Below are 114013 nucleotides of genomic sequence, written 5' to 3' on the forward strand. Positions count from 1 at the left end.
CTGCAGGGCTTCGCGCTCACGGATGTATTCGCCGCGCAGGTAGATATAGCAGGTATGTGCGCTCATCGCGAAAGAGGCGATCAGGCAGCCTTCGATCAGCGTATGCGGATCGTGGCGCATGATCTCGCGGTCTTTGCAGGTGCCCGGCTCGGATTCGTCGGCGTTGACCACAAGATAGGCCGGGCGGCCATCGCTTTCCTTCGGCATGAAGGACCACTTGAGCCCCGTGGGGAAGCCCGCCCCACCCCGGCCCCGCAGGCCAGAGGCTTTCATCTGGTCGACGATCCAATCGCGGCCCTTTTGAATGATCCCGGCGGTGCCATCCCAATGGCCGCGCGCCTGCGCGCCTTTCAGGGTGCGGTCATGCATGCCGTAGATGTTGGTAAAAATGCGGTCTTTGTCCTGAAGCATGATGCCTACCTTTGGTTCTCACGGCTGGCCCGGCGGGCCTGCCACATTTGATATATCACGACCATCGCCCAGAAAAGCGCGGCCAGTGCAGCAAAGTCGAAGAGCAGCGCATAACGCCCCGGCAGGCCAAGCGCCGGGCCGGCCCATTGCATGGCCAGCCACAAGCACATGGTCACGGCAATGACCAGCCCTGCGGTGCGGCCCTTGCGGGCAAGCGCTCTGTCTTCGGCTTCGCTCATGTCTCTCTCTTACCCCGATCAGCCCTCGGCCTTGCCGTCACTGGCAAGTGCCTTGGCCTGACCGATCCAATCGTCGCGCCGGATACGGCCCTTGAAACGCAGACGAGAATCGACCCAGTCGATCTCCTCCCCCTCAAGTGCCGCGATCTGATCGAAATGGAAGATGCCCAATTCATTCAGCGTCTGTTCCAGCTTCGGCCCGATGCCGCCAATGCGCTTGAGGTCATCCGCCCCGCCCGCACGGGGTGCATCCAGCAGCGCGGGTTTGCCATCGGTCGATGCGCCGCCTGTCGCCCCCTTGGGCGCGGTCTCGACGGTCTCTTCCGGGGTGGTCACCACCGCGGGCGCTTCTTCGGCTTCGACAACCTGTTCCGGGGTGGCTTCGACGGCGGCTGTGTCAGCCACGGGCGGCGTCGGCGTTGTTTCCTCGGAGGTTTCGGCTGGCTCTTCCTCTCCCGCCACCTCGGCCTCGGCAACCTCATCCGGCGCAGCTTCAACGGCAGCCGTATCGGCCACGGGCGCGGTCGGCGGTGTCTCCTCCACAGGCTCAACCGGCGCGCTGGCCTTTCGCGCGGCCCCGATGCCCGCGTCACCGGCTGGGACGGTGCCCACCGCTGGCGAGACGCTGTCCGATGCTGTCGGCGACGCCGCAACCGATGCTGCCGCCGCGCTGCGGGTGTTGTCTTGCGGTGCGGCGGCTGGCACGTCTTTGCACAGCAGGGTCATCGCCAGATAGCCCACAATCACCGCCACCAGCACACCGGCCAGAATAGACGTCAACAGACCCCAGATGCCGAACGCCAGCAACAGGAATGCCACGAGCAAACCGACACCGGCACCCAGCCACCAGCAGCGCTTGGTGCAGGCTTCTCGTTCCGAAATATCCGTCATGACTGTCCTTCTCTCCCTTGATGCGGGCGATGCGGCTTATGGCTCTGCGGGGTGGTGTGGGTGCCGTCCTTGGCCCGTTGTTAATCTCCGTCTTATTCTTCTGCGAGGCGCGCGGCCTGCTCTACCCAATTGTCGCGGCTGACGCGGCCTTTGAACCCTTCGAGGTTCTGGTCGACCCAAGCGACCTCCTCAGGGCCCCATTGGGCGATCTGATCAAAGTGGTAGAAACCCATGCCGTTAAGCATCTGCTCCAGCTTCGGACCGACGCCTTTGATCTTTTTCAGATCATCCGCCTCGCCCTCACGCGGGCCGTCCAACTGCGCGGGCTTTTGGCCGGGCGTCGCGGGGGTGTCGGTCTCGGCCTCGGCGGCATCGACGGTTTCACCCGCGGGGTCGCGCTTGGAACGCGGCTTGCTTTTCGAGGCGGCCTCGGCCTCCTGCTCGGTGATGCCGGTCTTGTCGGCGCTTTCGCCCTCGGCGGGACGCGGCTCTTCGGCTTCGACCTCTTCCACGGTTTCAGGCTGCGGCGCGTCGGGCTTGCGCTGCCAAGGTGTCAGCAGCGGCACCTCGGTGCCGTCGATGCGCTTGACCGTATCGCCGATATCGACCGCGGCCTGAGCGCTGGCGTTATACTGCGTGCGCCCGCTTTCGTGATCCGTGAGGCTGGTCAACCCGCCTAGAGGCTCAGAGGCATAGCGCCCGTTCTGAGGCCCGGGCACGGGCACGCGCCCGTCGCTCAACTCATCAAGGATTTCGTTCAGCCGCGCGGTGGTCAGGTCTTCGTAATAGTCCTTGCCAATCTGCGCCATGGGGGCGTTGGAACAGGCACCGAGGCATTCGACCTCTTCCCAAGAAAAACGCCCATCCGCCGACAACTCATGCGGCTTGGCGGCGATACGCTCCTTGCAGACGGCGACCAGATCCTCGGCCCCGCAAATCATGCAGGAGGTGGTACCGCAAACTTGGATATGTGCCACGGAACCAACGGGTTGCAGCTGAAACATGAAGTAGAAGGTCGCCACTTCAAGGCCCCGGATATAGGCCATGCCCAGCATCTCCGAGACATGTTCGATCGCCGGGCGGGTCAACCAGCCCTCTTGCTCCTGCGCGCGCCACAAAAGCGGGATGATCGCGCTGGCCTGACGGCCTTCGGGGTATTTGGTGATCTGCGCTTCGGCCCATTCTTGGTTGGCGGGCGTGAAGGCAAAACTGTCGGGCTGGTCAGGGTGTAGACGGCGGAGCATTAGTTCGAACCTATGGTCAGGCGGAGGCCAATGATGCCCCCGGCGTAAATTTCTTCAAAACGGGGTGACGCCAGCGGCATCACCGGTCGATCTCTCCAAAGACGACGTCCATGGTGCCGATGATCGCGGCCACATCGGCAAGCTGGTGACCGCTGGCCACATGGTCCATCGCCTGCAAGTGCAAGAAGCCCGGCGCGCGGATTTTGGAGCGATAGGGTTTGTTGGAGCCATCGGCCACAAGGTAGACGCCAAACTCGCCCTTGGGCGCTTCGACGGCGCAGTAAACCTCCCCCTTGGGAACGTGGAACCCTTCGGTGTAAAGCTTGAAGTGGTGGATCAGGCTTTCCATGTCAGTCTTCATCGCAGTGCGCGATGGCGGGGTGATCTTGCCCCGCGCCAGCACATCGCCCTGCCCGTCGGGGGCGCGCAGCTTCTCGATCGCTTGCTGGATGATGTAGGTCGACTGGCGCATCTCTTCCATCCGGCAGAGGTAGCGGTCAAAGCAGTCGCCGTTCTTGCCCACGGGGATCTGGAAGTCGAATTCATCGTAGCATTCATAGGGCTGCGCGCGGCGCAGGTCCCAAGCAAAGCCCGACCCGCGCACCATCACACCGCTGAAGCCGTAGTTGAGGATGTCCTCCTCGGTCACGATGCCGATGTCGACGTTGCGCTGTTTGAAGATGCGGTTCTCGGTCAGCAGCTCGTCGATGTCGACCATGAACTTCTTGAGGAACTGTTCACACCAGGCTTCAATATCGTCCAGCAGCGCGGGCGGCAGGTCTTGGTGGACGCCGCCGGGGCGGAAGTACGCCGCGTGCAGACGCGCGCCACAGGCCCGCTCGTAAAAGATCATCAGGCTCTCACGCTCTTCAAAGCCCCAGAGCGGCGGCGTCAGCGCGCCCACGTCCAGCGCCTGCGTGGTGATGTTGAGAAGGTGGTTCAGAATGCGCCCGATTTCCGAGAACAGCACCCGGATCAGCGAGGCACGGCGCGGCACCACCGTGTCGGTCAGCTTTTCGATGGCCAGACACCAAGCGTGCTCTTGGTTCATCGGGGCCACGTAATCCAGCCGGTCGAAATACGGCAGGTTTTGCAGGTAGGTGCGGCTTTCCATCAGCTTTTCGGTGCCACGGTGCAGCAGGCCGATATGGGGGTCGCAACGCTCTACCACCTCACCGTCAAGCTCAAGCACCAGACGCAAAACCCCGTGTGCGGCAGGGTGTTGCGGGCCGAAATTGATGTTGAAGTTGCGAATCTTCTGCTCGCCGGACTCAAAGTCGGTCGACCCGTCGTCAAAGGCTTTTGTGCGAATGTCGCCGTCCATTACCGTTTCTCCAGTTCTTGCAGCTTCATGCCCATCCACCACAGCAGGGCGATCGTGCCCAGCGGGATCAGACAGGCCACCGCCCAGTATTTGTTGATGCCGAAGAACGGCAGCAGTTTGACCATCGGAATGGCGGTCAGCGCCGAGAGGATCAGCCACCAAAGCCCGCCCATTACTTCGCGTCCTTGCTCACATGACCGTCGGGTGCCGACTTGTCGTCGCCGGGCAGGATGTAATCGGCCCCTTCCCATGGCGACATGAAGTCGAACTGGCGGTATTCCTGAACGAGGCTCACGGGCTCATAGACCACGCGTTTGGCGCCTTCGTCATAGCGCACCTCGGTATAACCAGTGGTCGGAAAATCCTTGCGCAGCGGGTGCCCGCGGAAACCATAGTCCGTGAGGATACGGCGCAGGTCCGGGTGGCCGGAAAAGAGGATGCCGAACATGTCAAAGACTTCACGTTCGAACCAATCGGCACTGGGGTGCACGCCGGTGATCGAGGGCACCATGTCCTTCTCCCGCGCGGCGGCGCGCAGGCGAATGCGCTGGTTCTGGTACATCGACAGGAAGTGGTAAACCACGTCGAACCGCTTGGCACGGCCCGGATAATCCACCGCCGTGATGTCCACCAGCGTCGAGAAGCGGCAGGTCGGATCACCTTTGAGGAACTCGACAAGCCCGGCGACATTGGCCAGCGCCACATCCATGTTCAACTCACCCTTGGTGACATCCCATCCGAGCACGCAATCGGGGCGTTTGGCTTCGATATAGGCCCCAAGTTCCTGCAGTTGTTCGCTCATCGCAAATCTTCCTTCCACGCGCCGATCAACGCCATCTCACTGTCCCGCGCCTTTGGCGCTTTGTCCTTCTGCCTGCCCCGCTTGCGGCGCAGGCGGTTGCCTTAGCGCACGATCGTCCCGGTGCGGCGAATTTTACGCTGCAACTGGAGGATACCATAAAGCAGTGCTTCCGCCGTCGGCGGGCAGCCGGGCACATAGACATCGACCGGCACGATGCGGTCACAGCCGCGCACGACCGAATAGCTGTAGTGATAGTAACCGCCGCCGTTCGCGCAGGACCCCATCGAGATCACATAGCGCGGCTCTGGCATCTGGTCATAGACCTTGCGCAGCGCCGGGGCCATCTTGTTGGTCAGCGTGCCCGCGACGATCATCAGGTCCGACTGGCGCGGAGAGGCGCGCGGCGCGGTGCCGAAACGCTCAAGGTCATAGCGCGGCATGGAGCTGTGCATCATCTCAACCGCGCAGCAGGCCAAACCGAAGGTCATCCAGTGCAAGCTGCCCGTGCGCGCCCAGTTGATGATGTCTTCGGTCGACGTCAGCAGGAAGCCCTTGTCCTGCAACTCGGCATTCAGGCTCTGGGTGGCGAATTCAGGGTCCGGCCCCGCGCCATATTGGCCGTAGGCCGCAGGGGCGGAGGCACCGGATTTCACCCGTGGGCTTTGGTGGCCATCGCCCATCACCGGGGTGACGAGTGCGTCATCTTTTACTGCCATTCCAGCGCTCCCTTCCTCCATTCATAGGCGAAGCCCGCCGTCAGCACGCCCAAGAACACCATCATTGACCAGAAGCCCACCATGCTCACCTCTTTGAAGGCCACGGCCCATGGGAAGAGGAAGGCGATTTCGAGGTCGAAAATGATGAAGAGGATCGAGACCAGATAGAAACGCACATCAAACTTCATCCGCGCATCGTCGAATGCGTTGAACCCGCATTCATAGGCCGAGACCTTCTCCGGGTCAGGATTGCGCACGGCCACGACCACGGCGGCGAGGATCAGCACAAGGCCAAGGCCAATCGCCACGGCCAGAAAAACGAGGATGGGCAGGTATTCCCGCAGCATGTCGTCCAAGGGGATGCTCCTTTCGCGGTGCGCGGCATGAGGCAAAGGCCAAAAGCCCGCGCAGACAAACTTGGAACGGGTTTAACTCTGCCCGTGGGTAGGGTCAACGGGCCAAGCCCGGTTAATGCCGCCCACGGGTCCGCAATAGAGCCATTTCGCCAAAGCCTTGAGCTAGACCACCCAAGCGGCTTTGCGCTTATCAAAGAAGGCACCGATTCCCTCGGCGGCCTCATCGGTTTCCCAACGCGCCGCGAGGGCATCAATGGACATTTCCACCGCCTCGGGCGTGGCGATTCCACCCAAGTCCTGCGCCAGCTTCTTGGCCGCTGCCACCGCCCCCGGCGCGCAGGAGAGGTAAGGCACGACTTCGGCCTCGACGGCCGCGTCCAACTCCTCGGCCGGTACGGCGCGGGCCAGCAGCCCCAGATCGACCGCCTCCGCCGCATCGAACAGACGCGCCGACATGAAGACCCGCCGCGCGCGCCCCTCGCCCATCCGCGCCAGCACATAGGGCCCGATTGTGGCCGGGATGATGCCCAGACGGGTCTCAGTGAAGCCCATCTTCAGCGTATCGACCCCCACGGCCACATCACAGACCGAGGCCATGCCGACGCCGCCGCCAAAGGCATTGCCCTGCAGCTTGCCGATCACCGGCTTCGGCAGCGCGTTGAGCGCGCCCAGCATCGTCGCCAGCTTACCCGCCTCCGCCGAGCGTGTCTCGGCATCCATATCGCGCTGGTCGCGCATCCAGCCCAGATCGCCGCCGGCGCAGAAGGATTTGCCCGCCCCGGTCAGCACCACGACACGCACCGCGTCATCCTCGGCCAGCTTGCCCGCCGCCGCGGTCAGATCGGCCAGCATCTGCGCCGACATGGCGTTGTGTTTCTCCGGCCGGTTGAGGGTGAGCGTCGCCACCCCGCGCGCGTCGGTCTCGATCGTCAAAGTCTCGTACATGTCAGCCTCGCATCGCCCGTGCCATTTCGGCGGCTTCCAACACCACCGCTTGATCGACGCCGGTGTCATAGCCAAGCGCCATCAGATGTTCATTCACCGCCTCGGTGGCGACATTGCCCGCCGCCCCCGGCGCATAGGGGCAACCGCCCAAGCCACCGACCGCCGCGTCGAAGACCCGCAGGCCCATCGACAATGAGGCGTCGATATTGGCCATCGCCCGCCCGTGGGTGTCATGGTAATGCCCCGCGAGCCGGCCCGCCGGCACCACGTCGCGCACCGAAAGCAGCATCCGCGCAATACTGTCGGGCGTGCCCGCGCCAATGGTGTCGCCGAGAGAGATCTCGTAGCAGCCCATCGCAAAGAGCTTGTCGGCCACGCGCGCCACGTCGCCGGGATCGACCCTGCCGTCATAGGGGCATTCCACCACGCAGGAGACATAGCCGCGCACCGGAATGTCCACATGCCGCGCCTCTTCGAGGATCGGGGCAAACCGCTCGAAAGCTTCGTCAATGCTGGCGTTGATGTTCTTCCGGCTGAACCCTTCCGAGGCGGAGGCGAAGATCGCCACCTCGTCGGCGCGGGCCGCTACCGCATCCTCGTAACCGCGCATGTTCGGTGTCAGGGCCGCGTAGCGCACGCCCTCGGCACGGGAGATCTGCCCCAGCACCTCGCCCGAACCGGCCATCTGCGGCACCCATTTGGGGCTGACGAAACTGGCGCATTCGATGCGGGCAAAGCCAGCTTCGCTCAGCTTGTTCACCAAGGCGACCTTCTCGGCCACGGGGATCTCGCGTTTCTCGTTCTGCAGACCGTCCCGCGGGCCGACCTCGAAAATCTCACATGGTCCAAGGCTCATTGGCCGCACTCCTTCCCTGTGTGGGCCATGGTCATTCAATCGGCCATGGCGCATAGAAATCCTTCTCGTAGAGCTTCGCTCCCTCGGGCAGCGCCTGCGCGAAGCTGTCGCGTTCCGTGATCCGTTCATACCACGCCGCGACCGAAGGGTGGTCATCCAATTTCACGAAATGCCGCGCCATGTAGACCGCCTGCCCGACCGAGATGTCGGCGGCAGAAAAGCCGGAGGTCAGCAGGTAGTCGCGGTTCTCCAGCGGCGTCGAGAGCCGTGCCTCCAGCGCGTCGTAGCATTTGCCGATCCGCGCCGCCTCGAGCTTCATCACGATGGGGCTGCGCATGTGATCCTCGCGCAGGGCGATGTGCTGCTGGGTCAGTGCCGCTGTGTGCTGGCTGATGGTCTCGGCGAAATGCACCCAGACCAGCCAAGCCATGCGGTCCGGACTGCCGACCGAGCGGCCCATGCGGTCGGGGCTGTAGCGCTCGCAGAGGTACTGGGTGATCGCCCCGGTCTCGAACATGCGCTCGCCGTCGATCTCCAGCGCAGGCACACGGCCCGCGGGCGACAGCACGAGGTATTCCGGATCGCGCAGGCTGCGGTCGAAGGCATGCATTTTGACCTGAAACTCCACGTCGTCCAACTCGTGCAGCAGCCAGAGCGTGCGCATCGAGCGGGTCTGCGGACAGTGGTGCAGCGTGATCATGCGCCCTCCTCGGCTTCCAGACGCACCAGCGCCGCCCCGGCCTCGACCTGATCGCCCGCTTGCGCCAGCACCTCGGCCACCACGCCGTCGCGCGCGGCCAGCAGCGAATGTTCCATCTTCATCGCCTCCAACACCGCCAGACGGTCGCCCTTGGCGACGCTTTGACCGACCTCGGCGTCGATGGCGCGGACGAGGCCGGGCATCGGCGCCTCGACGATATTGCCGTCGCCATGGGCGGCGGCAGCGCGCGCCAGCGGATCGATCACGTCAAAGGCGATGCCATAGGAATCAAACACCGTGACCACATCGCCCGCGACCGAGACCGCAGGCGCGACATGGCCGTCGAGTTTCCAGCGCCCCGCGATGCGCTCGGCCCGAACCTCATGGTCGCCCACGGTCCAAAGCTGCACGTCCTCCGACAGCACCCGCACCTTCAGCAGATGCTCCTCGCCGTCGCGGCCCAGCATCACCTGATGCCGCAACGGCCGCCAAAGGTTGAAGCCCGCCTCGGCCTGTGGCTGGTCGAGCCCAAGTGCTGCCATCCCGGCCAGCGCGACATGCCGCCCCGGCACCTCGGGCTGGGCCGTCAGCGCCTCGATGTCGCGCGCGATCAGGCCCGTATCCACGTCGCCCTTGGCAAAGCCCTCATGTTCGGCCAGCGCACCGAGGAAGGCGAGGTTGGTGACCGTACCGCCAACTTCACACCCCTTCAGTGCCGCGCGCAAGCGCGACAGCGCCACGTCCCGCGTGGGCCCGTGCACGATGACCTTGGCGATCATCGGGTCGTAAAAGGGGCTGATCGTGTCGCCCGCCCGCACGCCGCTGTCGGCGCGGGTCTGGGGAGTGAAGGACAGATGCGTCAGCGTCCCGGTGGCGGGCAGGAAACCCTTCGGCACGTCCTCGGCATAGAGCCGCGCCTCGAAGGCATGGCCGTTGATCGTGAGCTCATCTTGGCGCTTCGGCAGGGCTTCGCCCGCGGCGACGCGCAACTGCCATTCCACCAGATCGACCCCGGTCACCAGTTCGGTCACCGGATGCTCCACCTGAAGCCGCGTGTTCATCTCCATGAAGAAGAACCCGTCGGTCGACAGCCCGCCCGAGCCGTCGACGATGAATTCCACCGTCCCCGCCCCGGCATAGCCGATGGCCTCGGCCGCGCGCACCGCCGCTTGGCCCATGGCCTCGCGCATCTCTTCCGTCATGCCCGGCGCGGGCGCCTCCTCGATCACCTTCTGGTGGCGCCGCTGCAGCGAGCAGTCGCGCTCGAAGAGATGCACCGCATGTGTGCCGTCGCCAAAGACCTGCACCTCGATGTGACGCGGCTTGGTGACGAATTTCTCGACCAGCACGTCCGGGTTGCCGAAGGCAGTCTTCGCCTCCGAGCGCGCGCTCTCCAGCGCCGCCTGAAACCCCTTGGCCTCCTCGACCAGCCGCATGCCCTTGCCGCCGCCGCCCGCGACGGCCTTGATCAACACCGGGTAGCCGATCTTCTCGGCCTCGCGCGCCAGCAGCGCATCGTCCTGATCCGCGCCGTGATACCCCGGCACGACGGGCACGCCCGCCTCGACCATCAGCGCCTTGGCGGCGTCCTTCAGACCCATGGCCCGGATCGCCTTGGCCGAAGGCCCGATGAAGGTCAGCCCCGCGGCCTCCACCGCCTCCACGAAATCGGGGTTTTCGCTCAAGAACCCATAGCCCGGGTGGATCGCCTGTGCGCCGGTATCGAGCGCCGCTTGGATGATCACCTCGCCCTTGAGGTAACTCTCAGCCGGGGCCGAGCCGCCAATATGCACCGCAGCATCCGCCATGGCGACGTGTTTCGCGCCCGCATCCGCGTCCGAGTACACCGCCACGCAGCGCACCCCCATGGCTTGCGCCGTTTCCATTACCCGGCAAGCAATCTCACCCCGGTTCGCAATCAGGATCGTGTCAAACATGCCCTACCCTTTTCATCTCTTTCTGGCTCCAAATATGGCGCGCGTTCCGGGGGGGGGGGCCCCCCCGGAACGCGCGTCGATCACATCCGGAACAATCCAAATTTCGTCGGCTCGATCGGCGCGTTCAGGCTGGCCGAGAGGCTCAGGTAGAGCACGTCGCGGCTCTTGCGCGGATCAATGATCCCGTCGTCCCACAGCCGTGCCGAGGCATAGAGCGGGTGGCTCTGTTCCTCGAACATGTCGATCGTGGGCTGCTTGAAGGCGGTCTCTTCCTCCTCGGTCCATGTCTCGCCCGCGCGTTCCATGGCGTCGCGCTTGACGGTGGCCAGAACCCCCGCCGCCTGCGCGCCGCCCATGACGGAAATGCGGCTGTTGGGCCATGACCAGAGGAACCGCGGCCTATAGGCGCGGCCCGACATGCCGTAGTTGCCCGCCCCGAAGGAGCCGCCCACCAGCATGGTGATCTTGGGCACATTGGTGGTGGCCACCGCCGTCACCATCTTGGCGCCGTGGCGGGCGATGCCCTCGTTCTCGTATTTGCGGCCGACCATGAAGCCGGTGATGTTCTGCAAGAACACCAGCGGGATGTTGCGCTGGCTGCAAAGCTCCACGAAATGCGCGCCCTTCTGGGCGGCTTCGGAAAACAGCACCCCGTTGTTGGCGATGATGCCGATGGGGCAGCCTTTGACATGGGCGAAACCGCAGACCAGCGTCTCGCCGAAGCGCGCCTTGAACTCATCAAAGCGGCTGCCATCCACCAGCCGCATGATGACCTCGCGGATGTCATAGGGCGTGCGCAGGTCGGCGGGCACAACGCCCAGCATCTCGGCGGGGTCGCAAGCCGGTTCCTCCGGGCTGGCCCAGTCCACCGTCTTGGGCTTGCTCTTGTTAAGCTGCCCAACCGCACGGCGCGCCAGTGCCAGCGCATGGGCGTCGTCCTCGGCCAGATAATCCGCCACGCCCGACAGGCGCGTGTGCACGTCGCCGCCGCCGAGGTCTTCGGCCGAGACCACCTCGCCCGTCGCCGCCTTCACCAAGGGCGGGCCGGCGAGGAAGATCGTGCCCTGCTCTTTCACGATGATGGTAACGTCAGACATCGCAGGCACATAGGCGCCGCCTGCGGTACAAGACCCCATCACCACGGCGATCTGCGCGATGCCCTTGGCGCTCATCCGGGCCTGATTGTAGAAGATCGCGCCGAAATGGTCACGGTCGGGGAAGACTTCGTCTTGGTTCGGCAGGTTCGCGCCGCCACTGTCGACCAGATAGATGCAGGGCAGATGGTTGGCCTCCGCGATCTCCTGCGCGCGGAGGTGTTTTTTCACCGTCATCGGGTAATAGGTGCCGCCCTTCACGGTGGCGTCGTTGCAGACCACCATGACCTCATGGCCCTGCACCCGCCCGATGCCCGCGATCACGCCCGCACAGGGGGCCGCGCCGCCATAAAGCCCATGCGCCGCGGTGGCGCCGATCTCCAGAAACGGGCTGCCGGGGTCGAGAAGGTTCGCCACGCGTTCGCGGGGCAGCATCTTGCCGCGGCTTTCGTGCCGGGCGCGGGATTTCTCGCCACCGCCCAAAGCGGCCGTCTCGGCGGCCTCGCGGACCTCGCTCAGGGCTTTCAGATGCGCCATCTCGTTGGCCTTGTAGGCATCCGAGGATGGCAGGGCTTGGGATGTCAGTTTCATGTTACGTCCTCATTCTCTCGCGCCGCCAGACGCTTCAATTCCTTGCGGATCACCTTGCCGGTGACGGTCATGGGCAGGTCCTGCATGAAGGCGATCTCGCGCGGGTAGGAATAGCTGGCGAGCCTGTCCTTCACCCAGTCCTGCAGTTCCTTTGCTTCGACCTCCGCACCCGGTTTCAGCACCACATAGGCCTTCACGATCTCGGTGCGCAGCGCGTCGGGCTTGCCGACCACGCCGCAGGTCGCCACGGCGTCATGGGTGAGCAGGCAATCCTCGATCTCGGCCGGACCGATGCGGTAGCCCGCGGAGGTGATCACGTCGTCCTCGCGCCCCACGAAGCGCAGATACTCCCCCTCCCAGATGCCGCGATCGCCGGTCAACAGCCAGTCGCGGTGGAACTTGGCCGCAGTTTCCTCGGGCCGGTTCCAGTAGCGCAGCATCATCGAGGGCGCGCCGCGGCGCACCGCCACGTCTCCCTCGGCATCGGTAGGCTGGCCGTCATCATCCAGCACGGCGATCTCGAACCCCGGCACCGGTTTGCCAATGCAGCCGGGCTGGGCGGGGAAATCGACGCCGCAGCTGGAAGCCACCATGTTACATTCGGTCTGGCCGTAGAACTCGTTGATCTCAAGCCCAAACGCCTCCCGGCCCCATGCCAGCATCTCGGCCCCCAGAGGCTCGCCGCCGCTGGCGACCGAGCGCAGGCCCGGCAGTGCGACATCCGCCGCCTTCAGCATCCGCAGGGCGGTCGGCGGGAAGAACACGTTGCGCACCTCGCCTTTCGCGATCACCTCGGCGCAGCCCTCGACGGTGAACTTGGGCATCCGCGTGGCCACGACCGGCACGCCGAGCGCCAGCGCGGGCATCGCTACGTCGAAAAGCCCGCCGATCCACGCCCAATCCGCCGGGGTCCAGAGGCAGTCGCCCTTCTGCCCCAGATGGTCATGGCTGACCGATACGCCGGGCAGATGGCCCGAGAGCACCCGGTGCCCGTGCAACGCGCCTTTCGGCGTGCCGGTGGTGCCGGAGGTGTAGATCAGCACGGCGGGATCGTCGGGGCCGACCTCGGCGAAATCCACCGCGTCGCCCGCCACGCCCGCCTCCGCCGCGATCCACGGGGTGGCCAGATCGCCGAGCAGTTCCGCGCCTTCCGCATCGGTCAGCACGATTTCGCAGCCCGCGTCACCCACCCGGCTGGCCAGCGCGTCACGTTTGAACAGCTTGAACAGCGGCACCGAAATCGCGCCGATCTTCCAGATCGCGAGATGCGCCGCCGCACACCACGGCGACTGGCTGAGCAGCACACCCACCCGGTCGCCGCGCGCGACTTGGCTTTTCAGCGCGCGGGCCAAACCGTCGGCCATTGCATGCAGCTCCCCCGTGGTCACATCGCGCCGCGCGGGACCGGTGAGGTCGATGATCGCCAGTGCATCGTCGGGCTGGGCGAGGCATTGCGCCGCCATGTTGCCCTGCCAGATGGGCCAGTCGCCTTCGTTCTTCATATCAGCTTCGGTACTCCGGATTTTCGAAATCGAACCGCGCGCCCGCGTCCCAGGCGTTGCGGTCGTTGCCCTCACACGGGTAGCCGCCCGCGTGTTTCAGCATCCGTGCCAGATGCAGGGCGTTCCATGTCATGATGGTGGTGTTGCGCTGCGTGAACTCGTTGTCGAAACCCGCGCGCTTGCCGTCCACATCATCGCCGTAAGACGGCCCCGGCCCGGCCTCGCCGATCCAGCCGCAATCGGCCTGCGGCGGGATCGTGTAGCCCAGATGGTTCATCGCGAAACCGGTGGTCATGGCGACATGTTTGATGCCGTCCTCGTTGCCCGTCACCACGGTGCCGCCGACCTTGCCGTAGAAGACCGACTGGCCCTTGTCATTGAGCTCCCCGCTCATGGCATAGAGCCGCTCGATCAGCACGCGGCAGACACTGCTCTCCTCGCCCAGCCACAAAGGCGTACCGATGATCAGAATATCGGCAGCCAGCACCTTGTCCCAGATCGCGGGCCAGTCGTCGCGGTCCCAGCCGTGTTCGGTCATGTCCGGATAGACGCCCGGCGGCACTTGGTGATCCAGCAGGTAGAGATGCTCCACCCCCACGCCTTGTGCCTCCATGATGCCCGCGCTGGCGTTCATCAGAAGCTGGGTGTGGCTGTCGCCCGGGGTCTTCTTGAGCGAGCAGTTGACGTAGAGCGCCTTGAGATCGGAATAGTCAGTCACGGCCAAGTTCCTTCTTCAGTTGCTCCAGTTCCCGGTCAAGGAAATAGGAGGTGATGGAGCGGATGATGACCAGCATCAGCAGGAAGAGCAGGTCCGCAAAACGCAGGCTGATCGCGGTGTGTATCACATCCGAGACGATGAAGAGTTCCAGCCCGGCAAGGATGTAGCGCCCCAGTTCGATCCGCTCGCGGTTGGTGCGGCGGACCCGCTCGGGGCCTTTCTTGGAAACCTCGGCAATCGTCACCCCGGTCAGGAAACGTGCCGCACCGATCAGCAGCAGAATGATGGCCGCGATGTCGATGACCGCGGCGAGGATCTCGAACCCCTCGATCAGCCAAGGTAGAAAGTGGTGCAGGACACCGCCTTCTGTCTCCAGTTCTATCAGGTTTTCCATCCCGATCCCTCCGTCCTGTTTGGCCGACACAGCGAGACGCGGTTAATAGGCCGCCCCCAAACGCAGCGCCTGTTCCCCCGTCATCTGCATCAGGCAGGCCAAGGTTGCAGGTCCGCCGCCTGTGCCACCGCCCCATTGGCTGCGTTCATAATCGCAGGCGGCATCGCGGAAGGTAATCCAAGCGCGCTGCATGTCACGCAGCGCCTCGGCCTGCGAAGGCAGTTGCGGCTGGTAGAGGGCATTCTCCTCATCGGCGGATTTCGCCTGCACCATGCGGGCGCGGTAATTCTCGTTCAGCAGGCCGTCCCAAAAGGTCAACTCAGCATCAAGACACCCGCCCATGCCGACGGTCGAATAGCCGCCCGGCCCTTCCATACAGAGGTTGGCCGACAGGCCAATGCAGGCGCGCTGGTCGGTGAACTCTTCGGCCCCGGCCAGACAGTCCGCGGTGGCGGCATCGGAATAGGTGATGTCCTGCGCGGATACCGGCCCCGCCAGAAACGCGCAGGCCAGCAGGAGGGCGCGCATCACATCGCCCCCATCATCTCGCGGCCCACCAGCATGCGGCGGATTTCCGAAGTGCCCGCGCCGATCTCCATCAGCTTGGCGTCGCGGAAGATCCGGCCCACCGGGTTGTCGGACAGATAGCCCGCGCCGCCCATCGCCTGCACCGCCTGATGCGCCTGTACCATCGCTTGTTCCGAGGCATAGAGGCAGCAGGCCGCCGCGTCCTGACGGGTCACATCACCCCGGTCACAAGCCTGCGCCACGCTGTAAACATAGGCCCGCGCCGAGTTCATCGCGGTGTACATATCCGCCATCTTGCCCTGCATCAGTTGGAAATCCCCGATGCGCTGGCCGAACTGCTTGCGCTCGGCCATGTAGGGCATGATCTCATCGAGACAGGCGGCCATGATGCCAAGGCCGATGCCCGCCAGCACGACGCGCTCGTAATCGAGGCCCGACATCAGCACGCGCACGCCCTTGCCCTCTTCGCCGAGAATGTTCTCGAAGGGCACTTCGCAATCCTCGAAAATCAGTTCCGCAGTGTTCGAGCCGCGCATGCCGAGCTTGTCGAAATGCTTGGAGGTCGAGAATCCCTTCATCGACTTCTCGATCAAAAAGGCGGTGATGCCCTTGGAGCCGGCATCCGGGTCGGTCTTGGCATAGACCACCAGCGTCTCGGCGTCGGGGCCGTTGGTGATCCAATACTTGTTGCCGTTCAGACGGAAGTGGTCGTTCCGCTTCTCGGCATGCAGCTTCATGCTGACCACGTCACTCCCCGCGCCCACTTCGGACATGGCCAGCGCACCGACATGCTCGCCCGAACAGAGCTTGGGCAGGAACTGCGCCTTCTGCTCCGGGGTGCCGTTAAGCTTGATCTGGTTCACGCAGAGGTTGGAATGCGCCCCGTAGGAGAGTGAGACCGAAGCCGAGGCCCGGGCAATCTCTTCCACCGCGACGGTATGGGCGACATAGCCCAGCCCCGAGCCGCCGAACTCTTCCTCAACGGTCATGCCCAGAAGGCCCAACTCACCCATTTCCTGCCAAAGCTCGGCGGGGAATTCGTTCTTGCTGTCGATCTCGGCGGCCATCGGCTTGACGCGCTCCTGCGCCCAGCGGTGCACCATCTCCCGCATGGCCGCGACGTCTTCTCCCAGATCAAACTGCATACTTGCGTTGAACACGGCTTCTCCCCCCGATTTATTGAACGCTTGTTCATTACCTACCGCCCCACCCGCTTTGCGTCAAGCGGCGCGATGTGGAACCGCCCCGCGTCGCGGCGGGTTGGCCCTGCGACCAAGCGAACACTACAACAAAGCGAGATGCAAATGAGCGATGATCTGAAAAAAGAGTTCTGGGACCGTCTGGACGACACCCGCGCCGGGATGCTGATGACCAAGACCGCCCGCGCGATCCCAATGACCCATTACATCGACGAAGACGACCGCGCCGCCGTGCTGTGGTTCATCACCGCCAAGGGCACCGATCTGGCGCAATCCGCCGAGGGACGCGCCGCCGCTGAATACCTGATCGCCAGCAAGGACGAATCCCTCTGGGCGCGGATCGATGGCCATGTTTCCGCTGTGACCAACCCGACCGAGTTGGACAAGATTTGGAACGCCATCGCGGGCGCCTGGTTCGAAGACGGCAAGCAGGACCCGGATGTGCAGCTGATCCGCTTTGACCTCACCGAAGCCGAGGTTTGGGCGACCGATGGTGGGATCAAGTTCTTCTATGAGATCGGCAAGGCGCAGATGACCGGCCAAAAGCCCGACATGGGCAAACATGGCACCATCCGCTTCTAAGCCTAGTCCCCTTGAAAAACGGCGCTGACCTCGGCCCGGATAATCCGCGCGATCAGGGCGCAATCCTCCAGCGAAAAGGTCAGCGGCACACGCATGTCGATCAACCCCGCCAGCACCGCATCGCTGGCGGGCATTTTTTCGGCCCGCGCATAGCGCCACGTGTCGTAGCGGCTGGTGAAACCCATAGGCTCGGCCCTGCCGAACCATTTCAACTCCACCCCGCGCGCAGCGCAGCGCGCCAACATCGCCTCGACATCCTCCGGCGACCAACCCTTCAGCAGGAATTGGATTGACGACCCGACGATGCTCTCCGCCTCGGGCCGGTCGATGACCGTGAGCCCCGGCGTGTCGCGCAGCCCCGTCTCGATCACCCGATAACGCTCATTCCAGCGGGCCACCTGTTCCGCCAGCCGTCGCAACTGCGGGCGCAGGACCGCGGCGCGCAGGTTGTCCATCCGGCCCGAGATATTGGGCGTCTCATAGCGGATCGTCTCAAAAGCCTCCGGCCCCGGCGCGGCGGCATGGCGGTCATAGAGCATGTAAGACCCCGACAGCATGATCGCCCGCGCCGCAACCTCGGCATCATCGGTGATCAGCAACCCGCCCTCGCCCGCGTTCACATGTTTATAGGTCTGGCAGGAATAACACCCCAGTTTCCCCTGCGTGCCCGATGGCTTGCCGTTCCACGCCGCTCCCATCGTATGGGCGCAATCTTCGATCACCGTGATGCCGCGCGCATCGCAAAGCGCCATTAGAGCGTCCATGTCCACCAGATGGCCGCGCATATGGCTAAGCAGCAGCACATCGGCCTGACCCGCCTTGGCGGCGAGGTCATCAAGGTCAATCACCAGCTGCTCCGTCACGCCGACGAAGACCGGGACCGCCCCCAGCGACGCAATCGCCCCCGGCACCGGGGCGAGTGTGAAGGCATTGGTCAGCACCCGGTCGCCCGGTTTCACCCCCACTGCGCGCAGCGCCGTGGCCATGGCATAGCCGCCCGAGGCCACGGCTAGGCAGTATTTTGCCCCCGTCATCGCGGCGAATTCCTGCTCAAGCAGGGCAACCTCGGCCACCTCCCCCGGGGCTGTGTTGTAGCGGTGCAACCGTCCGTGGCGCATGACCGCCACCGCTGCCTCAATCGCGTCTTCGGGGATCGGCTCTTGCTGTGTGAAACTGCCGGTGAACCGCTCGGCCATCAGGCGGCTTTGCCGATCAGACGTTCGATGACCTCCGGCAGGTCGGCGAAATCGTCCAACAGCGCTTCGGGCTCCAGCGCGGCCATGTCTTCGCCCGAGGGGCCGAAGGTCACCAGCACGCAAGGAACCCCTGCGGCTTTGGCGGTTTTGCGGTCGGTGTCGCTGTCGCCGATCAACACGCATTGCGCCGGATCGCCCCCGGCACGGCGGGCGGTTTCGAACAGGTGTTCCGGGTCGGGTTTGCGCACGGCCAGCGTATCGGCCCCCAGCATCGCGCCGAATGCGTCGCGCACGCCAAGACGTGTCAGCAGCAACTCCGCCAAAGCCTCGGGTTTGTTCGTGCAGATCGCCACGCGGTAGCCCGCGGCCTTGAGCGCGGCCACAGCCTCCATCGCGCCGGGGTACATGATGGTATGGGTGTCGATGTCCCGCCCATAGGCTTCGAGCAGCATCGGGTAATAGCGGTCGATCGTCGCCGCGTCATCGGCACGGCCCAGCTTTTGCATCCCCAAGGTCAGCATCGCCCGCCCGCCGCGCAGCGCGGTGCCCGCATCCTCGGCATGGACCAGCACATCGCCCTCGCCCATGTCGCGGAAACAGGCATTGGCGGCGGCGATCAAATCGCCCGAGGTATCGGCCAAGGTGCCGTCGAGATCGAAAACCACTGTCTTCACTGGATACTCCTTGGGCGGAACCCCGCCTTGCAAAATGGCATCGTGTTGCAGTCCGCAACCTAGTTTGATGGGCCGCAACCTTGCGCCTTTGTGCGAAGCGCGTAAAGAGAATGCAAGCTGAAGGACAAAGAGATTTACATGGAAACTGCATTGATCATCCTCGCCGCGGGCAAGGGGACACGGATGAACTCGGACCTGCCAAAGGTGCTGCACCGCGTGGCCTCTGCCCCCATGCTGGAACACGCCATGGCCGCGGGCGCCATGCTCGCACCCCGCCATACGGTCGTGGTGGCCGGGCACGGGGCCGCTCAGGTCCGCGCCGCCGCCACCCTCTTTGACGAAGACGCGCAGGTCGTCGAACAGACCGAGCAATTGGGCACGGCCCATGCGGTGGCGCAGGCCCGCCCGGCGCTGGACGGGTTCGAGGGCATGGCACTGGTGCTCTACGGTGACACGCCCTTCGTCCAGCCCGAGACGCTTGAGAAGATGCAAGAGGCGCTGGCGACACATGACGTGGTGGTTCTGGGGTTTGAGGCTGCCGATCCTGCCCGATATGGCCGTTTGGTGATGCAGGGCGACGCCTTGGAGCGGATCGTCGAATTCAAAGACGCCTCCGCCGAAGAGCGCGCGATTACCCTGTGCAACTCGGGCGTGGTGGCCTGCAAATCCGAACTGCTGTTCGACTTGATCGACAAGGTCGGCAACGACAACGCTTCGGAAGAATACTACCTCACCGATATCATCGGCATCGCCCGCGCCGAGGGCCGCAGCGCCACGGTTGTTACCTGCGACGAGGCCGAGACCATGGGCGTGAACTCCCGCGCCGATCTGGCGAGGGCCGAGGCCGCGTTCCAATCCCGCGCCCGCGATCTGTTGATGGAAGACGGCGTGACCTTGGTGGCCCCCGAAACCGTCTTCCTGTCGCGCGACACTTTCATCGGGCGCGATACAGTGGTGGAGCCGAATGTCGTCTTCGGCCCGAATGTCACCGTGGAATCTGGCAGCACCATCCGCGCCTTCTCGCATCTCGAAGGCTGCCATGTCTCACGCGGCGGGGTCGTCGGCCCCTATGCCCGGTTGCGCCCCGGCGCGGAACTGGCCGAAGACGTGCGCATCGGCAATTTCGTCGAGGTAAAGAACGCGCAGATCGCCGAAGGGGCCAAGGTCAACCACCTGAGCTATATCGGCGACGCCACCGTGGGCGCGCGCAGCAACATCGGCGCGGGCACGATCACCTGCAATTATGACGGGGTGATGAAACATCACACCACCATCGGCGCGGGCGCATTCATCGGGTCGAACACCATGCTCGTGGCACCGGTGACCATCGGCGAGGGTGCGATGACCGGCTCCGGCTCGGTCATCACCTCGGATGTAGAACCCGAGGCGCTGGCCCTGTCGCGCGCCCCGCAGGTTGAGAAACCCGGGATGGCGCGCAAAATGTTCGAAATTTTAAAGGCCAAGAAGGCAAAATTGCAAAGAGGCAGCTAATTATGTGTGGAATTATTGGGGTGCTTGGCACCCATGAAGTCGCGCCGATCTTGGTCGAAGCGCTGAAACGGCTGGAATATCGCGGCTATGACAGCGCGGGCATCGCGACCCTGAACGAAGGCAAGCTTGAGCGGCGTCGCGCCTTGGGCAAGCTGGTAAACCTCTCGGACGCGCTGGTGCATGAGCCGCTGGCGGGGAAGTCGGGCATCGGCCACACCCGCTGGGCCACCCATGGCGCGCCGAGCGTCACCAACGCCCACCCGCATCAGGCGGGACCAGTGGCCGTGGTGCATAACGGGATCATCGAAAACTTTCGTGAGTTGCGGGCCGAACTGGCCGAACATGGCGCGCAATTCGTGACCGAGACCGATACCGAGACCGTTGCCCTCCTGACCCAGCATCACATGGCGCAGGGCGCAGGCCCGGTAGAGGCCGCCAAACAGACGCTTGCCCGGCTCGAAGGCGCTTTTGCGCTGGCCTTTCTCTTTGACGGTCACGACGACCTGATGATCGCGGCGCGCAAAGGCTCGCCCTTGGCCATCGGCTATGGCGAGGGTGAGATGTATGTGGGCAGTGATGCCATCGCGCTTGCCCCGCTGACCCACCAGATCGCCTACCTTGAAGAAGGGGATTGTGCTGTCATCACCCGGACCTCGGTCGAGGTCACCGACCGCAATGGGGCGCTCGCCAACCGGGCGATCAAATCCGTGCAGATCGACAATACCCGCATCGACAAGGCGGGCCACAAACACTTCATGGCAAAAGAAATTGCCGAGCAACCCGGCGTGATCGGCGCGGCCATCGGCCATTACCTCACCCCCGAGGGAGAGATCAACATCAGCGCACAAGATATTGATTTTGCGCAGTTTGACCGCATCCTCATGGTCGCCTGCGGCACCGCGTCCTATGCCTGTTTCACCGCGAAATACTGGTTCGAGCAGATCGCCCGCCTGCCGGTCGAGATCGATGTCGCCTCGGAATTCCGCTACCGTGAACCGCCGATCCCGGCGCGCACATTAGCGGTTTTCGTCAGCCAATCGGGTGAGACCGCCGACACGCTCGCCGCTCTGCGCTATTGCGAGGGCAAGGCCGCGCGTATCCTGTCGGTCGTCAACGTGCCCGAAAGCTCCATCGCCCGCGAAAGCGATCTGGCGCTGCCGATCCACGCCGGAGTCGAAGTCGGCGTGGCCTCGACCAAAGCCTTCACCTGTCAGCTCGTTGTCCTCTTCGCGTTGGTGCTCAAAGCCGCGCGGGACCGCGATGTGATCAGCACAGAGAGCTTCGCCGATCACATCTCCGCACTTCGTGGACTGCCCGCGCTCATCAGCACGGCGCTTGAACAAAACGACGCGATGCAAGAAGCCGCGCTCAAACTCGCCCATGCCCGCGATGTGTTGTTCCTTGGCCGGGGCCAGATGTACCCGCTCGCCCTTGAGGGCGCACTGAAACTTAAGGAAATCAGCTACATCCACGCCGAAGCTTATGCGTCGGGTGAACTGAAACACGGCCCCATCGCACTGGTGGATGAGCATGTGCCGGTAGTCGTCATGGCACCACGCGACGCGCTCTTCGACAAGACCGTCAGCAACATGCAAGAAGTCATGGCGCGCAAGGGCAAGGTGATCCTGATCTCCGACGCCAAAGGTCAGGCCGAGGCCAATGACGGCGTCTGGTTCAGCATCGAGATGCCCCCGGTGCCGGATGCTTTGGCCCCGATCCTCTATGCGGTTCCGGCGCAGTTGCTGGCCTATCACACCGCCGTGGCGAAAGGCACGGATGTGGACCAGCCACGCAATCTCGCGAAATCGGTGACGGTGGAATGACCCCCGAAACCGCCCTTGAGGAACTTCAAGCGCGGGCCAACCCGGCCCGCGCGGAAGAGATGCGCGCATATCACAAAGCCAACCGAGGCTATCTTGGCCTAACTAACCCGCAAATTGCGGAGCTTGCCCAATCGTGGCGAGCGGCGCTGGACGTCAAGGGCCGTGTCGCGCTTGCCGATGCCCTTTGGCAGTCGGACATTTTCGAAGCACGCGTCGCCGCGGCAAAACTGCTCACCCAAGCGCGGCTGCGCCCGGAAGATCAAGCCGCATGGGCGCTGATCGCAAGCTGGACCCCCGATTTCGACAGTTGGGCAATTGCCGATCATGCCAGCATGGCGGCGCAGAAACGTCTGGTGGCCGATCCGACGCGCTTGGACGAAGTGGAGAACTGGGTCGCTTCGGATCACCTTTGGACCCGACGCGCGGCACTTGTCTCCACCCTGCCTTGGACCAAGCAGAACAATCCTAAGCCTGAGGAGCTGGCCGCGCGCGACCGTATCCTCGGCTGGGCCGCGACGATGGTACCGGATCACCGGTGGTTCATTCAGAAGGCAATCGGCTGGTGGCTGCGCGACCTTTCGAAACACGACCCCGAGCGGACCCGTGGCTTTATCGCCGCCCATGGGGAGGCGATGAAACCGTTCGCGGTGAAAGAAGCCCTGCGCCTGCTGAAAAAGGCAGAAGGCGCAGGCTGATCCCTAGCTTTCGGTCGAGACCTCGACCGTTGTGAGGTCGGTCAGCGACGCGCCGATCAAACGCAAGGCAGGCAGCGACATGCGGCTGCCTGCGGTTGCGGGCCCCTCCAGCGGGATCAGCGTCACCGCGGCGGATTTGCCCGTCGCGGGGTTGGTCACCCGCCCCGGCTGTTCCGCGTCGACCAGAGGTGTTTTCAACCACAGCCCCGGCTCCGTCGCGCTGCCCAAGCTGACCACGGTCGACCCCAAGGCGGCACCGGTACTGGCGGGCGCGCGGGTGGCCGCCTCGCGCTCTGCCGCCGTGGTGGTATCCAGCGCCTCGGCGCTGCTGCCCGCGGTGGCGATGGGAGAGGCGGCGGGCGGCGATGCAGGGGCCGGTCCGCTCGGCGTTGCAGCCTCAGCCGTGGCATCGACCGATGCGGATGCGGGTGCAGGCTCAGACTGGCTGGCATCCATCCCGAGGCGTTCCGTCAGGTTGCTGCAACCGGCGGTGGCGGCGGCGATGAAAAGCGGTAAGATTATACGTGTCATCCACGCAGCCTATCCGCGCCCTGCCCCCTTATCAATCGCCCAAATGGCGCTTGCCCCGGGTTGGGCGGGGCATTACCTATGAAGCATGACAGCACCCCTCATTGACCCTTTCATGCGCGCGATCACCTATCTGCGCGTCTCCGTCACCGACCGCTGCGATTTTCGCTGCGTCTACTGCATGTCGGAGAACATGACCTTCCTGCCGAAGAAGGAATTGCTGACGCTGGAGGAGCTCGACCGCCTGTGCAGCAATTTCATCGACCTCGGCGTCGAGAAGCTGCGCATCACCGGGGGTGAGCCGCTGGTCCGGCGCGGCATCATGACCTTCTTCGACGGCATGAAACGGCATCTCGACAGCGGCAAGCTGAAAGAGCTGACGCTGACCACCAACGGCAGCCAGTTGGAGCGCTTCGCCGATGACCTCTACGCCTCCGGGGTGCGCCGCGTGAATGTCTCCCTCGACACGCTGGACGAGCAGAAATTCGCGGATATCACCCGCTGGGGGCGCCTGCCGCAGGTGCTGCGCGGGATCGACGCAGCGCAGCGGGCGGGGCTTAAGATCAAGATCAACGCTGTGGCGCTCAAGGGCTTCAACGAGCCGGAACTGCTGCATATCACCGAATGGTGCGCCGAGCGGGACATAGATCTCACATGGATCGAGGTCATGCCGATGGGCGATTTGGGCAACGAGGATCGTTTCGGCCAATACTGGTCGCTGCGTGACGTGCGCGCGCGTTACGCCGAACATTACACCGTCACCGATCTGGCTGAGCGTACAGGGGGCCCTGCGCGCTATGTGCGGCTGGAGGAGACCGGGCAGAAGATCGGCTTCATCACGCCTCTGAGCCACAACTTCTGCGAAAGCTGTAACCGCGTGCGGGTCACCTGCACCGGCGAGATTTTCATGTGTCTGGGCCAAGAAGACGTGGCCGACCTGCGCAAACCCCTGCGCGATCACCCGGACACGGACCTGCCGTTGCAGGAGGCCATTCGTGCGGCCATCGACCGCAAGCCCAAAGGCCACGATTTCGACTATTCGCGGCAGCGTGTTGACGGGCAGATGCCCCGCCACATGAGCCACACGGGCGGCTGAGCCTTTGGCGGTGCCGTTTCTCTACCGGGCATGGGTCGCGGCAAGCCGTGTGATCTTGCCCGTGGCCGGGCGGCGCTCCATGGCCAAACTGCGCCGCGCCGAGGTCACACCGGAACGCGCGCGCGAAAAGTTGGGCCATGCCAGCCAACCCCGCCCCGAGGGGCAGTTGATCTGGTTTCACGCAGCCTCGGTTGGGGAGAGCCTGTCGGTTCTGGCGCTGATCGACCGGATGGGGCGCGCCCTGCCGCAGGCGCATTTCCTCATCACTTCCGGCACCGCCACCTCGGCCCGTTTGGTGGGCGGCCGCCTGCCCCCGCGAACGCGGCATCAGTTCGCCCCGCTCGACGCCCCCGGCCCGCTGAAACGTTTCCTTGACCATTGGCGCCCCGATGCGGCGCTCTTCGTGGAAAGCGAGCTTTGGCCGCAGATGCTGCGACGGACCCATACGCGGGGCACGGCGATGGCGCTGATCAACGCCCGCCTCTCGCAACGCTCAATCGAAAGCTGGCAGAAACGGCCCGCGCTGGCTGGGTTCCTCTTTGGCGTGTTTGACCTGATCCTGACGCAGAATGACGCGATGGCCCGGGCCATGGCCACGATCAACGCCCCGGCTGACCGGGTCACGCCGGGGATCAACCTCAAGTCCATGGCAGGCCCCCTGCCGCAGGACGAGGAGACCATCGCCGAGGCGCGAAAGGCCTTGGAGGGCCGCCCTGTCTGGATCGCTTCCTCAACCCACCCGGGCGAGGAGAAAGCGGTGTTGGAAGCGCATCGCCAACTGCTGGAGCGCATCCCCGAGCTGTGCCTGATCCTTGCCCCCCGCCACCCCGAGCGGGGGGAGGAGGTGGCCGGTCTCATCGCCAGCTACGGTCTGACGCATGGGCGTCGAACACGGGGCGACATGCCGCGCGAACAGGTCTATCTGGCCGACACTCTGGGCGAGTTGGGCACATGGTACGCGCTATCCGACATCGTCTTTCTGGGCGGGTCGCTGCACCCGATCGGGGGGCATAACCCCTATGAGGTCGCGCAGGCCGGGGCGATGGTGCTCTCGGGCACCCATGTCGCCAATTTTGCCGAGACCTATGCCGAGATGGAAGCCGAGGGCGCCGCGCGGCTGGTGGCGGGCACGCAGGATTTGGCGGACCGTGTGGGGGCTCTGCTGCGCAACGATATTGCCCGTGCAAGTGGTGTAGCCGCGGCCAAGGCCTATGCCGCCGGGCAGACCGACAAGCTCGACAGTATTGCCGAGCGCCTGATCACGGCCCTGCGCCTGCGAGGGGACAGCGATGCCTGAGCTTTTCGTCACCAACTACAACCGTAATTTCACCGGGGTCTCGGCCACGGCGGCGAATGTGATCCGGCAACAGCTCGACCGGCATGACTTGGCGCTGGTGGGCCAGCCCCTGCCCGGCTGTCCGGTGCCACTGACCCGCGTCGCGGCGGGGCGGATCACCCGCAAACATCCCCCCCAAGACCGCCCCTTCGCCATCTGGCATGTGCGCCGCAACACGGAAATGCGCAGCGCGCTTTGGCTGCGCGATGTGCGTGGGGCAAATATCCGGATCGTCTTTACCTCTGCCGCGCAGCGCCTGCATTCGGCCTATCCCCGCTGGCTGATCCGGCAGATGGACGCGGTGATTGCCACGACCGAGCGCGCGGCGGAGTTTGTGCCCCATGTCCGCGCCGTGGTGCCGCATGGGGTAGACACCGATGTCTTCTCCCCCGCGACGAACCGGGCGAACGCTTGGGAGCAATTGGGCTTTGGCGGCACCTATGGCATCGCCACCGTGGGGCGCATCCGGCCTGAGAAAGGCACCGACCTTTTCGTCGAGGCCATGCTGCGCCTGCTGCCCCAATGCCCCGGCGCGGTGGCGTTGGTGATTGGCCGTGCGGGCGGCAAACATGAGGCGTTTTTGACCAAGCTCAAGGCGCAGGTCGAGGCCGCGGGCCTTGCCAATCGGCTGCTTTTCATCGGCGAGTACCCCGCCGCCGATCTACCGAAACTGATGCGCGCCCTGTCGCTGGTGGTGCAACTGCCGCGCTACGAGGGCTATGGCATGGTCCCGCTCGAAGCGCTGGCCTCGGGCGTGCCTTTCGTCGGCAGCGATGCGGGCTATTACGGCGCTTTCTCGAACGGAGGTCGCGTGGGCAAGGTCGTGCCACTGGGTGCAGCAGAGGCTGCGGCCCAAGCCGCGCTGTCCCTGCTAGGGCGCGAGGATCAAGCCGCCCTCTCGGAGGCCGCGCGCCACTGGGCCGAACAGCGTTTCAGCGCCCGGGCCGAGGCCGATGGGATCGAAGCCGTCTACAACGCGCTTTGGGAGCGCGGCTAGCCCCCAAAGCAAAACGCGCCCCCCGAGGGAGACGCGCTCGCACGTCTTTCGCCGCTATCAGGCCGCCGGCATGCGCTGCTCGACGATGCCTGCCCACCAGCTACAACCCGCGGGGATCGCTTCGTCGTTGAAGTTATACTCCGGATGGTGCACCGCCGCCGTGTCGCCGTTGCCGACGAGGATATAGGCGCCGGGGCGCTCTTCGAGCATGAAGGCGAAGTCCTCGCCTCCCATGACCAGCGGCGCTTCGTCACATTGGCCCGAGATCGAGCGCGCCACATCGGCGGCGAACTCGGTCTGCTCCTCGTGGTTCACCATGACCGGGTAGCCGCGATGGTAGGTCACATCGGCGCTACCGCCAAAGGTGCCTGCGATGCCGTTGCAGATCTCGTTGATCCGTTTTTCGGCCAGTTCCCGCATCTCGGCGGACATGGTGCGCACGGTGCCTTTGATCTGCACCTTCTGCGGGATCACGTTGAAGGCTTTCGAGGAGGTCTCGAAAGAGGTGACCGAGACCACGATCTGCTCCACCGGGTCGGCATTGCGCGCGGTGATGGTCTGCAGCGCCAGCACGGCCTGCGCCGACATCACGGTGGTGTCGACGGTCTCATGCGGCTTGGCGGCATGGCCGCCGCGGCCTTCGAAGGTGATGTCGAACTGATCGGTGGCTGCAAAGAACGAGCCCGCGCGGATGCCGAAGGAGCCGGTGGGCATGCCCGGCCAGTTGTGCATGCCGTAGACTTCCTGAATGCCCCAACGCTCCATCATGCCGTCTTCGCACATCTCGCGACCGCCGCCGCCGCCCTCCTCGGCGGGCTGGAAGATCACCACGACAGTGCCGTCGAAGTTGCGGGTCTCGGCGAGGTATTGTGCAGCACCCAAGAGCATGGCGGTGTGGCCGTCATGACCGCAGGCATGCATCGCGCCGTCGGTCTTGGAGGCATAGTCCAGCCCGGTCTGTTCGTGAATCGGCAGCGCGTCCATATCGGCGCGCAGGCCAAGCACCTTGCCCGAGGCGGTGGAGTTGCCCTTAATCACACCGACGACACCGGTGCGGCCAATGCCCTCGACCACCTCATCGCAGCCGAAGCTGCGCAGTTTCTCCGCCACGGTGGCCGAGGTGCGGTGGGTCTCGAACAGGATCTCGGGGTTTTCATGCAGGTCGCGGCGCCATGCGGTAATGTCGTCATGCAGCTCGGCAAATCGGTTCTTAACGGGCATTTAGGAAGTATCCTCCGGAGTTGGGTTGGGCGCTGTTTTCATGCAGTCGCATTTATCTGCCACATGCTTACGCCCTTGCCAGCCGGTCCTCAACCACCTGCGCGAACCATGAGCAGCCCGCCGGGATCGCGGCATCGTCAAAGTCATATTCCGGGTGATGGACCGTCGCCCCTTCCCCGTTGCCGATCATAATATAGGCACCCGGTCGCGCATTGAGCATATAGGAAAAATCCTCTCCGGCCATGATCGGCGGCGTGTCCCGATCGGTGCCGGGAGTGACCTTGTCGGCGGCCTCAGCGGCAAAGCGGGTTTGATCGGCATGGTTGCGGGTGACCGGGTAGCCGCGCTGGTAGTCGATCTCGGCCCGGCATTGATGTGCCTCCGCCGTGAGGCGTGTGAGGTCGTGCAGACGACGCTCGGCCAAATCCTGAACCTCCGGATCCAGCGTGCGCACCGTGCCGCGCAACAGCACCTTATGCGGCAAGACGTTGTGGCTGTCGGTGTCGCTGCGCAGGGTGCAGACCGAGACGACGACCTGTTTCAGCGGATCGGTGTTACGGCTGGCGATGGATTGCAGCGCGATCATCACATGGGCGGCGGCGAGGTTCGTGTCCACCGCCTCATGCGGGGCCGCGGCATGGCCGCCTTGGCCCGTCAGCGTGATGGCAAACTCGTCCGCCGCGGCCAGCAGCGCGCCCTCGCGGATGGCGAACTGCCCGGTCGGGTGGCCGGGCATGTTGTGCATGCCGTAGACCTCGTCGATGCCCCAGCGGTCCATCAGCCCTTCCTGCACCATGACGTTGCCGCCACCGCCGCCCTCCTCGGCGGGCTGGAAGATCAGCACCACGCGCCCGTCGAAATTGCGCGTCTCTACGAGGTATTGCGCTGCCCCAAGCAGCATCGCCGTATGACCGTCGTGGCCGCAGGCATGCATCTTGCCGGGGTGTTTCGAGGCATGCGGCAATCCCGTCGCTTCGGTGATCGGCAGCGCGTCCATGTCCGCCCGCAGGCCGATGGTGCGGCCCGAGCTGTTGCTCTGCCCCTCGATCACCGCGACCACGCCGGTCTGGGCGATGCCGGTGGTGATGTCGGTGATGCCGAAGCTGCGCAGCTTCTCCTCGACGAAGCGCGAAGTCTCGGGCAGGTCGAACATCAGCTCCGGATGCTGGTGCAGATGGCGGCGCCAGGCGGTGATCTCGGCGTGGGTCTCGGCAAAGCGGTTCTTGATCGGCATGGAATGTCCTTTTCGAAATATGCTCAGAGCGTCGGGCCAAGGCGGATGGCACTGCCATCGCTGAAACGGTCGGCGCGGAATCTGCGCAGATCATGGCCCGGCGCGTCGCCCATGACCAGAGCCGCCAGCACCCGCCCCATGGCCGGCCCGATGCCGAAGCCGTGGCCCGACATGCCGGTGCCGATGACAAGGCCGGGGATCTGCGCGCAGGTGTCCACTACCGGCACGATATCCGGCATCGTGTCGATCATCCCGGCCCATGAGGCGCGGGCGATGATGGGCGGCAGATCGGGATAAAGCGCGGCAAAACGTTTGCGCGCCCGGCGCAGCGCGCGGTGGTCCGGCATGGGGTCGAGGATGCGCATCGCCTCAAAGGGGCTGTGCGCGTCAGCCGCCCAGTTGCGAGGCGTGCGCCAGGCATCGGGAAAGCCGCGCGGGGCTGCGCCGCGCAGACGCTGACCGAAGGGGCTTTGGCGCAGTTGCGGCAGGTAGTGCCGCAGCGCGCGGAAGGCATCCGGTCCGACATAGAGATCGGGACCCCCGCCGGGCGCCAGCGTATAGCCGCCATCGGCGCGGCGGCGGAAGGCAAGACCCGCCTCGGCGGCGGCCCCGGCGTGAACCTCGGGCAGCTTATTGGTGGCCAGCACGCTCTCGCGCACCGAAAGCTGCGGCAGGCTGACACCATGGGCACGCAGGAACAGCGCCGACCACGCCCCGCCCGCCAGCACGACCGAGGAACAGCGGATTGCTCCCGCCTCGCTCACCACGCCCCCTACGCGACCGGCGGCAAGGTCGAGGCGGCGCACTGCGCAATTCTCGATGATCTTCACGCCTTCGCGCGCTGCCAACGCCGCCAAGGCGGGCACGGCGACCCAAGGCTCTGCGCGCATGTCCGAGGGGGTGGTGAGCGCCCCGGCATAGGTCCCGGCCAGCCCCGGGAAAGCCTTGGTAACTTCGCCCGCGTCCATCAACCGGCTGTCGACGCTGTGGGTCTTGGCATGGGGCAGCCAGTCGGCATAGCCCTGCATCTTGGCCTCGGTCTGCGCCAGATAGGTGACGCCGGTCTGCTGCAAGCCGATGTCACGGTCGAGTTCAGGCGCCAGTTCACGCCAAAGCCGCGCGGCCTCGACCATGATCGGCAACTCGTCCGGGTCGCGCCCCTGTTGGCGTATCCAGCCCCAATTGCGGCTGGATTGCTCCGCGGCGATACGGCCCTTTTCCAAGAGCGTGACCTGTTTGCCTGCGCGGGCTAGAAACAAGGCGGTGCAGACGCCGATCACCCCGCCGCCGAGGACAACGACCTCGCTCTCGCGCGGCGGGGTGCGCGGGTAGCTGGCGGGGGTGGCAAGGGTGATAGGAAAAGCGGACATGCGGACCCCGGTGGCTGACGCCGCGCGGCTGCACCGGGCGGCCGTGAAAAGGACAGGCCCCGCGCGGGGCCAGCCACAGGTCTGTCAGGGAAAGCTCAGCCCTGCAAGCGGGTCAGCAGACGGCGCATGAAGTCGTGGCCGGCCTCGAATTGCGCCACCTCGATGAACTCATTAGGCTGATGCGCCTGCGCGATGTCGCCGGGGCCGCAGATGACGGCGGAATAGCCCGCCTCCTGGAACTGCCCGGCCTCGGTGCCGTAGCTGACTTTGTGGCTGGCGTTGTCACCGGTGATCTGGCGCACGATCTGCTCGGCCTCGCCGTCCTTCTCGGGCTGCAGCGCGGGCACGTCGAAGCGCGTCGAGGTCTCGATATAGGTCTCGGGCACCACGTCCTGCATCTGCTTTTCGACCTCGCGCACCTTCTTGAGGTAGGCGGTGCCCCATTTGTCCTTGTCCTCGCCGGGGACCACGCGGAAATCCATCGCGAACTTGCAGTCCTTGGCGGTGATGTTGTGGGCCGTGCCGCCCTCGATCACGCCGACATGGGCGGTGGTGAAGGGCGGGTCGAACATCGCCGCCGTCTCGGTCGGTTTGGCGGCCATGTTGTCGCTGTTCACGTCATTGGCCCATTCGATAAGCTTCGCGCCCGCCATGATCGCGTTGACCCCGGTGTGCAGCAGCGAGGAATGCACCTCGAAACCCACGAGATGGGTGTTGAAGCCGATGCCGCCCTTGTGCCCGGTCACCGCCTGCATGGTCGAAGGCTCGCCCACGATGACCGCCGAGCCCTTGGGCACCACGCCCTGCATCGCTTGGATCATCGGCGGAGCGCCGGTGCAGCCGATCTCCTCGTCGAAGCTGAGTGCGATCTGCAGCGGGCGATTGACTTCTGCATAATGCGCCTCGACCAGCGCCCAAATCGCCAACGCGTCGAAGCCCTTCATGTCGCAGGCGCCGCGGCCGTAGTAGCGGCCGTCCTTCTCGGTCACGGTGAAAGGGTCGGTGTCCCATGCCTGCCCGTCGACCGGCACCACATCCGTGTGCCCGGAAAGGACCACGGCCCCCTCCTCCCACGGGCCGGCATGGGCAAAAAGCGCATGTTTCGGCTGGTCGGGATCGATGTAGCGGTGGCTCTCGACCCCGTGCGAGGCGAGGTAGTCAGCCACCCAGTCGATCAGCGGGATATTCGTGTCGCGCGACACGGTGGGAAAGCTGATGAGTTTGGTCATCAACTCGAGCGGGGTCAGGCGTTCGGTCATGGGTCTTCTTTCAATAGCCGCTGTCGGTGGTCAGCACATGGTGCCCCGGCTCCACCTCGCGGTAGACCGAAGGCTCGGGCCGGTAACTGACCGGGTGGATCGGCGAGGGGATGGGTTTGAAGTTCAGGTCTTTCTCGGACTTGCGGCGGCGCGGATCGGCGATCGGCACGGCCTTCATCAGCGCCTGCGTATAGGGGTGCTGCGGGTTCTCGAAGACCCGCTGGCGCGAGCCCATCTCGACGATGCGGCCCAGATACATGACGCCGACATAGTGGCTCACGCGTTCGACCACGGCCATGTCGTGGCTGATGAACAAGAACGAAAGTTCCATTTCGGCCTGAAGCTCCATCATCAGGTTCAGCACCTGCGCCTGCACGGAAACGTCCAGCGCCGAGACCGCCTCGTCCGCGATGATGAGCTTGGGGTTCAGCGCAAGCGCGCGGGCGATGGCGACGCGCTGGCGCTGGCCGCCCGAAAGCTCATGCGGGAAGCGGCGCATGAAGCTGCGCGGCAGTTCCACGCGGTCAAACAGCATCTCGATCCGCTTGTTGATCTCCCCGCCCTTGAGCGTGCCGAAGTTGTGGATAGGCTCGGCCACCTGATCGGCCAGCTGCATCTGCGGGTTGAGCGAGGCGAAGGGGTCTTGGAAGATCATCTGCATGTCGAGCCGTGCGGTGCGCAGCGCCGATTGGTCCAGCGACATGATGTCGACGCCGTCGAGGTTCACCTCCCCCGACATCGGCTCCACCAACCGTAGGATCGAGCGTCCGGCGGTGGATTTGCCGCAGCCCGATTCGCCTACGAGGCTCAGGGTCTGGCCCTTGTTGAGCGAGAACGACAGGTCTTCGACCGCATGAACATTGGCGACGGTGCGGCGCAGGAAACCGCCCTGCACCGGGAAGCGCGTGGTCAGGTTCTTGACCGAGAGAAGCGTCTCTTCGCGGCCCTTGATCGGCACGATCTCCTTGTCGGGCGTACCCAAGAGTTTCATCGGCTCAGGGTATGGCTTGCCCGTCATCTCGCCAAGCTTCGGCACCGCGGCGAGAAGCGCCTTGGTATAGGGGTGCTGCGGGTTCTCGAAGATCTCCTCGACGGTGCCTTCCTCGACCTTCTTGCCGCGGAACATCACGACCACGCGGTCGGCCATCTGCGCCACCACGGCCATGTCATGGGTGATGAACATCACCGCCGTGCCGGTCTCGCGCTTCAGCCGGTCCATCAGGGCGAGGATCTCGGCCTGAATGGTCACGTCGAGCGCGGTGGTGGGCTCATCGGCGATCAAGAGACGCGGCTCACAGGCCAGCGCCATAGCGATCACCACACGCTGGCGCATGCCGCCCGAAAGTTCGTGGGGGTATTGCTTGAGCCGGCGCTCCGGCTCGGGGATGCGGACCTGTTTCATCAGCTCCAGCGCGCGGGCCTCGGCCTCTTTGCGGGTCATGTTCAGATGCAGGCGCAGACCTTCGGTCATCTGCTTGCCGATGGTGAACACGGGGTTCAGCGCGGTCATCGGCTCTTGGAAGATCATGCCGATCTCATTGCCGCGAATCTTGCGCATCAGATTGCCGCCGCTGGCCGCAAGATCAACCTGCCCTTCTTCACCGCGCTCAAAAAGCAGGCGACCGCCTGCAATTTCACCGCCGCCATACTCAACCAGTCGCATCAGCGACAGGGAAGACACCGATTTGCCCGATCCTGATTCTCCGACCACGCAAACCGTCTCACCGGGATTGATGTCGAAACTGACATCCTCAACACCGACCACGGGGCCATCTTTGGTTTGAAATTCGACGCGCAGGCCCTGAATTTGGGCGATTGGCGCCCCATTGGTGTGATCCAGCATCTGTTTCCCTGTTGTTTTTATTGGCGCAGATTTTGCCCGACGCTACGGCGAATGTCACGAGACTGTCAAACCTGACGCGCAGAGTTCGAGCTTTGTCATAATTGCGCCACGTCCGCCCTTGCAATTTCCGGCAAACCTGTTTCGATATAGCCCATGCGGTTTGGAAAGAGCGCTTCGATCACAGGTTGAATATTGCTTGTTTTGTTATGTTTAGCTGGCGAAGCTCATGTTCTTTCCGGGGCGACAACAACAAGGCGGGGAACATCCCGTCGACAATAAGCGGCACGCCCACGTGTCCAACATGGAGTAAGATATGAAATTGAAGACCCTATTGATGGGGGCTGTCGCATCGACGGCGCTTGCCCCTATGGCCTTTGCAGAAGCCCATGAGGGCGAGCGGGGCCGCGACGGCGAAGTCAAGATCATCTATTGGCAGGCGCCTTCGATCCTGAACCCCTATCTGTCGAGCGGCACGAAGGACGTCGAAGCCTCCTCGCTGGTTCTCGAACCGCTGGGCCGCTACGACCAGAACGGCGCGCTGGTGCCCTATCTAGCAACCGAGATTCCGACGCTGGAAAACGGCGGCGTGAGCGAAGACCTCAAGACCATCACATGGAAGCTGAAAGACGGGCTGATGTGGTCCGACGGCACCCCCGTCACCGCCAATGACGTCAAGTTCACCGCTGATTACTGCATGAACCCCGAAGGCGGCTGTGCGCAGCTGGCCAAATTCGAAGGTGTCTCCTCGGTCGACGTGGTCGATGACCAGACAGTCAAAGTTACCTTCTCCGAGCCGATGCCGAACCCCTACGGCCCCTTCATGGGCGGCCAATCCCCGATCATTCAGGCGGCACAGTTTGCCGATTGTACCGGCGCCAAAGCGCCCGAGTGCACCGAGGCCAACTTCAACCCCATCGGCACCGGCCCCTTCACCGTCACCGAGTTCCGTCCGAACGACGTGATCACCATGGCCGCGAACGAGAACTACCGCGATCCGAGCAAGCCTGCCTTCGCCACGCTGACTTTCAAAGGCGGCGGTGACGCGACAGCGGCGGGCCGTGCCGTGATGGAAACGGGTGAGTTCGACTACGCCTGGAACCTGCAACTGGCCCCCGATGTCATCGCCAAGATGGCCGAAGGCGGCAAGGGCAAGCCCATGTCGGCTTTCGGCACGCTGGTTGAGCGTCTTGAACTGAACATGACCGATGCCTCCCCCGATCTGCCGGAGGGTGAGCGCGCCACGGCCAAACACCCGCACCCGATCCTGAGCGATGAGAAAGTGCGCCGCGCGCTCTCCATGGCGATCGACCGCGAACTGCTGGTCGAGGTCGGCTACGGCCAAGCGGGCCGCGCCACCTGCAACATGGTGCCTGCGCCTGAGCTTTACGCCTCTGACAACACCGACTGTCTGACCCAAGACATCGAAGGCGCCAAGGCGCTGTTGGACGAAGCGGGCTGGGTTGACAGCGATGGCGACGGTGTGCGCGAGAAGGATGGCGAGAAACTGTCCCTGCTCTACCAGACCTCGACCAACGCCGTGCGTCAGGACTTCCAAGCGCTGATCAAGGATTGGTGGAGCCAGATCGGTGTTGAAACCGAGCTGCGCAACATTGACTCTTCGGTCTTCTTCGGTGGCGACCCCGGTTCGACCGACACGTTCCAGCGTTTCTATGCAGACGTTGAAATGTACGCCAACAACTTTGACGGCACCGACCCGCAGAGCTACCTTGCCCAGCGGACCTGCGCCAAGTTCCCCAGCCCCGAGACACAGTGGCAGGGCGAAAACATCAACCGCTTCTGCAACGAAGAGTATGATGCGATGGTGGCCGAACTGGGCCGCACCGGCGAGATGGAAAAGCGTGGCGAACTGGCCAAAAAGCTGAACGACATGCTGACCAAAGACAGCTACTCGATCCTGCCGCTGGTGGACCGTGGCCGCGTCTCGGCTGCTTCCAACACCCTTGGTGGCGTTGTGCTGAACACATGGGACTCCGAGCTGTGGAATGCCGCCGATTGGTACCGCATGGAAGAGTGATCTAGGACGGAGGCGCGGCAGGCCCGCGCCTCCCTTCACCGACCTTCGGGGGTGTGCGTCATCCACGCGCCCCCGTCTCGCCCCCACCCCCTCACAGACTGACCTACAAAGGCGACGCCCATGTTGACCTTCACCATCCGACGACTTCTTTTGTCGATCCCGACGCTTTTGTTTATCAGCCTGGTGATTTTCCTGCTGCTGCAACTCGCCCCCGGCGACCCGATGGCCCAAGTGCCGCTGACGGTCCCGCCCGAGGTGAAAGAGAAGATGCGCGAGGCGCTTGGCCTCGGCCAGCCGATCTATATCCAATATTGGAAATGGCTCGTGCAGGTCTTCTGGATCGAGCCGCAGGTTTTCATCGACTACCTGACCAACCACTCCGCTCTGTTCAACTGGCTGCCTGATACGGCGCTTTCCGAAGGCAAGCTGCGCGTGATCTCTTGGCAGACCCGCTCGCCCGTGATGGACATCGTGATCCAGCGCATGCCGCAGACCCTTTGGGTCGTGGGGTTGGCCTATATCGTGGGCATCGTCATCGCCATCCCGATCGGCATCTACTCGGCCTACCGGCACTATTCGGTCTTCGATCAGGCCGGGACGTTCATCACCATGATCGGCTTTTCGATCCCGCCCTTCTTTACCGGTCCGCTGCTCATCGTGATCTTCTCGGTCTCTCTGGGCTGGCTGCCGTCAATCTATGACACGACCCATGTCGTGAACGATTGGGAGAGCTTCAAGGTGCAGTTCTTCCAGATGATCATGCCGGTGATGGTGCTAGCGCTGCAAACTACGGCGCAGATCAGCCGCTACATGCGCGGTGCCATGCTCGACAACCTCAACCAAGACTACGTGCGCACCGCCCGCGCCAAGGGTCTGAAGGAAAGCGTCGTGGTCATGGTGCATGTGCTGCGCAACTCGATGATCCCGGTGGTCACCGTCATCGCGCTCGGCATGCCCGCGATCTTTGGCGGCGCCATCATCACCGAGAACGTCTTCAAGGTGAACGGCATCGGCCAACTGCTGCTGACCGCGCTACGCGCCAACGACCTGCCGATGGTGATGACCCTAACCTTCATCTTCGCGGTGCTGATCGTGCTGTTCAACCTGATCGCAGATATCCTCTACGGCCTGCTTGACCCAAGGATCCGTTATGACTGAGCAACCCATTCCCGCAAGCCCGGTCGAAGCCGACCTCGAGTTCATGAAGGCCCTGCAAGACAAGGGCCCGCAAAAGCCGCCGCGCAGCCAATGGCGCGATGTTTGGGACCAGTTCCGCAAGCACAAAGGCGCGCTTTTCGGCGGTGGCTTCCTGATCTTCATCACGCTGGCCGTGATCTTTGGCCCCTATCTGTGGGACATCGACGCCAAGAAGCTGGACATCCGCAACAAGAACTGGCGGCCGATCTATACGCTGCTCTGGAACGGCGATGCGAAGGCGGGCTGGGCCCATCCCTTCGGTACCGACCAGCTGGGCCGCGACATCCTTGCGCAGATGCTTTTTGGCGGACGGGTGTCGATGGCCGTGGGCTGGATGGCGATGGCGCTGGCGCTGATCATCGGCACCGCCGTCGGCGTGCTCTCGGGCTTTTTCAAACGTATGGACTTCTGGCTGATGCGGTTCACCGACCTGATCCTCAGCCTGCCGATCCTGCCTCTGGTCCTGCTCGCCGTGACGCTCTTTGGCCAACCGCTGCGGGCACAGTTCGGGCCAGAGGGTGGCATGTTCATCCTCATCGTCTCGGTCATCAGCCTGACCTCATGGATGCAGACCGCGCGGATCGTGCGCGGCGACATTCTGGCGCTGAAAGAGCGTGAGTTCATCCTCGCCGCGCGCTCCATCGGCACCACGCCGGGCAAGATCATCCGCCGCCACCTGCTGCCCAACGTGATCTCGCCCATCATGGTCTCGGCCACCTTGGGCCTCGCCACGGCGATCATCACCGAAAGCGCGCTTAGCTTCCTCGGCGTCGGCTTCCCGTCTGACTTCCCCACATGGGGCAAGCAGCTGGCCGATGCCGTGGACCGCATGCAGGAGTTCCCCGAGCGGGTGATGCTGCCCGGCATCGCCATCTCGCTGACGGTGCTTGCGGTGAACTACCTCGGCGACGGTCTGCGCGACGCGCTCGACCCGCGCATTCGCGGACGCTGAGCAAAATAAGAACCGACCGGCCCCTGCCCCCTGTGGCGGGGGCCGATTGTTTTGCGCCCCTTGACGCAGGGTGAACAGCGTCGCCCCTTTTCCCATCAATGCGGAATTTAATTCACCCCTCCGGGGGTCGGCCCTGTGCGCTTTCACTTGATTGTGACCCGCGCCCGCTCCAAATGGGAAATAATTCCGTTTTCGAGGGTTTTCGCGATGTTTGAGTCTTTCGGCTTTGAAGAGACGACAGCAAAAGAGGCGTCCGTTCTGCTGGCGGCCCTCATCGGGCTGGCGTTCGGCGTGCTGGCGCAGCGCACGCGGTTTTGCTTTCGCCGCAGCCTCGTGGGCGAAGACCGACGCCAAGCGCTTGGCATCTGGCTGACCGCACTGGCGCTGGCCGTGATCGGCACGCAGGCCGCCGTGGCCGCCGGATGGATCAATTTTGACGCGCATCGCTTCATGGCCAGCGACGTGCCGCTTTTGGCTATTGCCGTGGGCGGGCTGCTCTTTGGCGCGGGCATGGTGCTGACACGCGGCTGCATCTCGCGCCTCACAGTGCTGACAGGCGGCGGCAACCTGCGGGCGGCGCTGGTGGTGCTCGTCTTTGCCGTGGTGGCCCATGCAACGCTGAAGGGCGTGTTGGCACCGCTGCGCGTGGCGCTCGGCTCCGTCACCGTAAATATGGGAGAGAACGTGAGCCTCGCCGCCCTGCCCGGCGGTGCGCTGCTCTGGGCCGGTGTGATCGCCGTGGCGGCGCTGGCCTATGCGCTGCGCTCGGGCAACCGTCCGGGGCAATTGGCGATGGCGGCGCTGATCGGTCTCTTGGTCCCCGCCGCATGGGTGGGCACCGGGTTCATCCTGCTTGATGAATTCGACCCGATCGCGATGGAAAGCCTCAGCTTCACCTCCCCCTCCGCCGATACGCTGTTTTGGACCATCGCCAGCAGCTCGATCCCCGCAGGCTTTGGCACTGGGCTATTGGGCGGCGTTTTTGTCGGTGCGCTGATCGCCAGCCTCTTCGCGCGGGAGTTCCGGTGGCAGAGCTTTGACGCCCCCCGCCAGACCGGGCGCTACCTGACCGGGGCCGCCATGATGGGCGTGGGCGGCGTGTTGGCCGGGGGCTGCACCTTGGGCGCGGGGCTTTCCGGCGTGCCGACGCTTTCGGTCGCGGCCATCGAGGCCATCGGGATGATCGCTTTGGGCGGTTTGGCCATGCAGGCGCTGCTCAACCGATCTTCCGCCGCAGACGGCGGAGCGTCCACCACACGCCAAGCACAACCGGCAGAGTGACGGCGGCGGTCAGCAGCCCCTTGCTGACCCCCAATGGCCCAGCGAGCGGGTAGAGCAGATAGCCCGCAAGCGACACCGCGTAATAGCTGATTGCCACGACCGACAGCCCCTCTACGGTGTGTTGCAAGCGCAGTTGCAGGTCGGCGCGGCGGTCCATACTGGCAAGGATCGCTTGGTTCTGGGCCGAGCGTTCGACATCCACCCGCGTCCGCAGAAGATCCGCGGCCCGCAGTGCCCGCGCGGCGAGGGTCTGCAAGCGCGTCTCGGTCGATTTCACCGTGCGCATCGCGGGCGCATAGCGGCGCATCATGAACTCGCCAAAGCCCTGCCGCCCCAGAAAACGCGCCTCACGCAGGGCCGAGATACGTTCATAGACGATGGCCTCATAGGCCCCCGTGGCGGCGAAACGATAGGCGGTTTCCGCGGTCAGGGCCTCCAGTGCGACCGACACGTCCAAGAGCGCGTGCAGCGTTTCCTCAGCCGCCGTGCCCGCCCCGCTGCGCATCGCTCCCATGAGCATCGATAGCTGCCCGTCCAGATCGTTCAGCGCCCCGGCCATATCGCGCGCCTGCATGAACCCCAGCATCGACATCGCCTTATAGGTCTCGATCTCGCAGAGCCGCTGCACGATCCGCCCAATCCGCCGCTGGCCGGTCGTCGCATCGGTGAAGAGCGCGAGGCGCAGATGGCCTGCGGGATCAATCCGAAAGTCACTGGCCACCACCGCCGCCCCGTCCAGCACCTCCGCCACGGCGAGGCTTTCGGGCACGAACCAGTCCTGCAAATGCGCCGCGATCTCATCGTCGGCTTCCGGCTTCGGCAGCACCGCAAGCAGGGCCGAGGTGATCCGCTCCCCCTGCACTTCGGCCAGCCAATCCTCTGGGAAGGCGTCGAAATCAGTGGCGGCGAAAGGTAGGCTCCGGCCTGAGAGGGCGATGACCGTATAGGTGACGAACTCGGTATGCTGCTCCCATTTCAGGGTGAAGCGGCCCATCTCTCCGTAATAATGCGTGGCCGCCGCATCGGCGCGCGGGGCGCCGTAATGGGCCAGCAGCGCGTTCAACTCGGCCTGCGGCACGGCATCGGGCGCGGGTTTCACCGCGAGAAAGGCAACCCGAGAGGGCGCGGCAAGCTGCGGAAACGGGCGCGCGTGCATTTCGCCGGTAAGGGCAAGCCGCTGCGGGTGGTCTTTGATCGGGGCCATGACGGGGTCCGCTGTTGGGTGTATTCCACCAAGAATAGCGTCATTGCCGCCGATGAACAGTGAAAAATCACGCTTTTTCAAAAGGTTAATGCATACCGAGGTATACAGAAAGGCCATAACGGAAAACGCCCCACCGTTTCCGGCGGGGCGCTCATGGGGTGGGCTGGGAATTTTTCAAAAATTCCCAGCCGTTTTCTTTAAAAGAAAACGTTAGTCGATCAGCGGCAGCAGCTTGTCGAGGCTGGCCTTCGCGTCACCGTAGAACATGCGCGTATTCTCCTTAAAGAACAGCGGGTTCTCAATGCCCGAATAGCCCGTGCCCTGCCCGCGCTTGGAGACGATCACCGTCTTGGCCTTCCAGCATTCCAGCACCGGCATGCCGGCGATGGGGCTGTTGGGATCGTCCTGTGCGGCGGGGTTCACGATGTCGTTGGAGCCGATGACGATGGCGACGTCGGTCTCGGGGAAGTCGTCGTTAATCTCCTCCATCTCCATCACGATGTCATAGGGCACCTTGGCCTCGGCCAGAAGCACGTTCATATGCCCAGGCAGACGGCCCGCCACCGGGTGGATAGCGAAACGCACGTTTTTGCCCTTGGCGCGCAGCTTCTTGACCAGATCGCTGACAGCACCCTGCGCCTGCGCCACCGCCATGCCGTAGCCGGGGATGATGATGACGCTGTCGGCCTCGTTAAGCGCCTGTGCCACACCGTCGGCCTCAATCGCCACCTGCTCACCCTCGACCTCCATCGCGGGGCCCGAGGTACCGCCGAAGCCGCCGAGGATCACGGAGATGAACGAGCGGTTCATCGCCTTGCACATGATGTAGCTGAGGATCGCACCCGAGGAGCCGACCAGTGCGCCGACCACGATCAGAAGATCGTTGCCGAGCGAGAAGCCAATCGCCGCTGCGGCCCAGCCGGAGTAGCTGTTCAGCATGGAGACAACCACCGGCATATCCGCGCCGCCGATGCCCATGATCAGGTGATAGCCAATAAAGAGCGCCGCCAGCGTCATGATGAACAGCGGCAGGAAGCCCCCGGTGTTGAAGTACCAGACCAGGCAGAGCAGCGAGATCACCGCCGCGCCCGCGTTGAGCAGGTGACCACCCGGCAGCTTGGTGGCCGCAGAGCTGACGCGGCCCGCGAGCTTGCCATAGGCGATGACAGAGCCGGTGAAGGTCACCGCACCGATGAAGACGCCGAGAAACAGCTCAACCCGCAGGATCGCGATCTCGACGCTGTCCTTCTTGGCCAGAAGTGCTGCGAAACCCTCGGTCGCCTTGCGCGCCACCTCGTCCATCGCCAGCACGTTGCCCAGTTCGATATGGGCGTTGTAGCCAACGAAAACCGCCGCGAGGCCCACAAGGCTGTGCATCGCCGCGACCAGTTCGGGCATCTGCGTCATCTGCACGCGGGTGGCCAATTGGTAGCCGATCGCGCCACCGGCGGCGATCAGAATCAGCGAGAGGAGCCAGAACCCCGCCCCCGGCCCGATCAGCGTGGCGACAACCGCCAGCGCCATGCCTGCAATGCCGTACCATACCGCGCGTTTCGCGCTTTCCTGCCCCGACAGACCGCCGAGCGACAGGATGAAGAGAACCGCTGCGACCACATAGGCCGCTGTCGTAAATCCGTATTCCATGATGCTCGCTCCTTCAGGATTTCTGGAACATGGCGAGCATGCGCCGTGTTACGAGGAAGCCGCCGAAAATGTTGATCCCACACATAAAGACCGACAGGGCAGCAAGAAGGATCACCAGCCACGAGCCAGAGCCGATCTGCATCAGCGCGCCCAGAATGATGATCGAGGAGATCGCATTGGTCACCGCCATCAGCGGGGTGTGCAGGCTGTGCGCCACGCCCCAGATGACTTGGAAACCAACAAAGACCGCCAGAACGAAGACGATGAAGTGCTGCATGAAGCTGGCAGGGGCGACGAGGCCGACACCGAGCAGCAGCGCGGCGCCTACGGCCAAGAGCGTGACTTGGTTCTTGGTCTGCGCTTTGAAAGCAGCCAATTCGTCAGCACGCTTCTCTTCGGGGGTCTTTTCCTTGACCTTTTCCTTTTTCGGCGCAGCCGCGATGGCTGCGACCTTGGGCGGTGGCGGCGGGAAGGTCACTTCTTTTTCGTGGGTGATGGTCGCGCCCCGGATCACGTCATCTTCCATGTCGTGGTTGATGACACCGTCCTTCTCGGGCGTCAGATCCGTCATCAGGTGGCGGATGTTGGTGGCATAAAGCGTCGAAGCCTGCGTCGCCATGCGAGAGGGGAAATCGGTGTAACCGATGATCGTGACACCGTTGTCGGTGACGATCTTCTCGTCCATTTTGGTGAGCTTGCAGTTGCCGCCCTTCTCTGCCGCGAGATCGACGATCACGGAGCCGGGCTTCATCGCCTGCACCATATCCTCGGTCCAAAGCTCCGGCGCCTCGCGATTGGGGATCAGCGCCGTGGTGATCACGATGTCCACATCGGGCGCCAACTCGCGGAACTTGGCCAGCTGCGCTTCGCGGAATTCGGGAGAGGAAACAGAGGCATAGCCGCCGGAGGCGGAGCCATCCTGCTGCTCTTCCTCGAAGTCGAGATAGACGAATTCAGCGCCCATCGATTCGACCTGTTCGGCCACTTCGGGGCGCACGTCAAAGGCCAGCGTGATCGCGCCGAGCGAGGTCGAGGTGCCGATGGCGGCAAGCCCCGCGACACCCGCGCCGACGACCAGCACCTTGGCCGGGGGCACCTTGCCCGCCGCGGTGATCTGACCGGTGAAGAAACGTCCGAAGTTGTTGCCCGCTTCGATCACCGCGCGGTAGCCCGCGATGTTGGCCATGGACGAAAGCGCGTCCATCTTCTGTGCACGGCTGATGCGCGGGACCATGTCCATCGCCATGACGGTCGCGCCCTTCGCGGCCGCGGCCTCCATCAACTCGGTGTTGCCGGCGGGGTTGAACATGGAGATCAGCGTCTGGCCTGCGCGCAGGTGCTTGACCTCATCCTCAGATGGCGGGCGCACCTTGGCGACCACATCGGCGGCCTCGTAAAGCGCGGCGGCGGATTGCACCACCTCGACATCCGCGGCTTCATAGGCAGCATCGTCAAAGCCCGCAGCCGCCCCGGCGCCCGTCTCGATGACGCAGCTATGCCCGAGCTTTTGCAGTTGCAGCGCGCTTTCCGGGGTCATCGCGACCCGGTTCTCGCCCTCAAATATTTCTTTTGGTGTCCCGATCTTCAAACCAAGAGTCCCCCTTTGCTGGCCCGTCGCGCCGCTCTGGCGCAACTTTGTTAGTCAGAGCGATAGCGCGCGCGCAGCAATAGTACAAGCAAACCGCGGGGTGAAACGGTGCAAAATTGCTGCACCGCGACATCGGAAGAACGGTTTGCTGTTTTCGGCGCAGAGATAGAACAGCCGTTCCACCCCGCGCCAGTAGCATGGCCCGAGGGCCATGCCGAAGTGTCAAACGACGGCTAAGTCGCGATCAAAGACCGGGGATCAGACGCGCCAAGCCGCGCTGGTCGAAGGTGGTGCCACGATCCGCGCCGAAGTTGATCTCACCGCCCAGACCGACGAAGGGCTCGGACTCGCTGATGCTGCCCACGTCCACCTTGGCAGACCCGACTTCCAAGAACAGATTGGTGGTCGGGGAAACCTCACGATCGAGCCGCATGGCAAAACGCGACAGGTCGTCTCCATCGCTGCCTAGCCGATCATAGGAGCCGCTGATGCCAAAGCCTTCCGCCAGCGCATAACGCGCCTTGATACCGCCAAGCGTGCCGTCGCCTGCATCGGTATCGACATGGGCCAGATAGCCTTCGAAGTCCCAATCCAGCATTTCATAGCCTGCTTCGAAACCCAAGATATCCGCATCTCCGCCCAAGGCTTCCTCCCGGGTGTAGAAGGCCCCGAAAGAGGTTGCTTCATCCCAGTGGTAAATGCCATGCAGGCCCAGCAAATGGCTGTCTTCGTCGACAAAGTCGAAGTCGCTGTAACCGGCGTCGAACTGCAAGCTAAGGTTGCGGTTAAAGCCAAGCTCTACCGACCCATCAACGCCAAGCCGGCTGAAATCGGTGTCGTCCGCGAATGCGGAATAGGAAAGGCCGACCGATCCACCCGTCACTTCGACCGCCTGCGCTGTGGTTGCCCCAAAAGCGAGGGCTGCGGAAAGGGCGAGAACTGAAAATTCTATGTGTTTCATTTTACTGCTCCAATGGTTCTGGCAAGGCCCTGTCATCAGGTTACCCATCCGACCAGTGCGCTAAGGCGGCGAGCGCTGCAATAGTCAGGCGTAAGGCTTCCGCAAATGTGATCGGCGGGCGGCAAGATTTGGCCTATCGCCGTGCCAGCCGCCCCGCACATAACGCCCCGTCATCACAAGCTGCCTATTGTACTGCCGCCCCCTCCGCGCCACCCTGCCCGCAAAGGGGAGGCTTTATGACACTGAAAGACAAACACGCATTCATCACCGGCGGCGGCACAGGCATCGGCCTTGCCATCGCGCAGGACTTGGCCGCCAAGGGCGCGAAGGTCACCATTACCGGGCGGCGTCAGGAGGTGCTCGACGCCGTGTCAGGCAATGGCATCAGCGGCATGACGATGGACGTGCGCGACGAGGCCCAGGTCACCGAGACCATCGCCCGCGCGGTTGAGGCCAATGGCCCGGTGCAAATCTGCGTGGCCAATGCGGGCGTGGCAGAAGGCCGGTCCCTGCATAAAACCGACCTCGATTTCTGGCGTGACATGATGGCGACCAATCTCGACGGGGCCTTTCTCACCATCCGCGAGAGCCTGAAATCCATGCGCCAGACCGATTGGGGCCGGGTCATCGCCGTCTCCTCCATGGCCGGGCTGCGCGGCCTGCCGGGGGCGGCCTGCTACTCGGCCTCCAAACACGGGATGATCGGGCTGATCCGCTCGCTCAGCGAAGATTACATGGGCCAGCCGTTTACCTTCAATGCGCTCTGCCCCGGTTACGTCGATACCGAGATCATCGCGCGCAACACGCAGGCGATCTCCAAACGCGCCGGGCTGTCCGAGGAAAAGGCCCGCGATGTCATGGTTAATGCCAACCGCCACAAACGCCTGATCGCGCCCTCGGAAGTGGCCGCCGCGGCGGCATGGCTGGTCGGCGAAGGCTCCGAAAGCGTCAACGGCCAGTCGATCGAAATCGCTGGCGGGCAAATGTAGCGGCGTTAAGGTTGCTTTAACCAAGCTGCGCCAAGCTCAGGGCCATGAGAGACAGCCCTTCATCCCATGGCCCGAACAGCTATTTCTTTACCCTGCGCCTCGCGCGGCGCGATGATGATGCGCTGCTACGGCATATCACGGCCCTGCGCCAAGCGATGCGTGAGACTTTGGCGCGCAAACCCTTCCGGATTGATGCCATCGCCATCTTGCCGGATGTGCTCCATACGGTCTGGACCCTGCCGCCGAACGATACCGATTACGGCAATCGGATCGGCATGTGGAAGGGGCGGTTTTCCCGCCATCTCCCTCCGGCCCCGCATCGCAGTCTGCGGCAGATCAAACGGGGTGAGAAAGGGATTTGGCAGCGTCGATTCTGGGAGCATCGGATCCGTGACCCCGCGGATTTCGAACGGCATTGCAGTTTGGTGCACCTCAGCCCCGTGCATGCAGGCTATTGTGACCGTCCTGAGGCTTGGCCCTACAGCTCCTATCGCCACGCCTGCTCAGGTCCGGCAGCACCTCAGGACGCGAAAGCGGGGCCACTAGAGGAAGACGCGGTCTTGGATGAAGATGTGACGCCGCTGAACCACGCGGCCCAAGCTGTTGCGCCATTGAGCGGGCAGCACAGTTGAGAGGCGTTGAGGCTAGGCATCCGTTGGCGGCGCGATTGGGGTCGCGGGGGATTGACAGAACGACTGCGTCGCGATGCAGGCTGCCGCGGCTTGAGCAGCGCGGCGCGCGGTCATAGAGAGTGCAACGTGCGCGCCCCGGCGCCGCGTCCTACTGCGCGGCGGTCATCACCGGCATGGCCGATCCATCCGCCGCCCAAGCCCGCACCGCCGCGCCGAAATGTTCGAACAACGGGCGCGATACGGGGTCATTGGCCGCGTTCCACTCGGGATGCCACTGCACGGCGAGGGTAAAGCCCGGCGCGTCTTTGATATAGATCGCCTCGGGCGTGCCATCATCCGCGCGGCCGTCGATCACCACGCGCGGGCCGGGTTCCTTGATCCCCTGCCCGTGCAGCGTGTTGGTCAGCACTTTGGACGCGCCCATCACACGGTGGAACACGCCGCCTTCGGTAAAGCTCACGTCATGGCGCAGTTCAAATTTCTCTTCGATGGTGCCATCGGGGGGCATCCGGTGGTTCATTCGCCCCGGCAGATCGCGAATCTCAGGATAGAGCGACCCACCCATGGCGACGTTCACCTCCTGAAATCCGCGGCAAAGGCCGAGGAAGGGTTGGCCCCGCGCAACACAGGCCCGTACCAGCGCCAGCGCCACCGCGTCGCGCGCGCGGTCAAAGGCACCATGGGCCTCCGTCTCAGGCTCACCATATTCTTCGGGATGCACATTGGGCCGCCCGCCGGTCAGCAGGAAACCGTCGCAGACCTCCAGCAATTCCTCGACCAAGACAAAGCGCGGATCGCTCGGCACGATAAGCGGCAGACAGCCCGAAACCTCGGCAATCGCTTCGGTGTTCATCTGCCCGCCCGCGTGGACGGGGTATTGATCGTTCAGCAGGTAGGAATTGCCAATGATACCAACGACGGGTCGGGCCATGAGTTACCTCTTATTCACCATGGCCCGAACATAGGCGCTTCGCGCCGCGGTCTCAACCTCAGCTCTGCGCCTTCAGCTCCAACCGTCGCGCGTGCAGCACCGGTTCGGTATAGCCCGAGGGCTGTTCGCGCCCCTTCAGCACCAGATCGCAGGCCGCCTGAAAGGCCACCCCGTCAAAGCCCGGTGCCATGGGGCGATAGCTGGGATCGTCGGCGTTTTGACGGTCCACCACGGCTGCCATTTTTTTAAGCGCGGCCTCGACTTCCTCGCGGCTGATGACGCCGTGATGCAGCCAATTCGCCAGCGCTTGGGCCGAGATGCGGCAAGTCGCGCGGTCTTCCATCAGGCCCACATCGTTGATGTCCGGCACTTTGGAACAGCCGACGCCCTGATCGATCCAGCGGACGACATAGCCCAGAATGCCCTGCGCGTTATTCTCGATCTCGCGGGTGATTTCCTCGGTGCTGAGGTTGCGGCCTTCCATCACCGGGATGGTCAGCAGCGCGTCGAGCGAGGCGCGTGCGCCGCCCTCTTTAATCTCCTCCTGCCGCGCCAAGACGTTAACCTTGTGGTAATGGGTGGCGTGCAGGGTAGCCGCGGTGGGCGATGGCACCCAGGCGCAATTGGCCCCGGATTGGGGGTGGCCGATCTTGGCCTTCAGCATCTCGGCCATACGGTCGGGCATGGCCCACATGCCCTTGCCGATCTGCGCCCGGCCCTGCAAGCCGCAAGCGAGGCCGATATCGACGTTGCGATCCTCATAGGCGGCGATCCAAGCGCTGTTCTTCATCTCGCCCTTGGGCACCATGGGCCCGGCTTCCATACTGGTATGGATCTCGTCCCCCGTGCGGTCGAGGAAACCGGTATTGATAAAGGCCACGCGGTGTTTCGCGGCGCGGATACATTCCATGAGGTTGGCGCTGGTGCGGCGCTCTTCGTCCATGATGCCAAGCTTCACAGTATATTGCGGCAGGCCGAGCACCTTTTCCACATGGGTAAAAATCTCATCGGCAAAGGCCACTTCCTCGGGCCCGTGCATCTTGGGCTTCACCACATAGACGCTGCCGGTGACCGAGTTGCCGCCCGCGCGTTTGAGGTCATGAATGGCGATCAGCGTGGTCACCATGGCATCCATCAGCCCTTCGCCAATCTCGCGCCCCTCACGGTCGAGCACGGCGGGGTTGGTCATCAGATGGCCGACATTGCGCACCAGCATTAGCGAGCGGCCTTTCAACGTGATCTCACCTGAACCATCGGGCGCGGTATAGCGACGGTCCTCGGCCATGCGGCGGGTGACGGTCTGGCCGCCTTTTTCAAAGGTCTCGGCAAGGTCCCCTTTCATCAGCCCCAGCCAGTTGCCATAGGCCAGCACTTTGTCTTCGGCATCCACCGCCGCGACGCTGTCTTCGCAATCCATGATGGTGGAAAGCGCGGATTCGATGATCACATCCGCAACGCTGGCGGGGTCGTCCTTGCCAATGGCATGGTCGGGGTCGATCTTGATCTCAATATGCAACCCGTTGTTGCGCAAGAGCACCGCGTCGGGCGCCTCCGCCGCGCCTTGGTAGCCCGCAAACTGCGCCGGATCGGCCAAGCCACAGGGCGCGGCATCCTGTGCCATCACAGCTTCTAGGTGCCTGTCCACAACGCGATATCCGGCCAAATCCGCATGGCTGCCCGCCGAAAGCGGCACGGCCTCGTCCAAAAAGGCTTTTGCCTGTGCCACCACCCGCGCGCCCCGCTCCGCATCATAGCCCTTGCCCACCGGCAGATCGCCCAGCGCATCGGTGCCGTAGAATGCGTCATAAAGGCTGCCCCAGCGCGCATTGGCAGCATTGAGCGCAAAGCGGGCGTTGGTGATCGGGACGACAAGCTGCGGCCCGGGCACCTGCGCGATTTCGGGGTCTACGTTTTGCGTCTCAATCTGGAACGCCGGCCCTTCGGGCAGAAGATAGCCAATCTCGCGCAGGAAGGCGGTGTAGCTTTCCGCGTCATGGGGCTGGCCTGCGCCCGCGCGGTGCCACTCATCAATCTTGGCCTGAATTTCGGCCCGTTTTTCAAGAAGCGCACGGTTCTTCGGCCCGAGGTCATGCACAAGGTCCGACAGCCCCGCCCAAAAGACATCCGCGTCTACACCCGTGCCCGGCAGCGCCGATCCTTCGATGAAGTCGACCAGCGCGGGCTCTACCTGCAAACCGTTCTTGTCAATTCTACCCGTCATTCTCCGCCCTCTCCCGCGCTGGATACCTTTGTGAAAGGTCTAGCAGAAAGGCAAAGCGGCGCAAGCGCGGGCAGGCAGGCGGTAGCGGCGCTAGTCGGCCACCGGCTCCGGGGTGGCGATCACCGGCTCGGCGTCCGCCGGGCCATCCACGGGCTGCACCTCACCTTCCGGCGAGGGGTCGGTGGCCTGCAACACTGCGTAGACGATGCCGGCAATCATCAAGAGCGCCCCTGCGATGATCGCGGTTTTGATACCGATCAAAGCGGGACGGTGACGTTTCTTCTGCGTTTCGGTATCGGTGTCGGGGGCGGACATGGATACACCTCATTGCTCGAAGTTGGGGCAGCTCGGCTTGCAGGCCGCCTTCTGGAGACATAACATTTCCCAGACCAATTACGTTCCCGCGACTGGAGGCCCAATGCGCGACGCCACCCCCCAAACGATCTATCTCAGTGACTACCAGCCCTTCGGCTTTCAGGTGGATGAGGTGGCCCTGACCTTTGACCTCGATCCCCATAAGACGCGGGTCAAAAGCCGCATCGCCTTTCGCCCCAACCCGGCAGCGCAGGAGGCAGAGTTTTTCCTGCATGGCGAGCAACTCAAGCTTATCTCCGCGCAGATTGACGGCAAGCCGGTCACCCCGAAGGTGACGGAACGCGGTCTGACCTGCGATGTGCCCGACGGCCCCTTCATCTGGGAGGCCGAGGTTGAGATTGACCCCAAAGGCAACACCGCCCTCGAAGGGCTTTATATGTCGGGCGGCATGTATTGCACCCAATGCGAGGCAGAAGGCTTTCGCAAAATCACCTATTACCCCGACCGCCCCGATGTGATGAGCGTCTTCACCGTGACCATCAACGGCCCGCATCCCGTTCTGCTGTCCAACGGCAATCCCGTGGCGCAGGGGCAGAACCATGCCGAGTGGCATGACCCATGGCCCAAGCCTGCCTATCTTTTCGCGCTGGTGGCGGGCGATCTGGTCGCCCATTCCGACCGTTTCACCACCATGTCGGGCCGCGAGGTCGATCTGAACCTCTATGTGCGCCCCGGCGACGAAGGCAAATGCGCCTTTGGGATGGAGGCGCTCAAAGCCTCGATGAAATGGGACGAAGAGGTTTACGGTCGTGAATACGACCTCGACATCTTCAACATCGTCGCGGTGGATGATTTCAACATGGGGGCGATGGAGAACAAGGGGCTGAACATCTTCAACTCCGCCGCCGTTCTCGCCTCGCCCGAAACCTCGACGGATGATAATTTCGAGCGGATCGAAGCGATTATCGCCCATGAGTATTTCCACAATTGGACCGGCAACCGCATCACCTGTCGCGATTGGTTTCAACTCTGTCTCAAGGAAGGGCTGACCGTCTACCGCGACAGCCAGTTCACCTCCGACATGCGCTCTCCGGCAGTGAAACGCATCGGCGATGTGATCGACCTGCGCGCACGCCAATTCGCCGAGGATCAAGGCCCGTTGGCCCATCCGGTGCGGCCCGAAAGCTTTCAGGAGATCAACAACTTCTACACCGCCACCGTCTATGAGAAGGGCGCCGAGGTGATCGGCATGCTCAAGACCTTGGTGGGCGATGACGCCTATGCCAAGGCGCTGAACCTTTATTTCGAGCGTCACGACGGCGATGCGGCGACGATCGAAGATTGGCTGAAGGTGTTTGAAGACACCACGGGCCGGGATCTGACCCAGTTCAAACGCTGGTATTCGCAGGCGGGCACGCCGCGCCTTTCGGTGGTGGAGGCTTGGGATGCGGGCAAAGGCATCTTCACGCTGACCTTCACCCAGCACACCCCGCCCAGCACTGCCACGCCTGAGCCGAAACCGCAGGTTCTGCCCATCACCGTGGGGCTGATCGGCACAGATGGGGCCGAAGTGGCCCCCTCTCGCGTGTTGGAGATGACCGAATCCGAACAGAGCTTTACCTTCGACGGGCTGGATGCACGCCCCGTGGCCTCGGTGCTGCGCGGCTTCTCCGCCCCCGTGGTGCTTGCACATGACCTCTCAAAAGAAGAGCGGCTGCTTCTGCTGGCCCATGACAGCGATCCCTTCAACCGCTGGGAGGCCGGGCGCACTTTGGCGCGGCAGTCTTTGCTGGCGACGATCACCGAAGGCAGCGCACCGGATGCTGAATGGCTTGCCGCACTTCAAGCTGTACTCGGGGATGAGACGCTTGAGCCCGCCTACCGTGCCTTGATGCTGGGCCTGCCCAGCCATGCGGATTTGGCCAACACCCTCTATGACACGGGCACAACCCCGGACCCGGCCGCGATCCATCAGGCGGTGGAGGCCACGCGTGACGCCATGGCGCAGGCTTTTGCCTCAACCCTGAGTGAGCTTTACGACCAGCACATCGTCGACGCCCCCTACCAGCCGAATGCCGAGCAATCCGGAAAACGCGCATTGACCAATGCGGCCCTCGCCCTGCTCACCCGCGTGCAGGGCCCTGAGCGTGCGCAGGCGCAATACGATCAGGCGGACAATATGACCCAACAACTCAGCGCCCTCGCTGCTCTGCTGCGCGCGGGCCAAGGCGACAAGGCGCTGGCCGCCTTTGAGGCGCAGTGGCGGGATGACCGTCTGGTGATGGACAAATGGTTCGGGCTGCAAGTCAGCCAAGCCGCGCCGGAAGAGACGGCCGAAGTGGCGCGCAGGCTTACCGAGCATGCCGATTTCAATTGGAAGAACCCCAACCGTTTCCGCGCAGTCTTTGGCAGTCTTGCCATGCATCACGCCGGGTTCCACCATGAAAGCGGCAAGGGCTACGCCCTGCTGGCCGATTGGCTGATTAAGCTCGACCCCGTAAACCCGCAGACCACGGCGCGGATGTGCTCGGCCTTCCAGACATGGCGGCGCTACGACATGGCGCGGCAAGAGATGATCGAGACCCAACTCGACCGCATCCTCGCCAGCCCCGATCTCAGCCGGGACACCTCCGAGATGCTCAGCCGCATTCGCGGTGCCTGACACGCCTATTCAGACAGAGGGCATGGCGGCCTATACCTACCGCCGCCATGCCCGCAGCCGATCGGCCCTGTTGCTGTTGCCCGTGATCTGGCTGGCCCTCGCGGCGGCGTGGATCTGGCTTGACGCCTCGGGCTGGATCATCGGGCTGCTGGGGCTTTTTACCCTGCCCGCGCTATGGGAGGTCTTCAGCAACCCCGCGAGCGGCCTGACGCTCGACCAGAACAGCCTGTCGTGGTTCACCGGCAAACGGGATGCGAAAATCGCGCTGGCGCAGGTCGACCGGGTTCGGCTCGATACGCGCCTGGATATGTCCGTGCGCGCCACGGTCATTCTCCGCACCGGGCGCAAGATCAAACTGCCCTTTGAGGCCACCCCGCCGCACCGCGCATTGGAAGCCGCGCTTCAGGCGCGCGGCATCACGACGGAACGGCATCACTTCACGCTGATCCAGTAATCTAGGGACGGCTGCGGGGTCGAGTCGCGTTCAACGGTTTGCAATAGGACTGCCGCCGGAGCCAGCGAGACATATCCGCCCGTTTGGACGCGCTGCGCATCGGCCCCCAATCGGCCCCGACGCCGCGCCGCCCGTTTCCGGCGATCACCCCGTCGCGCGGCACGGTCGTGGCCATGATCCGTACCGCGCAACTCAGGTTCGCGGCCCCGTTCTTAAGCGCATCCCCACTGCCGACGTTACATTTATAGCCCCGCGCGGTGCCCGGCAGGATTTGCAACAACCCATACCAGCGGCCCCCGCCACCCACGGCCCAAGACCGATAGGTGCTTTCATGTTTGGCCAGCGCCGACATGAAGCCGACCCAAAAGGCCCTGCGCTGGCTGTCGGATGCCGTGGGATAGGCCGGGCACCACTCCGCCACATCACCGGGCACCATATCCACCAAGGGCTTGCCGTGGGACTTCAGCGCCGAGATCGCCGCGCGGGTCCAAAGCGAATGCCCCCGCATATGCTGCCAGCGCGTGCGCGGCAGGTTGCCCGGACGCGCGGGCGGGCGCAGCGTTGTGGTGAAGGGTGCGGTTTCAAGCGCGGGCGGTTCGTCCTCGGCCTCGACCTCGTCGGGGAAGGACAATGACGTGGCGGCGGTCTGCACCACGTTATCCACCTCCACCACCGGGGCGGGCTGTTTGGGCAATTCGGCCCAAATCATGGTGGGGCCGGCGCAGAGCAATAGGGCAATCATAGCAGGTTTCATGGCGCGCATAAGACCGCCCCAAAACGCGCTTGGCAAGCGCGGCAGGGGCGCGGGATCGGCAGATTTCCTCTGATCGGGAAACAGCGCCCGCCGCGCCGCCGGATTGTCGCGAAGGATTGCCCCCGCCTGCCCGACTGCGCTGCAGAATTTTCCCGAAAGCTCCGCACGCCGGACACGGTTCCGCCCCATTGCCCGGTCAAACCTAAATCATCGACAAACAGCAGGCAGGACCGGCCCCAGATGAAGAAACTCTCGCATATGATCCCGTCCGCCTTGCAAGGGTTCTTTGCCAAGCCCGCACCGCAAGCGCCCGAGTTCGAGCCCCTGGAAATGCCGCTCCTGCGCCGCCGTGCACCGCGCGACGCACTGCTGCGCATTTCCTGCCCCGACCCCACTGCCGAAGAGATGCAGCGCGACCGTCACCAGTACCGCGCGCAATGGCTGGTCCGCCAAGAACGCTGGGAGGAGATGGCAGAGCTTTTGCAGGAAGCCGACGATCACCGCGAGATGACACCGGGTGCGATGCCGGTGGCCGAGCTGATGGCCTTTGGCGCACGGGCGGATGTGATTCTCGCCGCGGAACACGCGCTTTACGACGGCAAACCGGCCAGTGACGCGCCCCTGATGGCTGGGATCGAAGCGCTGGAACATGTGCTGGAAGATCACGCCGGGAGCGCCATGATCGCCGCCATCGTGGCGCAGGCGCATATGGACATCGGCTGGGCGTGGCGCGGCACGGGCTGGGACAGCGACGTGCCCGCCCGCAACCATGCGGCCTTCGCCGCGCATTTTGAACGCGCGGAGCAAATCCTCGCACCATTCGACAAGGACATGGCTGCCTCGCCCCTGCTCGCGGCGACGCACTGTGCCCTGCTTGGGGGAACCGGCGGTGACGCCCGCGCCGTGGCGGACCGCTACGCGCGGCTCATCGACCTGAACCCCGCAAACCCGCGCCCCATGCGGGCCATGGGCAACCACCTTCTGCCAAGGTGGCATGGCTCATATGACCAACTCGAACTCGAAGCCCGTCGCACTGCCGCGCGGACCGAAGAGACATGGGGCGCGGGCGGCTATACTTGGGTGCAATTCGACGCGATCAGCTGCGATGCGCGGGCCTGTGCCAATCTTGACGTGCCGTTTTTCATCGAAGGGCTGCACGACATCCTCGCCCGCCGCCCCGATCCGCATACCGCCAACCTGCTGGCCGCCTATTGCGCCAGCGCCATCGGTCAGGCGGCAGAGACAGCGGATGCCGCCGGGGCCGTCCGGGCCGAGATCGCCGATTGCGCGCGTTGGATCGTGCGCGACCACATGACGGAACTGCACCCGATGCTCTGGGCCCATGCCGCGCGCGGCTTTGACAACAACCTGCGCGTCCGCTCTGCCCGGCGTTTCGCCGCCTCGGGCCGGGACGAGGCCATGCGCATCATCACCGGCCTGTTCCAACGTGAGATCGAAGCGGGCAAACGGGTCATTTTCACCGAAGGCCGCCGCCAGATTGCCGTGCCGGGCTAAGCCTGCCTCTTGAAGCGCGTGGTGCGCTCCAGTATGACCGGCCAAGTTCCAATTGACCGAAGGCGGCCGCGATGCTTGATCTGAGTTACGACACCCCGAAACCGCGCGTGATTGCCGGTGCCAAACATGACTGGGAACTGGTCATCGGGATGGAGGTGCACGCGCAGGTCGCGTCGAACGCGAAACTCTTCTCTGGCGCCTCCACCAAATTCGGCGCCGAGCCCAACAGCAACGTGGCCTTCGTCGATGCCGCGATGCCCGGCATGTTGCCGGTGATCAACGAATATTGCGTCGAACAGGCGGTGCGCACGGGGCTGGGCCTCAAGGCCGAGATCAACCTGAAGTCCGCCTTCGACCGCAAAAACTACTTCTACCCCGACCTGCCGCAGGGCTACCAGATCAGCCAGCTTTACGAGCCCATCGTGGGCGAAGGCGAAGTGCTGGTGGAACTGGGCGACGGCACCGCGCGCTTGGTCCGGATCGAGCGCATCCACATGGAACAGGACGCGGGCAAGTCGATCCACGACATGGACCCCAACATGTCCTTCGTCGACCTCAACCGCACCGGCGTCTGCCTGATGGAGATCGTCTCCCGCCCCGACATCCGCGGACCCGAGGAGGCCGCTGCTTATCTCGCCAAGCTGCGCCAGATCATGCGCTATCTTGGCACCTGCAACGGCGACATGCAGTCGGGCGCGATGCGCGCCGACGTCAACGTCTCGGTCTGTCGTGTTGGGCAATACGAGAAGTATCAGGAAACGCAGGACTTCTCGCATCTCGGCACCCGCTGCGAGATCAAGAACATGAACTCCATGCGCTTCATCCAGCAGGCCATCGAAGTCGAAGCCAAACGCCAGATCGCGATTGTCGAAGCCGGTGGCGAGGTGGTGCAGGAAACCCGCCTTTTCGACCCCGACAAGCAGGAAACACGCTCCATGCGCTCTAAGGAAGAGGCGCATGACTACCGCTATTTCCCCGATCCCGACCTGCTGCCGCTGGAAATCGAACAGGCATGGGTGGACGATATCAAAGCCAACCTGCCGGAACTGCCGGACGAGAAGAAATCCCGCTTCATCAAAGACTTCGGCCTGTCGGATTATGACGCCTCCGTGCTGACCGCCGATCTCGACAGCGCGGATTTCTTTGAGAAAGCTGTTTTAGCCGGAGTTCCTGAAGACGCAAAAAGTTCAATTCCATCGAATGCCATAGGTGTAGCGACCACCCTTAGTTCAAAACCATCAATTTCGGCATCAGAACTCGTTAAGAGAGGGAAAGCTGCGGCGAACTGGGTCATCAACGAACTCTTCGGGCGTCTGAAGAAAGACGACAAGGGCATCACCGAAAGCCCCGTCACCCCGGCGCAATTGGGCAGCATTGTTGACCTCATCGCCTCGGATGCGATCTCTGGCAAGATCGCAAAGGAAGTCTTTGAAATCACGTATACAACAGGACGCGAGCCGGAAGAGATCGTAGAGACTGAGGGCCTCAAGCAGGTGACCGACACGGGCGCCATTGAGACGGCAGTGGACGAGATCATCGCCGCCAACCCCGCGCAGGTCGAAAAGGCCCAGCAGAACCCGAAGCTGGCGGGCTGGTTCGTCGGTCAGGTGATGAAGGCCACGGGCGGCAAGGCCAACCCCAAGGCCGTCAACGAAATCGTGTCGCGCAAGCTCGCCCAGCAATGAGCGACACCCCGGCCCCCTTCCGTTCGGGCGAGATGACGGTTCTCCCCGAATGGATCGATTTTAACGGCCATTTGAACATGGCCTATTACAACGTCCTGTTCGATCAGGGCGTTGACCAAGCCTATGGCGAAATCGGTCTGGGGCCGGAGTATCAACGCACGGGTTGCACCACCTATGTGGCTGAATTCCACGTCCGCTACCTGCGCGAACTGCATGAGGGTGACCGCGTCTATACCACCTTCCAATTGCTCAACCATGACGAGAAGCGGTTTCACAGCTTTCAGGAACTGTGGCACGTCGACGGCTGGCTTGCCGCCACCGCCGAGGGGCTGACGCTGCATGTGGACCAGTCCGGCCCGCGTGTGGCCCCCATGCCGGACCATATCCTGACCCGTCTTGACGCGATGCGCCGCAGCCATGCCAAACTGCCCAAACCGGCGCAGGCCGGTCGCAGCATCGGCATCCGCCGCAAATCCGCCTGAAACTCACCTGACGCGGCTTATGTCGCCAACCCAGCCGAGGCCCCTATGCGCTACGAATACAAGATCCTTCCCGCCCCCAGCAAAGGGCAGAAAGCCAAAGGTCTGAAAGCCCCCGAAGCGCGTTTCGCCAAAACCTTGGAAGAATGCCTGAACGAACAGGCCGCCGAGGGCTGGGAATACCAGCGGGCCGAGACCTTGCCTTCGCAAGAGCGGTCGGGTCTGACCTCGACCACCACGGAATGGCGGAATGTGCTGGTGTTCCGCCGCTTGGCGACCGCCGCGGGCCAGCAAGAGGATGGCGATCTGCTGCCGCCCGCCACTGCTACCGCAACGCCTGCCTTGGCCGCCACGATCGAAGGCGAAGACACCGCGCTTCAGGCCGATGCGCCCGCCTCCATCACGCCCGAGGATGACGCGCCCGCGAAAGAGGAACCCGCCAAAGCGGCGACGCCGCCTGCGCTTCTGTCCGGCCCCTCGGCGGATGAAGCTTCGCCGCAGGGCAGCGACGAAGACGACGATAAAACAAAGCCCTGAACGCGGCGCTTATTCGTCCAGATCAAGCGCCAGCGCATGAATGCGCCCCATCAGGTCCGGCCCCAAGGCGCTGTGCACCGCCCGGTGCCGCGCCAGCCGGTTCTGGCCCTTGAAACGCTCTGACCGGATGCGCACGTTAAAGTGGCTTTCGCCCCCCTCCTGAAATCCGGCATGACCGCGATGGCTTTCGCTGTCATCCACCACCTCCAGTTCACGCGGCGCAAAAGCGGCTTCCAGCCGATCCGAAATCTCTTGTGTTGTGGACATGTTTTTACCCCCGGCCCCCTTCAATCCTGCGACGCAGGGTATATGGTGACCGGCCTGAGTCGGAAAGGTCTATCCACATGCCAAAACCTGATCCCTTCGGATTCGACATGTCCGTGTCGTCCTCCAAAAAGAAAAACCCCCGCGGCCGCCGCGGCATGTCCGGTGCGTCGGAAACCTCGACCCGGATTTGCGACCACGAAGGCTGCGACGAGCCGGGCAAGTTCCGCGCGCCCAAAGCGCCTGATGTGCTGGATGACTACTTCTGGTTCTGCCAAAAACATGTGCGCGAATATAACGCGAAGTGGAGTTTCTTCGACGGCACCACCGAGGCCGAGATGAACGCGCAGATGTCCAAGGACAAGGTCTGGGAGCGCACCACCAAACCACTGGGCGACCCCGAGCAGCGCGCATGGGCCCGTCTTGGCATCGAAGACCCGCATCAGGTCTTGGGCAAGAACGCGACCCAGAACCCCGGCAAAGGTCAGCAAGCGGGCCGCCGCCTGCCGCCCACCGAACGCCGCGCGATCGAGATTCTCGAGGCCAAGGACACTTGGACAAAGCCCGAGGTCCGCAAAGCCTACAAAGCGCTGATCAAGGTGCTGCACCCCGATATGAACGGCGGTGACCGCAGTCAGGAAGAGCAGTTGCAACTGGTCGTCTGGGCATGGGACCAGATCAAAGGCAGCCGCAACTTCAAGGACTGATCCCGCGACCGGACCAGCGGCCGGTTGCGGATAATGCCAGTTGCCCCCTTCCCCTTGCGGATATGCACGATATGTTGCACCAGATACGCGCGCGGCCCCGACCGCGCGCCTAAGGAAAAGGATGACGAGCGATGGCCGACGGTGCACTGGAACATGACATGAAACCCACCGAAGAGGTCTCGGTGCGCGATGTCTTTGGCATCGACACCGATATGGTCGTCAAGGGTTTCCCGCAGCGCACCTCTCGCGTGCCGGACATCGACAGCACCTATAAGTTCGATCCCGACACCACGCTGGCGATCCTCGCAGGCTTTAGCCACAACCGCCGCGTCATGATCCAAGGCTATCACGGCACGGGCAAATCGACCCATATCGAACAGGTCGCCGCCCTGCTGAACTGGCCCACCGTGCGCGTCAACCTCGACAGCCACATCAGCCGGATCGACCTGATCGGCAAAGACGCGATCAAACTGCGCGACGGCAAACAGGTCACCGAATTCCACGAGGGTATCCTGCCTTGGGCCCTGCGCAACCCGACCGCGATTGTCTTTGATGAATACGACGCAGGCCGCGCCGATGTGATGTTCGTAATCCAGCGCGTGCTGGAGCATGACGGCAAGCTCACGCTGATGGATCAGAACGAGATCATCACCCCGCACCCCTATTTCCGCCTCTTCGCCACGGCCAACACCGTGGGCTTGGGCGACACCACCGGCCTTTACCACGGCACCCAACAGATTAACCAAGCGCAGATGGACCGTTGGAGCCTTGTCGCCACGTTGAACTACCTCAGCATCGACGCCGAGACCGCGATCGTGCTGGCGAAAAACCCGCATTACAACACCGAGAAGGGCCGCAAGACCCTCAAGCAGATGGTGACCGTGGCCGACCTCACCCGCACCGCCTTCATGAATGGCGAGCTTTCGACCGTGATGAGCCCGCGCACCGTGATCGCATGGGCGCAGAACGCCGAGATTTTCCGCAACGTAGGCTATGCCTTCCGGCTGTCCTTCCTCAACAAATGCGATGAGCTTGAGCGCCAGACCGTGGCCGAGTTCTATCAGCGTTTGTTCGATGAGGAACTGCCCGAAAGCGCGGCCAGCCTGAGCTTGGGCTAAGCCGCCCCGGCGGGTTCGCCCGCCGCCCTGCAGGACGCGTTTCGGCACGCAAAGGCGCCCTGCCCTTCCCAGACGCGCGCCTGCCTGACAGACAAGGGGACCGGCATGAGTAAACAAAGCGACAACCCCGCTGACGCGTTCAAAAAGGCGCTGGCCGAGGCGACCAAGGTCATGGCCGACGACGCCGAGCTGACGGTCAGCTACTCGGTCGACCCCTCAGGGCTTTCGGGCGACGCGATGCGCCTGCCGCAAGTGAGCCGCCGGATGACCCGCGAAGAGGTGCTGCTGGCGCGCGGCACAGCCGATGCGCTGGCGCTGAACCGCCGCTACCATGATGCCGCTACCCACGCCCGCTATGCGCCGCAAGGCGACATGGCGCGCGAGCTTTATGAGGCGATGGAGACCGCGCGTTGCGAGGCCATGGGCGCGCGCGACATGCCCGGCACCGCCGGCAACATCGACGTCAAGATCAAGCACGAGGCCCTGCGCCGTGGCTACGATCAGGCCAAACAGGCCAGCGACGTGCCACTCTCGGTCGCGGCGGGTTATATGGTGCGCCATATGGCCACCGGTCGCCCCCTGCCCGCAGGGGCCGAGAACGCCATGGAACTCTGGCGCGGCTTTATCGAAGATCAGGCCGGCGGCACCCTTGAGGGGATCGACGGCAGCCTTGCCGATCAGGCGGATTTCGCGCGGCTGGCGCGCAAGATGATCTCGGACCTCGGCTATGGCGATCAGTTGGGCGACGATCCCGACAGCCAAGACGAGGATCAAGAGGATCAGGCCGAAGAGGGCACCGAAGAAGAGCAGGATCCCGACAGCACCGGCCAAGACGATCAGGACGAGGAAGAGGCCGAAGGCACGCCCGAAAACAGCCAAGAGCAGCAGCAGGACGAAAGTCAGGCGCAGGTCTCGATGGACGACGAGGCCGATCAGGAGCTGGGCGACGAAGCGGATATGCCCGAGGGCGACGCCCCCATGGACCCGCCGCCGCCGCCGCCCGTCTCAGACGCCGACCCGGAATACCGTGTCTATCAGGGCGAGCATGACGAGGTGATCGGGGCCGAGGAATTGGCCGAACCCATCGAATTGGAACGCCTGCGCGCCTATCTGGACCAGCAGCTCGAGCCGCTGAAAGGCGCTGTGGGCCGTCTGGCGAATAAGTTGCAACGCCGCTTGCAAGCGCAGCAAAACCGCTCGTGGGAATTCGACCTTGAAGAGGGCACGTTGGACGCGGGCCGTCTGGCGCGGGTGGTGGCCAACCCCACGACGCCGCTCAGCTTCAAGATCGAAAAGGACACCGAGTTCCGCGACACTGTTGTGACGCTGCTCTTGGACAACTCCGGCTCGATGCGAGGCCGCCCGATTTCCATCGCCGCGATCTGCGCCGACGTGCTCGCCCGCACGCTGGAGCGCTGCAACGTCAAGGTCGAGATCCTCGGCTTTACCACCCGCGCCTGGAAGGGCGGGCAGGCCCGCGAGGCTTGGCTGAACGATGGCCGCCCCGCCCAGCCCGGACGGCTGAACGACCTGCGCCACATCATCTACAAAAGCGCCGACGCCCCGTGGCGCCGGACGCGCGACCACTTGGGTCTGATGATGAAAGAGGGTCTGCTGAAAGAGAACATTGACGGTGAGGCGCTGGAATGGGCCCACCGGCGGATGCTGGCCCGGCATGAGGCGCGCAAGATCCTTATGGTGATTTCCGACGGCGCGCCGGTGGATGACAGCACCCTGTCGGTGAACCCGGCCAACTATCTGGAAAAACACCTGCGCGACGTGATCGCCATGGTCGAGAAACGCCGCGCGGTGGAGTTGTTGGCGATTGGCATCGGCCATGATGTGACGCGCTACTACGACCGCGCCGTCACGATCACGGATGTGGATCAGCTTGCCGGGGCGATGACGGAACAGCTTGCAGCGCTGTTTGACAGCGATCCGCGGAAACGGGCGCGTGTCATGGGCATGCGCCGCGTGGGCTGAACCGTCGGATCGGTATTTGAAAAAGGATGAAGGAGGGGCCGCGTGTTCCAGAGTTTCGAGGTCACCGCGCGTCCGGAACAGGGTCCCCCGCGTTTGGCGGCGCTGCGGGCGGAGTTGCAGGCGGCGGGCTTGGACGGGTTTCTCGTGCCGCGCGCCGATGCGCATCAGGGTGAGTATGTCGCTCCGCGGGATGATCGGCTGGCTTGGCTGACGGGGTTCACCGGCTCTGCCGGGTTCTGTGCGACGCTGCGCGATGTGGCGGGGGTTTTCATCGACGGGCGCTATCGGACGCAGGTCAAAGCGCAGGTTGCGGATGTCTTTACCCCGGTGCCTTGGCCCGAGGTGTCTTTGGCCGATTGGCTGAAGGATCAATTGTCCGAGGGCGGTGTGGTTGGTTTCGATCCGATGTTGCATACGCCCGCGCAGATGGATCTTTTGTTCGAGGCCTTGGCGGGGTCCGGGATCGAGATGCGGCGCGTCTCGAATATGGTGGACCGTATTTGGGAAGACCAACCCGATGCCTCAATGGGCAAGGTGGCGGCGCATCCTGAGCGTTTTGCCGGGGAAAGCCATGAGGCCAAGCGCCGGCGTTTGGCCGCGGATTTGCGCGCGGCGGGGCAGAAGGCGGCGTTGATCACCCTGCCCGACAGCCACAACTGGTTGCTGAACATTCGCGGACAAGACATTCCGCGCAACCCGGTGGCGCATGGGTTTGCCGTGTTGCATGACGATGCGCGGGTCGATCTGTTCATGGCGGCTGAGAAACTGGTGGATGTGGAGGACCATCTGGGGCCAGAGGTGGTGCAGCGGGATCCTGAGGGGCTGCCCGATTACCTGCGCGCAATCGACGGGCCGGTGCGGCTTGATCGGCAGTCGGCCCCGCTGTTGTTCGCGGATTTGCTGGGGGATCGGGCGCAGGCTGGTGAAGACCCCTGCGCCTTGCCCAAAGCCTGTAAGAATGACGCCGAGATTGCCGGGGCGGCTGAGGCGCATTTGCGCGATGGTGCCGCGATGGTCGAGCTGCTCGCTTGGCTGGATGCGCAGACGCCCGGCACGGTTACCGAGACGCAGGTTGTACAGCAGTTGGAAGCGCTGCGCCGCCGGGATCCTGCCCTGCGTGACATCAGTTTCGAGACGATTTCGGGCACCGGGCCAAACGGGGCGATCATCCATTACCGGGTGAATGAAGAGACCGACAGCGTGTTGCAGGACGGGCATCTTCTGGTGCTCGACAGTGGTGGTCAGTATCTGGACGGCACTACCGATATCACCCGCACCATCGCCATCGGCTGTCCCGATCAGGAGGCGCGCGCGGCTTTCACGCGGGTGCTTTCAGGGATGATCGCCATGAGCCGCCTGCGCTGGCCGCGCGGGCTCGCAGGGCGGGATATCGAGATGCTGGGCCGTTTGCCGCTTTGGATGGCGGGGCAGGATTTCGATCACGGTTTGGGCCATGGGGTGGGCGCCTATCTGTCGGTTCATGAGGGGCCGCAGCGGTTGAGCCGGATGAGCCATGTGCCGCTGGAACCGGGTATGATCCTCAGCAATGAGCCGGGTTATTACCGCGAGGGGGCTTTTGGCATTCGGATCGAGAACCTGTTGGTGGTGCAAGAAGCCCCCGCCCTGCCCGGCGGGGACGCGCATCGCAAGATGCTTGATTGGCGCACGCTGACGCTGGTGCCGATTGATCGGCGTCTGATTGCTGTGGCGGCGCTCAGCCCCGAGGCGCGGGACTGGCTCAACGCCTATCACCGCGACGTGGCGGAAAAGATCGGGCCGCGGGTATCACCTGTTACAAAACTGTGGTTGGATGTGGCAACGGCGCCCCTGTGAGCGTCCGATTTAAGTAAAGGGGGGTACGGCATGGCCGACCATATCAAGATTACTCCGGCTGAGGGCACATGGGTTGTTCGCGCTGGCGGGGCCGTATTGGGCGAGTCCACGGGCGCGCTGGAACTGCGCGAGGGGGACTATCCGCCGGTGATCTATTTCCCGCGTGGCGACATCGCCATGGCTTTCCTCGATGGCACTGAGAAGACCAGCCATTGCCCGCATAAGGGCGATGCGACCTATTTCTCGGTGGTGACCAAGAGCCGGACCTTGCAAGACGCCGTCTGGTCTTATGAAGACCCGAAGGCGGATGTGGCCGAGATCAAGGGCTATCTGGCCTTCACCCCGATGGAGGAAATCGCCATCGAACGGATCTGAGCGCGGCTCAGGAATGCTCCTCAGCTGCCGTGGCGGCGAGGGCGCGGTTATAGGCTTTCAGCGCATCGACATGGAACAGCGCGCCCAGCAATTCGGGCGGCGCATCCGCGCTGAGGGTGACCACCGGGATAAAGTTGGAATGGGTCTGATCGAACAGCGGCAAGGCGGCCTCTAGCGTGGCGCTGCCGTCGATATAGGTGCCCTTGTCGATCAAGTCCCAACAGGCGTCTTCCGAAGCCGCGTCTTCATCATCGGGGCGGCGCATGATGCGGCCCACCATGAACATCGAGAGCAGATAGGCCTGCGGACCGGCGGCCAGATGAATGCCGCGCCGCTCCATCTGGGTGAGGAAGAAGGACCGGTCGACCAGCCGGGAAGCCAGCGCGGTCGACATGCTGACGGCGACCATCACGGCCAGACCGGTCTGCCAGTCGCCCGTCATCTCAAATACGATGAGTGTGGTCGAAATCGGCGCGCCCAGCACGGCGGCGGCCACCGCGCCCATCCCCGCCAGAGCATAGAGCGAGGACGAGCCCGAAATCTCAGGGAAGACACCGGTGGCGATGATCCCGAAGCCAAGCCCGGTCAAGGCGCCAAGCATCAGCGAGGGCGAGAACACCCCGCCGCCCATGCGCCCGCCGAGCGTGATCGCCACGGCGGCGACCTTGAGCACGGCAAAGATGATCGCCTCGTGCAGCACCAGCTCGCCGACCAGCGCGCGGGAGGTCGTCTCATAGCCCACGCCGATGATATGCGGGAACCAGAGCGCGATGACCCCAAGGATCGCCCCCGCCACCGCTGGGCGCAGCCAGCGGGCAAGGCCGGTGCGGGCTTGCAGATAGTTGCCGAAATCCTCGGCCCAGAAGATCGCGCGCATCAGCACGACCGACACCAGACCGCAGGTCAGCCCCAAAAGCAGGAAGGCGGGCAGTTCGACGTAGAATTGCACGTCGCCAAGGCCGGGCAGGACGAATTCCGTGAGCCCGCCGAACTCCAGCCGGTTGATGACCGTGCCCGCGGCGGAGGCGATGACGATGGGGGCGAAGGCGTGGACTGCAAAGTGGCGCAGCACGACTTCGAGCGCGAAGAGCGCGCCAGCGATGGGGGCGTTGAAGCTGGCAGAGACCGCCGCCGCCACGGCGCAGCCCAGCAGGTCCCTCCCGGTGATCCCATCGGCCTTGATGAAGCGGCTGACCTTGGTCGAGATCACGGCGGCGAGATGCACCACCGGCCCTTCGCGCCCCGATGAGCCGCCTGTCGACAGGGTGATGAGCGAGGCCAGGGCCGAGGCCACCCCGGCACGGGTCTCGACCCGGCCGTCGTGCATGGCGGCGCCGAGGATCACATCGCCCACGCTGCGCGCGCGCCCGTCGCGGGTGAAACGGTGCAAGATCAACCCCACAAGCAACCCGCCCAAGGTCGGGATCAGCACCACCCAATACCACGGCAGCCCGGCAAGGAAACTGTGCAGGAATTGCACATCGTCCGTACCGTAAAGCGTGGCCTGCAACCAGTTGATCCCCTTGCGAAAGAACAGGGCGGCAAAGCCCGCGGCGATGCCCACCAGCAGCGCGATAAACCAGAATGTGACCTTCCCCGGCCCGCGGGTGCGCAGCACCGTCCAGCCCTGTTTGCAGCCGCCGAGCGCCTGCTGAAGTTGTTGGGAAAAGAAAGCGTTATCTTGCGAAGGCATGGGACTAAGACCAGTTGAACCCTTTCTGTCTAGGGCAAGCTGACCTTGGGTAAAACCGCCATTTAAGAAGTCGTCGCGCCCTGTTGCCCGTTGAGCAATGCCTCCGCCGCCGCACGGGCCGCATCTGTAATCGTATCGCCCGCGAGCATTCGGGCGACTTCATCAACGCGCTCTTCGGCGGCAAGGGGGGTGACGGTGGAGGTGGTCATGCCCTTGGTCACCGATTTCGCCACACGCCAGTGATGCGCGCCAAGGGCTGCGACCTGCGGCGAATGGGTGACGACCAAGACCTGCCCCTCGGCGGCCAATGCCTTCAGGCGGCGGCCCACGGCATCGGCGGTGGCGCCCCCTACCCCACGGTCGATCTCGTCAAAGATTAGGGTGAGGCCGGATTGGGTCTGGGTCAGACAAACCTTCAGCGCCAAGAGGAACCGGCTGAGTTCCCCGCCCGAGGCGATCTTGCCCAAGGGCCCGGCAGGCGCGCCGGGGTTCGTGGCGACGGTAAAGGAGACCGCATCGCGCCCTTCGGGGCCTGCGGGTTCTTCGGTCAACTGCGTCTGGAAAACCGCGCGCTCCATCTTGAGCGGGGCAAGCTCTGCCGCCACGGATTTGTCGAGCTTGGCTGCGGCCTTGCGGCGCTTCTCGGTCAGCGCGGTGGCCCGTTCGTCGTAAAGCACCTGCGCATCGCGAACGGCTTTCTCCAGCCCCTGCTGCGCCGCTTCGCCTGCATCGAGCGCGTCGAGCTTGGCGCGCAGCGTGTCGGCGAAACCGGCCAGTTCATCGGGCTGCACGTCATGTTTGCGCGCCAAGCCGCGGATTGCAAAAAGCCGCTCTTCGCAGGCTTCCAACTCATAGGGGTCAAACGACATGCCGTCGATCGCATCGGCCACGCCGGACATCGCCTCGTCCAATTCCACCATGGCGCGGTTGAGCGCGGCGAGCGGGCCCTCCAGCGCGCCTTCGGCCTTGTCGGCCACCCCGTCGAGCCAGCGCAGCGCGTCGCCCATGGCCGTCTCTGCCCCGCCTTGGCCCAACAACTCATAAGCGTTGACCACATCACGGCGGATTTTCTCGGCCCCCTGCATCTGGCGGCGGCGGGTGTCGAGGGTGGCCTCCTCTCCCGCTTCGGGGTCAAGCTTGTCCAACTCAGCCACGGCGTGGCGCAGGAACTCTTCCTCAGCGGCGATGGCCTCGCGTTCGGCGGCAGCGGCGGCGGCGGCTTTGCGGGCGGCGCCGAGGGCGTTCCACGCCTCGCGCAGCTTGGCAATCGCCCGGGCATTCCCGGCGTAGTCGTCGAGGATTGCACGGTGGCCGCGTGGGTTCAGCAGGCCGCGGTCATCATGTTGGCCGTGCAGTTCCACCAATGTCTCCGACAGGCGGCGCAGCACCTCACCCGAACAGCGACGGTCATTGACCCAAGCGGTCTTGCGCCCGTCGGAGGTGTTGATGCGGCGCAGGATCAATTCGTCTCCGGCAGGCAGTCCCGCCTCTTCCAGCACCGCATGGGCCGGGTGGCCGGGCGGCAGATCGAACCAAGCGGTCACCTCACCCTGTTCTGCCCCTTGGCGCACCAGATCGGCACGCCCGCGCCAGCCCAGAACGAAGCCGAGCGAATCCAATAGGATCGACTTGCCCGCGCCCGTCTCACCGGTCAGCACGTTCAGCCCCGGCTGGAAGCCAAGCTCCAGCCGGTCGATGATCAGCATGTCTGAAATATCAAGTCCGCGCAGCATCTAGAACCGTCGGGTGGGCGATCCCACCCCCCTTAAAGCCACTCGCCCTTGATGGTCTGGCGATAGGCTGCACCCAGCCAATTGTCTTTGTAGAAGGCAGGCTCAAGGCCGCGCCCGGTCAGCAGTTTGTAGCTGTCCTCATACCATTCAGAGCCACGGTAGTTGTGGCCGAGGATGGCCCCCGCCGTCTGCGCCTCATGGTTCAGACCCAGCGAGAGATAGGATTCCACGAGACGGTGCAGCGCTTCGGCAGTGTGTGTCGTTGTCTGGAAATCCTCGACCACCACGCGGAAGCGGTTGATCGCGGCGGTGTAGTGATCGCGGCGCAGATAGTAACGGCCGATCTCCATCTCCTTGCCCGCCAGATGGTCGAAGGCGAGATCAAATTTCAGGATCGCGGAACGGGCATATTCGCTGTCCGGGTAGCCTTCGATCACGGCGCGCAGGGATTGCAACGCTTGGAAGGTCAGCCCCTGATCGCGGCCCACTTCGTCGATCTGATCGTAATAGCTCAGCGCCAAGAGGTACTGCGCATAGGCGGCATCGTCATCGGCGGGGTAGAAATCAATGAACCGCTGCGCGGCGGAGCGGCTGTTGGGATAGTCCTGATCCTTGTGATAGGCGAAAGCCTGCATGATCAGGGCGCGTTTGGCCCATTCGGAATAGGGATAGAGACGCTCGATCTCGGCGAAATAGAATGCCGCTTCGCCGGGGTTGTTGTTGGTCAGCTCATATTCGCCGCGCTCGAAAATCTGCTCGGCCGAATAGGTTTCAAGCGGGATTTCCTGCGGGTTGAAGAAGTTCCCGTCAGAGCGTCCGTCACCACCGCCGCAGGCTGCCAATGTCGCGACCAGAAGCACCGCACTGATCGTCCGCTTGCGCGATCCCGCTACCGTCATGCCCGCACCCCTTGCATCGTCCAACCCATGGTCTTTGACCCTCTTGCGCATGTGACTAGCACAATAAACTGCGTTGCAAAACGCCCATTCCGCCCCCGTCCGCAGGCGGCTGCGCGGTGGCGCATCGCTGGGTCAGGCTTGTCACTTCGGCTTAGTGAATACAAGGCATTGGCAGGGCGTTCAATGGCACTTCGCCGCCTAAGCGCCCTGCGCTTTGCGGTACTGCTCCCCTGCCCCGGGATCAGGCAACCTGCGGGATTTCGTCCCAAATCAGACCGGAGCCGGGCAGCCGCGCCGTTTGCGCCGCATCGCAGGCCACCAGACGCACGGCGTCCGGCGTGGCAAAGAGCGCGCGCAGCAGCGTGTTGGTCAGCGAATGGCCCGCGCGTTTGCCTTCGTAATGGCCCAAGAGCGGTGCCCCGGCCAACGCCAGATCGCCGAGCGCATCGAGCATCTTGTGGCGCACAGGCTCATCCGCGTGGCGCAGGCCGCCGGGGCTGACCACGGCATCGCCGTCGAAAACCACCGCGTTCTCACCCGCTTCGCCACCAAGCGCCAGACCATTGGCCTGCATCGCCTCGACATCTGCCTGACGGCAGAAGGTGCGGCTGTCGCAGAGTTCGCGCGCGAAAGAGCCGTTGTTCATCACCAGCGACTTGCGCTGCTGGCCGATGGCGGCATCGGCAAAGTCGATCTCAAAGTCGATGCGCAGCGTATCGGCGGGCGAGATCGTCGCGACCGCGTCGCCATCCTGCACGGTGATGGTTTTCAGCACTTCGAAGGCCATCACGGGGGCTGCAAGCTGGCGCAGACCGCGCTGCATGATGCCGCGCACGAAAGGCACGGAGGAACCATCGAGGATCGGCACTTCGGGGCCGTCGATCTCAATCAAAAGGTTGTGGATGCCGCAGCCCGCCACGGCGGCCATCAGATGCTCGACGGTCGAGATCGACAGGCCGGTGGGGTTTTCCAGCTTGGTGCAGAGCGGCGAGCGGTTCACCGCGTCCCAGCGGGCGGGGATCAGACGGTCACCGACCGCCACATCGCTGCGCGAGAACCAGATGCCGTGATGGGCCGACGCCGGGCGCAGTGTCACCGTCGCAGGCAGACCGGAGTGCAGGCCTGTGCCAGTAAAACTTACCGCTGATTTGATCGTTGTCTGCACCGGGTCATCCTCAAGCTTCGAACATCTTCTTGTTTGTTGAACTCTGGATTAAGGGGCGGGTTCGTTTTGCTCAACTCAATCTTTGCAACGGTCTGAAACATCATTGCAACATTTGAGCGCGGCTGCGCTTACCCGGAGGCAAGGCGTTGTTCTAAAAAGAAAAAGGGCCGCCCTAAGGCAGCCCTTTCGTCATCTATCGTGATCAGTTCAGTTGGCCTGACGGCGCAAGAACGCGGGGATTTCGATGCGTTCTTGATCGGGATCGTTGTTTTCCTGCGGCTGCGGCGCGGCGGCAGAGGCGCGGGTTTGCACCGGCGGCTGCTGACGCGCGGGGCGGGCTTGCGCCTCGCCTTCGGCGTGGCCGGTCATCCGGTTGATCAGGGAGTTGATGCCGAAACGGCCCTTGTCGCCCTGCTCACCCTGCTGCTGCTGGGCCTGACGGTGCTGCTCGGGCGCGGCCTTCTGTGCGGCGGCGCGCAGGCGGGCCAGCGCTTCGGGGGACGGTGTGCCGGGGGTCGGCGCACGCGGTGCGACGAAGGCTTCGGGCTCAGCTTCGATGTTCTCTTCCTGGCGCGGCTCGAATGCGGCGACCTCAGGCTGGTAGGCCGGTGCGGGCAGACCGTCATCGTCTTCGACAACGTTCTCGTCCTCAAACTGATCCTGCTCGCGCTGTGTCGGCTGGAGGTCTTGGAACAGGGCGGCCTGTTCGACTTCCTGCGGCGCTTCGGCGGCCACAGAGGCAGCGACCGGCGCCTGTGCAGCGGACACCTGCGCCACATCGTCAACCGATACGTTCTGACGCAAAGGCTGGCTCATGGAGCGGCGCGGGACGGGGATTTCGGTGTTCACATCTGTGGCGTCGATGCCGGTGGCGACAACGCTGACGCGCATCAGGCCACCAAGGCTTTCGTCCAGCGTGGAGCCGACGATGATGTTCGCTTCGGGGTCCACTTCCTCGCGAATGCGGTTGGCCGCTTCGTCGAGTTCGAACAGGGTAAGGTCCTGACCGCCGGTGATGTTGATGAGCACGCCCTTGGCACCGCGCAGGCTGATTTCGTCCAGCAGCGGATTGGCGATGGCTTTCTCGGCGGCTTGGATGGCGCGATCTTCGCCCTCGGCCTCGCCCGTTCCCATCATCGCCTTGCCCATCTCGTCCATCACGGCGCGGACATCGGCGAAGTCGAGGTTGATGAGGCCCGGACGGACCATCAGGTCGGTCACGCCCTTCACACCTTGGTACAGCACGTCATCGGCAAGCGAGAAGGCTTCGGTGAAGGTGGTCTTTTCGTTCGCCAGACGGAAGAGGTTCTGGTTCGGAATGATGATCAGCGTGTCGACGACCTTTTGCAGCGTCTCAACGCCATCTTCGGCCTGACGCATGCGCTTGGCGCCTTCGAATTGGAAGGGCTTGGTCACGACGCCGACGGTCAGCACGCCCAGTTCACGCGCGGCCTGCGCGATGATCGGAGCCGCCCCGGTGCCGGTGCCGCCGCCCATGCCAGCGGTGATAAAGCACATATGCGCGCCAGCAAGGTGGTCGACGATCTGCTCGATGCTCTCTTCGGCAGCGGCAGCGCCGACAGAGGCACGCGCGCCCGCGCCCAGACCTTCGGTCACTTTGATGCCCAGTTGCACGCGGTTCTCGGCCTGCGCCTGTTGCAGCGCCTGTGCGTCGGTGTTGGCCACGACGAAATCAACACCGTCAAGTTGCTTTTCGATCATGTTGTTGACCGCGTTGCCGCCTGCCCCGCCAACACCGAAGACGGTGATACGGGGTTTCAGATCATCATGTCCTGGCATTGAAAGGTTGAGTGTCATGTGCTGTCCGCCTGTCCAGTTATCCGCGTTCTGCGGGAGTTTTTCGACCAAATTTACCCGACCCTACCGGGCTAGGGCCGCATCGTCACCTAAAAAACATCGTTTTGACGCTAAATATGGGCAGAAACTTGCCAGTTTCCGCCTCATCTCGGGCTTCTCACCCGATATTGGGGTCACCAGTTGTCTCTAAACCATTTCACCGCGCGTTTGAGCGAGCGGGACGGGTAGCGATCGGCGGGAATGTCGAAATCCCACCATTCGTCCTGCGGATGCGCCGCGAAAAGCGCAAGCCCCACGGCAGAGGCAAAGCCCGGCCCCGTCGCGGCCTGCGGCAGCCCATGCACGCGCAGCGGACGCCCCAGACGAACCTGCTGGCCAAGGATCTTGCTGGCCAACCCGTCAAGGCCCGGTATCTGACTGCCCGCCCCGGTAAGCACAATCTGTTGGCTTGGCAAGTGGTCGAAACCGGCGGCATCCAGCCGAACGCGGACCTCTTCGAGGATCTCTTCGACACGCGGGCGCATGATGCCGATCAACTCCGCCCGGCTGGCGGTGCGGCGGTCGTGTTCGTAATCACCAGTCTCGCCGCCGATCTCGATCATGTCGCGGTCGTCCATGCCGGTGGCATGCACCCCGCCGTAGAAGGTCTTGATCCGCTCGGCATTGGCCATCGGCACTTGCAGACCCATCGAGATGTCGGAGGTGACGTGATCCCCGCCCATCCGCACCGTATCGGCATAGATCATATGTTTCTTGATAAAGATCGACAGGCCGGTGGTGCCACCGCCAAAGTCGATACAGGCGGCACCGAGCTCCTGCTCATCCTCGACCAGCGCCGAGATGCCCGAGGCGTAGGAGGAGGAGGCGATCCCGGCAAGTTCCAGATCACAGCGTTTGATGCAATGGGCCAGATGCTGCACCGTATCGGCGTCGACGGTCAGCATATGCATGTCCACCGAGAGGCTGTTGCCCAACTGGCCGCGCGGGTCGGCCAAACCGCTGCGGTGATCCAGCGCGAAGTTCACCGGCTGGGCGTGCAGCACCTCGCGGCCCTCGCCATATTCCGGCACGTCGCAGCCCGCCAGCACCCGCGCCACGTCCTGCTCCGAGACCGATTGCCCCTCCAACTCGACCGAGGCGTCGAGCCCATAGCTGCGCGGCTCCCCGCCCGAGAAACAGGCGATGACGTGATCGACGCGGATACCAGCCATCTTCTGCGCAGCCTGAAGGGCGGTGCGGATCGCGCGCTCGGTCTCGCCCATGGCGCAAATCTCACCAAAGCGGACCCCGCGTGAGCGGGTGGTCGCCGCCCCGATGACCCGGAACCCCGACTGCCCGGCCAAGGACCCGATGTCGCCGCTGTCGCTATCAAGCCCCGCACCGTCAAAGCGCAGCACCAGACAGGCGATCTTGGAGCTGCCCACATCCAAAATGGCGACCACTCCGCGTTGGATCGCCAATTTGCGCATGTGCCGCATCGAACGCTGACTGTCGTATAGGTCCATCATTTCGTTACTGTCCCGATTCCAATGGCCATCTTACTGGCCGGAAAGCTGCCTGATGTGCCACCATTCGCGGGTGGCATCTTCGTTCATTCTAAGGGTCGGTCTTGCCGCCAACCGCATGTCCACACGCGCCACATCCCGCGTAAGAACCTCTTGTGCGCCTTCCAGCGCGATCACCCGTTCCAGCGCTTGCAGCGCGTTTTCTTCGGGCAACATGATCGTTTGATCGCGGTCCAGCACCACGTCCCAGCGGCGTTGACCAACGCGGACCAAACCGCGCAGCCGGTCGCCCAAGACATTCGCGGCCCCGATCAGCCTGAGCGCCTCCGGCACCGCTTTGTCAGCCCCTGCCCCGGCGATCAGCGGCAGGTCGGCATGGTCGCGCCGCGCCTCGATCCGTGCCACATGGGCACCGGTATTGTCCACCAGCGCCAGCCCCGTTTCGCTGCGCCAAACAGCCACGGGCACGCGGGGGGTCACGTCGATCTGCAACACACCACCGGGACGAATGCGGACGTTGGCCTGTTTCACCCCGTCGATGTCGGTGATCTTCTCGCGAATTTGCGGCAGGTCGAGATCGAAGGAGGACAGCGGGAATTCCAGCGGCAGCGCGGTGCGGATTTCGGTCGAGAGCATGTCGCTCGCCCCGTCGATGGCCATAAGCTTGACCATGAACTCGGGCCGCTCTTCGATGCTGGCGCGCACGTCGGCGATGGCCTGCACCACGGTGCCGCGCCGTTCTTCGTCCGCCATATAGATCGTGCCCGCCAGCAGGCTCAGCGTGAAGGGCAGCCCCACGCGCAGGGCAAAACGGAACCCCGGTGTCAGCATCAACCGCTGCATCCGCCATGACCACCGCGACGGGGCGGGATCGGCCTTGACCGTTTCCGGGCGGCGGCGGATCAGCGATCGCATGTAGCGTCCTCCACCATCCAAGCGCAAAGCTCAGGGAATGAAATGCCGCAGGCCGCGGCCTGCTCGGGCGAGAGCGAAGTGGCGGTCATGCCGGGCTGGGTGTTGGTCTCCAACAGGATCAGCCCCTCGGGGCCGCGCGCCTCGTCCCAGCGAAAATCGGTGCGGCTAATGCCCTTGCAGCCAAGCGCCGCATGGGCGCGGCGGGCATAGTCGAAACACAGATCGGTGATCTCTTGCGGCAGATCGGCGGGCACCACGTGGCGCGAGCCGCCGGGCTTGTATTTCGCGTCATAGTCATACCAGCCGGTGGTGATGATATCCGTCACCGCCAACGCCCGGTCGCCCATCACGGTAGTGGTCAGCTCACGCCCCGGTGCGAAAGTCTCGACCATTACCTCGGCGGGCATGTCTTCGGACAATTGCGGCGGGCCGTTGTTTTCCTCGGCCACGAGATACACCCCGACCGAAGAGCCTTCGTTATTGGGCTTGACCACATAGGGCGGCGCCATGACATGGGCGGCCATCACATCGGCCTTGGGCGCGATCACGCTTTCCAACACCGGCAGCCCCGCGTGGCGGAACACGTCTTTGGAGCGCTGTTTGTCCATCGCCAGCGCCGAGGCCAGCACGCCGGAATGAGTGTAGGGCAGCTTGAGCCACTCTAGCAGCCCCTGCACACAGCCATCTTCGCCCCAACGGCCATGCAGACAATTCAGAACGGCATAGGGTTTGAGATCTGTCAGAACGGCTGCAAGATCGCGATCGGCTTCGACCTCGATCACGTTATATCCGCCATGTTCCCGCAAGGCAGCGGCGCATGCACGCCCACTGGACAGGGACACCTCACGCTCGGCCGAGGGGCCACCCATCAATACCGCCACTGTCGGGGTCTGTCCGCTCGACTTACCCACCAAAGTGCCTCTTCGCCTCGGACCGTTTGCGGCCCCTATCGTTGTTTTCTTTGCTTCTGCCGTGGCTTAGCTGCTGCGCCGCGGCTTAGCTTTGCGACGCCGGATCGCCCAATTTCTCACCGACGCGCTTAATTTCCCATTCTAGCCTTATACCGCTTGAAGCGTAAACCTTTTTTCGCACCTCTTCGCCCAATGTCTCAAGATCATGGGCCGTGGCGCCGCCGGTGTTGATCAGGAAGTTTGAGTGTTTCGGGCTTATCTGCGCGCCGCCTACGGTGGCCCCGCGCATCCCGGCGTCGTCGATCACTTTCCACGCCTTCAGATCATGCACATCATCCGCCTTCCCGGTCGAAGAGAAGCCCGCCGGGTTGCGGAAAGTGGAGCCGGCACTGCGGTCTTTCGTGGGCTGGCTCTCATCCCGTTTGGCAAGCTGCTGCTCCATCCGGGCGTGCAGCTCCTCCGGCACGCCTTTGGGCGGCGCAAAGGTCGCCCCGATCAGCACCGCGCCCGGGGACAGATCGCTCTGCCGGTAGCGGAAGTTGAGGTCATCCGCCGTCAGGGTCACCACCTCGCCCGCGCGGGTCACAGCCTGAGCCGAGACGAAGTGATCCGCCGTGTAGCTGCCGTAACAGCCCGCATTCATGCGCAACGCGCCGCCGATGCTGCCGGGAATGGTGCGCAGAAAGGTCAGATCCAGCCCCGCATCCGCCGCCTTGCGTGCCACATGGGCATCGAGCGCTGCGGCCCCCGCCGTCACCTGATCGCCGTCGACCTCGATCCCGTTGAAACCGCGGCCCAGCCGGATCACCACCGCCCGCAGCCCGCCATCGCGCACGATGAGATTGCTGCCCACCCCCATGGGGAAAACCGTCACCCCTTGCGGCAAACGCCGCATGAAAAGGCACAGGTCCTCCACATCGGCGGGTTGGAACAGGTAATCCGCAGGGCCGCCGACGCGGAGCCATGTCAGGTCGCTCAGGGCGCGATTTGGGGTCAGCCTGCCGCGCAGGTCAGGGATATTGAGCTTAATCATGGCGCCCGACTTAGCGCATTTATAAGGCGGGGCAAACCATCAAGAAGACGGCGGATCGACGCGGCTCTCGCGCCAGCGTTTGGCCACCCGCCCCGCAAGCCAGCCCAGCCCGAAACCGCCCACCGCATAGAATAGGACGGAAAGCTGCGCCAAAAGCGCATGCGGCTCGAACACCCGCGCATCCAGCCCGAAAACCATCCATGTGGCATTGAGGGCAAAGCCTGTCGCCAGCACGAGAAAGAACCACAGCACGCGGGCGCGAAAACCGGTCCAGATACAGGCGATCATCCAGACCGCAAAGACCGACAGCAGCGCCACAAGGGTCGGCGTCAGGGTCATTCCGCCGGGCCTTTGACCCGGCCCGCGCCGCGGCGCAGCCAGCGCGCGAAATAGACCACGGGCCAGCGCAGCACCGAACAGCCCCCCGCCAGCACCAGCAGGCCCAGCCACGGCCCATGCTGCGCGGTGACGAAACCAACGATTGGGATGCCCACGGCGATCAGCAGATAGGCGCTGCGCCAGTGGGAATCCTTGCTCGGCGTCATGGCAAGGATGTTCGCGATCACGAACCAGAAGCAGGCGAGGATGAGAGAGAGGCTCATTTCGGCAGCTCCGGCTTTTGGCCCCGCAGCCGCGCCAAGAGATAGCGCAGCGGGTTGCGGAACATCGACAGGAACGCCAGCAGCGCCAAAAGCGCATAGGCCCAAGACTGGGTCACACCGATGGCGATGATCAGCAAGGGCGCGGCAATCAGCAGAACCACCCCCGGCAGGTATTGAGAGCGCAGCGGCAGCATGGCCACGGTCACGGCGGCGAAGACCCAGAGGATCGACAGCCAGACGAGGGTCACGCAGCTGCCCCCTTGGCCGCGCGTAGCGCCTCGGGCAGGTCATTGGCCCAGCCGCTGATCGTACCCGCCCCGAGGCAGACCACCATATCGCCCGGGCGCGCCTCGCGCAGGACCAGTTGCGTCAGCGCCTCGGCATCCTCGACCGCATAGGCATGGCGATGGCCATGCTGGATCAACCCCGCGACCAGCCCGTCGCGGTCGGCACCGGGGATCGGCTCTTCGCCCGCGGCATAGACATCGGCGATGCCCACGACATCGGCATCGTTGAAACAGGCGCAGAACTCGTCAAAGTGATGCGACAGGCGGGAATAGCGGTGCGGCTGGTGCACGGCGATCACGCGGCCTGCGCTGGCCTGCCGCGCGGCTTTCAGCACGGCGGCAATCTCGACCGGGTGGTGGCCGTAGTCGTCGATGATGGTCACGCCGTCCACCTCGCCCACGCGGGTAAAGCGGCGGTTCACCCCGCCAAAGCTGCCCAAAGCGTCGCGGATTTGCTCAAGCTTCATCCCAAGGTGCCGCGCCACGGTCACCGCCGCCAGCGCGTTCGAGACGTTGTGATCCCCGGGCATCGGCAGGGCGCAGTTTTCGATGACCATGTCTTCGGACTGAAGATGCACGTCAAAATGCGCGACGCCGTCTTTGTAGTGCAGCCCCACGGCGCGTACATCGGCCTGCGCGTTGAACCCATAGGTCATCACGCGGCGGTCAGTGAGCTTGCCCACAAGCGACTGCACCTCCGGGTGATCGGTGCAACAGACCGCCAGCCCGTAGAAAGGGATGTTTGAGACGAAGTTCAAAAACCCCTGCCGCAGCGTGTCGAAGTCGCCCCAATGCTCCATATGCTCGGGGTCGATATTGGTGACGATGGCGATGGTGGCGGGCAAGCGGTTAAAGCTGCCATCGCTTTCATCCGCCTCGACCACCATCCAGTCGCCCTGCCCCATCCGCGCGTTGGAGCCGTAAGCGTGGATGATGCCGCCGTTGACAACGGTGGGGTCAATGCCGCCCGCAACCAGCAGTTCTGCGACCAGCGTGGTGGTCGTCGTCTTGCCATGCGTTCCCGCCACGGCGATGTTGGACTTAAGCCGCATAAGCTCGGCCAGCATCTCGGCCCGGCGGACGACGGGCAAGCCACGGCGACGGGCCTCGTCTAACTCAGCATTGCCCGGCTTGATCGCCGAAGAGATCACGACCACCGCCGCGCCTTCGATATTCTCAGCCGCCTGCCCCTCGAAGATGCGCCCGCCCAATTCGGCCAGCCGCACGGTGATTTTGGTGGTTTTGAGGTCCGAGCCCTGCACCTTGTAGCCGTGGTTCAAAAGCACTTCGGCGATGCCGGACATGCCGATGCCGCCGATGCCGACGAAATGGATCGGGCCGACATCGGTCGGCAGTTTGGTGGCGGCGGCGTTCATTGCGGGTGTTCCTCTTCTGCGGGGGTGAGCGTGCCTTGGGCGGCAAGCTGCTCAACCATATCGGCCAAGGTCTCGGCCGCATCGGGTTTGCCGACCGAAAGCGCGGCGCGCGCCATCTGCATTGCCCCTTCGGGCATCTCAAGCACGGCGAGGATCTGGTCGGTCATGATATCTGGATTGGCTTTGCGTTCGGGCACCATGATCGCGGCCCCGGCCTCAACCAAGCCGCGGGCATTGGCGCTTTGGTGATCCCCCGCCGCGGCGGCAAAGGGGATCAGGATCGACGGACGCCCGATGACCGACAGGTCGGCCACGCTGGAGGCACCGGAGCGGCTGATCACCAGCTGCGCCTCGGACATGCGGCGGGGCACATCGTCAAAGAAGGGGCGCACATCGGCGCTGATGCCGGATTCGGCGTAGTAGTCCGCCACCCGCTGGCCGTCTTCGTCGCGGGCCTGATGGCTGACGCGGATGTTGCGGATCATGTTCATCGGCATGGCCGCAAGCGCCGGGGGCACCACGTCCGAAAGGATGCGCGCGCCTTGGCTGCCGCCCATGACCAATACCTCCATCGGGTAGTCACCCGGCGGGATATAGGCGGCACCGGCGCGGTCCAGAACGGCGGCGCGGACCGGATTGCCCACATGCCAGCCCTGCACGCCCTCGGGTAGCTTGGTGGGCCAGATGCCGCAGGCCACGGCGTGAACCCGTTTGGCAAAAATCTCATTCACGCGGCCCAAAATGCCATTCTGCTCGTGGATCATCCGGGGCATGCGCAGCGCCCAAGCAGCACCGAGCGCCGGGATCGACGGATAGCCCCCAAAGCCCACCACGACCGATGGCCGGTCGCGCAGCATGTTGAGGCCCGAGCGGACCACACCGGCGGCGATGCGGAAGGGCACCAGCGCCTTGGCCACCACCCCGCCGCGGGCAAATGTGGCGCTGCTGATCTGGGTGATCTCGACCGCTTCGGGAAAGCCGCCGGTATAGCGCGCGCCGCGCGCATCGGTGCTGAGCTTCACCCGCCAGCCGCGCTTCAACATCACCTCGGCCAAAGCCTGCGCAGGAAACATATGCCCACCGGTCCCCCCGGCGGCGATGATCAACAGTGGGGCGGCCATCAGCGGCGGCCCCGGCCCAGAATATCGCTGATCTCACCCTGCGGGCGGGTCCGGGTAAAGGCCAACAGCATGCCCACTGCGATGCCGCTTGCGATCACCGAAGAGCCGCCGTAGCTCACGAAAGGCAGGGTCATGCCCTTGGCAGGCAAAAGCCGCACTGCCACACCCATGTTGATCATTGCCTGTACTCCAAATGTGCAGGCCAGCCCGGTTCCGGCCAGCCGGATGAAGGGGTCACGCTCGCGCACCAGACGCAGCAGCGACCGGACGACCACCACAGTATATAGGGCGATAATGCAGACGACCATGATCAGGCCATATTCCTCGGCGGCGACGGCGATGATGAAGTCGGTATGCGCATCGGGCAGCGACCATTTCACCTCGCCCTCGCCCACGCCTACGCCGAAAAGCCCGCCCTCGCGGATGGCGTTTGTGGCATAGCCAAGCTGGGTGGTCGGATCGACATCGACGCTGAGAAAGCCATCGATCCGCCGCGCGAAGTGCTCGGAATTGGAATAGGCGAAGGTCCCCGCCAGAACCACCAGCCCCGCCATGCCGACCAGCAGCACCATCGGCGCGCCGGCGACGAAATACATCACGCCCCAGCCGAACAGGACGAGACAAGCCTGCCCGAAGTCGGGCTGCATCGCCAGCATCAGCACGATGGAGATACAAAGCGCGAAGGACCACGATTTGCCCGGAGGTCCGTTGATCTCGGTCGCGGCGGCCATCATCCATGCGGCGGCGACCATGAAACCGGGTTTCAGAAATTCAGAGGGCTGGAACGAGGCGAAGCCCAGCGAATACCAGCGCGTCGCCCCCTTGCCGAAATCGGTGCCGAAGAAAGGCAACAGCGCCAGTGCCACAAAGGCCACCACAAAGCCCAACACCGCCAGACGCCGCACCAGCACCGGGGACATCATCGAGGTCAGCAACATCGCGATCAGCGCCAATCCGCCGAAGAACGCCTGCCGCTGCACATAGTGGAAAGCATCAAAGCCGTTCTTCGCGGCCAAGGGCGGGGATGCGGCCAGCCCCAAAAGCATGCCGACGGCAAAAAGGATCAACACGCAGGACAAAGCCCAACGGTCGACCGTGCGCCACCATTTTGGAAGGATCGGTTCACCATCCCGCACCGGGACCGCGCCATAGACCATCTCTGTCATGGGTATCTGCCTTAACTGCCTCAACGGCCCCTTTGCGGGGTCTCTTCCAGGCAGAATAGCCCGACTTGTCATATGAAGCTAGTGCATTTCACCCCGCTAAAGCGGGCGGGGTCAGCGGGGCTTTGCCAAGCCCCGCCGCCGGGCGATCAGCTCGCCCCTTCAACGCGCGCGATCAGGCGGCCTTATGGGTGCCGCGCACCGGGTAGCCCTTGTCGCGGACGAATTTGAGGCCGTTCAGCAGACCCTCCAACTCGGGCCGCGCGAAGGGCGCGTTGGAAATGTCGATGATCTGCACCTTGCCTTCGTCGTTGATGACGAAGGTCGCAGGTTCGGCGAAGGGCCGATCGGTCTCCTGCGGGCTGCGCGGGTCAGAAATGTAGAGCCCCAGTTCCGCCATCTGGTCGAGGCTGAGGTCATAGCCGATGGGCAGGGTCAGGCTGTCTTCCTCGGCCATGGCCTTGGCCTTCTCTTCGGGGTCGCCGGAGACGGCGATCACATCGACGCCAATCTCATGGAACTGGCTTTGCAGCTTTTCCAATTGCGCGAGATACTTTTTGCAAATCGGGCAGTGCAGGCCGCGGTAGACCACCACCAACTGCCAATCGCGCCCCTCTTGTGGCTGGCCCAAGGTCAGCGTGCCGCCGCCGAGCTTGCTCACGTCCATCTTCGGAAAATTCTGTTCTGCGGTCAGTTTGGTCATTTTCTGCTCCTTTCGTCAGTTGCGTTGCACCCCAGCTATGGCGCCTTGGCAAAGCGGCAACCGGTCTCACGTCTTCTTGACCGGGGCGGCACATTGAGGCAGAGCGCGCCTATGCAAGTCGATACAGCCATTATCGGAGCCGGTGCCGCAGGCATGATGTGCGCTGCCCATGCGGGCGGGCGGGTGCTGGTGGTGGACCATGCCAAAGCCCCGGGCGAGAAGATCCGCATCTCGGGCGGCGGGCGCTGCAACTTCACCAATATGTATTGCGAACCGCAGGCCTTTCTCAGCCAGAACCCGCATTTCGCCAAATCCGCTTTGGCCCGCTACACACAGTGGGATTTCATCGAGTTGGTCGACCGTCATGGCATCGCGTGGCATGAGAAAACCCTCGGCCAGCTTTTCTGCGACACCAGCGCGAAAGAGATCATCGCCATGCTGCGCGGTTTGATGCAGCAGGCCGGGGTCGAACTGCAGTTGAAAAGCAGCGCGAGCAATTTCGCAAAGGTCGATGGTCAGTTCAGCTTTGATCTGCAAACCCCTGATAAGACGGTGAAAGTCACCGCCCGCAACCTCGTGATCGCCACTGGGGGCAAGTCGATCCCCAAGATGGGCGCAACCGGGGTGGCCTATGACATCGCGCGGCGGTTTGGCCTAAATGTCACCGAAACGCGGGCCGGGCTGGTGCCCTTCACCTTTGCCGAAGGGCGCTTTGCCCCGCTGGCCGGTGTCGCCACCCCTGCCCGTGTCACCGCTGGCGATACGGGCTTTGACGAGGCGCTGCTCTTCACCCACCGCGGCCTTTCTGGGCCCGCCGTTTTGCAGGCGTCGTCCTACTGGTGCGAGGGGGAGCCGATCACCGTGAACCTCGCCCCCGAAGGCACCCTTTTGGACGCGCTGCGCGACCAGCGGCAACGCGCGGGGCGGCGGAACTTTACCACCGTTCTCGCGCAGCACCTGCCCGGGCGGCTGGTGGAACATCTGGGGCAAGAGTTCGATGTTTCGGGCAATCTGGCGGATTGGTCGGATGCGCGGCTCTCCGCATTCATCGCAGGCATCGAGAACTGGCAGCTACACCCCGGCAGCACCGAAGGGTATCGCACGGCAGAGGTCACTCTGGGCGGCGTCGACACCGACGGGCTATCGTCCAAGACCATGGCCGCGAGAGAGGTGCCGGGGCTCTATTTCATCGGCGAAGCCGTGGATGTGACCGGTTGGCTCGGCGGCTATAACTTTCAGTGGGCGTGGTCTTCGGGCATGGCGGCGGCACGGGCGATTGCGGGCTAGGCACCGCCCTACTCCGCCAGCACCTTCTGCACCTGCGCCACGAAATCCTCACCGCGGCGCTCGAAACTGTCGTATTGATCGAAACTCGCCGCCGCCGGGGCCAGCAGGACAACATCGCCCTCTTCGGCCTCTGCCGCCGCCCGTGCCACGGCCTGCTCCATCGTGCCGCAGACTTCGGTCTCAGCCGTGAGTTGCATGGCGAAATGCGCGGCTTCGCGCCCGATCACATAGGCTTTGCGGACCGATCCTTGCGCCTCTGCCAACCCTTTCAGGCCGCCCTCTTTCTCAAGCCCGCCGCAGATCCAGCGGATGTTCTTGAACGCCGCCAGCGCCTTGGCCGCGCTGTCGACATTGGTGGCCTTGCTGTCATTGACGTAGCGGACGCCATGCGCCTCGGCCACGGTCTGGCTGCGGTGCGGCAGGCCACCGAAACTGTGAAACGCCGCCTCGATCACCCGTGGGGCAAGGCCGAGCGCCCGGCAGGCGGCATAGGCGGCGCAGGCGTTCTGGTGGTTATGCGCGCCCGGCAGCCCTTGGATGCCGCGCAGGTCGATCGCGCCGACCTGCTTGCCGCGCCGATATTCGCTCAAGAACCCTTTGCGGGCAAAGACATGCCAGCCGGGGCCGGAAAGCTTGGTCTCGGCGCTGATGCGGATCACACGGTCGTCGCTCGGCCCCTCGCTGAGTTGCCCGGCAAGGAAGCGGCCCTCGGCCTCATCCACGCCGATCACCGCGCGGTCGGGGCCACCTTCGGCAAAGAGGCGACGCTTCGCGGCATAGTAGCCCCCCATCCCCGCATGGCGGTCCAGATGGTCGGGGCTGAGATTGGTGAAGACCGCCACATCCGGCGTCAGCGCGCGCGCCAGTTCGGTCTGGTAGCTGCTAAGCTCCAGCACCACGACCTCCCCATCCACGGCGGGATCGAGGTCCAGCACACCGCGCCCAATGTTGCCCGCCAATTGGCAAGGCCGCCCGACATGCTCAAGGATGTGGTGAATAAGCGCCGAAGTCGTCGATTTCCCGTTCGAGCCGGTCACCGCCACCACCCGCGGGGCCACGTCGTAGTGATCCCATGCCAGCGTGGCGAAGCTTTGGAAGAAGAGGCCAATGTCATTGTCCACCGGCACCCCTGCGGCAAGCGCTGCCGCCACCACCGGGTTCGGCGCGGGGTAGAGATGCGGGATGCCGGGGCTGACGATCAGCCGGGCGATCTTGTCCAAGGCACCGGGGGCGTTGAGATCGACACAGGCGAAGCCTTCCCGCTCGGCCCGCGCCCGTGCGGCGGGGTTGTCGTCCCAGCAGCTGACCTTGGCCCCGCCCGCTTGCAACGCGCGCGCCGCACTCAGGCCCGAGCGGCCCAATCCCAGCACCGCCACGCGTGCGCCTTCCAAGCCCTGTACTGGAATCATCTGCAATCCCCTGCTACCCGTTGACCCCAGAATGGGGGCATGATGCGCCCATCACAAGCCAGAGGCCGCCGAAGATGTCCAGCCCCGCCAAACCTGACCTTGACGATGTGTTGCCGCGCCTCAATGCCATGATGCGCGAGGATGACCACTGGGGTGACGTGGCGGCCTATATCCCGCAACTGGCCAAGGTGGACCCGGCGCAGTTCGGCATCGCTGTGGTGACGGCGGATGGCAAATGTCATGTGGCGGGCGATACGCAGGTGCCCTTTTCGGTCCAGTCCATCACCAAGGTCTTTACGCTGGCCATCGCGCTTGGCCGATCGGGCGACCAACTGTGGCACCGCGTGGGGCGGGAGCCTTCGGGCCGGGCCTTCAACTCCATCGTGCAGTTGGAGCAGGAACAGGGCCGCCCGCGCAATCCCTTCATCAACGCGGGTGCGATCGTGACGACGGATGAGGTCTTGGGCAACCGCGAGCCGCGCGAGGCGCTGGCCGAGATCCTGCGTTTCGTGCGCGAAGCGGCGGGGACGGACGACATCCACATCAATGACACCGTCGCCGCCTCGGAGACCGATTTTGGCCACCGCAACTTTGCGCTGGCGCATTTTCTGGCGAGCTACGGCAACCTCATCAACGCGCCGGAACGCACGCTCGGCACCTATTTCCACCATTGCGCGATGGAGATGACGGTGGAACAGCTTGCCATGGCGGGCCGCTTCCTGATCGAAGCCCCCGATGTGCCGCGGCTGGTGGCCCCCAGCCGCATCCGACGGCTCAACGCGCTGATGCTGACCTGCGGGCATTACGACGGCTCAGGCGATTTCGCCTATCGCGTGGGCCTGCCGGGCAAGTCGGGTGTGGGCGGCGGCATCCTGGCCATCGTGCCGGGGCGGGCCAGCATCGCGGTCTGGTCGCCGGGGCTCAACCGCTATGGCAACAGCCAAAAGGGCACCGAAGCACTGGCCCTTTTGGCACGTCACATGGATTGGTCGATCTTCTAAGGGCTTAGCGCACCTTCAGCGTCGCCAGACCCAGCAGGGCGAGGATAAGTGAAATGATCCAGAAACGGATCACGATCTGCGGCTCGGCCCAGCCCTTTTTCTCGTAATGGTGGTGGATCGGCGCCATCAGAAAGACGCGCTTGCCGGTGCGCTTGAAGTAGAGCACCTGCACGATCACCGATAGCGCCTCGACCACGAAGAGCCCGCCGACGACCGCCAGCACCAACTCGTGTTTCGTCGCCACAGCAATGGCACCCAAGGCCCCACCAAGCGCCAGCGACCCGGTGTCGCCCATGAAGACGGCGGCGGGCGGCGCGTTGTACCACAGGAACCCGAGGCCGCCACCGAAGAGACCGGCGGTAAAGATCAGGATTTCGCCCGTACCCGGAACATAATGCACGTCAAGATAGTCGGTGAAGTCGACCCGGCCCACGGCATAGGCAATGACGCCAAGCGCTCCGGCGGCGATCATCACCGGCATGATGGCCAGACCATCAAGCCCGTCAGTCAGGTTCACCGCATTGGCCGAGCCGACGATCACGATGATGGCAAAGGGCACGAAAAGCACCCCGAGGTTGATCAGCGTGTCTTTGAACACCGGCAGCGCAAGCTGGTACTGCAACTCTGCCGGATGGTATTGCGCGGCCCAATAGCCCGCGATGCCCGCGATCAGAAAACCTAGCAAAAGCCGCAACTTACCCGGCACGCCATCGGTGTTTTGCTTACTGACCTTGGCGTGGTCGTCGGCATAGCCGATGGCGGCGAAACTCATGGTGACGAAAAGCACCAGCCAGACGAAAGGATTGTCGAGCCGCGCCCAAAGCAGGGTCGAGGTCAGCAAGGCCCCCACGATCAGCAGCCCGCCCATGGTGGGCGTGCCCGCCTTGGCGAAATGCCCCTCTGGGCCGTCATCGCGGATCGGCTGGCCCTTGCCCTGCCGCTTGCGCAGCACTTCGATCAGCGGTTTGCCGAAGATAAAGCCGAACACCAATGCCGTCAGAAACGCCCCGCCCGCGCGGAAGGTGATATAGCGAAACAGGTTAAAAAAATCGCCGCCATCCGACAGCAGCGTCAACCAATAGAGCATATATCGCGTCCTAACTCATCATGTGGGGTGAATCGCCGATCAGGCGGTCGGGACCGGATGGCCCATTTTGCGGATGGCGTCAACAATACCGCCCAGCTTCATCGAAAGCGACCCTTTGATCAGCACGACATCGCCGGAATCGAGCCTTGCGCGGAGTCCTTGCAACATCTCTTCGGCGGTTTCCGTCCAATCGCCGCGCTGATGTTCGGGCAGATTGTCGTAAAAGGCTTTCATCAACGGGCCGACGCAATGCACCACGTCGAGCGCTTGGGTGGCTTCGAGATCGGCGAGACCGGCGTGCAGCGCCACAGATTCGGGGCCGAGTTCTTTCATATCGCCGACAAAGGCGATCCGCCGCCCCTTGCTGACGCGCCCGATGTCATGGGTGACTTCCGAGGCGGCCAGCACCTCAAGCGCGGCGGCCATGGAGGTTGGGTTGGCGTTATAGCTGTCGTCGATCAATTCCAGCGCCAGATAGGTGTCTATGGGGTCGAGCTGGATGCGCTCACGCACCCCGCGCCCGGCATAGGGCGACCAGCGGCCCAGCGATTGCACAGCCAGCGCCCGATCCGCGCCAAGCGCCTCGGCCACTGCCAGCGCGCCAAGCGCGTTCATCGCGAAATGCCGCCCCGGCGTGGCGATCTTGAAGATCACCGGCGCGCCTTCAACCTCGGCCTGTGCCACGGTGGCATCGCCCTGAACCTTGACCTCGCCCAGCTTGTAGTGATGCCCTGCCTGACCAAAGGTCGTCTCGCGCAGGCCGCGCTCTAGCGCTTTGGCCAAGACGATATCGCTGTGCGCGTGGTCGGCGTTGATCACCGCCCCGCCGCCCGGCTCCATCCCGTCAAAGATGCTGGCCTTTTCCACCGCGATGGCGGCGACATCCTTGAAGGCTTCGAGGTGGACGGCGGCGACATTGGTCACCATCGCCGCATCGGGCCGCGCCTGTTTGGCGAGGGGGGCAATCTCTCCGGGGTGGTTCATGCCGATCTCGATGACCGCGTAATCGGTATCGCGCGGCATCCGCGCCAGTGTCAGCGGCACGCCCCAGTGGTTGTTGTAGCTGTCGACGCTGGCATGGGCCCGGCCTTGATCGCCAAAGATCGCCAGCAGCATCTCCTTGGTCGAGGTCTTGCCGACGCTGCCGGTCACCGCCGCCACCTTTGCCTGTGGGCCGAGGCGGGCGCGCCCTGCCCTGCCAAGCGCTTCGAGCGCCTGCTGCACATCCTCAACGATCAGCAGCGGCGCGTCCGTGGCCACGCCTTCGGGGATATGGGTCACGAGCGCGGCAGCGGCCCCTTTGCTGAGCGCTTGGGCCACAAATTCATGCCCGTCCCGCGCGGCCTTGAGTGCGACGAAGAGATCGCCGGCCTGCAAGGTCCGTGTGTCGATGGAGACACCGTTGCAAGCCCAATCGCCCTGCGCCTGCCCGCCCGTGGCCTCCGCCGCTTCGCTCGCTGTCCAAAGGCTCATGCCAATCTCCCGTCCAGTGCCGCCACGGCCACGCTGGCCTGTTCCACATCGTCGAAAGGCAGCACGTCGTCGCCCACGGTCTGCCCGGTCTCATGCCCCTTGCCCGCGATGAGCAGCGCGTCGCCCGGCTCTAGCGCTTCCACCCCGCGCAGGATGGCTTCGGCCCGGTCGCCGACTTCCCAAGCCTCGGGTGCGCCGCCCAGCACGGCGGCACGGATGCTGGCCGGGTCTTCGCTGCGCGGGTTGTCGTCGGTGACGATGACCATATCCGCATGTTGCGCCGCCGCCTGCCCCATCAAGGGGCGCTTGGCACGATCCCTATCACCCCCCGCGCCGACGATGGCGACGAGGCGGCCCAGCACATGCGGGCGCATGGCGGCAAGTGCCGTGGCCACCGCATCGGGCGTATGGGCGTAATCGACAAACACCGCCGCGCCGTTGTCGCGGGTGGCGGCAAGCTGCATCCGGCCCCGCACGGTGGTGAGATGCGGCAGCGTGTCGAAGACCTCCTGCGGATCGCCGCCGCAGGCGATGACCAGCCCGGCGGCGAGCAATACGTTGTCGCCCTGAAAGCCGCCGATCAGGTTGAGCCGCTTTTGATAGGTCTTGCCGCGCCAGCTAAAGCGCAGGTCTTGGCCCGTGGCATCGAACCGCTGGCCTTGCAGATGCAGATCGCCCCCGTCGCGGCCCACGGTGATCACCTCACAGCCCCGCGCGCGGGCGATGGCCGCGATGTCGACGCCTTTTTCATCGTCGATATTGACCACCGCCGTGCCGTCTTCGGGCAGGACACGGGCGAAAAGCGCGGCTTTGGCGGCGAAATAGGCCTCGAATGTCTCGTGATAGTCCAGATGGTCTTGGGTGAAGTTGGTAAAGCCCGCCGCCTTGAGCGTCACCCCATCCAGCCGCCGCTGGTCGAGCCCATGGCTCGACGCTTCCATCGCGGCATGGGTGATGCTATTCGCCGCCGCCTCGGCCAGCGTGCGGTGCAGGGTGATCGGCTCGGGCGTGGTATGGGCCAAGGGGGCGGCCCATGCACCCTCTACCCCGGTTGTGCCGAGGTTCACGGCAGGCAATCCCATTTCAACCCAAATCTGGCGCACGAAGGTCGAGACGGAAGTTTTCCCATTGGTGCCGGTGACCGCGATCATCGTGGCGGGCTGGCCGCCGAACCAAAGCGCCGCCGTGCGCGCCAGCGCCTCCCGCGGGAGGTCGGAGACCACCAGCGCGACATCCGAGCCCGCCAATTCCTCGGCGGCGAGTTTGGCGCCCGCCGCATCGGTCAGCACCGCCGCCGCGCCCATGCGCAGGGCGTATTGAATGAAACCTGCCCCATGCACACGGCTGCCGGGCAGAGCCGCGAAAAGCGTGCCCTCGCGCACTTCGCGGCTGTCGACCGCGATGCCGGTGATCATAGGGTTGGCCCCCGCCCGCGCGGTCAGCCCGAGAGAGGAAAGGGGTACGGCCCGGTCGGTCATAGAGATGTCTTTTCAGTTGCTGCTGGTCAGCGTTAGCACAGCGTCGTTGATCGGTTCAACAGCGGGGCGCAGCCCCAGCAAAGGCGCGATGCGGCGGACCATCTCAGCGGCTACGGGCACGGCTGTCCAACCCGCCGTGCGGCGCGGTTTCGGGCCCGAGGTTTCCACCGGTTCGTCCAAGGTGACGATCAGCACATATTTCGGGTCATCGATGGGAAAGATGCTGGCGAAAGTGTTGATCACCTTGTCGTCGTAATAGCCGCCCGTGGGCTTGGGCTTGTCGGCGGTGCCGGTCTTGCCCGCGATCTGATAGCCCGGCACCTCGGCAAAGCTGGCCGTGCCATCGGTCACCACCTTGCGCAGCATCATCCGCGCCTGCGCGGCGGTCTCTTCGGACATGACGCGGGGGCCGAGTTGGGGGGCGGATTGCTTCAGCAACGTGGGTTTTACCGCGCGCCCGCCATTGGCGATGGCGGCATAGCCCGCCGCAAGGTGCATCGGCGTGCTCGACAACCCGTGGCCGTAGGAGATCGTCACGCTCGACAGCTCGGTCCAGCGGCTTGGCAAGAGCGGCTTGCCGCCCGAAGCTTCAACGATCTCAAAGGGGGTCGGCTCAAAGAAACCGAGGCTTTTGAGGAACTCCTGCTGCCGTTCGATACCGATTTCCAGCGCCATCCGGCCCGTGCCCCGGTTCGAGGAATGCACGATGATGTCGGCAACGCTCAGCTTGCCGTAGTTCTTGTTGCGGAATTCACCGATGCGGAAGCCACCAACCTTCATCGGGCCGGAGGTGTCGATGATCGTGTCGGCGTTGAACAGCCCCAGTTCCACCGCCTGTGCCGCTGCGAAAATCTTGAAGGTCGAGCCCAGTTCATAGACCCCCTGCACCGCGCGGTTGAACAGCGGGCTGTCCGAGGCATCGCCTTGGGTCAAAGGCCGGGGCCGGTTGTTGGGGTCGAAGTCCGGCAGGGAGGCGACCGAGATCACCTCGCCCGTGTGCACGTCCATCAGAATGCTTGTGGCGCCCTTGGCGTTCATCAGCTTCATGCCGCCATAAAGCACCCGCTCCGCCGCGGCCTGCACGGTGAGGTCGAGCGACAGCTCTAGCGGTTTGTTGCCATTGGCCGGGTCGCGCAGATAGTCGTCGAAATACTTCTCGGCCCCCGCCACGCCGATCACCTCGGCGGCATGGACGCCTTCCTTGCCATAGCTCGCCCCGCCCAGCACATGGGCTGCAAGCGAGCCGTTGGGGTAAAGACGCATGTCGCGCGGCGCGAACAAGAGCCCCGGATCGCCGATATCATGCACGGCCTGCATCTGTTCGGGGCTTATTTTCTTCTTGATCCACAGGAACTTGCGCTTGCCTGTGAAATCCTTAATCAGGCGTTCTTCTTTCAGATCGGGAAAAATTTTGACCAGCTTTTTCGCGGCTATCTCCGGGTCGATCATGTGGCGCGGCTGCGCATAGAGCGCATGGGTCTCGAAATTGGTGGCCAGAAGGTTGCCGTTCCGGTCCGTGATATCCGCACGCGAGGCCGAGATCACGGCCCCCGGCGCATGGCCGCGCGGCTCAGACGGTTCCGACATGGCCAGCAGCCCCATGCGTCCGCCGATCACGGTGAAAGCACAAAGAAAACAGACCCCCAGCACCAGAAGCCGCCCCTCGGCGCGCATCCGCGCCTTGTCGCGCATCTGCTCGTGGCGGATGCGCTTGTTCTCACGTTCGATCGCGTCGGGGTTTTCCCCCTTCTCGCGGGCCTCGAGGATGCGGGCCAGCGGGCGCAGCGGGGTGCGGATCATTCAACCTTCTCCTCGAAAAGACCGTTCAGCGCCTCGTAATTCATCGTCGAGACATCCACAGGATCGGTGATCGGCAGCAAGGGCTGGGGCGGATAGGCGACTTGATCGACCTGACCAAACTGGCCGGGATGCAGCGGCAACAGGCCCAGACGGTCAAAGTTCAGATCCGCCAGATCGCGCAGCCGGTCCGGGCGGTTCTGAAAGGCCCATTCGGCGCGCAGCACGGCCAGACGGGCGTGGGCGGCGCGGATATTGGCATGCAGCCTGTCGGCATCGCTCAGCGCCTGCTGGGTCGCGTAGTTCTCGCGGTAGGCCCAGAAGGCCAATCCAACCACGGCAATGGTGGTGAGGATATACATCACCGTGCGCATCACTCAGATCCCCCTGACCATCGGCATGCCGATGGTTTTCGCGTCAATCTCACCACTGGGCGCGTCGGTGCGCGTGGCGACCCGCAGCTTGGCCGACCGGCTGCGCGGGTTCTCTTTCAATTCCTGCGCGTCGGGGCCAATCGCCTTGCGGGATTTCAGCGTGAACTGCGGCGGCGCCTGCTCAAGCGCGGGGGCGAAACGGTTGGCATTGCCCCCGGCCCCGGCACGCGCGGTGAGGAAGCGTTTGACCATGCGGTCCTCGACCGAATGAAAGGTCACCACCGCCAGTTTCCCGCCCGCCTTCAACGCCCGCTCGGCGGCCATAAGACCTTGAAAGAGTTCGCCATATTCATTGTTCACCGCGATCCTCAGGGCTTGGAAACTGCGGGTTGCGGGGTGGCTCTGGCCGGGCTTGGACCGTGGCAGGCAGCCTTCGACGAGTTTGGCCAATTCCAGCGTGGTGGTGATCGGCGCTTCTTCGCGGGCACGGACAATCGCCTTGGCGATCCGGCGCGAGGCGCGCTCTTCACCGTATTGAAAAAGGATATTGGCGATCACCGCTTCCTCGGCCTCGTTGACCAGATCGGCAGCCGAGGGGCCATCCTGGCTCATCCGCATGTCGAGCGGGCCATCTTTCATGAAAGAAAAGCCACGCTCCGCCTGATCGAGCTGCATGGAGGAAACCCCAAGATCCAGCACCACACCATCGAGGTCTTGGGCATATTCATCCATGCGCGAAAAGACGCCCTGCTGCATGGTGATCCGATCGCCATAGTCCCCGGCCCATGCCGCCGCCATCTCAAAGGCCAGCGGATCGCGGTCGACGGCCACCACACGCGCGGCCCCGGCCTCAAGCAAGCCACGGGTGTAGCCGCCCGCGCCAAAGGTGCCATCCAGCCAGACCCCCTCTACGGGCGCCACGGCAGATAGGATCGGGCGCAGCAGAACAGGGGTGTGAGGGGCGGAAGGGTCAGAGGCAGCAACCATTCCCTCAGATCTCCATATCACCATCAAGGAACGAGAGCGGATCGACATCGTCGGGCAGTTCCTGCTGCCACGCCTCTTCCTCGGTCTCATAGGTTTCGGGCTTCCAGATTTGGAAGGTGTCACCGGCGGCGATAAAGAACGCCTCGCCGTTGAGTTCGATCTTGTTGCGCAGCTTGGCGGGCAGCACCAAACGGCCTGTCTCATCTACCGTCGTGGGGAAAGACTGACCGTGGAACAGACGCTGAAGCGCCTTGCGCTGCATGGAGCCGCGCGGCATGCGGTCGATCTTGGCGTCGACCTCTTCGATGGCTTCCATGGTATAGCATTCAAGGTAGTTGCGGCGGTGATCGCCATAGACGATGACCAGCTCGGGATTGTCGCCGTTCTTCCAGTTCGGGTCGCCAGCCTCCAACACACGCCGAAAAGAGGCTGGGATAGACACCCGCCCCTTCGTATCGACTTTGTGGTGGCTTTCGCCTCTGAACCTGCGGCTCACTTGTTGTCCCTGCCTCTTGCGCCTTTGCGCTTAAACTCTTTATTCGCCTCAATCCCCTGCCCCGGAAATGGAAACGGCGGGTTGATCTGCTGCCACTGATCAACCCGCCGCCCACGTCCCGCAGCTTGGCGGGGGAAGTCCGACTGCGCGCGCCACCTGGGGGGATGTCTGCTCGCTCGCGCGCCGGATCTCTTTGGTCTGATGAAAGCGAGGTGCCTGTATGAAACCTGCTAGGTTTTGATTTATTTTGGGGTCGTTTGCTGCCCCGTGTCCCGTTCTCATCCGATGCATAAGGGATGCCATGGGAATTGATGGGCGTCTAGATATTTTTTGGATTTCCGCCCAATATTTTGTTTTGCACAGGCTGTGAGAACAACATCTGGTATAACTTTTCGGGCGCGGCGTGGCTTAATTTGGGATCATCTAAGTCCAGAACACTATATCTTGTTAACGAATTGCGACCTGCACAATATCCCACAGTTTCCCACTAAAATTTGCTCACATAGTTATCCACAGGGCATGTTCGTTGCCTGTTCCGCAGAATGCGCGCAGAGCATTCGAATTGCACGCCAATTCCCGTGGCTGCGAATCGGGCAAGACCCCCAATGAAGCAAGGGGCGCCCATGATTTCCCAGACTTCCCATGCATTCCCGCGACTTTTCCCATGACCTCCCAGCGGCCCATGCTTTCCCAGCCGCGCAGCTCCTCCCGACAGCGGTATCTTGTCCTTTCGGCCCACGCACGGCATGTAATGGCGCGAAACGGAGGGAGTGCATCATGATCCAAGCCACGGCTCTATTTACCCACGCGCTGAACATGCTGTTTCACGCGCCCTCAACCACGCTGCGGGTGATCCTGCCTGCGGTGCTTTGGGTGATGGGGGCCGCCGCTGCAGCGGGCTTGCTGGCGGGGGATGCGCTTGGGGCCATGGATCAGGTGATCGAGAACGCCGCCCCGCCGCCTGCGGGTCAACTTCTGATCCTGATCGCCTGCGGGCTGGCGGGCATCCTTGGCTATGCGCTGATGGCCATCCTCTGGCACCGCTATGTCTTGCTTGATCACGAGGGAAGCGCCCTGCGCCCGGGCATGGGGCTGTTCTGGGCCTATGTCTGGCGGGCCATCGTTTTGGGTTTCGTGCAGTTTCTCGCGGCCATCCCCATCGGCCTTGCCATGCTACTCTTGGGCGGGCTGACCGGATCGAGCCCGGCGGCACTGCTGTTGATCGGGCTGGTGGCGGGGGTGGCCTTTCTTTGGCTGGCGCTGCGGCTCAGCCTCGTGCTGCCCGCCGCCGCTCTGGGCCACGTCATGTCGGTCCGCGACAGCTGGCGCGCGACCGAGCCTTTGGCCGGCACGCTTTGGGCGCTGGCCGTATTGCTGGCGGTGGTGAACACGCTACTCGGCGTGATCGCCAGCATGTTGCTGCCCGCCGACCCCGGCCTGCGGCTGATGCTAGATTCCCTGCTCTACCTTATAGAGGGGCTGGTTTTCGTCTCGATGCTGACCACACTTTACGGCCACCTGATCGAAGGGCGCGAGCTGGGCTAACCGCCCGCGCCGCCCCCGTCAGGCCATACCACCGTCGATCAAGCCCTTCGCGAGCCGGGCATAGGCATCGGCCATCGGCCCCTCGCCCGCGGCGACCGGTGTGCCGCTGTCCCCGGCCAAACGGGTATCGAGATCAATCGGCAGGCTGCCCAAAAGCGGCACGCCCATCTTCTCGGCCTCCGCCGCCACACCGCCTTGGCCAAAGATCTCATGCTGAGAGCCACAATCGGGGCAGACGAATGTCGACATATTCTCGATCAATCCTAGCACCGGGGTTTTCAACGTGGCGAACATGTCGAGCGCCTTGCGCGCGTCGATCAGCGCCACGTCCTGAGGCGTGCTGACCACGATGGCGCCCGAAAGCTCGGACTTGGTGCAAAGCGTCAGCTGCACATCGCCGGTGCCGGGTGGCAGATCGACAAGCAGCACGTCCAGTTCACCCCATTCCACTTGCCCGAGCATCTGCTGCAGCGCGCCCATCAGCATCGGCCCACGCCAGACAACGGCCTTGCCCTCTTCCAACATGAAGCCGATCGACATCATGGTGACGCCATGGGCCTGCAAGGGAATGATCGTCTTGCCGTCGGGGCTGGCGGGGCGCTTGTTGACCCCCATCATGCGCGGCTGGCTGGGACCATAGATATCGGCATCCAGAAGCCCCACCTTGCGCCCGGCCCGCGCCAGCGCCACGGCGAGGTTGGAACTGACGGTAGATTTGCCCACACCGCCCTTGCCAGAGCCGATGGCGAGGATGCGCTTCACGCCGCTGGGTTTCATCGGCCCCTCTTGCGGTTTGGGATGCCCGCCGACCTTAAGACTGGGCGCTTTCGGTGCGGGGCCATGCGCGGTCAGCGCGACCGATACATCACCCACCCCCGGCAGATCGCGGACCACCTGCTCTGCCGCGTCGCGCAACGGTGCCATCTGCCGCGCCACATCGGCATTGGGCGCTTCGATGACGAATCGCACCTTATCGCCTTCGACCACCAGCGCGCGGACCAGATCATGGGACAGCAGGCTCTTGCCGTCGGGCAGTTGCACCCGCGCGAGCGCCGCTTCGACTTCTGCTTTGGTCACAGACATGCGCAAATTCTCCTCTATTACGGCTTCTGAAATGGCAGGTTCTGCGCCAAGCGCAAGGGGACGGCCCTTTTTGCATAGGGAAGAGGCGCAATGCCCAAGGATTACGCAGGGGTACCATGTTTTTGCCGCATAGCAGCATTGCAAAAAGAAATATTGTGCACGCGCAGCAATTAGCGCTAACTTAGGTCCATAGGCAGGGCCAAGCGCCCCGCTTTCGGAAAGACCAGACACATTCTTCCTCCTCCCGAATGTGTCTGATTTTACCAAGACTTGGATGCATCCACTCCTCCTCCCGGATGCAGGCAAGTTTGGAAAGACCAGACGCGTCCATCCTCCTCCCGGATGTGTCTGTTATTGGCGGCGACATCTACCTCCTCCCAGATGTCGTCGCCCCTTTCCCCCCCTCCCCATATATGACAGTTTTATGACCCTGCGCCCTTTTGCCGCGCGGGCAAAACCGTTTTTTATCAATTAGTTGCGCCACTCAGAACCTATGCGCTTTCTGCATAGCGGCATTGACTTTATGCCCGTTGTGCAAATGCAGAAAGGGCGTAAATAGCAGGCAACGAGATGATCCACAGATGAAAAAAGAGGCGCCGAAATGGCTTACATGAACACAACCACCGCAAACACAACTTCCGTCTTCGCCCGTATCGGCGGCGCATTCGAAGCACTGGCAACCCGCTACAAACAGCACCGTCTGTACCGTGAAACTTTCGACGGTCTGAGCGCGTTGAGCAACCGCGAACTGGCCGACCTTGGTCTGAGCCGTTCCGAACTGCGCCGCGTCGCATGGGAATCTTCCCGCGGCTAAGTAGAAATAGAGATCGGACGTCAGAACCCCTCCCTGTTCTGTCGTCTGAAAGCCGGGGTGCGCGTCACTTTCCTCCTCCCTGAATGAGGCGGACCCCGCAAGGAGACCCGAAGCCGACCCTCCCTCGACGCTTCGGGCCGACATAGAAACGGCGGCACCTTCCTCCCAAGGTGTCGTCGTTTTTGTTTGTAAGGTCTTGTTCAGGCAGGCTTTTGGCAGCCCGCCCCAGGATACGCTTTTAGAAGGGAACGTCTTTCCCGCCGGTCAAGAAGCGCGAGACGACCTTTTTGGTCCCGGCCTTCTCAAAGGCGACTTCCATCTTGTCACCTTCGATGCCAATCACTTCGCCATAGCCGAATTTATCGTGGAAAACACGCTCACCCATCTCAAAGGCGGCGACCGCCTGCATGTCGATCGTGACATTGCGGCTTTCGCGCGGCTGGCTGGTGCCCCGCGCCCCGCTGCGCGATTGCAGGCGTTTCCAGCCCGGTGAATTATAGACATTCGCGCTTGCGGCACGGTCATGTAGGTCCGATTGCGGCATGGCCGCGCCAAAGCCACCGCCGTAAAGCCCCGGCGGAGTCAGCACATCCACATGTTCTTCGGGCAGCTCATCAATGAAACGCGACGGCATCGCATTTTGCCATTGGCCAAAGACCCGGCGATTGGCAGCAAAAGAGATGGTGCAAATCCGCTCCGCCCGGGTGATGCCGACATAGGCCAGCCGCCGCTCTTCTTCGAGCCCTTTCATCCCGCTTTCATCCATCGAACGCTGCGAGGGGAACAGCCCATCTTCCCAGCCTGGCAGGAAAACCATGGGGAATTCCAAACCCTTGGCCGCGTGCAGCGTCATGATCGAGACCTTCTCGCCATCGCCCTCCTGCTCATTATCCATGATCAGGCTGACATGTTCGAGGAAGCCTTGCAGGTTCTCGAACCCTTCCAAGGCTTTGACGAGTTCCTTGAGGTTTTCCAGCCGCCCCGGCGCTTCGGGCGTTTTGTCATTCTGCCACATGCCGGTATAGCCGCTTTCGTCGAGAATCATCTCGGCCAGTTCGACATGAGACACTTCAGGCGGGCCGTAATCCACCCGCAGCGGTGCGGCACCATCATCGAGCACCGAGTCGTCCTCGCTGATCTCAATCCGCGGGCCCTGCAGCATGGATGACCAACGGTCGATCCCGTCGATCAAAAGCCGTAGTTGCGCCGCCCCTTTGCCGCTGATCCCGCCATGGGCGAGAAGGATTCGTGCGCCTTCGACAAGGTTCACCCCATGATCCCGCGCCGTGCGCTGGATTTTCTGCTGCGCCTTTTCGCCCAAACCCCGCTTGGGCGTGTTCACAATCCGCTCGAAAGCCAGATCATCATCGGGGCTGGTGACCACGCGGAAATAGGCCATGGCGTCGCGGATTTCCAAACGCTCATAGAATCGCGGGCCGCCAATCACCTTATAAGGCAGGCCAATGGTCAAAAACCGGTCCTCAAAAGCGCGCATCTGGTGGCTCGCCCGGACGAGAATCGCCATATCGTCAAGCGAGAAGGGGTCGAGCCCCCTCGTGCCGCGCTGCGCGGATTCGATCTCATCCCCGATCCAACGGGCCTCTTCCTCGCCATCCCAATGGCCGATCAGGCGGACCTTTTCGCCCTCGGTCTCTTCGGTCCAGAGAGTCTTGCCCAAGCGCCCCTCATTGCCCGCGATGACGCCCGAGGCGGCGGCGAGGATATGCGGGGTCGAGCGGTAATTCTGCTCAAGCTTGACCACATGGGCGCCGGGAAAATCCGTTTCAAACCGCAGGATGTTGCCCACTTCAGCCCCGCGCCAGCCATAGATCGACTGATCATCGTCCCCCACGCAGCAGATGTTCTTGTGCCCCTGCGCCAGAAGCCGCAGCCACAGATATTGGGCCACGTTGGTATCCTGATATTCGTCAACGAGGATGTATTTGAACCAACGCTGATACTGCGCCAACACATCCGGGTGCGCCTGGAAAATCGTCACCATATGGAGCAGCAAATCGCCGAAATCGGTCGCGTTCAATTCGACCAGACGACGTTGATATTGCGCGTAAATCTCCGGCCCGCGGTGGTTGTATGCCCCGGCATCCGCGCTCGGGATTTTGTCCGGGGTCAGCGCGCGGTTTTTCCAGCCGTCGATGATCCCCGCCAGCATCCGCGCAGGCCAGCGCTTGTCGTCGATCCCTTCGGCGGCGACCAATTGTTTGAGCAGGCGCAACTGGTCATCCGTATCGAGAATGGTGAAATTGCTTTTCAGCCCCACCAATTCCGCATGCCGCCGCAGCAGCTTGACGCAGATCGCGTGAAAGGTGCCGAGCCATGGCATCCCCTCGACCTGCTGGCCCAGCATCTGGCCCACGCGGGTCTTCATCTCGCGCGCGGCCTTATTGGTGAAGGTGACCGCCAGAACCTCATGCGGGCGCGCGCGCCCGGTGTTAAGCAGATGCACGATTCGCGCCGTCAACGCCCGCGTTTTGCCGGTGCCCGCCCCGGCGAGCATCAGCACGGGGCCATCCAACGTCTCGACCGCGGCCCGTTGGGCGGGGTTCAACCCATCCAGATAAGGCTGCGGACGCGCGGCCATGGCGCGGGCGGACAGGGAGGCGCCCTCAAAGGCGTCCATTTCGTCAAAATCACTCATGCCCGCAATCTAGCGCGTCCGGGGTACGAGATAAAGAGACGTTCCTCAAATGTTCTTTCGAAAGATATTCAAGTCCCGATTTGGCGCCGCTGCGGGCAAAACCGGGTGAATTTAAAATGCGGGGAAAATCTTTACCCGTTGATAATGCTTTGGCGGCAATCTGCTGACACAACGATAAACGAGAGGAACCGCTCATGTTCAGAAACGATGATACTTCGGTACTGCGCCGAGAGATTGACCGGTTCAAGCTGCCGATGTTCATTGCGGAATTGAACGCCGACAGCGGGCATTTCGAACTTTTGGCTCTCAACACCGCCCATGAGGCGCACAGCGGCATGGTGATGAGTGAGGTGATAAACCGCCCCCTGCACAGTTTCATGCCCCATGAAGAGGCCGAGGCGGTCAATGAACGCTATGCGCGCTGCGTCTCGAACGCGGGGCAAATCCGCTATCGCGAGATGCTGCATATGCCACGAGGGCCGCTCATTTGGGACACCACGTTGCATCATGTGCAATCCTACCGCGGTCTTGACCGGGTGGTGGGCAGCGCCATCGTTGTGGAGCGGGTCCAACGGGACAACCGCGATACCCTCGCTTTCGAGGATGTGCGCTATTTCGCGGCGACATCTTCGTTCAAACTCGAACAAATCTCGACGGTGCTGGATGCTGCCGAAAAGGGACTGATCGATCCGGCGAAGCTTACCGGATCGGCGGGGATGCTGGCCGGGCTCTGCCGCGCCATCGACAGCACCATGCAAGAGCTACGCTCGATCGCGCAGGAACGTCTGGATGCTGAGGCCAATCCGACCGTGCATCTGATCGACATGGAGGACGCCAGCGCCAGTGAAGGCGACGAAATCGAAGCAGCCATCGCAGCGCTTGTCGATATGGCCGACAACCTACCGACCCCTCCGGTGCGAAAGGTAAGCGAGGCCGCACCGCTGGCCCGGTCCGTTTTTCGGCAGTAGCGCCTCGGCGCCCCACCCGGACGGCAGCACCCTCACCCCGGCTCCGACGCAGCCGCACCATCTGGACAAACCGCAACCCTTTGGCGCAAATGCCGCCATGGACCTACATGCAACCTACCCCGCCCTTTCGGACCTTCGCAGCCGCGCGCAGTCGCGCCTGCCGAAATTCGTTTGGGAATACCTTGATTCCGCCACCGGGACGGAGGCCACCAAACACCGCAACCGCGCGGCGCTGGACCGTGTCGGACTGATGCCTTCGGTGTTGCACGGCGAATTCACCCCTGATCTCAGCGTTGATCTGATGGGGCAAAAGCTCCCCCTGCCCTTCGGCATGTCCCCCTTGGGCATGTCCGGCCTGATCTGGCCCGATGCCGAAGCCCATCTTGCCCGCGCGGCGGATCGCGCAGGCATCCCCTTCGGCCTGTCCACCGTAGCCGCGACCTGCCCGGAAGATGTCGCGCCCCATCTGGGCGCGCATGGTTGGTTCCAACTCTACCCGCCGCGCGACCCGGAAATTCGAACCGATATGCTGGCACGGGCCAAGGCTGCGGGTTTCACGACTTTGGTCCTGACCGTCGACGTGCCGGTCGCCTCGCGCCGTGAGCGGCAGACCCGTTCTGGCCTGACCAGCCCGCCCAAACTGACCCCACGGCTGCTGGCGCAGGTCGCGATGCGCCCCGCTTGGGCCATGGGCATGGCCCGTCGGGGTCTGCCGCATATGAAAATGCTCGACAAATACACCGAAGGCACGGCCACCGCGAACCTGCCGCCGACCGCGCATGTGGGCTATCTGCTGCGCACCGCGCCCGATTGGGACTATTTGCATTGGCTGCGCGATCACTGGGAAGGGCCGCTGGTGATCAAAGGCGTGCTGCGCCCCGAAGACGCCACGAAGATGGAAAAGGCCGGGGCCGATGCGATCTGGGTCTCGAACCACGCAGGCCGTCAGTTCGACGCGGCCCCCGCCAGCGCCGAGGCGCTGCCCGCCATTCGTGCCGCCACGAAACTGCCGGTGATCTTTGACAGCGGCGTGGAATCGGGCCTTGATATCCTGCGTGCCTTCGCGCTCGGCGCGGATTTTGTCATGCTGGGCCGGGCCTTCCACTTTGCCCTCGCCGCCCTTGGGCCGCGCGGGGTCGATCACCTGATCGATGTGCTTGCCCGCGACCTGACCGCCAATATGGGACAGCTGGGCGCACAAAACCTGCGCGACCTCCCCGCCCCCTTTGATCTATCGCCGCTCTGATCGGAAAGCTTGCAGAAATGTGACAAAGACGGCCACAGCCCTCTTGCGCTGCACCGCAGCATCCCTAAGCTGCCTTTAAAACCAGCAGGGGAGACCAGCCAGTGACCGATTTTAAAAAGATCCTGATCGCGAACCGTGGTGAGATCGCGATCCGCATCATGCGCGCCGCCAATGAGATGGGCAAGAAAACGGTCGCGGTCTACGCCGAGGAGGACAAGCTGGGCCTGCACCGTTTCAAAGCGGACGAGGCCTATCGCATCGGTGAGGGCCTCGGCCCCGTTGCGGCCTATCTCAGCATCGACGAGATGATCCGCGTGGCCAAAGCGGCGGGTGCCGATGCCATCCATCCGGGCTATGGCCTGCTGTCGGAAAACCCGGAATTCGTCGATGCCTGCGAGAAGAACGGCATCACCTTCATCGGCCCGCGGGCCGAGACGATGCGCGCCTTGGGGGACAAAGCCTCTGCCCGTCGCGTCGCGATGGCGGCGGGCGTACCGGTCATCCCCGCCACCGAAGTGCTGGGCGAAGACATGGACGCGATCCGCGCCGAGGCGGCCGAGGTCGGCTACCCGCTGATGCTCAAAGCCTCTTGGGGCGGCGGCGGGCGCGGGATGCGGCCGATCATGTCCGAAAAGGAATTGGAAGAAAAAGTCCGCGAAGGGCGCCGCGAGGCCGAAGCCGCTTTCGGCAATGGCGAGGGCTATCTGGAGAAGATGATCTTGCGCGCCCGCCATGTCGAAGTGCAGATCCTCGGTGACAAACAGAGCGACATTTACCACCTTTACGAACGCGACTGCTCGGTCCAGCGCCGCAACCAAAAGGTCGTCGAACGCGCTCCCGCCCCCTATCTGAGCGAGGAGCAACGCGCCGAAATCTGCGAATTGGGCCGCAAAATCTGCGCCCATGTGAACTATGAATGCGCGGGCACCGTCGAATTCCTGATGGATATGGAAACCGGCAATTTCTACTTCATCGAGGTGAACCCCCGCGTACAGGTCGAACATACCGTCACCGAAGAGGTCACCGGCATCGACATCGTTCGCGCCCAGATCCTCATCGCCGAGGGCAAACCGCTGGCCGAGGCGACGGGCAAGGCGCGGCAAGAGGACATCACCCTCACCGGTCACGCCCTGCAAACCCGCGTCACCACCGAAGACCCGCAGAACAATTTCATCCCCGACTATGGCCGCATCACCGCCTACCGCTCGGCCACCGGCATGGGCATCCGCCTTGACGGCGGCACGGCTTATGCGGGCGGGGTGATCACGCGCTACTACGACAGCCTGCTGACCAAGGTCACCGCCAAGGCGCCCACGCCCGAGATGGCGATTGCGCGGATGGACCGGGCCTTGCGTGAATTCCGCGTGCGCGGGGTCAGCACCAACATCGCCTTTGTCGAGAACCTGCTGAAACACCCGACGTTTCTTAGCAACGAATACACCACCAAATTCATCGACGAGACGCCCGAACTGTTCCAGTTCGAGCAACGCCGCGACCGTGCGACCAAGGTGCTGACCTATATCGCCGACATCACCGTGAACGGCCATCCAGAGACCAAGGGCCATGCCCTGCCCGCCGCCCATGTACGCGATCCCAAGCCGCCCGCGCTGCGTGGCGAGCCGCAGATGGGCACGCGTAACCTCTTGGAACAAAAGGGCCCCCAGGCCGTGGCCGAGTGGATGGGCCAACAGCGGCAACTGCTCATCACCGACACCACCATGCGCGATGCGCATCAGTCGCTCTTGGCCACGCGGATGCGCAGCCTTGATATGATCAAGGTGGCCCCCGCCTATGCCGCCAATCTGCCGCAGCTCTTCTCGGTCGAATGCTGGGGCGGGGCGACTTTCGATGTGGCCTATCGCTTCTTGCAGGAATGCCCGTGGCAACGCCTGCGCGACCTGCGCGCGGCCCTGCCCAATGTGATGACCCAGATGCTGCTGCGCGCCTCCAACGGGGTGGGCTATACCAATTACCCCGACAATGTGGTGCAGAAATTCGTGGCCACGGCGGCCAATACCGGCGTCGACGTGTTCCGCGTGTTCGACAGTCTCAACTGGGTTGAGAACATGCGCGTGGCGATGGATGCGGTCGTCGAATCCGGCAAGATTTGCGAGGGCACGATCTGCTACACGGGCGACATCTTTGACCCGGACCGCGCGAAATACGACCTTCAGTATTACGTCAACATGGGCAAGGATCTGAAGGCCGCCGGCGCTCATGTGCTGGGGCTGAAAGACATGGCAGGCCTGTTGAAACCCGCCCAAGCCCGCGCGCTGGTCAAGGCGTTGAAATCCGAGGTTGGTCTGCCGATCCATTTCCACACCCATGACACGGCGGGCAGTGCCACGGCCACCATCCTCGCGGCCTCTGAGGCGGGCGTCGATGCGGTCGACTGCGCGATGGATGCGCTTTCGGGCAACACCTCTCAGGCGACGCTCGGCACCGTGGTCTCGGCCCTGCAACATACCGACCGCGACACCGGGATCGACATGAAAGCCGTGCGCGAAATCTCTGATTATTGGGAAGAAGTCCGTGGCCACTATGCCGCCTTCGAGACCGGCATGCAGGCGCCCTCCTCCGAGGTTTACCTGCATGAAATGCCCGGCGGCCAGTTCACCAACCTCAAAGCGCAGGCCGCCTCTATGGGGCTGGAGGACCGCTGGCCCGAGGTGGCGCGCACCTATGCGGACGTGAACCAGATGTTCGGCGATATCGTGAAGGTCACGCCCTCGTCCAAAGTCGTGGGCGACATGGCGTTGATGATGGTCTCCCAAGGGCTGACCCGGGCGCAGGTCGAAGACCCGAATGTCGATGTCTCCTTCCCCGACAGCGTGATCGACATGATGCGCGGCAACCTCGGCCAGCCGCCGAATGGCTTCCCGGCGGGCATCGTCAAGAAGGTGCTGAAAGGCGAGACGCCGAACACCGAACGCCCCGGCAAACATCTGGCACCTGTCGATTTGGAGGCCGTGCGCAAGGAGCTTTCCGAGCAGTTGGACGGCATGCAGATCGACGACGAAGACCTCTGCGGCTATCTGATGTATCCCAAGGTGTTCCTCGACTACATGGGCCGCCACCGCGTCTACGGCCCGGTGCGCACCCTGCCCACGCATACCTTCTTCTACGGCATGGAACCGGGGGCGGAGATCTCGGCCGAGATCGATCCCGGCAAAACCTTGGAAATCCGTCTTCAGGCCGAATCCGAGGCCGGTGAGGATGGCGAGGTGAAGGTCTTCTTTGAACTCAACGGCCAGCCGCGGGTGATCCGTGTGGCGAACCGGCTGGTCAAGGATGCCACGGTGCAGCGCCCCAAGGCCGAGGCGGCCAATCCCGATCACATCGGCGCGCCGATGCCGGGGGTCGTGGCCTCCGTTGGGGTGAAGGCGGGCCAGCAGGTCAAAGCGGGCGACCTGATCTTGACCATCGAAGCGATGAAGATGGAGACGGGCCTTCACGCGGAACGCGATGCGGTGGTAAAGGCCGTGCATGTGCAGGCCGGTGGCCAGATCGATGCGAAGGACCTGCTCGTAGAGTTAGAGTGAATCACCCCCGGGCGCGGCCCCTTGCCGCGCCCCCACAAGGAGCGAGCCGATGCATCTCTCTGCGATAACCCTGATCGTCCCCGACTATGACGCCGGCATCGCCTTTTACTGCCGCGTCATGGGGTTCGAACTGACCGAGGACGTCGACCAAGGCCGCAAACGCTGGGTCCGCGTCACCCCGCCGGGCGCTGAGACGGGGTTTGTTCTGGCCCGCGCGGACGGAGAGGCGCAGCGCGCCGCCATCGGCAATCAGGGTGCGGGCCGTGTTTGGCTGTTCTTGAAGGTCGAGGATTTCGCGACAGAATTTGACCGCCTGACCGCTGCGGGCGTGACCTTCGAAGAAGAACCGCGTCATGAGCCCTATGGCAAAGTGGCCGTTTTTCGCGATCCTTTCGGAAACCGCTGGGATTTGCTGGGCGATTGACCCCTCCCGCGGCTCCGCGCCGCATTGCCATTGCCCAGCCGACCGCTATCTTGGCTCTTGACTGAGCCTGAGCGATCCCATGCCCTACGAATGGACAACCCCGCCCCGTGCCAACCCGCAGCAGATGCGCCTTTGGCCGCATCAATCCCTGCCCGCGCGCGGCTTTGCGGCCTTTATGTTGGCCAGCTTTACGCTGGCGATGATTCCGCTTTTCGCCATGCTCGGCACCGCCCTGCTCTGGGGGCTGCTGCCCTTCGTGCTTCTGGCCTTGGGGGCGGTCTATTGGGCTTTGCAACACAATCACCGCGCCCGCCAGATCGAAGAGGTGCTGACCCTCGACGACACCAGGGCGCGGCTGGTGCACACCACCGCCAAGGGCGAGGTCAAGGATTGGGACTGTAACCGCTATTGGACCCAAGTGAAGAAATACGACGATGACGGCCCCGTGCCGCATTACGTCACCCTACGCGGCGAAGGCCGCGAGGTTGAGATCGGTGCCTTTCTCAGCGAAGAAGAGCGGATCGCGCTTTACGACGATCTGGCACGGCATCTGCGGAACTGAAAAGGGCCAAACCCAGCGCCCCAGCATCCTACCGGATGTACTGAACTGACGTGGGCTCCGAAGCATCTTGTATTTTAGTTGAAAAACGCTCTCACAGAAATCTGCAAGGACGTTCGGTTCCTAAAATGCGGGCTAAGCAACCGTTCGTACGAAAACCTCACAATTACCGATCCGATGGACGGGAGAAGCCAGTAGCATTTACAAGCCTACTTGCCCTTTCCGCCCCCGGCAGGTCCATTTGAGCGGCCACCACCAGATGGATTGCCTGTTTGACTGGGCCATCCTCCACCGTTCCCTTGTCCTTTGCCCATCATTTTCTCCTATGGATTGACTTCGAAGATTGTCACATTTTATCTATCTCTTGCCAATGTTTATCTCCAGTTTCCTGCAACGATGAAGAGATTCTTGGCGAACGATTTGTCATTTGATAGTCAAATTTTTCTACCATTTGGAAATTACCAGCATGTCTAAAAAGGGCCAGACCTTGCGGCCCAGCCCTCTGTTTTTTTTCAACTTAAGCGCGGCTCAGCTCAGGCGGTCTTTGATAACCGGGCCCACTGCGCCGAAATCCATTTGGCCGGTATAACGCTCTTTCAGCAGCCCCATAACCTTGCCCATGTCGCGGATCGAGGTCGCACCGACATCGGCCACGGCCTTATCCACGGCGGCGGCGGTTTCGGTGACGCTGAGCTGCCTTGGCAGGAATTCTTCGATCACCTCGACCTCCTCGCGCTCGCGCTCCGCAAGGTCCAGCCGCCCGCCCTCTTCATAGGCGCGCGCCGATTCCTGACGCTGTTTGGCCATTTTGCTGAGGATGCCCAGCACCTCGGCATCCGACACGCCCTCATCCTTGCCATTGGCCCGGGCGGCGATGTCCTTGTCCTTGATCGCGGCGTTGATAAGCCGCAGCGTCGAAAGCCGGTCCGCCGCCTTGTCTTTCATGGCCTGTTTCAAAGCATCCGAGATGCGCATCCGCAATGACATGGTGGTTTCCTGTGTTTCGCTAAATCCAAGGGTCGCAGCTTAGCGGCTCTCTCGCTGCGGAGCAATGGGGGGCGACCATAGGTAAACCCCTGTTCTGAAACGATATCTCATTTCCCTCCGCCTATTGACCCCGCGCCCGCGCGGGATTAGGTTGCCACCCGTTTACCCGCCCCTTTCTGCCCGGAGACTGCCCCATGTCCGCGCCCGCTCGCCCACGCCCAACCGCCTGCCTTGCCCTTGCGGATGGATCGATTTTCTACGGCATGGGGTTTGGCGCGACCGGCCAGACCGTAGCGGAGTTGTGCTTCAACACCGCGATGACCGGCTACCAAGAGATCATGACCGACCCGTCCTATGCGGGCCAGATCGTGACCTTCACCTTCCCGCATATCGGCAATGTGGGCACCAATCCCGAAGATGATGAGACGGGCGATCCGGTCGCTGCGGGCATGGTCGTCAAATGGATGCCCACCACGCCCAGCAGCTGGCGCAACATTCAGCCGCTGTCGGATTGGCTGGCGTCGCGCGGGCGCATCGCCATCGGCGGTGTCGACACCCGCCGCCTGACCCGCGCAATCCGCCAGCAAGGTGCGCCGCACGCCGCCCTCGCCCACGACCCGGATGGTAACTTCGACATCGAAGCGCTGGTCGCCGCCGCGCGCGATTTTGCCGGGCTCGAAGGGATGGATCTGGCCAAGGACGTGACCTGCGCCCAGACCTATCGCTGGAACGAGATGCGGTGGGCATGGCCCGACGGCTACGCGCCGCAAACAGAAGCCAAGCACAAGGTCGTCGCCGTGGACTATGGCGCGAAACGCAACATCCTGCGCTGCCTCGCCTCTGCGGGCTGCGATGTCACCGTGCTGCCCGCCACCGCGACCTATGACGACATCATGGCCCATGAGCCCGATGGCGTCTTCCTCTCCAACGGTCCCGGCGATCCGGCGGCGACGGGCGCCTATGCCGTGCCGATGATCCGCGAGGTTTTGGACAAGACCGATCTGCCGGTCTTTGGCATTTGCCTTGGCCACCAGATGCTTGCGCTAGCGCTTGGGGCGACCACCGTTAAGATGAGCCACGGCCATCACGGCGCCAACCACCCGGTCAAGGATTACGACACCGGCAAGGTCGAGATCACCTCGATGAACCACGGTTTCGCTGTCGACGGGCAATCTCTGCCCGAGGGCGTGCGCGAGACGCATGTCTCGCTCTTTGACGGGTCGAACTGTGGCATCCGCGTCGATGGCCGCCCGATTTGGTCGGTCCAGCACCACCCCGAAGCCAGCCCCGGCCCGCAAGACAGCTACTACCTGTTCGAACGGTTTAGCGAAGCGATGGCCGAGCGCAGCGCGTAAAACTTTCTACATGCACTGATTGCACAGGCGACTTTTAACTCTCGATTAACGGTCGCCTGCCAGTCTCATTCCGGAACCTCGACGGGGCACGGAATGAGCAACCTTCGCCTGAAACTCTCAGCGCCGCGGATGGCCACCGCGCCCGCCCGCCGGATGCGGTTGGGCCAACATCTGATCGCCGCAGGGGTCATTGGCCCGCGCGATCTGCTGCACGGGCTTGACCTACAGCGCCGCATCGACGCCCCTCTGGGCGAAGTTCTGGCCACCGAAGGCTTGGTCGCCTCCGATGACATCGTCAAAGCGCTTGCCCGGCAGTATGGCGCCCAACCTGTCGACTTGACCCGCAGCCCCTGCGATCAACGTCTTGCGGCTCGGATACCCGCGCGTCTCTGTCTGCAATTCGGTGCCGTGCCATGGCTGGAACTGGGGGACCGGCTTTTCGTGGCCAGCGGTCGCCCCGCGGATTTTCCTCACCTTTGCAACGCCTTGGGGGAGCGGGGGAAAACTTTGGTGCTGGTCGTCGCCGACCCCCGGCAGGTGCAGACCCAGATCGGCAGGCTCTATGCCGCGGAACTGGCGGAACATGCCGTCACCCGCGTGGCGGATGCAGAAAGCTGTCGAAACTGGGGCGTGCGCAGCTGGAAACGGCGGTTTGCGCTGCGGGGTATTCTGCTGTCGCTCTTTGCGCTATTGGTGCTTTTCCCCTCCGCCCTCCTTACGATCGCTCTCCTCTGTGGCGCGCTCACTCTGCTGCTAACCAGCGGACTCAAAGCCGCGGCCCTTTGGGCCTCTCTCACCCGGCCCAAGCCCCCACGGTCGCCGCCGAATGCCGCAGAGATTAAGGGATTTCGCCTGCCCCGCGTCTCGGTCCTCGTGCCCTTGCTGCATGAGGAAGAGATCGCGCAGGCGCTGATCGCGCGGCTTTCGCGGCTCACCTACCCGAAATCGCTGCTGGAGGTGGTTCTGGTCCTCGAAGCGAGTGACAAGCTCACCCGAGCGACCATCGCACGCACACCCTTGCCGCCATGGATCAGCGTGATCGAAGTGCCCGATACCGGCGCGCTTAAAACCAAACCCCGCGCGCTGAATTACGCGCTCGATTTCTGCCGCGGCAGCATTATCGGCGTTTGGGATGCGGAGGATGCGCCGGAGCCGGACCAGATCGAACAGATTGTCACCCGCTTTCACAACGCGCCCGAAAATACCGCTTGTTTGCAGGGGGTTCTGGATTTCTACAACAGCCGCGGCAATTGGATGGCCCGCTGTTTTGCGATCGAGTATGCGACTTGGTGGCGGGTGATCCTACCGGGCGTGGCCCGGCTGGGGCTGGTCGTCCCGCTGGGCGGCACCACGCTGTTTTTCCGGCGCTACATCCTCGAACGGCTCGGCGCTTGGGACGCCCATAACGTGACCGAGGATGCCGATCTGGGCCTCCGGCTGGCACGGCGCGGCTATGTGACCGAACTGATGCGCACCATCACCTATGAAGAGGCCAATTGCCGGCCTTGGCCTTGGGTGCGGCAACGATCCCGTTGGCTGAAGGGATATCTCATCACTTGGGCGGTCCATATGCAAAGACCACGCGCCCTGCTGAAAGACCTCGGCCCCCTGCGGTTCATTGGCGTGCAGGCGATCTTCCTCTCCACGGTTTCGCAATTCGCCCTCGCGCCCCTTCTCTGGTCGCTGTGGCTGAGTTTTTTCGGGCTGTATCACCCGGTCACGGACTGGCTTGCGCCACCCGTCCTGACGGCGATCTTCGCGCTGTTCATCCTATCGGAATTGCTGAACTTCTGCGTCGCCACCATCGCGGTCTCAAACCGGGGTCAACGGCATCTGCTACCGTGGGTCATCACCTGCCCGCTCTACTTCGCATTAGGCGCCTTGGCCGCCGCCAAAGCGCTGTTTGAGCTCTATCGCAGCCCACATTTTTGGGACAAAACCGCCCATGGGCATACTCTGCCGCGCTATGTAAAACCCCGCAAAAGGCTCAAAAATCATCCTCGCGCCGGGCCGCTTCCTGCTTCAACCGGGTCATGAAGGCGACGGAGATATGCGTGCGCAGCGCCTCATCCGCGCCATCCTCATCGCGGGCTTCGATCATCTCCACGATGCGGTTATGTTCGGCCTGCGCAATCTCCCCCCGCCCTTCCACCGCGAGAGATGAAGTCGCCATCAAGGCCATAGAGCGGTGCACGAGGTCGAGCTGCTGCACCAAATAGCGGTTGTGCGACGCCAGATGGATCTGCTTGTGAAACCGTTTATTCGCCCGTGCCAGCGCATTGGGATTGCCCGCCAGCGCGTTGTCGGCATCCACCATCTCGCGCAGCACGCGCACCTCCTCGGCGGTGGCATGGCGAGCGGCCAGACGCGCGGCCAGCCCCTCCAGCTCGCCCCGGACGACGTAAAGCTCGGCCATCTGGTTGTGATCCAGCGAGGCCACGATCAGGCTACGCCCGTCCCGCATGAGCAGAGACTGCGTCTCAAGCCGTTGTAATGCCTCGCGGATCGGCGTGCGCGAGACGCCGAAACGCTCGGCCAATTCGCTCTCCACCAAGCGGTCACCGGGGCGATAGGTGCCAATGTCGATGGCCTCCAGAATCATCGAATAGGCGTCGGTCGGGCCGGTCTTGGGGTCGGGCATCAGCTATCAGTCCTTGAAAGTTGCGCCACCTTACTCACCGCGACCATTTGCGCAACCCGGCAGGGCTTGCGCGGCTGCGCGTCTCGGCCTACCTCTGCGCCATGCCGCGCGATGCTTTTTCTCATGTCACCACTTGGGTCTTCGACCTTGACCAGACACTCTATCCGCCCGAGGCGCGGCTTTTCGACCTGATCGAAGCGCGTATGGTCGATTGGGTGATGCGCGCGATCAAGGTCGACCGCGCCGAGGCCAACCACCTGCGCCAGCATTATTGGCAGACATACGGCACCACGCTGGCCGGCTTGATGCGCGAACACGGCGTCGACCCCGGCCCCTACCTGACCGAGGTGCATGACATCCCGATGGACCGGCTCACCCCCGATCCCCTGCTCGCTCAGGCCATTCGCGTGTTGCCGGGGCGGCGGATCGTCTACACCAACGGCTGCGCGCCCTACGCCGAACGGGTGCTTGAGGCCCGCGGCCTTTCGGGGCTTTTCGACGCGGTCTATGGTGTCGAACACGCTGATTTCCTGCCCAAACCCGAAGCCGCCGCCTATGACAAGGTCTTTGGCATCGACGGGTTCCAGACCGCCTCCGCCGCCATGTTCGAGGATGATCCACGCAACCTCGCCGCGCCCCACGCTCTGGGGATGCGCACGGTGCATGTGGCCCCGGAACGTGGCGAAGGCGATCACATCCACTACCATACGCAAGATCTTTGCGAATTCTTAACACGGGTGGCGGGCTGATGACCTTCGATTGCGATATCCTGATTTCCGGCGGCGGCATCGCCGGGTTGACCGCGGCGGCGGCCTTTGGCGCGGCGGGCTTCAATGTGATCTGCGTCGACCCCACCCCGCCCGTCACCGATGGCGCCGCCAAGGGGGCCGACATGCGCTCCACCGCGCTGCTGCAACCGGCGCGGCGCCTGTTGGAGGACGCGGGTCTTTGGGACTGTCTTGCCCCCCATGCCGCCGCCCTGCAAATCATGCGGATCGTCGATGCGGGCGGCGAAGACCCGACGCCGCGGGTGACCCGCGAGTTCGACGCCGCCGATATCTCTGACGCACCCTTCGGCTGGAACTTTCCCAATTGGCTGCTGCGGCGCGAAATCCTGACCCGGCTTAACGAATTGCCGAACGTGGATTTCCGCCCCGGCACCGGCACCACCACGCTTTTCACCCGCCAAAGTGAAGCGCGCGTGGGGCTGAGCGATGGCAGCCGGATCAGAACCCGGCTCGTCATCGCCGCCGACGGGCGCAACAGCCCCATGCGCGAAGCCGCCGGGATCGAGGTCACCACCCGGCGCTACGGGCAAAAGGCACTGGCCTTCTGCGTGACCCATCCGATCCCCCATGAAAACGTCTCGACCGAGGTGCACCGCTCCGGCGGTCCTTTCACCCTCGTGCCCCTGCCCGACCGCGACGGCATGCCCTGTTCTGCCGTGGTCTGGATGGACGATGGCCCCGCAACCCAGGCCCGCGCCACGCGCGACCCCGCCGCTTTTGAGGCCGAGGCGACCGCCCGGTCGGCCAATCTCTTCGGCCCGCTCACCCTCGCCAGCCCCCGTGCCCTCTGGCCCATCATCAGCCGAGAGGCCAAACGTCTTTCTGCCGAACGGCTGGCCCTCGTGGCGGAAGCCGCCCATGTGCTGCCCCCCATCGGGGCACAGGGGTTGAACATGTCGCTGACCGATATGGCGACCCTGCTGGAACTCGCCCGCGCCGCACCAGAACGCCTCGGCGATGCCGAGATGCTGGAGGCCTATCACAAGGCCCGCCACGCCGATATCGCGCTCAGGGTCCGGGGCATCGACCTGTTGAACCGCGCCAGCCAAGCCAGCAGCCCGCTTGCCCGAGACGCGCGGGCGGCAGGGCTCAACGCGCTCTACGCCCTGCCCCCGGTGCGAAAAATGCTGATGCAAATGGGGCTGGGCCTGCGCCGCTGAACTGCGGCGCAGAGGGTCTTACAGAACCTCATCCAACACCGCCGTCAGCCGCGCCACGGTCGCGTCGACATCATAAAGCTTATCCAATCCGAACAGCCCCAGACGGAAGGTGCGGAAATCATCCGGCTCCCCCACCTGCAACGGCACCCCGGCGGCGATCTGCATGCCATGGGCGGCGAAAGCCTTGCCGTTTTGCACATCGGGATCAGCAGTATAGCACACGACCACCCCCGGCGCGGCGACCCCCTCTCCGGCGACTGAGGTTACACCGCGGTCGGCCAAGACCTGACGCACCGCTTCGCCCAACCGCCACTGCGCCTCTTTCAGTCGGTCAAACCCATAGTCCCGCGTCTCTTGCACCGTATCGCGGAACACGCGCAGTGCGTCCGTCGGCATGGTGGCGTGATAGGCATGGCCGCCCGCCTCATAAGCCTTCATGATGTCGCGCCATTTGCGCAGATCGATGGCAAAACTGTCCGACGTGGTCTCATTCAGCCGCGCCTCGGCCCGCGCCGACATCATCACCAAACCGGCCGAGGGAGAGGCACTCCACCCCTTCTGCGGGGCCGAGATCAGCACATCTACCCCAAGCGCCTTCATATCCACCCAGACACAGCCCGAGGCGATGCAATCCAGCACCATCAGCGCGCCCACCTCATGGGCCGCCGTGGCCATTTCCTTGATATAGTCATCCGGCAGGATCATGCCCGAGCTTGTCTCCACATGCGGGGCGAACACCACCTGCGGCTTCTGCGTGCGGATCGCGGCGGTGACCTCGTCGATCGGGGCGGGCGCAAAGGGCGCGGGGCTGGCATTGCCCTGCATCCGCGCCTTCATCACCTCGGCGCTATTGGTCAGATCGGCACTCTCGATGATCTGGCTCCAGCGGTAAGAGAACCAGCCGTTGCGCACCACCAGCACATCCTGCCCCCGCGCGAACTGCCGCGCCACGGCCTCCATCGCGTAGGTGCCGCCACCGGGCACCAGCAACACGGCATCGGCGTTATAGACCTCACCCAGCCAGGTCGAGAGGTCGCGCATGACCTGCTGAAACTCCGCCGACATGTGGTTGAGCGATCGGTCGGTAAAGACCACGCTGAATTCATCAAGCCCCGAAGGGTCTACCGTGTCGAGCAATGCCATCGTTCTTCCTCCATCATTCGAAGCAAAGGCATATGGCCCGCCACGGCAAAAGGCAAATGCGGCTAAAGCGGCCCCGGCAGGCGCTCTTCGCTCAACAGCACGTTGGCCTCCACCTCCCCCGCGCCGGGCAGGGTCATGATCCGACGCCTGAGCACACGCTCGAAATCCGGCAGGTCTCGCGCCACGACCCGCAGACGATAGTCGAACAACCCCAAAACATGTTCCACCGTCTGCACCTCGGGAATGGCCGAAACCGCCCGCTCGAAATCCTCCAAACTGACCCGCCCGCGCGTGGCCAGCTTGATGCCCAGAAACACCGTGACGCCAAAACCCAAAGCCTCGGCATTCAAGCGCAACCGCCGCCCGGCAATCGCGCCGCCCTCCTCCAGCCGTTTGATCCGCCGCCATGTCGCAGGCTGCGACAGGCCCAAACGGCGCCCCAAGGCACTGGCACTTTGATTGGCGTCCCGCGCCAGCGCCCGCAACAAAGCGCGGTCAATGTCATCAAGCTCGATCACAGCGGCAGCCCCTCCTGCGTCTTGATCCGCGCCACATGCATCAGCGCCTCAATCTCAGCGATATGCGGCAGGGTCAGGATGCGACTGCGGTAAATCTGCTGATAATGCCCCATGTCCCGCGCAATGATCGACAGCCGCAGATCGACACGCCCCAAAAAGGTCT

General features: G+C 63.7%; 104 protein-coding genes (2 of these 104 cut by a window edge). 37 read left to right on the plus strand and 67 right to left on the minus strand.

What is annotated here, in order from left to right; all coding sequences use genetic code 11:
• The 19 genes from nuoF to ACGYLD_RS12495 all read right to left on the minus strand — a co-directional run.
• On the minus strand, positions 1-411 hold the beginning of the coding sequence (gene nuoF / locus ACGYLD_RS12405; protein WP_271693445.1) for an NADH-quinone oxidoreductase subunit NuoF. The gene continues 885 nt to the left of window position 1, outside the view; the window shows 411 of its 1296 coding nt (coding positions 1-411); the start codon lies at positions 409-411; its stop codon lies off the left edge, out of view.
• Positions 412-416: 5 nt separating this feature from the next.
• Positions 417-650, minus strand: a complete 234-nt coding sequence (locus tag ACGYLD_RS12410; protein ID WP_067263425.1) for a DUF5337 domain-containing protein — start codon at positions 648-650, stop codon at positions 417-419.
• An 18-nt stretch (positions 651-668) separates the two neighbouring features.
• On the minus strand, positions 669-1541 hold the full coding sequence (locus ACGYLD_RS12415; protein ID WP_394402717.1) for a hypothetical protein: 873 nt from the start codon (positions 1539-1541) through the stop codon (positions 669-671).
• 92 nt (positions 1542-1633) lie between these two features.
• The gene (locus tag ACGYLD_RS12420) at positions 1634-2785 is read right to left on the minus strand and encodes an NADH-quinone oxidoreductase subunit E (protein WP_209218006.1); all 1152 of its coding nucleotides are present in this window, start codon (positions 2783-2785) and stop codon (positions 1634-1636) included.
• 79 nt (positions 2786-2864) lie between these two features.
• Positions 2865-4109: an NADH-quinone oxidoreductase subunit D gene (locus ACGYLD_RS12425; RefSeq protein ID WP_271693443.1), complete on the minus strand. Its 1245-nt coding sequence runs from the start codon at positions 4107-4109 to the stop codon at positions 2865-2867.
• Positions 4109-4282 carry a hypothetical protein gene (locus tag ACGYLD_RS12430; protein WP_169306047.1) on the minus strand — a complete coding sequence of 58 codons (174 nt, stop codon included), beginning with the start codon at positions 4280-4282 and terminating at the stop codon, positions 4109-4111. The genes ACGYLD_RS12425 and ACGYLD_RS12430 overlap by 1 nt, the downstream gene beginning before the upstream one ends.
• A complete protein-coding gene (locus tag ACGYLD_RS12435) occupies positions 4282-4911 on the minus strand; it encodes an NADH-quinone oxidoreductase subunit C (protein WP_136720172.1) in 630 nt (209 codons plus the stop codon). Before ACGYLD_RS12435 ends, ACGYLD_RS12430 begins: the two co-directional genes overlap by 1 nt.
• Before the next feature lie 101 nt (positions 4912-5012).
• Positions 5013-5627, minus strand: a complete 615-nt coding sequence (locus ACGYLD_RS12440; RefSeq protein ID WP_231886322.1) for an NADH-quinone oxidoreductase subunit B family protein — start codon at positions 5625-5627, stop codon at positions 5013-5015.
• Positions 5618-5983: an NADH-quinone oxidoreductase subunit A gene (locus ACGYLD_RS12445; RefSeq protein WP_394402719.1), complete on the minus strand. Its 366-nt coding sequence runs from the start codon at positions 5981-5983 to the stop codon at positions 5618-5620. The genes ACGYLD_RS12440 and ACGYLD_RS12445 overlap by 10 nt, the downstream gene beginning before the upstream one ends.
• A 162-nt stretch (positions 5984-6145) precedes the next feature.
• Entirely contained in the window at positions 6146-6928 is a 783-nt protein-coding gene (locus ACGYLD_RS12450) for a crotonase/enoyl-CoA hydratase family protein (protein WP_271693441.1), read from the minus strand.
• Position 6929: 1 nt separating this feature from the next.
• A complete protein-coding gene (locus ACGYLD_RS12455; protein WP_271693439.1) occupies positions 6930-7784 on the minus strand; it encodes a hydroxymethylglutaryl-CoA lyase in 855 nt (284 codons plus the stop codon).
• Positions 7785-7815: 31 nt separating this feature from the next.
• A complete protein-coding gene (locus ACGYLD_RS12460; protein WP_271693438.1) occupies positions 7816-8484 on the minus strand; it encodes a glutathione S-transferase family protein in 669 nt (222 codons plus the stop codon).
• Entirely contained in the window at positions 8481-10421 is a 1941-nt protein-coding gene (locus ACGYLD_RS12465; RefSeq protein WP_271693437.1) for an acetyl/propionyl/methylcrotonyl-CoA carboxylase subunit alpha, read from the minus strand. The genes ACGYLD_RS12460 and ACGYLD_RS12465 overlap by 4 nt, the downstream gene beginning before the upstream one ends.
• Before the next feature lie 80 nt (positions 10422-10501).
• Positions 10502-12106 (minus strand): carboxyl transferase domain-containing protein, encoded by a 1605-nt coding sequence (locus ACGYLD_RS12470; protein WP_271693436.1) that lies wholly within the window; start codon positions 12104-12106, stop codon positions 10502-10504.
• Complete coding sequence (locus ACGYLD_RS12475; RefSeq protein ID WP_271693435.1) at positions 12103-13608, minus strand: AMP-binding protein; 1506 nt, start codon at positions 13606-13608, stop codon at positions 12103-12105. The genes ACGYLD_RS12470 and ACGYLD_RS12475 overlap by 4 nt, the downstream gene beginning before the upstream one ends.
• A gap of 1 nt (position 13609) precedes the next feature.
• The gene (locus ACGYLD_RS12480; RefSeq protein WP_271693433.1) at positions 13610-14326 is read right to left on the minus strand and encodes a flavodoxin family protein; all 717 of its coding nucleotides are present in this window, start codon (positions 14324-14326) and stop codon (positions 13610-13612) included.
• Complete coding sequence (locus ACGYLD_RS12485; protein ID WP_271693432.1) at positions 14319-14720, minus strand: DUF1622 domain-containing protein; 402 nt, start codon at positions 14718-14720, stop codon at positions 14319-14321. The genes ACGYLD_RS12480 and ACGYLD_RS12485 overlap by 8 nt, the downstream gene beginning before the upstream one ends.
• A 42-nt stretch (positions 14721-14762) precedes the next feature.
• A complete protein-coding gene (locus ACGYLD_RS12490) occupies positions 14763-15248 on the minus strand; it encodes a lysozyme inhibitor LprI family protein (protein ID WP_271693431.1) in 486 nt (161 codons plus the stop codon).
• Positions 15248-16408 (minus strand): isovaleryl-CoA dehydrogenase, encoded by a 1161-nt coding sequence (locus ACGYLD_RS12495; protein ID WP_271693430.1) that lies wholly within the window; start codon positions 16406-16408, stop codon positions 15248-15250. The genes ACGYLD_RS12490 and ACGYLD_RS12495 overlap by 1 nt, the downstream gene beginning before the upstream one ends.
• Positions 16409-16552: 144 nt before the next feature.
• On the opposite strand from ACGYLD_RS12495, the gene ACGYLD_RS12500 reads away from it, so the two are divergent.
• Positions 16553-17029: a pyridoxamine 5'-phosphate oxidase family protein gene (locus ACGYLD_RS12500; RefSeq protein WP_394402723.1), complete on the plus strand. Its 477-nt coding sequence runs from the start codon at positions 16553-16555 to the stop codon at positions 17027-17029.
• 2 nt (positions 17030-17031) lie between these two features.
• Here ACGYLD_RS12500 and ACGYLD_RS12505 read toward each other — a convergent pair whose 3' ends face one another.
• Both ACGYLD_RS12505 and ACGYLD_RS12510 read right to left on the minus strand, forming a co-directional pair.
• Positions 17032-18225: a DegT/DnrJ/EryC1/StrS family aminotransferase gene (locus tag ACGYLD_RS12505; RefSeq protein WP_394402725.1), complete on the minus strand. Its 1194-nt coding sequence runs from the start codon at positions 18223-18225 to the stop codon at positions 17032-17034.
• Positions 18225-18899 carry an HAD-IIIA family hydrolase gene (locus ACGYLD_RS12510; protein WP_271687669.1) on the minus strand — a complete coding sequence of 225 codons (675 nt, stop codon included), beginning with the start codon at positions 18897-18899 and terminating at the stop codon, positions 18225-18227. The genes ACGYLD_RS12505 and ACGYLD_RS12510 overlap by 1 nt, the downstream gene beginning before the upstream one ends.
• Before the next feature lie 138 nt (positions 18900-19037).
• On the opposite strand from ACGYLD_RS12510, the gene glmU reads away from it, so the two are divergent.
• The 3 genes from glmU to ACGYLD_RS12525 are packed head-to-tail and all read left to right on the plus strand — an operon-like array spanning position 19038 to position 22908.
• On the plus strand, positions 19038-20390 hold the full coding sequence (gene glmU / locus ACGYLD_RS12515; RefSeq protein WP_394402727.1) for a bifunctional UDP-N-acetylglucosamine diphosphorylase/glucosamine-1-phosphate N-acetyltransferase GlmU: 1353 nt from the start codon (positions 19038-19040) through the stop codon (positions 20388-20390).
• 2 nt (positions 20391-20392) lie between these two features.
• Positions 20393-22213, plus strand: a complete 1821-nt coding sequence (gene glmS, locus ACGYLD_RS12520; RefSeq protein ID WP_394402729.1) for a glutamine--fructose-6-phosphate transaminase (isomerizing) — start codon at positions 20393-20395, stop codon at positions 22211-22213.
• Complete coding sequence (locus ACGYLD_RS12525; protein WP_394402731.1) at positions 22210-22908, plus strand: DNA alkylation repair protein; 699 nt, start codon at positions 22210-22212, stop codon at positions 22906-22908. The genes glmS and ACGYLD_RS12525 overlap by 4 nt, the downstream gene beginning before the upstream one ends.
• Before the next feature lie 3 nt (positions 22909-22911).
• Here the strand turns inward: ACGYLD_RS12525 and ACGYLD_RS12530 are convergent, their stop codons facing one another.
• Complete coding sequence (locus ACGYLD_RS12530; protein WP_271693422.1) at positions 22912-23439, minus strand: hypothetical protein; 528 nt, start codon at positions 23437-23439, stop codon at positions 22912-22914.
• Between the two features lie 85 nt (positions 23440-23524).
• Here ACGYLD_RS12530 and moaA point away from each other — a divergent pair, with 85 nt between their 5' ends.
• The 3 genes from moaA to ACGYLD_RS12545 are packed head-to-tail and all read left to right on the plus strand — an operon-like array spanning position 23525 to position 26865.
• A complete protein-coding gene (gene moaA, locus ACGYLD_RS12535) occupies positions 23525-24532 on the plus strand; it encodes a GTP 3',8-cyclase MoaA (protein ID WP_271693421.1) in 1008 nt (335 codons plus the stop codon).
• Between the two features lie 4 nt (positions 24533-24536).
• A complete protein-coding gene (locus tag ACGYLD_RS12540; RefSeq protein ID WP_271693419.1) occupies positions 24537-25829 on the plus strand; it encodes a 3-deoxy-D-manno-octulosonic acid transferase in 1293 nt (430 codons plus the stop codon).
• Positions 25822-26865, plus strand: coding sequence for a glycosyltransferase family 4 protein (locus ACGYLD_RS12545; RefSeq protein WP_271693418.1), 1044 nt, complete (start codon positions 25822-25824; stop codon positions 26863-26865). Before ACGYLD_RS12540 ends, ACGYLD_RS12545 begins: the two co-directional genes overlap by 8 nt.
• A 57-nt stretch (positions 26866-26922) precedes the next feature.
• Here the strand turns inward: ACGYLD_RS12545 and ACGYLD_RS12550 are convergent, their stop codons facing one another.
• From ACGYLD_RS12550 to ACGYLD_RS12570, 5 genes are all read right to left on the minus strand, one after another.
• On the minus strand, positions 26923-28086 hold the full coding sequence (locus tag ACGYLD_RS12550) for a M20 aminoacylase family protein (protein WP_271693417.1): 1164 nt from the start codon (positions 28084-28086) through the stop codon (positions 26923-26925).
• 67 nt (positions 28087-28153) lie between these two features.
• Positions 28154-29320: a M20 aminoacylase family protein gene (locus tag ACGYLD_RS12555; RefSeq protein WP_276154029.1), complete on the minus strand. Its 1167-nt coding sequence runs from the start codon at positions 29318-29320 to the stop codon at positions 28154-28156.
• 23 nt (positions 29321-29343) lie between these two features.
• Positions 29344-30690: an FAD-binding oxidoreductase gene (locus ACGYLD_RS12560; protein WP_271693415.1), complete on the minus strand. Its 1347-nt coding sequence runs from the start codon at positions 30688-30690 to the stop codon at positions 29344-29346.
• 95 nt (positions 30691-30785) lie between these two features.
• Complete coding sequence (gene argE, locus ACGYLD_RS12565) at positions 30786-31949, minus strand: acetylornithine deacetylase (protein WP_271693414.1); 1164 nt, start codon at positions 31947-31949, stop codon at positions 30786-30788.
• A 10-nt stretch (positions 31950-31959) separates the two neighbouring features.
• Positions 31960-33792: an ABC transporter ATP-binding protein gene (locus ACGYLD_RS12570; protein ID WP_168612028.1), complete on the minus strand. Its 1833-nt coding sequence runs from the start codon at positions 33790-33792 to the stop codon at positions 31960-31962.
• A gap of 313 nt (positions 33793-34105) precedes the next feature.
• Here ACGYLD_RS12570 and ACGYLD_RS12575 point away from each other — a divergent pair, with 313 nt between their 5' ends.
• The 4 genes from ACGYLD_RS12575 to ACGYLD_RS12590 all read left to right on the plus strand — a co-directional run bounded on the left by ACGYLD_RS12575 (position 34106) and on the right by ACGYLD_RS12590 (position 39257).
• Complete coding sequence (locus ACGYLD_RS12575) at positions 34106-35827, plus strand: peptide ABC transporter substrate-binding protein (RefSeq protein WP_168612027.1); 1722 nt, start codon at positions 34106-34108, stop codon at positions 35825-35827.
• Between the two features lie 120 nt (positions 35828-35947).
• Positions 35948-36985, plus strand: coding sequence for an ABC transporter permease (locus ACGYLD_RS12580; protein ID WP_271693413.1), 1038 nt, complete (start codon positions 35948-35950; stop codon positions 36983-36985).
• Positions 36978-37976: an ABC transporter permease gene (locus ACGYLD_RS12585; RefSeq protein WP_271693412.1), complete on the plus strand. Its 999-nt coding sequence runs from the start codon at positions 36978-36980 to the stop codon at positions 37974-37976. The genes ACGYLD_RS12580 and ACGYLD_RS12585 overlap by 8 nt, the downstream gene beginning before the upstream one ends.
• Positions 37977-38183: 207 nt before the next feature.
• Entirely contained in the window at positions 38184-39257 is a 1074-nt protein-coding gene (locus ACGYLD_RS12590; RefSeq protein ID WP_394402736.1) for a YeeE/YedE family protein, read from the plus strand.
• Here ACGYLD_RS12590 and ACGYLD_RS12595 read toward each other — a convergent pair.
• The 4 genes from ACGYLD_RS12595 to ACGYLD_RS12610 all read right to left on the minus strand — a co-directional run bounded on the left by ACGYLD_RS12595 (position 39193) and on the right by ACGYLD_RS12610 (position 44654).
• Entirely contained in the window at positions 39193-40461 is a 1269-nt protein-coding gene (locus tag ACGYLD_RS12595) for a DUF3422 family protein (protein ID WP_394402738.1), read from the minus strand. The genes ACGYLD_RS12590 and ACGYLD_RS12595 overlap by 65 nt on opposite strands.
• Before the next feature lie 210 nt (positions 40462-40671).
• On the minus strand, positions 40672-42105 hold the full coding sequence (locus ACGYLD_RS12600; RefSeq protein WP_271693408.1) for an NAD(P)(+) transhydrogenase (Re/Si-specific) subunit beta: 1434 nt from the start codon (positions 42103-42105) through the stop codon (positions 40672-40674).
• Between the two features lie 13 nt (positions 42106-42118).
• Complete coding sequence (locus tag ACGYLD_RS12605) at positions 42119-43693, minus strand: Re/Si-specific NAD(P)(+) transhydrogenase subunit alpha (RefSeq protein WP_271693407.1); 1575 nt, start codon at positions 43691-43693, stop codon at positions 42119-42121.
• Between the two features lie 244 nt (positions 43694-43937).
• Positions 43938-44654: a hypothetical protein gene (locus ACGYLD_RS12610; RefSeq protein WP_271693406.1), complete on the minus strand. Its 717-nt coding sequence runs from the start codon at positions 44652-44654 to the stop codon at positions 43938-43940.
• A gap of 236 nt (positions 44655-44890) precedes the next feature.
• On the opposite strand from ACGYLD_RS12610, the gene ACGYLD_RS12615 reads away from it, so the two are divergent.
• Entirely contained in the window at positions 44891-45643 is a 753-nt protein-coding gene (locus ACGYLD_RS12615) for an SDR family NAD(P)-dependent oxidoreductase (RefSeq protein ID WP_271693405.1), read from the plus strand.
• 44 nt (positions 45644-45687) lie between these two features.
• Complete coding sequence (locus ACGYLD_RS12620) at positions 45688-46275, plus strand: transposase (RefSeq protein WP_276154031.1); 588 nt, start codon at positions 45688-45690, stop codon at positions 46273-46275.
• 148 nt (positions 46276-46423) lie between these two features.
• On the opposite strand, the gene ACGYLD_RS12625 is transcribed toward ACGYLD_RS12620, so the two are convergent.
• From ACGYLD_RS12625 to ACGYLD_RS12635, 3 genes are all read right to left on the minus strand, one after another.
• A complete protein-coding gene (locus ACGYLD_RS12625) occupies positions 46424-47206 on the minus strand; it encodes a gamma-glutamyl-gamma-aminobutyrate hydrolase family protein (RefSeq protein ID WP_394402741.1) in 783 nt (260 codons plus the stop codon).
• Between the two features lie 58 nt (positions 47207-47264).
• A complete protein-coding gene (locus ACGYLD_RS12630; protein WP_394402743.1) occupies positions 47265-49427 on the minus strand; it encodes a malate synthase G in 2163 nt (720 codons plus the stop codon).
• A 90-nt stretch (positions 49428-49517) separates the two neighbouring features.
• Positions 49518-49742 (minus strand): hypothetical protein, encoded by a 225-nt coding sequence (locus ACGYLD_RS12635; protein ID WP_168612016.1) that lies wholly within the window; start codon positions 49740-49742, stop codon positions 49518-49520.
• Positions 49743-49845: 103 nt separating this feature from the next.
• Between ACGYLD_RS12635 and pepN the strand changes: the two genes are divergently transcribed.
• Positions 49846-52404: an aminopeptidase N gene (gene pepN / locus ACGYLD_RS12640; protein ID WP_394402745.1), complete on the plus strand. Its 2559-nt coding sequence runs from the start codon at positions 49846-49848 to the stop codon at positions 52402-52404.
• A gap of 22 nt (positions 52405-52426) precedes the next feature.
• A complete protein-coding gene (locus tag ACGYLD_RS12645; protein ID WP_271693398.1) occupies positions 52427-52858 on the plus strand; it encodes a hypothetical protein in 432 nt (143 codons plus the stop codon).
• A 1-nt stretch (position 52859) separates the two neighbouring features.
• Here ACGYLD_RS12645 and ACGYLD_RS12650 read toward each other — a convergent pair whose 3' ends face one another.
• Positions 52860-53612 carry a transglycosylase SLT domain-containing protein gene (locus tag ACGYLD_RS12650; RefSeq protein ID WP_271693397.1) on the minus strand — a complete coding sequence of 251 codons (753 nt, stop codon included), beginning with the start codon at positions 53610-53612 and terminating at the stop codon, positions 52860-52862.
• A 240-nt stretch (positions 53613-53852) separates the two neighbouring features.
• Here ACGYLD_RS12650 and ACGYLD_RS12655 point away from each other — a divergent pair, with 240 nt between their 5' ends.
• From ACGYLD_RS12655 to ACGYLD_RS12670, 4 genes are all read left to right on the plus strand, one after another.
• On the plus strand, positions 53853-55127 hold the full coding sequence (locus ACGYLD_RS12655) for a hypothetical protein (RefSeq protein WP_271693396.1): 1275 nt from the start codon (positions 53853-53855) through the stop codon (positions 55125-55127).
• A gap of 71 nt (positions 55128-55198) precedes the next feature.
• Positions 55199-56812, plus strand: a complete 1614-nt coding sequence (gene gatB, locus ACGYLD_RS12660; RefSeq protein WP_271693395.1) for an Asp-tRNA(Asn)/Glu-tRNA(Gln) amidotransferase subunit GatB — start codon at positions 55199-55201, stop codon at positions 56810-56812.
• On the plus strand, positions 56809-57294 hold the full coding sequence (locus ACGYLD_RS12665) for a thioesterase family protein (RefSeq protein WP_271693394.1): 486 nt from the start codon (positions 56809-56811) through the stop codon (positions 57292-57294). The genes gatB and ACGYLD_RS12665 overlap by 4 nt, the downstream gene beginning before the upstream one ends.
• Before the next feature lie 45 nt (positions 57295-57339).
• Positions 57340-57828 carry a DUF4177 domain-containing protein gene (locus ACGYLD_RS12670; RefSeq protein WP_394402749.1) on the plus strand — a complete coding sequence of 163 codons (489 nt, stop codon included), beginning with the start codon at positions 57340-57342 and terminating at the stop codon, positions 57826-57828.
• Positions 57829-57837: 9 nt separating this feature from the next.
• Here the strand turns inward: ACGYLD_RS12670 and ACGYLD_RS12675 are convergent, their stop codons facing one another.
• A complete protein-coding gene (locus tag ACGYLD_RS12675; protein ID WP_067263286.1) occupies positions 57838-58095 on the minus strand; it encodes a BolA family transcriptional regulator in 258 nt (85 codons plus the stop codon).
• Between the two features lie 77 nt (positions 58096-58172).
• On the opposite strand from ACGYLD_RS12675, the gene ACGYLD_RS12680 reads away from it, so the two are divergent.
• The 5 genes from ACGYLD_RS12680 (at position 58173) to ACGYLD_RS12700 (ending at position 64108) form a co-directional block, all read left to right on the plus strand.
• Entirely contained in the window at positions 58173-58799 is a 627-nt protein-coding gene (locus ACGYLD_RS12680) for a J domain-containing protein (RefSeq protein ID WP_168612010.1), read from the plus strand.
• A gap of 131 nt (positions 58800-58930) precedes the next feature.
• Positions 58931-59917 carry a cobaltochelatase subunit CobS gene (gene cobS / locus ACGYLD_RS12685; protein ID WP_067263280.1) on the plus strand — a complete coding sequence of 329 codons (987 nt, stop codon included), beginning with the start codon at positions 58931-58933 and terminating at the stop codon, positions 59915-59917.
• A 105-nt stretch (positions 59918-60022) separates the two neighbouring features.
• Positions 60023-61900: a cobaltochelatase subunit CobT gene (gene cobT, locus ACGYLD_RS12690; RefSeq protein ID WP_271693392.1), complete on the plus strand. Its 1878-nt coding sequence runs from the start codon at positions 60023-60025 to the stop codon at positions 61898-61900.
• 42 nt (positions 61901-61942) lie between these two features.
• The gene (locus ACGYLD_RS12695) at positions 61943-63733 is read left to right on the plus strand and encodes an aminopeptidase P family protein (RefSeq protein WP_271693391.1); all 1791 of its coding nucleotides are present in this window, start codon (positions 61943-61945) and stop codon (positions 63731-63733) included.
• A gap of 30 nt (positions 63734-63763) precedes the next feature.
• On the plus strand, positions 63764-64108 hold the full coding sequence (locus tag ACGYLD_RS12700) for a DUF427 domain-containing protein (RefSeq protein ID WP_271687713.1): 345 nt from the start codon (positions 63764-63766) through the stop codon (positions 64106-64108).
• A gap of 7 nt (positions 64109-64115) precedes the next feature.
• Here ACGYLD_RS12700 and ACGYLD_RS12705 read toward each other — a convergent pair whose 3' ends face one another.
• The 16 genes from ACGYLD_RS12705 to ACGYLD_RS12780 all read right to left on the minus strand — a co-directional run bounded on the left by ACGYLD_RS12705 (position 64116) and on the right by ACGYLD_RS12780 (position 81032).
• On the minus strand, positions 64116-65801 hold the full coding sequence (locus ACGYLD_RS12705) for a chloride channel protein (protein ID WP_067263270.1): 1686 nt from the start codon (positions 65799-65801) through the stop codon (positions 64116-64118).
• Between the two features lie 62 nt (positions 65802-65863).
• Entirely contained in the window at positions 65864-67534 is a 1671-nt protein-coding gene (recN, locus tag ACGYLD_RS12710) for a DNA repair protein RecN (RefSeq protein ID WP_271693390.1), read from the minus strand.
• Positions 67535-67566: 32 nt separating this feature from the next.
• Positions 67567-68433, minus strand: a complete 867-nt coding sequence (locus ACGYLD_RS12715) for an outer membrane protein assembly factor BamD (RefSeq protein WP_271693389.1) — start codon at positions 68431-68433, stop codon at positions 67567-67569.
• 241 nt (positions 68434-68674) lie between these two features.
• Entirely contained in the window at positions 68675-69598 is a 924-nt protein-coding gene (lpxC, locus tag ACGYLD_RS12720) for a UDP-3-O-acyl-N-acetylglucosamine deacetylase (RefSeq protein WP_168612003.1), read from the minus strand.
• 207 nt (positions 69599-69805) lie between these two features.
• A complete protein-coding gene (ftsZ, locus tag ACGYLD_RS12725) occupies positions 69806-71416 on the minus strand; it encodes a cell division protein FtsZ (RefSeq protein WP_394402753.1) in 1611 nt (536 codons plus the stop codon).
• 173 nt (positions 71417-71589) lie between these two features.
• Complete coding sequence (gene ftsA / locus ACGYLD_RS12730) at positions 71590-72924, minus strand: cell division protein FtsA (protein ID WP_067263257.1); 1335 nt, start codon at positions 72922-72924, stop codon at positions 71590-71592.
• 30 nt (positions 72925-72954) lie between these two features.
• Positions 72955-73836, minus strand: a complete 882-nt coding sequence (locus ACGYLD_RS12735; protein WP_322327986.1) for a cell division protein FtsQ/DivIB — start codon at positions 73834-73836, stop codon at positions 72955-72957.
• Positions 73824-74705 (minus strand): D-alanine--D-alanine ligase, encoded by an 882-nt coding sequence (locus ACGYLD_RS12740; RefSeq protein WP_394402780.1) that lies wholly within the window; start codon positions 74703-74705, stop codon positions 73824-73826. Before ACGYLD_RS12740 ends, ACGYLD_RS12735 begins: the two co-directional genes overlap by 13 nt.
• 127 nt (positions 74706-74832) lie before the next feature.
• A complete protein-coding gene (murB, locus tag ACGYLD_RS12745) occupies positions 74833-75780 on the minus strand; it encodes a UDP-N-acetylmuramate dehydrogenase (RefSeq protein WP_271693383.1) in 948 nt (315 codons plus the stop codon).
• 39 nt (positions 75781-75819) lie between these two features.
• The gene (locus ACGYLD_RS12750) at positions 75820-76119 is read right to left on the minus strand and encodes a hypothetical protein (protein ID WP_271693382.1); all 300 of its coding nucleotides are present in this window, start codon (positions 76117-76119) and stop codon (positions 75820-75822) included.
• Positions 76116-76382, minus strand: coding sequence for a DUF2484 family protein (locus ACGYLD_RS12755; protein ID WP_271693381.1), 267 nt, complete (start codon positions 76380-76382; stop codon positions 76116-76118). The genes ACGYLD_RS12750 and ACGYLD_RS12755 overlap by 4 nt, the downstream gene beginning before the upstream one ends.
• Positions 76379-76630: a DUF2484 family protein gene (locus ACGYLD_RS12760; protein ID WP_271693380.1), complete on the minus strand. Its 252-nt coding sequence runs from the start codon at positions 76628-76630 to the stop codon at positions 76379-76381. Before ACGYLD_RS12760 ends, ACGYLD_RS12755 begins: the two co-directional genes overlap by 4 nt.
• A complete protein-coding gene (gene murC / locus ACGYLD_RS12765; protein ID WP_271693379.1) occupies positions 76627-78045 on the minus strand; it encodes a UDP-N-acetylmuramate--L-alanine ligase in 1419 nt (472 codons plus the stop codon). The genes ACGYLD_RS12760 and murC overlap by 4 nt, the downstream gene beginning before the upstream one ends.
• Positions 78042-79166 carry a UDP-N-acetylglucosamine--N-acetylmuramyl-(pentapeptide) pyrophosphoryl-undecaprenol N-acetylglucosamine transferase gene (locus ACGYLD_RS12770; protein WP_271693378.1) on the minus strand — a complete coding sequence of 375 codons (1125 nt, stop codon included), beginning with the start codon at positions 79164-79166 and terminating at the stop codon, positions 78042-78044. Before ACGYLD_RS12770 ends, murC begins: the two co-directional genes overlap by 4 nt.
• The gene (gene ftsW / locus ACGYLD_RS12775) at positions 79166-80332 is read right to left on the minus strand and encodes a putative lipid II flippase FtsW (protein ID WP_067261784.1); all 1167 of its coding nucleotides are present in this window, start codon (positions 80330-80332) and stop codon (positions 79166-79168) included. The genes ACGYLD_RS12770 and ftsW overlap by 1 nt, the downstream gene beginning before the upstream one ends.
• Before the next feature lie 172 nt (positions 80333-80504).
• Positions 80505-81032 (minus strand): peroxiredoxin-like family protein, encoded by a 528-nt coding sequence (locus ACGYLD_RS12780; protein ID WP_271693377.1) that lies wholly within the window; start codon positions 81030-81032, stop codon positions 80505-80507.
• Between the two features lie 111 nt (positions 81033-81143).
• On the opposite strand from ACGYLD_RS12780, the gene ACGYLD_RS12785 reads away from it, so the two are divergent.
• Positions 81144-82319, plus strand: a complete 1176-nt coding sequence (locus ACGYLD_RS12785; protein ID WP_271693376.1) for an NAD(P)/FAD-dependent oxidoreductase — start codon at positions 81144-81146, stop codon at positions 82317-82319.
• 8 nt (positions 82320-82327) lie between these two features.
• On the opposite strand, the gene murD is transcribed toward ACGYLD_RS12785, so the two are convergent.
• On the minus strand, positions 82328-83728 hold the full coding sequence (murD, locus tag ACGYLD_RS12790; RefSeq protein WP_271693375.1) for a UDP-N-acetylmuramoyl-L-alanine--D-glutamate ligase: 1401 nt from the start codon (positions 83726-83728) through the stop codon (positions 82328-82330).
• A 74-nt stretch (positions 83729-83802) separates the two neighbouring features.
• Here murD and ACGYLD_RS12795 point away from each other — a divergent pair, with 74 nt between their 5' ends.
• Positions 83803-84729 carry a glutaminase gene (locus ACGYLD_RS12795; protein WP_067261778.1) on the plus strand — a complete coding sequence of 309 codons (927 nt, stop codon included), beginning with the start codon at positions 83803-83805 and terminating at the stop codon, positions 84727-84729.
• Between the two features lie 4 nt (positions 84730-84733).
• Here ACGYLD_RS12795 and mraY read toward each other — a convergent pair whose 3' ends face one another.
• The 7 genes from mraY to mraZ are packed head-to-tail and all read right to left on the minus strand — an operon-like array spanning position 84734 to position 92421.
• Positions 84734-85816, minus strand: a complete 1083-nt coding sequence (mraY, locus tag ACGYLD_RS12800; RefSeq protein WP_168611989.1) for a phospho-N-acetylmuramoyl-pentapeptide-transferase — start codon at positions 85814-85816, stop codon at positions 84734-84736.
• 39 nt (positions 85817-85855) lie between these two features.
• Positions 85856-87289: a UDP-N-acetylmuramoyl-tripeptide--D-alanyl-D-alanine ligase gene (murF, locus tag ACGYLD_RS12805; protein WP_271693374.1), complete on the minus strand. Its 1434-nt coding sequence runs from the start codon at positions 87287-87289 to the stop codon at positions 85856-85858.
• Positions 87286-88767, minus strand: a complete 1482-nt coding sequence (locus ACGYLD_RS12810) for a UDP-N-acetylmuramoyl-L-alanyl-D-glutamate--2,6-diaminopimelate ligase (RefSeq protein ID WP_271693373.1) — start codon at positions 88765-88767, stop codon at positions 87286-87288. The genes murF and ACGYLD_RS12810 overlap by 4 nt, the downstream gene beginning before the upstream one ends.
• A gap of 12 nt (positions 88768-88779) precedes the next feature.
• Positions 88780-90567, minus strand: a complete 1788-nt coding sequence (locus ACGYLD_RS12815; protein WP_271693372.1) for a penicillin-binding protein 2 — start codon at positions 90565-90567, stop codon at positions 88780-88782.
• A complete protein-coding gene (locus ACGYLD_RS12820; protein WP_271693371.1) occupies positions 90564-90938 on the minus strand; it encodes a cell division protein FtsL in 375 nt (124 codons plus the stop codon). The genes ACGYLD_RS12815 and ACGYLD_RS12820 overlap by 4 nt, the downstream gene beginning before the upstream one ends.
• Positions 90939-90941: 3 nt before the next feature.
• Complete coding sequence (gene rsmH / locus ACGYLD_RS12825; RefSeq protein WP_271693370.1) at positions 90942-91925, minus strand: 16S rRNA (cytosine(1402)-N(4))-methyltransferase RsmH; 984 nt, start codon at positions 91923-91925, stop codon at positions 90942-90944.
• 4 nt (positions 91926-91929) lie between these two features.
• The gene (mraZ, locus tag ACGYLD_RS12830; protein ID WP_082851962.1) at positions 91930-92421 is read right to left on the minus strand and encodes a division/cell wall cluster transcriptional repressor MraZ; all 492 of its coding nucleotides are present in this window, start codon (positions 92419-92421) and stop codon (positions 91930-91932) included.
• Between the two features lie 777 nt (positions 92422-93198).
• On the opposite strand from mraZ, the gene ACGYLD_RS12835 reads away from it, so the two are divergent.
• Positions 93199-93966: a hypothetical protein gene (locus ACGYLD_RS12835; protein ID WP_271693369.1), complete on the plus strand. Its 768-nt coding sequence runs from the start codon at positions 93199-93201 to the stop codon at positions 93964-93966.
• Positions 93967-93984: 18 nt separating this feature from the next.
• Here the strand turns inward: ACGYLD_RS12835 and ACGYLD_RS12840 are convergent, their stop codons facing one another.
• The gene (locus ACGYLD_RS12840; protein ID WP_271693368.1) at positions 93985-95049 is read right to left on the minus strand and encodes an Mrp/NBP35 family ATP-binding protein; all 1065 of its coding nucleotides are present in this window, start codon (positions 95047-95049) and stop codon (positions 93985-93987) included.
• A 610-nt stretch (positions 95050-95659) separates the two neighbouring features.
• Here ACGYLD_RS12840 and ACGYLD_RS12845 point away from each other — a divergent pair.
• The gene (locus ACGYLD_RS12845) at positions 95660-95863 is read left to right on the plus strand and encodes a DUF1127 domain-containing protein (protein ID WP_271693367.1); all 204 of its coding nucleotides are present in this window, start codon (positions 95660-95662) and stop codon (positions 95861-95863) included.
• Between the two features lie 238 nt (positions 95864-96101).
• On the opposite strand, the gene ACGYLD_RS12850 is transcribed toward ACGYLD_RS12845, so the two are convergent.
• Positions 96102-98519, minus strand: coding sequence for an ATP-dependent helicase (locus tag ACGYLD_RS12850; protein WP_394402760.1), 2418 nt, complete (start codon positions 98517-98519; stop codon positions 96102-96104).
• A 194-nt stretch (positions 98520-98713) separates the two neighbouring features.
• Between ACGYLD_RS12850 and ACGYLD_RS12855 the strand changes: the two genes are divergently transcribed.
• The 5 genes from ACGYLD_RS12855 to ACGYLD_RS12875 all read left to right on the plus strand — a co-directional run bounded on the left by ACGYLD_RS12855 (position 98714) and on the right by ACGYLD_RS12875 (position 105261).
• Positions 98714-99487 (plus strand): hypothetical protein, encoded by a 774-nt coding sequence (locus tag ACGYLD_RS12855; protein WP_168611980.1) that lies wholly within the window; start codon positions 98714-98716, stop codon positions 99485-99487.
• 97 nt (positions 99488-99584) lie between these two features.
• Positions 99585-100733 (plus strand): alpha-hydroxy acid oxidase, encoded by a 1149-nt coding sequence (locus ACGYLD_RS12860; protein ID WP_271693364.1) that lies wholly within the window; start codon positions 99585-99587, stop codon positions 100731-100733.
• A gap of 101 nt (positions 100734-100834) precedes the next feature.
• Entirely contained in the window at positions 100835-104275 is a 3441-nt protein-coding gene (locus ACGYLD_RS12865; protein WP_276154035.1) for a pyruvate carboxylase, read from the plus strand.
• Positions 104276-104324: 49 nt separating this feature from the next.
• Positions 104325-104699, plus strand: a complete 375-nt coding sequence (locus ACGYLD_RS12870; protein ID WP_271693362.1) for a VOC family protein — start codon at positions 104325-104327, stop codon at positions 104697-104699.
• Positions 104700-104778: 79 nt separating this feature from the next.
• Positions 104779-105261 carry a DUF2244 domain-containing protein gene (locus ACGYLD_RS12875; RefSeq protein WP_271693361.1) on the plus strand — a complete coding sequence of 161 codons (483 nt, stop codon included), beginning with the start codon at positions 104779-104781 and terminating at the stop codon, positions 105259-105261.
• A gap of 525 nt (positions 105262-105786) precedes the next feature.
• Here ACGYLD_RS12875 and ACGYLD_RS12880 read toward each other — a convergent pair.
• On the minus strand, positions 105787-106245 hold the full coding sequence (locus ACGYLD_RS12880) for a GatB/YqeY domain-containing protein (RefSeq protein WP_067262660.1): 459 nt from the start codon (positions 106243-106245) through the stop codon (positions 105787-105789).
• A gap of 194 nt (positions 106246-106439) precedes the next feature.
• On the opposite strand from ACGYLD_RS12880, the gene carA reads away from it, so the two are divergent.
• Positions 106440-107600, plus strand: coding sequence for a glutamine-hydrolyzing carbamoyl-phosphate synthase small subunit (carA, locus tag ACGYLD_RS12885; RefSeq protein ID WP_271693360.1), 1161 nt, complete (start codon positions 106440-106442; stop codon positions 107598-107600).
• 93 nt (positions 107601-107693) lie between these two features.
• A complete protein-coding gene (locus ACGYLD_RS12890) occupies positions 107694-109637 on the plus strand; it encodes a glycosyltransferase family 2 protein (protein ID WP_271693359.1) in 1944 nt (647 codons plus the stop codon).
• On the opposite strand, the gene ACGYLD_RS12895 is transcribed toward ACGYLD_RS12890, so the two are convergent.
• Positions 109588-110241 (minus strand): GntR family transcriptional regulator, encoded by a 654-nt coding sequence (locus ACGYLD_RS12895; protein WP_209217897.1) that lies wholly within the window; start codon positions 110239-110241, stop codon positions 109588-109590. The genes ACGYLD_RS12890 and ACGYLD_RS12895 overlap by 50 nt on opposite strands.
• Before the next feature lie 101 nt (positions 110242-110342).
• Here ACGYLD_RS12895 and ACGYLD_RS12900 point away from each other — a divergent pair, with 101 nt between their 5' ends.
• Both ACGYLD_RS12900 and ACGYLD_RS12905 read left to right on the plus strand, forming a co-directional pair.
• The gene (locus ACGYLD_RS12900) at positions 110343-110990 is read left to right on the plus strand and encodes a pyrimidine 5'-nucleotidase (RefSeq protein ID WP_209218181.1); all 648 of its coding nucleotides are present in this window, start codon (positions 110343-110345) and stop codon (positions 110988-110990) included.
• The gene (locus ACGYLD_RS12905; RefSeq protein WP_271693358.1) at positions 110990-112189 is read left to right on the plus strand and encodes a UbiH/UbiF family hydroxylase; all 1200 of its coding nucleotides are present in this window, start codon (positions 110990-110992) and stop codon (positions 112187-112189) included. Before ACGYLD_RS12900 ends, ACGYLD_RS12905 begins: the two co-directional genes overlap by 1 nt.
• An 18-nt stretch (positions 112190-112207) precedes the next feature.
• Here ACGYLD_RS12905 and ACGYLD_RS12910 read toward each other — a convergent pair whose 3' ends face one another.
• The 3 genes from ACGYLD_RS12910 to ACGYLD_RS12920 all read right to left on the minus strand — a co-directional run.
• On the minus strand, positions 112208-113332 hold the full coding sequence (locus tag ACGYLD_RS12910; RefSeq protein WP_271693357.1) for an aminotransferase class V-fold PLP-dependent enzyme: 1125 nt from the start codon (positions 113330-113332) through the stop codon (positions 112208-112210).
• A gap of 62 nt (positions 113333-113394) precedes the next feature.
• Positions 113395-113850 carry an Lrp/AsnC family transcriptional regulator gene (locus tag ACGYLD_RS12915; RefSeq protein WP_067262685.1) on the minus strand — a complete coding sequence of 152 codons (456 nt, stop codon included), beginning with the start codon at positions 113848-113850 and terminating at the stop codon, positions 113395-113397.
• Positions 113847-114013: the 3' portion of an Lrp/AsnC family transcriptional regulator gene (locus ACGYLD_RS12920; protein WP_271693356.1), read on the minus strand. 289 nt of this gene lie beyond the right edge of the window; the window shows 167 of its 456 coding nt (coding positions 290-456); its start codon lies off the right edge, out of view — the gene reads right to left on this strand; its stop codon occupies positions 113847-113849. The genes ACGYLD_RS12915 and ACGYLD_RS12920 overlap by 4 nt, the downstream gene beginning before the upstream one ends.

Origin of the sequence: Sulfitobacter sp. 1A12056, assembly GCF_043558125.1 — a bacterium.
GTDB classification, from domain to species: domain Bacteria; phylum Pseudomonadota; class Alphaproteobacteria; order Rhodobacterales; family Rhodobacteraceae; genus Sulfitobacter; species Sulfitobacter faviae.

Bases quoted from the DNA above. Each gene is read 5' to 3' on its own strand.
- ACGYLD_RS12410 (WP_067263425.1), bottom strand. From the start codon at position 650: ATGAGCGAAGCCGAAGACAGAGCGCTTGCCCGCAAGGGCCGCACCGCA.
- ACGYLD_RS12415 (WP_394402717.1), bottom strand. From the start codon at position 1,541: ATGACGGATATTTCGGAACGAGAAGCCTGCACCAAGCGCTGCTGGTGG.
- ACGYLD_RS12420 (WP_209218006.1), bottom strand. From the start codon at position 2,785: ATGCTCCGCCGTCTACACCCTGACCAGCCCGACAGTTTTGCCTTCACG.
- ACGYLD_RS12425 (WP_271693443.1), bottom strand. From the start codon at position 4,109: ATGGACGGCGACATTCGCACAAAAGCCTTTGACGACGGGTCGACCGAC.
- ACGYLD_RS12430 (WP_169306047.1), bottom strand. From the start codon at position 4,282: ATGGGCGGGCTTTGGTGGCTGATCCTCTCGGCGCTGACCGCCATTCCG.
- ACGYLD_RS12435 (WP_136720172.1), bottom strand. From the start codon at position 4,911: ATGAGCGAACAACTGCAGGAACTTGGGGCCTATATCGAAGCCAAACGC.
- ACGYLD_RS12440 (WP_231886322.1), bottom strand. From the start codon at position 5,627: ATGGCAGTAAAAGATGACGCACTCGTCACCCCGGTGATGGGCGATGGC.
- ACGYLD_RS12450 (WP_271693441.1), bottom strand. From the start codon at position 6,928: ATGTACGAGACTTTGACGATCGAGACCGACGCGCGCGGGGTGGCGACG.
- ACGYLD_RS12455 (WP_271693439.1), bottom strand. From the start codon at position 7,784: ATGAGCCTTGGACCATGTGAGATTTTCGAGGTCGGCCCGCGGGACGGT.
- ACGYLD_RS12460 (WP_271693438.1), bottom strand. From the start codon at position 8,484: ATGATCACGCTGCACCACTGTCCGCAGACCCGCTCGATGCGCACGCTC.
- ACGYLD_RS12465 (WP_271693437.1), bottom strand. From the start codon at position 10,421: ATGTTTGACACGATCCTGATTGCGAACCGGGGTGAGATTGCTTGCCGG.
- ACGYLD_RS12470 (WP_271693436.1), bottom strand. From the start codon at position 12,106: ATGAAACTGACATCCCAAGCCCTGCCATCCTCGGATGCCTACAAGGCC.
- ACGYLD_RS12475 (WP_271693435.1), bottom strand. From the start codon at position 13,608: ATGAAGAACGAAGGCGACTGGCCCATCTGGCAGGGCAACATGGCGGCG.
- ACGYLD_RS12485 (WP_271693432.1), bottom strand. From the start codon at position 14,720: ATGGAAAACCTGATAGAACTGGAGACAGAAGGCGGTGTCCTGCACCAC.
- ACGYLD_RS12490 (WP_271693431.1), bottom strand. From the start codon at position 15,248: ATGCGCGCCCTCCTGCTGGCCTGCGCGTTTCTGGCGGGGCCGGTATCC.
- ACGYLD_RS12500 (WP_394402723.1), top strand. From the start codon at position 16,553: ATGAGCGATGATCTGAAAAAAGAGTTCTGGGACCGTCTGGACGACACC.
- ACGYLD_RS12505 (WP_394402725.1), bottom strand. From the start codon at position 18,225: ATGGCCGAGCGGTTCACCGGCAGTTTCACACAGCAAGAGCCGATCCCC.
- glmU (WP_394402727.1), top strand. From the start codon at position 19,038: ATGGAAACTGCATTGATCATCCTCGCCGCGGGCAAGGGGACACGGATG.
- glmS (WP_394402729.1), top strand. From the start codon at position 20,393: ATGTGTGGAATTATTGGGGTGCTTGGCACCCATGAAGTCGCGCCGATC.
- ACGYLD_RS12525 (WP_394402731.1), top strand. From the start codon at position 22,210: ATGACCCCCGAAACCGCCCTTGAGGAACTTCAAGCGCGGGCCAACCCG.
- ACGYLD_RS12530 (WP_271693422.1), bottom strand. From the start codon at position 23,439: ATGACACGTATAATCTTACCGCTTTTCATCGCCGCCGCCACCGCCGGT.
- moaA (WP_271693421.1), top strand. From the start codon at position 23,525: ATGACAGCACCCCTCATTGACCCTTTCATGCGCGCGATCACCTATCTG.
- ACGYLD_RS12545 (WP_271693418.1), top strand. From the start codon at position 25,822: ATGCCTGAGCTTTTCGTCACCAACTACAACCGTAATTTCACCGGGGTC.
- ACGYLD_RS12550 (WP_271693417.1), bottom strand. From the start codon at position 28,086: ATGCCCGTTAAGAACCGATTTGCCGAGCTGCATGACGACATTACCGCA.
- ACGYLD_RS12555 (WP_276154029.1), bottom strand. From the start codon at position 29,320: ATGCCGATCAAGAACCGCTTTGCCGAGACCCACGCCGAGATCACCGCC.
- ACGYLD_RS12560 (WP_271693415.1), bottom strand. From the start codon at position 30,690: ATGTCCGCTTTTCCTATCACCCTTGCCACCCCCGCCAGCTACCCGCGC.
- argE (WP_271693414.1), bottom strand. From the start codon at position 31,949: ATGACCGAACGCCTGACCCCGCTCGAGTTGATGACCAAACTCATCAGC.
- ACGYLD_RS12570 (WP_168612028.1), bottom strand. From the start codon at position 33,792: ATGCTGGATCACACCAATGGGGCGCCAATCGCCCAAATTCAGGGCCTG.
- ACGYLD_RS12575 (WP_168612027.1), top strand. From the start codon at position 34,106: ATGAAATTGAAGACCCTATTGATGGGGGCTGTCGCATCGACGGCGCTT.
- ACGYLD_RS12580 (WP_271693413.1), top strand. From the start codon at position 35,948: ATGTTGACCTTCACCATCCGACGACTTCTTTTGTCGATCCCGACGCTT.
- ACGYLD_RS12585 (WP_271693412.1), top strand. From the start codon at position 36,978: ATGACTGAGCAACCCATTCCCGCAAGCCCGGTCGAAGCCGACCTCGAG.
- ACGYLD_RS12590 (WP_394402736.1), top strand. From the start codon at position 38,184: ATGTTTGAGTCTTTCGGCTTTGAAGAGACGACAGCAAAAGAGGCGTCC.
- ACGYLD_RS12595 (WP_394402738.1), bottom strand. From the start codon at position 40,461: ATGGCCCCGATCAAAGACCACCCGCAGCGGCTTGCCCTTACCGGCGAA.
- ACGYLD_RS12600 (WP_271693408.1), bottom strand. From the start codon at position 42,105: ATGGAATACGGATTTACGACAGCGGCCTATGTGGTCGCAGCGGTTCTC.
- ACGYLD_RS12610 (WP_271693406.1), bottom strand. From the start codon at position 44,654: ATGAAACACATAGAATTTTCAGTTCTCGCCCTTTCCGCAGCCCTCGCT.
- ACGYLD_RS12615 (WP_271693405.1), top strand. From the start codon at position 44,891: ATGACACTGAAAGACAAACACGCATTCATCACCGGCGGCGGCACAGGC.
- ACGYLD_RS12620 (WP_276154031.1), top strand. From the start codon at position 45,688: ATGAGAGACAGCCCTTCATCCCATGGCCCGAACAGCTATTTCTTTACC.
- ACGYLD_RS12625 (WP_394402741.1), bottom strand. From the start codon at position 47,206: ATGGCCCGACCCGTCGTTGGTATCATTGGCAATTCCTACCTGCTGAAC.
- ACGYLD_RS12630 (WP_394402743.1), bottom strand. From the start codon at position 49,427: ATGACGGGTAGAATTGACAAGAACGGTTTGCAGGTAGAGCCCGCGCTG.
- ACGYLD_RS12635 (WP_168612016.1), bottom strand. From the start codon at position 49,742: ATGTCCGCCCCCGACACCGATACCGAAACGCAGAAGAAACGTCACCGT.
- pepN (WP_394402745.1), top strand. From the start codon at position 49,846: ATGCGCGACGCCACCCCCCAAACGATCTATCTCAGTGACTACCAGCCC.
- ACGYLD_RS12645 (WP_271693398.1), top strand. From the start codon at position 52,427: ATGGCGGCCTATACCTACCGCCGCCATGCCCGCAGCCGATCGGCCCTG.
- ACGYLD_RS12650 (WP_271693397.1), bottom strand. From the start codon at position 53,612: ATGAAACCTGCTATGATTGCCCTATTGCTCTGCGCCGGCCCCACCATG.
- ACGYLD_RS12655 (WP_271693396.1), top strand. From the start codon at position 53,853: ATGAAGAAACTCTCGCATATGATCCCGTCCGCCTTGCAAGGGTTCTTT.
- gatB (WP_271693395.1), top strand. From the start codon at position 55,199: ATGCTTGATCTGAGTTACGACACCCCGAAACCGCGCGTGATTGCCGGT.
- ACGYLD_RS12665 (WP_271693394.1), top strand. From the start codon at position 56,809: ATGAGCGACACCCCGGCCCCCTTCCGTTCGGGCGAGATGACGGTTCTC.
- ACGYLD_RS12670 (WP_394402749.1), top strand. From the start codon at position 57,340: ATGCGCTACGAATACAAGATCCTTCCCGCCCCCAGCAAAGGGCAGAAA.
- ACGYLD_RS12675 (WP_067263286.1), bottom strand. From the start codon at position 58,095: ATGTCCACAACACAAGAGATTTCGGATCGGCTGGAAGCCGCTTTTGCG.
- ACGYLD_RS12680 (WP_168612010.1), top strand. From the start codon at position 58,173: ATGCCAAAACCTGATCCCTTCGGATTCGACATGTCCGTGTCGTCCTCC.
- cobS (WP_067263280.1), top strand. From the start codon at position 58,931: ATGGCCGACGGTGCACTGGAACATGACATGAAACCCACCGAAGAGGTC.
- cobT (WP_271693392.1), top strand. From the start codon at position 60,023: ATGAGTAAACAAAGCGACAACCCCGCTGACGCGTTCAAAAAGGCGCTG.
- ACGYLD_RS12700 (WP_271687713.1), top strand. From the start codon at position 63,764: ATGGCCGACCATATCAAGATTACTCCGGCTGAGGGCACATGGGTTGTT.
- ACGYLD_RS12705 (WP_067263270.1), bottom strand. From the start codon at position 65,801: ATGCCTTCGCAAGATAACGCTTTCTTTTCCCAACAACTTCAGCAGGCG.
- recN (WP_271693390.1), bottom strand. From the start codon at position 67,534: ATGCTGCGCGGACTTGATATTTCAGACATGCTGATCATCGACCGGCTG.
- ACGYLD_RS12715 (WP_271693389.1), bottom strand. From the start codon at position 68,433: ATGACGGTAGCGGGATCGCGCAAGCGGACGATCAGTGCGGTGCTTCTG.
- ftsZ (WP_394402753.1), bottom strand. From the start codon at position 71,416: ATGACACTCAACCTTTCAATGCCAGGACATGATGATCTGAAACCCCGT.
- ftsA (WP_067263257.1), bottom strand. From the start codon at position 72,924: ATGATGGACCTATACGACAGTCAGCGTTCGATGCGGCACATGCGCAAA.
- ACGYLD_RS12735 (WP_322327986.1), bottom strand. From the start codon at position 73,836: ATGCGATCGCTGATCCGCCGCCGCCCGGAAACGGTCAAGGCCGATCCC.
- ACGYLD_RS12740 (WP_394402780.1), bottom strand. From the start codon at position 74,705: ATGGGTGGCCCCTCGGCCGAGCGTGAGGTGTCCCTGTCCAGTGGGCGT.
- murB (WP_271693383.1), bottom strand. From the start codon at position 75,780: ATGATTAAGCTCAATATCCCTGACCTGCGCGGCAGGCTGACCCCAAAT.
- ACGYLD_RS12750 (WP_271693382.1), bottom strand. From the start codon at position 76,119: ATGACCCTGACGCCGACCCTTGTGGCGCTGCTGTCGGTCTTTGCGGTC.
- ACGYLD_RS12755 (WP_271693381.1), bottom strand. From the start codon at position 76,382: ATGAGCCTCTCTCTCATCCTCGCCTGCTTCTGGTTCGTGATCGCGAAC.
- murC (WP_271693379.1), bottom strand. From the start codon at position 78,045: ATGAACGCCGCCGCCACCAAACTGCCGACCGATGTCGGCCCGATCCAT.
- ACGYLD_RS12770 (WP_271693378.1), bottom strand. From the start codon at position 79,166: ATGGCCGCCCCACTGTTGATCATCGCCGCCGGGGGGACCGGTGGGCAT.
- ftsW (WP_067261784.1), bottom strand. From the start codon at position 80,332: ATGACAGAGATGGTCTATGGCGCGGTCCCGGTGCGGGATGGTGAACCG.
- ACGYLD_RS12780 (WP_271693377.1), bottom strand. From the start codon at position 81,032: ATGACCAAACTGACCGCAGAACAGAATTTTCCGAAGATGGACGTGAGC.
- ACGYLD_RS12785 (WP_271693376.1), top strand. From the start codon at position 81,144: ATGCAAGTCGATACAGCCATTATCGGAGCCGGTGCCGCAGGCATGATG.
- murD (WP_271693375.1), bottom strand. From the start codon at position 83,728: ATGATTCCAGTACAGGGCTTGGAAGGCGCACGCGTGGCGGTGCTGGGA.
- ACGYLD_RS12795 (WP_067261778.1), top strand. From the start codon at position 83,803: ATGTCCAGCCCCGCCAAACCTGACCTTGACGATGTGTTGCCGCGCCTC.
- mraY (WP_168611989.1), bottom strand. From the start codon at position 85,816: ATGCTCTATTGGTTGACGCTGCTGTCGGATGGCGGCGATTTTTTTAAC.
- murF (WP_271693374.1), bottom strand. From the start codon at position 87,289: ATGAGCCTTTGGACAGCGAGCGAAGCGGCGGAGGCCACGGGCGGGCAG.
- ACGYLD_RS12810 (WP_271693373.1), bottom strand. From the start codon at position 88,767: ATGACCGACCGGGCCGTACCCCTTTCCTCTCTCGGGCTGACCGCGCGG.
- ACGYLD_RS12815 (WP_271693372.1), bottom strand. From the start codon at position 90,567: ATGATCCGCACCCCGCTGCGCCCGCTGGCCCGCATCCTCGAGGCCCGC.
- ACGYLD_RS12820 (WP_271693371.1), bottom strand. From the start codon at position 90,938: ATGCGCACGGTGATGTATATCCTCACCACCATTGCCGTGGTTGGATTG.
- rsmH (WP_271693370.1), bottom strand. From the start codon at position 91,925: ATGGTTGCTGCCTCTGACCCTTCCGCCCCTCACACCCCTGTTCTGCTG.
- ACGYLD_RS12835 (WP_271693369.1), top strand. From the start codon at position 93,199: ATGATCCAAGCCACGGCTCTATTTACCCACGCGCTGAACATGCTGTTT.
- ACGYLD_RS12840 (WP_271693368.1), bottom strand. From the start codon at position 95,049: ATGTCTGTGACCAAAGCAGAAGTCGAAGCGGCGCTCGCGCGGGTGCAA.
- ACGYLD_RS12845 (WP_271693367.1), top strand. From the start codon at position 95,660: ATGAACACAACCACCGCAAACACAACTTCCGTCTTCGCCCGTATCGGC.
- ACGYLD_RS12850 (WP_394402760.1), bottom strand. From the start codon at position 98,519: ATGAGTGATTTTGACGAAATGGACGCCTTTGAGGGCGCCTCCCTGTCC.
- ACGYLD_RS12855 (WP_168611980.1), top strand. From the start codon at position 98,714: ATGTTCAGAAACGATGATACTTCGGTACTGCGCCGAGAGATTGACCGG.
- ACGYLD_RS12860 (WP_271693364.1), top strand. From the start codon at position 99,585: ATGGACCTACATGCAACCTACCCCGCCCTTTCGGACCTTCGCAGCCGC.
- ACGYLD_RS12870 (WP_271693362.1), top strand. From the start codon at position 104,325: ATGCATCTCTCTGCGATAACCCTGATCGTCCCCGACTATGACGCCGGC.
- ACGYLD_RS12875 (WP_271693361.1), top strand. From the start codon at position 104,779: ATGCCCTACGAATGGACAACCCCGCCCCGTGCCAACCCGCAGCAGATG.
- ACGYLD_RS12880 (WP_067262660.1), bottom strand. From the start codon at position 106,245: ATGTCATTGCGGATGCGCATCTCGGATGCTTTGAAACAGGCCATGAAA.
- carA (WP_271693360.1), top strand. From the start codon at position 106,440: ATGTCCGCGCCCGCTCGCCCACGCCCAACCGCCTGCCTTGCCCTTGCG.
- ACGYLD_RS12890 (WP_271693359.1), top strand. From the start codon at position 107,694: ATGAGCAACCTTCGCCTGAAACTCTCAGCGCCGCGGATGGCCACCGCG.
- ACGYLD_RS12895 (WP_209217897.1), bottom strand. From the start codon at position 110,241: ATGCCCGACCCCAAGACCGGCCCGACCGACGCCTATTCGATGATTCTG.
- ACGYLD_RS12900 (WP_209218181.1), top strand. From the start codon at position 110,343: ATGCCGCGCGATGCTTTTTCTCATGTCACCACTTGGGTCTTCGACCTT.
- ACGYLD_RS12905 (WP_271693358.1), top strand. From the start codon at position 110,990: ATGACCTTCGATTGCGATATCCTGATTTCCGGCGGCGGCATCGCCGGG.
- ACGYLD_RS12910 (WP_271693357.1), bottom strand. From the start codon at position 113,332: ATGGCATTGCTCGACACGGTAGACCCTTCGGGGCTTGATGAATTCAGC.